Raw genomic sequence first — 115,343 nt, 5'->3', positions numbered from 1 at the left:
GCGACTCCGTTTACAATAATAGCATTATCACCTATGTGACAATCGTGGGCAATATGCGCCGTTGCCATTACCAAACAATTATTACCTAAGGTAGTCTGTCCGGAGGCTATTGTTCCCCTATTGATGGTCACACATTCTCTTATGGTACAATTATCTCCAATAATTGCTAAAGAATCTTCTCCGCCAAATTTTAAATCCTGTGGAACTGCTGAAATTACTGCACCAGGGAATATATTACAATTTTTTCCTATTCTTGCGCCTTCCATTATGGTAACGTTAGATCCTATCCAAGTGCCATCCCCAATAACTACATTATTATGGATGGTTGTAAACGGTTCAATGACAACATTCTTGGCGATTTTAGCGCCGGGATGAACATATGCTAGTGGTTGATTCATATTCTTTGTTTAATCGTTTAACTGTTTAATCGATTAACCGAATACACGATTAACCAAATCAACAAAAAAATTACTGTTTCTTAGCAATTTGGGCCATCAATTCTGCTTCAGCAACCAGTTTTCCATTTGCATACGCATTTGCTTGCATATGACAAATACCTCGTCGGATTGGCGTAATTAAATCGCATTTAAAAATCAAAGTATCGCCTGGTAATACTTTGTGTTTAAATTTAACATTATCTATTTTCATAAAATAAGTCAAATAGTTCTCCGGATCCGGAACCGTGCTTAAAACAAGAATCCCTCCTGTTTGCGCCATGGCCTCCACAATTAAAACACCTGGCATAACCGGAGCTTCAGGAAAATGACCTACAAAAAAGTTTTCGTTCATGGTTACATTTTTCATTCCAACCACATGAGTTTCTGACATTTCGATAATTCTGTCAATCAATAAAAATGGGGGTCTATGAGGCAGAACTGCCATGATTTTATGAATGTCCATCAATGGTTCCTGATGTAAATCAAAAACAGGAACATAATTTCGTTGTTCAATTTTTATGATTTTAGCCATTTTCTTCGCAAATTGTGTATTGACAAAATGTCCTGGTTTGTTAGCTATTACCTTACCTTGTATTTTAGTTCCAATTAAAGCTAAATCACCTATTACATCAAGTAGTTTGTGTCTTGCCGCTTCATTCGGATAATGCAAAGTCAGATTGTCTAAAATACCATTTGGTTTAACCGTTATTTGCTCTTTTCCAAAAGCGAGTTTCAAACTTTCCATTGTAGTGGCTGATATTTCTTTATCAACATACACGATAGCATTATTTAAATCACCTCCTTTTATCAAACCGTTCTCTAAAAGAGATTCTAATTCATGCAAGAAACTGAAGGTTCTTGACTCAGATATCTCCGTTTTGAAATCAGAAATATTTTTCATAGTCGCATTTTGAGTTCCTAAAATTTTAGTCCCAAAATCAACCATTGCAGTAACGCAGTAATAATCACTTGGCATCACTAAAATTTCGCTGCCTGTGGCTTCATCAGTAAATGAAATAACTTCTTTTACTATATATACATTCCTTTTTGCACTTTGTTCTTCGATACCCGCTTTTTCAAGAGCTTCAACAAAGAATTTAGAGGAGCCATCCATTATTGGTAGTTCAGAAGCATTCAATTCTATGATGACATTATCTAAGTCACAACCCGTCAATGCCGCTAAAACATGTTCTGGTGTTTGAATTTTTACCCCTAACTTTTCTAAATTGGTTCCTCTTTGTGTATTTACTACATAATTTGCATCAGCTTCCACAATAGGTTGTCCCTCTAGATCTACTCGAACAAAAGTAAAACCATTATTGACTGGAGCAGGTTTAAAAGTCATTTTCACTTCTTTACCTGTGTGTAATCCAACTCCAGTTAGAGAGATTTCTGTTTTGATGGTCTTCTGTTTAACCATTTTTTTCATTTTTTTGGTTTAAAATTTGTTTTTTTAATTCTTCGATTTCTGCAACAATTTTGGGTAAATTCTTGAAATGAACGTACGATTTACTAAAATCATTGTACCCAAATGCGGGACTTCCTTGTAAGATTTCATTATCTTTAATATTCCTTCCTACACCACATTGCGCTTGAATTCGTACATTATTGCCAATGGTTAGGTGTCCAGAAATTCCAACTTGGCCACCAATCATTCCGTTTTTGCCAATTTTAGTTGAACCCGCAACACCGGTTTGCGCCGCTATTACCGTATTCTCCCCAATTTCAACATTGTGCGCAATTTGAATTTGATTGTCCAGCTTCACGCCTTTTCGTATAATAGTTGAACCCATTGTGGCTCTATCTATTGTAGTACAAGACCCAATATCAACATTGTCTTCAATAATAACATTTCCTATTTGTGGGATTTTAGTGTAAGTTCCGTCTGGATTAGGTGCAAAACCAAAACCATCTGAACCTATTATAGCTCCGGAATGTATCGTACAGTTATTCCCTATTATGGTCTCTGAATAAATTTTTGCACCAGCAAATAGAATAACATTATCCCCTACTACTACATTATCACCCAGAAAACAATTGGGATAAATTTTTACGTTTTCTCCTAAAACGACATTTTGACCTACATAACTAAAACTCCCTAAATATAAACTTTCTCCATATTTAACGCTGTCCGAAAGGAAAGAGGGTTGTTCTATCCCACTTTTATTTAATTTTACCTGATTGTAAAATTCTAATAATTTAGAAAATGCGGAATACGCATCAATCACTTTAATCAAAGTTGTAGTAATTGGTGCCTCTGCTATAAAAGTATCATTAACAATTGTTACAGATGCTTTAGTAGAATAAATATAATTCTGATACTTGGGGTTTGACAAGAAAGTTAGTGATCCTTCGATGCCTTCTTCGATTTTTGATAATCTAGAAACTTCTGCCATGGGATTTCCTACAACTTCACCTTCTAAAATCCCTGCTATTTGTTCTGCTGTAAATTTCATCCCGACAAAAATATAAAAAATAGGTTTTAAATACTGAATTTATAACAGTTGTTTTGGAAAACATATGTAATATTTAGTAACGGATTTAGATAATGATTTCAAATTCAATTGATCAGAGGCATCCACAACGTCTTCAATTGTTTTGTCTTTATTCAAAATCCGTATGGGTTCTGCCTGTTTGCTGTAAGCCTGATTTTTTATTTTTCCTCTAAAAATAAAATAGTTTGTTTCTTGTAAAGAAATATGATGCTCTGCTGCAAAACGTTCTTTCAACGGCTGTAATTCTTCCAAAGTGACTTTTTCACTCGTTAATTTTATTTTTAATAAATCACGGTTGACAATCATTTTACTCAAAGACGACAGAATAAAATCATCCTCTTTTTGCCAAGCTTTTAAAGCCCCAATAATATCAAAATCATCTAATTGTGCAAATAAATCTAACCTCCGAGCATCAAATGTGTCCATCGTAACTTTATTTTCTATAAAAAAAGACAACGGCTTGCTGCAAGGCAATTGTACTCCTTTTAAGGTCAACTCTTTAGCTCTTTTTAGGACTTTCGTCAAAATTAACTCGGCCACTAAACTGGTTTTGTGTAAATAAACCTGCCAGTACATTAATCGTCTGGACATCAAGAATTTTTCAACAGAATAAATTCCTTTTTCTTCAATAACCAAAACATCATCCGCAACATTCATCATTTGGATCAATCGTTCTGAATTGACATTGCCTTCTGAAACACCCGAATAAAAACTATCGCGTTTCAAATAATCCATACGATCCATGTCCAATTGGCTCGAAATAAGTTGCAGCATAAATTTCCGGTCATATTCCCCCTTGAAAACCTGAATGGCTAGACTCAACTGGCCATTGAATTCCACATTTAACTGATTCATGAACAATAAGGAAATTTCCTCATGATGTACATCCTCAACGATACTTCTTTCCATAGCATGCGAAAAAGGACCATGTCCTATATCGTGTAACAAAATGGCAATATAGAGTGCATTTTCTTCTTCAGGAGATATTGAAACTCCCTTAAAACGCAATACATCAACCGCTTTTTGCATTAAATGCATACAACCTAAAGCATGATGAAAACGGGTATGATTGGCACCAGGATATACTAAATACGACAAGCCCATCTGGGAAATACGGCGCAAACGCTGAAAATAAGGATGCTGTATTAAATCGTAAATTAAGGCATTGGGTATGGTAATAAACCCATAAATGGGATCATTGAATATTTTTAGCTTATTAATTTGACTCACTATAAGTTTTTTTTTAGGTCAACAAATATAAGTAATTTAGATTTCAAAAACAGAACAATGCTAATTGTGCTGTAGCGCTAAAAAAAACGGAGCGTTTTAGCACTCCGTTGGTATTTAATTTTATAGTTTTCTGATCCAAATATTTCGGAATTGATTTTTAGAATCATGATCCTGAAGCGAAATAACATCCTCTCCATGAGCCGAGGGATAATTATGCAAACCGATGTAAAGTGTCAACCCGTTTATTGTAGTATTATTTTGGACTAAAACACCATTCAAAAACACGGTAATTCTTGCCGGAGCATCAATTTTACCATCTGCTTTGAAGCGAGGTGCCGTATATATTACATCATAAGCATTCCATTCTAATGGTGTTTTCACGGCGTTTACTAAAGGTGGATGATCTTTATAAATACTTCCGGCCTGGCCATTACTATAGGTTCTATTATTATAGGAATCTAATATTTGTAATTCATATCTGTTTTGGAAAAATACGCCACTGTTTCCTCTTGCCTGTCCCCCATCTAAAACAACATCCGGCGCGCTCCATTCCAGGTGCAGCTGACAATCCCCAAAAACCATTTTAGTTTGAATGGCTCCGGTACCCGGAACAACTTCCATGTAATCTTGATCAACAATTTTCCATCCTGCCGGTTTATTTATATCTTTCTGGCTCACCCATTGTGCTAAATTTTTACCGTCAAATAAAATAATCGCATCCGAAGGCGCATTTCCAAGGGTTTTAGCCGGGGTAATACCTTTTACTTCTGGTTCCCAAATTTCAGTCATTTCTGGTTTCATTGACATTGGGGAAACCTCTGGCGGAGTGTTCACATAGTTGTGTTGCGCCATAACTGCTGTTGCAGAGAATAAAGAAATCATTAATAAAGAGTTCTTGAAGTTTTTAGATTTCATAGTAAAATTCATTTGGTTTAATAAAATATGGATAAATGTTCACTTTTCAATATTAAGCATTTTTTTTTCACCAACTAACTTTTAATCTAATTATAACTAAATGAGGAATAAACTTTAGATTTTTATTGTAGAAGCAGTAACTTCATTAACTACAATTTGTTAAATAAATTAACATAGATTTAAGTTCGCTTAGTTCGGTAAATGCCGAACTAAATAGTACTTTTGCAAAAAAAATTATGAACAATATCACTAAAGAAAGAGAAGAACTTATTGAAATGTTCGGAATTCATTTTGAGTTACTGTATAATTTATCTCCGCTTGGCTCCAGAATTCTGGGACTATTAATAATTGATGGCTGCAAAAAAGGATTAACCTTTGAAGAAATAGTTGAAAAACTGGGCGCAAGTAAAAGTTCGATTTCTACAAACTTGAATCTGCTGCTAAAAATGGACAAAATAAATTATTATACGTTAACTGGTGATCGAAAAAAATATTTCAAATCCAGTCCATTTAGCGAAAGACTGACTAATTATCTAAAAATACTTGATTTTGAAAAACAAATAATCGAAAAATTGCAGGCGTACCGTGAAAAAAACATTTCATGTCCTGAAGAGCAGTGCAATCTGGAAAATACAAAAGCATACAAAAAACATGTAATAGAAGTCGAAGAATTATTGATTAAAACCATCCATAAATTCAAAGAAATAGAAAATAATAATAGTAAAATAATAATTAATCAATTTTAGTAAATAGTCCCAGATGAAAAAAAAATATTTTATAAGTGTAATTTTATTATCAATAAGCTTGCTTTCTTGTAAAAAAGAAACGGCTCAAACGGCTCCTTCTGTTATGTCATACAAAGTGGTGGAGATAGCAACCTCTAATACAACTTTATTAGCTGAATATCCTGCGAGTTTAGAAGGCGTTACCGATATAGATATTCGTGCAAAAGTAGATGGATATATTCAAAAAATATATGTGCAAGAAGGACAAGAAGTTAAAAAAGGGCAATTGCTTTTTAAATTAGAGACTCAAACAGCAACCCAGGAAGCTGGCGCTGCAAAAGCAAAAGTTGCGGCTGCTCAAGTGGAGGTAAATCGTTTAATCCCTTTGGTAGAGCGTGACATCATCAGTGATGTGCAATTAGAAACGGCTAAAGCAAATTTAGCTAGTGCTAAAAGTACATATCAAAGTATCGTTGCCAGAATTAATTATGCTACTATAAAAAGTCCTGTTAACGGAATTGTAGGAACTTTACCTTTAAGACTTGGAAGTTATGTAAGCAGCCAAACTGTTGAACCTTTAACCCGAATTTCGGATGTGAGCACGATTTATGCCTATTTTTCAGTAAATGAAAAAGAACAATTGGATATCATGATGAATACTCCAGGAAAGTCATTTCAAGAAAAAATAAACAAAATGGAAGCGGTAAATTTAATTTTAAGCAATGGGATGCAATATGAACAAAAGGGTAAAATTGAAACCTTTAGCGGACAAGCCAACACACAAACAGGATCGTTTAATGTACGAGCACGTTTTACAAACGGAAACAAATTGTTGCGTTCTGGAGAAAGTGGAACGATACAAATCCCTACACATTTAGAGGATGTTATTGTCATTCCTCAAAATGCAACATTAGAATTACAAGACAAACGCATTGCACTTGTTGTGGATAAAAACAACAAAGTGCAAGCAATCCCAATTGAAGTTCGCGCAATTCCTGGAGGTCAATTTTTTGTAGTGGATAGCGGATTAAATGTAAACGATAAAATACTTGTTGAAGGAGTGGGGATAGTAACTGAAGGAACCCTCATTAAGGCTGAAATTATTGATTTTAAAACTATCATCAATCCAACAAAAAAGTAATTCAGAAACTAATTATTGAATAAATAACAAAATATGTTTTCAAAATTCATTGACAGACCGGTATTGTCAACGGTGATCTCTATTATCATCGTAATTTTAGGAGTTTTAGGGTTAATCTCACTCCCTGTCTCACAATATCCAGAAATAGCGCCACCTACGGTAACCGTAGCAGCAAACTATCAAGGCGCCAGTGCCGAAGTTGTAATGAGCTCGGTAGTAATTCCATTAGAAGAACAAATCAACGGTGTTGAAGACATGACTTACATGACTTCTACATCAAATAATGACGGTTCAGCAGCTATTAATATTTACTTTAAATTAGGAACAAATCCAGATTTAGCAGCTGTGAATGTGCAAAATCGTGTTTCACGTGCTACACCTTTGTTGCCTCAAGAAGTTACAAGAGCCGGTGTAACAACTTCAAAGAGACAAAGCGACAATATTTTGATTTTATCTTTATACAGCGACAACCCGGATTATGATGATACTTTCCTTCAAAATTATGCTAACATCAATATTTTACCAAAAATAAAACGTGTAGCAGGAGTTGGAGAAGCAATGATTTTTGGACAAAAAGACTACTCGATGCGTATTTGGCTTAAGCCAGATGTAATGGGAGCTTATGGACTTGTTCCTTCGGATATTACAGCTTTATTGGCTGAGCAGAATATTGAAGCCGCTCCCGGTCAGTTAGGTGAAAGTAGTGACCAATCTTTTCAATATACATTAAAATACAAAGGGCGTCTGCAAGATGTAAAAGAGTTCGAAGAAATTATTATCCGTTCAACCCAAAACGGAGAAATCCTTAAATTAGGGGATGTCGCAAAAATTGAATTGGGGGCTGTAAATTACGCCAGTAATGCGTACACAAATGGAAACAAATCTGTTGCAATTGCTATTGCACAAACTGCAGGATCTAATGCACAAGAAGTAATTGAAGGTTCTTTAAAAGTGTTAGATGAAGCGGAAGTAAATTTCCCGAAAGGGGTAAAATATGCCACCTTAATTAATGCAAATGACTTCTTAGAAGAATCTATCACTAAAGTGATCTATACTTTGATTGAAGCCTTTTTATTGGTTTTTATTGTGGTTTTTATCTTCTTACAAGACTGGAGATCTACCCTTATACCAGCAATATCCGTACCTGTTGCAATTGTAGGTACTTTCTTTTTCCTAAGTTTATTTGGCTTTACCATTAATTTATTAACTCTTTTTGCCTTAGTATTGGCCGTGGGAATTGTGGTCGATGATGCCATTGTAGTAGTTGAAGCCGTCCATGCCAAAATGGAAGCTGGGGAACATGATCCCAAAAAAGCAGCTCATAGTGCCATGCAAGATATTAGTAGTGCAATTATTTCTATTACACTTGTTATGTCAGCGGTATTTATTCCTGTTTCTTTTATTAGTGGTTCAGCTGGCGTTTTCTACAAGCAGTTTGGAATAACTTTGGCTGTTGCAATTGTATTATCAGCTATTAACGCCCTAACACTTTCTCCTGCTTTGTGTGCCATTTTCTTGAAAGAACACGATAAAAACTTAAAGAAAAAAGGTTTTGCAGAACGCTTTTATACGGCATTCAATGTTGGGTTTGAAACAACAACCGCTAAGTATAAAAGATCTGTTGAGTTTTTTATAAAACGTAAATGGTTGGCTTTTTTAGGAATTGCCATTTTTGCAGGGATTTTTATCTTATTATTAAATATTACGCCAAAGGCTTTTGTTCCGGGTGAGGATACTGGAGCAATTCTTTCAGACGTTTCTCTTCCGCCCGGCACTTCATTAGAAAGAACCGAGGAAGTATTATTGCAAATTGAAAATAAAGTAAAAGATATTCCTGAAATAAAAGAAGTACTTCGTATTTCAGGTCGTAGTTTAATAAGTGGTACAGGTAGTAATTACGGAATGGTAATTGTAAAATTAAAAACTTGGGCTGAACGTAAAGATGCGAATCAGGAAATAAATGCAGTAATAGCTGAATTGTTTAAGCGTACGGCTTCTGTTAAAGATGCAAAAGTCCTGTATTTTGCTCGTCCTACACTTGTTGGTTTTGGTTTTACCAATGGTTTTGAATTTCAATTACAAGATCAAAAAGGAGGAACAATTGAGGAGTTGGATGAAGTAAAAAGTAAATTTTTAGGAGCTTTAAATAGCCGTCCCGAAATCAAATATGCAACTACCTCTTTTTCTCCAAATTATCCGCAATACCGAATTGATTTGAATGTTGCTACCATAAAGAAATCAGGGTTAACTGTCACGGATGTTTTAGGCACGATGCAAGGATATTATGGTGGCGTTTATGCTTCTAATTTCAACAAATTTGGAAAACAATTTCGGGTGGTTTACCAATCTGAACCCGAATTTAGAAGTAATCCCGAATCGTTAAATCAAGTATTGGTAAGAAATAATACTGGTCAGATGGCTCCTATTTCACAATTTGTGACTTTAGTAAAAGTATTTGGCCCTCAGGCAATAGAACGTTTCAATTTATTCACTTCTATAAAAGTAACAGGGGCTCCAAATGAAGGTTTCAGCTCAGGTGATGCCATTAAAGCAGTTGAAGAAGTGGCAAGTCAAACCTTACCTATTGGTTATGGTTATGAGTTTTCAGGAATGACTCGTGAGGAAATAAGTGCTGGCGGTCAAACATTGTATATTTTCCTATTGTGTTTGGTTTTTGTATATTTCTTGTTAGCCGCTCAATATGAGAGTTATATGTTGCCTTTTGCGGTATTAATTTCATTGCCAATTGGTTTAGCAGGAGCATACTTATTTGCTTATTTTTTCAATGTGAGTGATAATATTTACCTACAAATAACACTTATTATGCTTATTGGATTACTCGCTAAGAACGCCATTTTAATCGTCGAGTTTTCTGTAGATTCCAGAAAAAAAGGAATGAGTATCACCCAAGCGGCTATTCATGGTGCAGTTGCTCGTTTACGTCCTATATTGATGACATCATTTGCATTTATTTTCGGATTATTGCCTTTGATGTTAGCTAAAGGAGCTGGAGCTGTTGGGAATAATGCTATTGGAACTGGAGCAATTGGCGGTATGTTAATAGGAACCATTTTTGGTATTTTTGTAATACCGGTATTGTTTATCGTTTTCCAAACCTTACAAGAAAAAATTTCTACAAAACCACTTCCGATAACAAATCAGGAAACTGATGTCGCACTTTTAAATAAAGAAAATGAAGAATAAGTTAATTAAAATAGCAGTAGTTGTTATAACCGCTACTGTAATGCAGTCGTGCTTTGTTGCTAAAAAATATAACAGACCAGAATTAAAAACCGAAAATCTTTACAGAACTGAAGTTGTTTCAAATGATACCACTTCACTTGCTAATGTTGCTTGGGATCTCGTTTTTACCGATCCTCTTTTGCAAGGGTATATCAAAAAAGGGTTAAACAATAACCTGGATATCAGAATTGCAATGCAAAATATCCAAGCTGCCGAGGCTGCCATGCGACAGGGAAAAGCCGGGTATTTTCCAACACTTTCTGTAGGTGCCGACTGGACGCATCAAGAGCTTTCTAAAAACAGTCAATTAGGTGCCTTAATAAGTGGTGGTGGTGGTGCAACTAATGTAGATCAATACCTGTTTACAGGGAATCTTTCTTGGGAAGCAGACATTTGGGGAAAAATACGAAGCAACAAGCGCGCAGCAAATGCGGCCTATCTTCAAACTACAGCAGCGAATCAAGTGGTCAAAACACAATTAATTGCTACCCTTGCCGCAACCTATTATCAATTGCTTTCTGTTGACGCACAAATAAAATTAGCAGAACGAACCTTGATTAACAGAAATCAAAGTATTGAAACAATTGTAGCATTAAAGGCGGCAGGAAATGTTACCGAAGTTGGTGTGAAGCAAACCGAGGCGCAAAAATATGCTACCGAAATTATCCTTGCTGATTTAAAGAATAATAGTATCATTCTTGAAAACACGATGAGCATTCTTATGGGTGAAGCTTCTGCCAAAATTGAAAGAAGCACTTTTGAAACACAATCCTTACAACCAACCATTACACTTGGTGTACCTGCTACGTTACTAAGAAACAGACCTGACGTGATTGCAGCAGAATACAACTTTATTTCGAGTTTTGAGCAAACCAATGTAGCTAAAAGTAATTTTTATCCAACGTTAAAACTTACCGCAACAGGTGGACTTCAGAGTATTGATTTGAAAGAATGGTTTAGCGCTAATTCCCTTTTTGCTAATGTGATTACGGGTTTGACACAACCTATTTTTAATCAAAGACAGATTAAAACCAGATTTGAAATTGCAAAAGCAAATCAGGAAAAAGCCTATCTTCAGTTTGAGCAGTCTTTGTTGACCGCCGGAAAAGAAGTTTCGGATGCATTGGCACAATACAACAATGAAACCTACAAACTCACCGTGAGGGGAAAACAAGTAGCTGCATTGAATAAAGCCACTGATTATTCAGATGAATTATTGACGTACGGACTAGCGAATTATTTAGAAGTTTTAACTGTAAAAGACAATGCTTTGAATGCAGAATTAAGCTTGATAGACAATAAATTCCAACAATACAAAGCCATAATTCAATTGTACAGAGCCCTTGGTGGGGGCTGGCAATAAAGATTTACTTGACTAATTAGAATTGATTCCTGTTAGTTCCAGAACCACTGTTTATTGTATAAGCAGTGGTTTTGTCTTTTAATTCGGATTCCAATATTTAAGTAGTGGACTTTCTCAGTGAAAGAGTAAAGTATAAAAAAATACAAACCCAAACGTAAGAAGCGTAATTAATACGAATCCAAAGAACATATTTCTTTGGGACTCAATTACTGGTTTGTTGTCTTTATATAAACTCATTACCACTCCGTTAGCACCATATCCCAAAATAAATTTGCACGCTACTTCTTGATCGTTTTCAATTATTTTAAAATGATGTGTTCCTCCTGCTATGGAACGTTTCTCTGAAACTATTTTTCCGTTTAATAGTATAGTTTCTTTTGCCATAAAAGAATTAAAAACTTCTATCTTATTGTCTCCAAGAGTGATTGTTGTAAACTTCATTATTCAATTTGCTTTAGTATTTAATTACGTCCTTTCAAAGTATTATAAATCTCTGTTGTTGGGTAAAAGTATATAATTATTGAAGCAATAAACAGGACTGCACATTTAAATCAAAATTTTGAGGAATAAAACCATAACATAAACCTCAAAAATGTACTTATTATCTCATTGTCAGATGCAACCCCTATTTTTACAATAGTAAAAGTGAGTTGAGAATCATAATACAGTATTTACTTTTCGTTAAATTTAGTGTTAATATTAGAAAACCTTTATTTTTTTTAGTAAGTTTAAACATTAGATATTTTTTTACCTATTTTCAGGAAACTGTCTATTGATCTTTAATCTAATTTCAAGTACTTATGATAACATTAAACGTAAATAATAAAACCTATCAAGTTGATGTAAGTCCGGACATGCCTCTACTATGGGTAGTAAGGGACACACTGGGCCTGACTGGAACAAAATTTGGTTGTGGTGTTGCACAGTGCGGAGCATGCGTGTTGCATCTTGATGGAGAAGCAGTTCGATCCTGCGTAACTAAAGTCAGCAGGGCCGAAGGAAAAAAAATAACCACAATTGAAGGCTTGTCTTTACATAATGACCATCCAGCGCAACTGGCATGGAATGAAATGGATGTACCCCAATGCGGATACTGCCATTCCGGCCAAATCATGTCAGCTGCAGTGTTATTGAGAGAAAATCCAAAACCGACTGATAAGGATATTGATGACGCGATGTCAGGAAATATTTGTCGATGCGGAACCTATCCTCGTGTAAGAAAAGCCATTCATTTAGCCGCACAATTACAAGAAAAAGATAAAAGATAAAAGATAAAAGATACTTCAATATACTAAATCAACTTTTTATAGGATATTCCTCTCTTAAAATAATCAATTTACTATGGCTTCATTCCAAAAAAATAAAACGGCTGTTATTCTCTTTTTTTTGCTCGTTAGTGTAGTTGCATTGGGCTGGACACTAAAACCGGAGAATGAAAGTGAATATATAAATATTAATCCTACTGTAATCATCAAGGACAGCATTGCCTCTGTAAGAGCATTCCAAAAGGTTTATAAAGTTTTAATGAGCCCCCGCTGCGTGAACTGCCACCCTATTGGTGACGTTCCGTTGCAAGGAGAAGACAGTCATTTACATGTCATGGCTCCTAAACGCGGTATTGACGGAAGAGGATTATATGCCATGAAATGTACGAATTGCCACCAAACTCAAAATACACCTGGATTACATACACCACCAGGAAATTCAGACTGGCACTTGCCACCTGCTGATATGAAAATGGTTTTTGAAGGCAGAACAGCACACCAGCTGGCAAAACAATTAATGGATCCATCTAAAAACGGACATATGGATATTAATAAACTCAAAAAACATGCTGATGATGCTTTCGTTCTTGCAGGATGGAATCCGGGCGAAGGGCGCAGACTACCGCCACTGACCCATGCAGAGTTTAAAAAAGAATGGCTGACATGGCTAAATAACGGTGCATATGCTCCCGCCAAATAATTTCTAAACCAGAGTATTGTAAAATAAATAATTTCTAAAGTATGATGGATTCAAAAAACAATTTAGTAAATACAAGACGAAGCTTTCTCAAACTTACTGGTTTGGGTGGGGCTGCTCTTTGTATGGGGTTTTATTTACCCGGCGATACAGTTCCAACTTTAATAAAACCATCCGATTTAACAGCAGCTGATATTGAAATGTGCGCCTGGATACTCATCAATACCTCCGGAAAAGTAACCATAGTGAGTCACCGTGCCGAAATGGGTCAGGGTGCCTATCATTCCATTCCGCAAATTATAGCCGAAGAACTAGAAGTGAATTTAAAAGATATAGACGTAGTATTTGCCCAAGGAAATGAAAAAAAATACGGAAACCAGATTACTGGTGGTAGCTCAACCATAAGATCCGCGTACAAAAAATTACTAAAATTGAGCGCCACGGCACGTGAAATGCTGATTGCCGCAGCTGCGCTCCAATGGAATGTATCCGTTGACGATTGCTATGCCGAAGCAGGACATGTTATTCACAGGCCTTCTGGCAAAAAGAAACACTATGGTGAACTGGCAACCCAAGCTTCAAAATTAGAAGCTCCTAAAAATCCTAAACTCAAAAAAATATCCGAATATAAGCTTATCCGCCAGCCATTACACCGTTTGGATACGCCCATGAAAACAAATGGGACTGCTATTTTTGGCCTCGATAAAAAGATTCCAGGCATGCTCTATGCAGCCGTAGAACGAAATCCAAGACTTCGTGGAACTGTAAAAAGCTTCGACGATTCCGTGGCAAAAAAAATTCCTGGGGTAAAACAGATTTTTGTGGTAAAAATGGTGGTGCACAATACCATTCGCGAAGGAGTCGCCGTTGTGGCTGATTCGACTTGGGCAGCGATGCAGGGAAAAAAGGCTTTAGTAGTAGAATGGAATGATGCAGGATTTGAACATGTAAACAGTCCCGAAATATTCAAACGCCAGGAAGAATTTATAAAAACAAAGGAAGGATTGCCTCTTAAATCTCAAGGTGATCCTACTGCAATCATAGAAAAATCAAATAAGAAACTGGATGTAATCTACCAGACCCCATACCAATCCCATAGCTGTATGGAACCGCTGAATTGTATTGCCAATTTCCAAGGAGATACTGTAGAAATTTGGGGTCCGATTCAAGCACCTGGATGGGTTCAGGATTTTATAAGCACCCAAATGGGAATTGCAAAAGAAAAGGTAATTGTAAATATGACTTTCCTCGGTGGTGGTTTTGGAAGAAAAGCCTTTACCGATTATCCTCATGAAGCGGTATTGATTTCAAAAGAAATTGGAGCTCCGGTTCAGGTAGTTTGGACACGAGAGGATGACCTTAAGCAGGGCCCTTACCGACCAGGAATCTCTTATCGTTGTGAAGGTGTAGTAAAAGGCGGGAAAATTGAAGCGCTTAAATTTAGAATGGCAGGCCAAAATAACGACCACTGGAGTGGAGGAAAAAAAGACGTTCCTAATGATAGTACCAGCGAAGGATTCCTTGAACCCTATTATGCGAGTATCAAAAATTTAAGCATTTCAGATGTTCCCTTTGAAACACCACTACCAACAATGTGGTGGCGTTCAGTGTATGCTTCTACAAACGGATTTGCGTTTGAAAGTTTTATAGATGAAATGGCTGTAGAAGCTGGCGCGGATCCGCTGGATTTTAGAAGAGCTCATCTACAGGATGAAAGATGCCAAAAACTAATTGACAAAATGGAAGAAGTCTCCGGCTGGAAAAAAAGAAGTAAAAATGAAGGCTATGGTGTAGCCATCACTGAATGTTTCAAATCAACGGTAGGACACATTGTAAAAGTTTCAAAAAATGCCTCTGGAGGTGTAAAAATAGATAATGTTTGGGCCGTCATAGATTGTGGCTGGTATGTAAATCCGGATATTATTCGCGCGCAGGTTGAAGGTTCCATCGTCATGGGTCTGGGTGCGGCAACAATACATGAAATAACATTTAAGGATGGTATAGTAGAACAAAATAATTTTTATGATTACCCAATGCCTCGTATTACGGATATTCCACAAATAGAAGTGTATATTATAGACAATGAAGAAGATGCAGGCGGAGTTGGAGAACCCGGTCTTCCTCCTTTTGCACCAGCGTTGACAAATGCCATTTTTGACCTGACAGGCAAAAGAATACGAAAATTACCGTTTAGTCTGGCAACGGTATAATGCCCTATTTTTTTAGCCAGAATCGTTAAAACTTCAAAATGATTCTGGCTAAATTTTCTACCTTTGAAGGTGATGGCAATTACAAGCTCTTTTTTAATTCCTATGCTCCGCAAAAGCAGATTCTTAAAAACTCACAAAAGAACTAAATAAGCATAAAACCTACTTTACAACACTAGTTTAAATGTCACTTATCCAAGAAAAAATCTATTTAGATAATAATGCAACAACGCGTATTGACGATCGGGTGCTTGATGCCATGCTTCCCTATTTCACTAATTTTTATGCCAATGCAAACAGTAGCCACCTGGCTGGATTAACGGTGAAAGAAGCAGTCGAACAGGCCAGATGGCAAACAGCGGAACTAATTCAAGCAAAACCAAACGACATTATTTTTACCTCAGGTGCAACAGAAGCAATAAATCTTGCAATCAAAGGACTTGCAAACGAAAAACGCAAACATATTGTTACTGTAATTACAGAGCACGAAGCCGTTTTGGATACTTGCCTTCACCTAGAAACCATCGGATACAAAGTCAGCTATTTAGGCGTCAATAAGGATGGTATTTTAGACCTAGACCTTCTTACAGCAGCCGTGACCGAAGAAACTGCACTAGTAATTGTCATGATGGCAAATAACGAAACGGGGACACTCCAGGATATTAAAAAAATCGGGGAAATTGCTAAATCTAAAGAAGCCTATTTCCTGTGCGATGCCACTCAGGCTATAGGAAAAATTCCAATTAATGTCGTTGATTTGGGCATTGACCTTCTGTCTCTTTCTGCACATAAATTTTATGGACCAAAAGGCATCGGTGCATTATTTGTTTCCAAAAAAATAAAAGCAAAATTAACGGGTCAAATCACTGGAGGTGGTCAGCAAAACAGCAAACGAAGTGGTACTTTAAATGTTCCGGGAATCATCGGACTTGGCAAAGCCTGCGAAATTGCAAGCTTAGAAATGGAAAAGGACAGAGATAGGATAACAATAATGCGAGACTTACTTGAAAGGGAACTATTGAAAATACCCGCATCTTTTGTCAATGGTTCGCAAACAAATCGTCTTTACAATACGACCAATATTTGCTTTCGAGGCGTGAATTCTGAAAATCTTATTCTTGCTTTGCAAAATATTTCCGTTTCTAATGGTTCGGCCTGTTCGGCTGTTACATCAGAACCTTCACATGTCTTGAAAGCATTGGGTCTTACAAATGAAAATGCCTTATCTTCGATCCGATTTAGCTTAGGGAAATTCACCACTTTAGCAGAAATTGAATTGACAATTGCTACCGTTTCCGAATTAACACGGCTATTAAAGTCATAAAATAGTATGTTCTAAATCGGATTTAATCCAAGTACGAAAATTAAATTCAGCTATTTATTTTCCACTGATGGGATTGGTCATTAAAAATTTCTTTTCCCCAAATCTGAAGTTCTGCTTTTACGCGTTCTACAATTTCATTACAGGCTTCCATGGCAATGTTTCTGTGCTTAGAAGAAGTGAAAACAAACAGGCATATTTCACCCGCATTGACCACTCCAATACTGTGATGCACATGCATACAGCTCAACTCATATTTAGAAAATAGCTCTTCCCTGATTTCCTGCATTTTTTCTAACGCCATCGCTTCATAAGCACTATATTCAATAGCTTTCACTGTTTTGCCATCAACAACATCTTCCCGAATCTGACCCAGGAAAATACTGTGCGCTCCAATATTTTTTTTAGTCGCATGTTTTGCAATGCTATCTGCTATAAATAATGGAGGAATAGCTCCTTCAATGAAAATATTTTTGATTTTTTTGATCATTATTTAAGTTCTTTTAATGCATTGATGCCGTCTTTTAAGTGGCTTATTTTTTTGGTAGTTCCAAATTTTTCTAATAAAAGTGCCCCTGCTATCAAGCTACGTTTTCCACTTTGGCAGAATAATAGAATCGTACGTTCACTAATTTCTGGAATTTTTTCACTCAGCCCGGATAAGGGAAGAGCACAATATTTGAAATCAGCTTTTGGAAGCTCGTCCTTTTCCCGGACATCAATTACAATAGTATCGTTATTGGAAACTTGGTCTAAAAAATCAATAACAGAAAGGGTTTCAATTTCGGTACTTGCGAGTCCGCAGAGCAAGTTATACTCTGTGGCTTCGAATGTTATTTCATCTTTTGGTATCAAATCAGAAACGGAAACTTCCATATTAATTTCAATGACATACAGTTCATAATTAAGCAAACTGAATGTAAGGAGTCTATTAACCAATACCTCCCCTATTCCTGTAAGTAATTTAATCACCTCCCCAGCCTGCATCAACCCGATGATCCCGGGTAAAACGCCTAAAACACCCGCTTCATTGCAATTTTGAACTTCATCCGGTTTTGGAGGTTTAGGAAACAAATGGCGGTAGTTCGTCTTGTTCTTATTTTCATCTTCAACATTAAAAACAGCCACTTGCCCTTCATATTGATAAATAGCACCAAAAACCAAAGGCTTCTCTAACAAGACACAAGCATCATTTATCAAATACCGGGATGCAAAATTATCAGTGCAATCCACTATAATATCATAGGCACGGATGAGTTTTATTGCATTTTTAGAACTAAGTGCAATGGCATAGCCCGTAATACTAATTTCAGGATTGAGGCTTAGTAGTCTTTTGCATGCAACTGTGGCTTTGTCTTTACCAATGTCATCCGTCGTGTATAAAACCTGTCGTTGCAGGTTGCTTAAGGATATGATATCATGATCTACAATGCCAATGGTACCAATCCCAGAGGCAACAAGATACTGCAAGACGGGACATCCTAAACCACCCGCTCCTATCACAAGCACCTTGGATTTCTCCAGTTTTTGCTGTCCTTTAGTTCCAAAATCTTGAAGTGAATAATGGCGGGAATATCGGGAGTTATAATTTTCCATATTATCCTCCTGAATAAGGTGGCATAAGTGCTACCGTATCATTTTGACCAAATAAAACATTTGTTCTTGCTAATTTCATGTTGACTGCTACCGCATATTTACGATCCGACAATTCTGGAAAAAGTTGCTCTAAAGCTTCTTTCATAGACACGATGTCAGTAGCGTGCAGGCAAATTTCTTTTCCCATAATCGCTGCAATCGAACCAAATGCTATAATTTTAATTTTCATATGTAGATAATATTTGCAAAGCCTGATTTTTTATGATTTTTTCAAACACGGGCGTTTGGGGAAATTACAATAAATCTATCTTTATCCAAAACATCTTAATGCAAAATTCCGCTAAACGTTCTGAATATTTTTTTAATTACGCGTTGTGATTCTGAATTATCAAACATTTATGAGCCATAAATCATCATTAATACTAGTGTCTAAATTTAAGCAAAATTAATTTTAAAAATCCTATATCTATACTTAAACCTATTAAGAATATAACTACTCCTAATTTACATATAACTAAGTTTTTGAAAACACTAATTTATAGGAAGCCAACAGCAAAACTACAGCCAGTACATATTTCAGAATAGTAGCATTAAATTTCTTAGAACCTAAATAAGCACCCAAAAATCCTCCGACCAAAGCTACACCAACAAACAGAGCCATATCTCCCGTGAATGTAATACCTCGTGTGAGCATACCACCTAGCCCCGCTAGAGAATTCACAAATATGAATGCCGCACTTATGGCCGCAGTCTGTTTTTGATTGGTCCATTGCAACAGTAATAAAAGGGGTGAAAGCAAAATACCTCCTCCAATACCAATCATTCCCGACAGCAAGCCCACGATTCCTCCACTAATAATTGCTACGGAAACAGTATGGGGCCTCAATTGACAATCTTCTACATTTTTGAAAAAGAAAAAACGAAGAATAGGAAAAAGCAATAACACTCCCAAAATTCGCTTGTAAACCGTTTCTTCAACGGTAATCATTCCGCCAATAAAGGCCATGGGAATCGACATTGCTGCAATTGGAATAAATATTTTCTTTGAGAAAAACCCACCGCGATAATAGTGTGAAAAAGAAGTTATAGAAACGAAAAGATTGAGCACTAAAGCAGTCGGTTTCATTTCTTCAGGAGCAATACCATAAAGTGCCATTAGCGCCAGATAGCCACTGGCACCACCATGACCGACCGAAGCATATAAGAAAGCAACAAAAAAAAGAATTATGTAAAATACTTCTATAGACATTCATTTAATGAGTTAGGGATAAATAGTAAAAATATTGTTTTTTTTGAGACAAGTATTATCCAGGCAGGAGATGAACGGCAACTTCTTCTCCGGCTAGGCAACCTTTTGATTCTTCCGGCAAAACAATAAAGCAATTCGCCTGAGCAAAAGAGTGCAAACGGAAAGATTCTTGTGCATGCAAGGGAGTTACTGTTCCATTGCTATACGAGGCCTTTAGAAAATGTGTTAATCCCGAAGCTTTAGGATAATCATGTGTAACCCTAGCGGTAATTTCCGTCAAGCTATTAGTCAAGCCCATACGATTTTCAAGTACTGGTAACACATACTCGTAAAAACAAGTCAGCGAAGACGAAGGATTTCCAGGAAGTCCAAAAATCAATTTGTCTTTTTTTGTTCCAAAAAACAAAGGCTTCCCGGGCTTCTGCTTGATTTTGTGAAATTGTTGCTCGACACCACACCGCTGCGCCACAAGAGGCACAAAATCATAATCGCCCACACTAACGCCACCGTTCAAAAGAACAATATCATGAGTGTCAAGCGCTTTTTGCAAAACGTCCTGTAATACTTCAATCTGATCTTCAGCAGTTTGTACTGTAATATCTCTGACGCCAATTTTATTTAAAACTGCTTTTAACTGAACGGAATTGGCTTCATAAACCTGACCAAATTCTAAGGGACGACCCGGTTCTTGCAATTCATTTCCGGTAAGGATAATAGCCACTTTTGGAGGTGAATATACCCAAACTTCCGCACAGCCTATTCCGGCTAGAAAGCCTACTGCTGCCGGGGAAAGATAAGTTTCAGCCGCCATGGCAATGACTCCGCTTTCAACCTCTGCTCCTTTTAGTCTTACATTTGCTCCTTTCAAAAGTGTCTGGTCTTCAACTAGTAGTTTTCCGTTTTCAAGGCATATCCGTTCTTGCATTACTACGGTATCAGCTCCCTCCGGCAAAGGAGCGCCGGTAAATATTCTCGTAGCCTCACCTTTATTAAGTACCAGTTGTCTACTCGTACCAGCCGCCATTTCTCCTATAATGGTAAGAAGACTGTCCTTATCTTCATATTTGATAGCATAACCATCCATGGAAGATTGATGAAAATTTGGAATGTCTATCATGGCTCGAATGTCTCTTGCGGTCACTTGTCCATGAGCATATAGGAGTGCGACGAGCTCACTTTTTTTTGTCAAAGCTGCGCCCATAATTAGTTGTTTTGCTTCTTTTACAGAAATCATTTGGGATGGATCAGTTGTTCGTAATCTTCTATAGTGTCGATATCAACAGCCCCTTTTTCAAAGGGAATGCTGGCCACATCTTTTTTGTATTTTTCAATCATTTTTCGGGCTCCGGCATTACCAGAAAGCTGCATTAGCTCAGTAAAGTATTTTCTGCTGAACAAAACGGGAGTTCCCATCGTATTGGCATAACTAGAGGCAATAATACCTTTTCCGGTTTTTTTATGCTTTTCAATTAAACTGCGGAAAACAGCAGCATCAATATGAGGCTGGTCACAAACGGCCAAAATGCAGTGCTCAATGTCTAAATTAACAAGCAGCAACTCCTCCAAGCCTTTGCTTATCGAAGACCCCATGCCTTTTTGCCAATCAGGATTTCGGCAAATTAAAACCGAATTAACTTCTTTTTCAATAGCGGTGTTCTTTGAACCCATTACAACAATCGCTTTAGTGCTTACTTCGAGTATTTGTTCTACAGTATGAAAAAGTAAGGTTTTACCATTAAATTCAAGTAACTGTTTGGGCCGACCCAAGCGCGAGGAACTCCCCGCTGCCAATAGTACTATTCCTGTTTTATTTTCCATCAGCCGCCTATTGTAATCATACTTCTATTTTTAAGTTTACTGGCATCTATATCTTCAAAAACGCCACTAAATTGACCTCCTAAAGCTTTGGCCTTAGCCATAATAGTGTCTTCTATCAAAGGCAAAATTTCTTGACCGGCACGTAAAGCGCCAAGCAAATCGGTTTCCTCTTTAGAGAATAAGCAATTTTTTAATTTTCCATCAGCCGTCAGTCGCATGCGGTTGCAAGTTTCACAAAAAGGAGAACTCATTGTACTAATTACAGCAAAGGAACCCACATGACCCGGAATCATATATTTTTTTGAGGTATCGTTGGGTTCGGGCTGCACCGGAAGGACATCATATTTTGAAGCGACTTTCAACAAAATCTCTTGCAGGGTAAAAACCTGGTTACTCGTCCAGTTATTACCACTGAAAGGCATGAATTCGATAAACCGTACTTCGATTGTATTGTGTTGGGTCAGTGCTATAAAATCCAGAATTTCGTTCTCGTTGAGGCCTTTCATCACAACCACATTTATTTTCACACGAATCCCGTGCTGCAACAGCAATTCGATATTACTTCTGACACGATGATACAAATCTCTTCGGGTAATTTTCAAAAATTTATCGGCTTGCAAAGTATCTAAGCTGATATTTATCGCCTTAATATTTGCCGCTAAAAGCTCGTCTAGCATTTCATTTATCCGCACGCCATTGGTAGTAATAGCGAGTTCAACTCCTAATTTTCCCAAAGATTCTATAATCCGTGGAGCGTCTTTTCGTACCAAAGGTTCGCCTCCGGTCAGGCGAATTTTTTTTACGCCATTGGCCACGAATAATTTGGCGATGGTTTCGATCTCTTCAACCTGCATTAATTTAGAGGCTGGTGCAAAGGCATAATTTTCTTCTGGCATGCAATAAAAACAGCGTAGATTGCAATTATCAGTCAGTGAAATCCTGAGATAGTCGTGAACGCGTCCGAATGTGTCTTTTATCATAATCAAGTATTTTTAATCCCATTCGTAGCAGGATGTATTTTATTTTTTTTGTGTTTGAGCGAGTTCACCGTTTTTCCTTCCATCACTGCTTTTATTTCTGCTACAACAGAAAGCGCTATTTCTTCTGATGTTTCCGCACCAATATCAAGGCCTATCGGACCATAGATTCGATCCAGCTGTGCTTTAGTTACCACAATTCCTTCGGCGCTCAAATCATCAAACATGCGGTTCAGTTTTGTCTTTGGACCTAATATTCCGATGTACATACAATCAGTTTCCAAAAGCAATTTTAAAACTTCCAGATCATATTTGTAGTTATGCGTCATCAGGACAAAGAAAGTCCGGGAGTCAATGCTGCTGTTTTCTACTAATTGCAGTGGCTTGGTTACAAGTATTTGCTTGGCTTCTGGAAAACGTTTTGCGGTTGAATGTGTTGCTCTTCCGTCACCTACAAGTACTTCCCAACCTAATAAATTAGCCATTTTTACTAATGGTTGCGCATCATTTCCTGCACCGGCAAGTACTAGCGAAACTGGGAGTGGGATGTATTCGATTAAAGCTTCATGTTCATGATCTTCTAGCTGTATTTTTTTTATAATCGATGATTTGCTATAAAGTACTTCCTTGAAAGCTACATGCAATGCCTTTAAATCAGTTCTTTGACTAATCACCAGATCTTCTCGGTACACTAATACAGTCCCTATTTGTACAGTATTCCGCTCCAAGGAAAACAAGGTCAAAACCACGGCTTCTTTGCGTTCTGCTACCGATTGTTCCAACAAGTAAATCGGATTACATACTGCACATTCATCGATGTATTCAAAAAGAATATGGACAATTCCGTTGCATCCTAATTGCACTCCAAAATCAGAATCGCTTTCATCACTGGTATCGTAGGTAATTAGCTTATTTTGTTTTTGGTGTATGGCCAGCAGTGCTTTTCGCAAGGCATCGCCTTCAAGGCATCCGCCGCTAATAGCACCGGTCAAAATACCGTCTTCTGTTACAAGCATGCGTGCGCCCGGCTGACGGTAAGAAGAGCCTTCTACTTTGACCACTGTTGCCAATGCTGTTTTTTTTCCACTCGCTTTGGCTGCTGAATAGGCTTTTAAAATATCTGTAACTTCTTTCATTAGTCTTTTTTTTAACGGCTTAGATTCTGTTTTTAAAATATTTTCTCTTAAAATAAAAGAAATAACAGAGTAAGCGATACACAACATGAATGGAGTATCGTACAACAGAATATCACATTCAATTGTATAACCATCAGTTTCAATTTTTTAGCAATACGAGCCGAATGTACCGCTCCGATTGACTAATCAATTCCGAAATTTAATCAATTTATTATGGATATCAAACCTATTCACAACGAATCTAGGTTAAAAAAACCTGTCACGAAGGAGTTTTTAGATAACACGGTAAGTGGTGTGCTGGTTTTAAATGATAAATTTGCCATTAGATTAGGCGAAAACAATACCAAACACATGTATTATATAGCTCAAATTTCATCTAAAATATAGCGTACAGTCAGACCCGGACGGAGTTTACGAACGATGAGGCACCCCCAAAAATTAACTTAAAACAGAATTAAAGTGAATTGTAATTTTAAAAATTATAACGTAAATATGTTAAAAAATTATAATAACATTAGCAGATAGCAATTCCAAAAAAATGTAATTTGCCACTTTAATTTAGTTCTTTTGAACACCTGTTACTACAACTTATGGATAAAATAAAAATACTTTGGGTAGATGATGAAATCGACCTTTTGAAACCACATATATTATTTCTGGAAAAGAAAAATTACGAGGTTACGACCTGTAACAACGGACTTGACGCCATTGGAATTTTTGAAGAAAACAATTTTGATATTATTTTTCTGGATGAAAATATGCCTGGAATGAGTGGTTTGGAAACGCTGTCAGAAATGAAGGAGAAAAAATCTTCGGTTCCCATGATTATGATTACCAAAAGCGAGGAAGAATACATTATGGAGGAAGCCATAGGGTCAAAAATTGCCGATTATTTGATCAAACCCGTGAATCCAAATCAGATTTTGTTGAGTTTGAAGAAAAATCTGGATCATTCCCGATTGATTTCTCAAAAAACAACGCTGGATTATCAGAAAGAATTTAGAAAAATCACCATGGAAATGGCGATGGTGAATTCCTATGAAGACTGGGTTGAGTTATACAAAAAATTGATTTTTTGGGAACTGGAATTGGAAAATATCGATGATCAGAGTATGATTGAAATTTTGGAATCCCAGAAAACAGAAGCCAATTCCCAGTTTGGAAAATTCATAGAGCGCAATTATGAGGATTGGTTTGCTCCAAAGGCCGATAAACCGGTTCAATCTCACACCTTATTCAAAGAATTAGTGCTTCCTGAACTCCAGAAAAAAGACAAGCCTATTTTGTTTGTCGTAATTGATAACCTGCGCTATGACCAGTGGAAAACCTTTGAAAGTGTAGTAGGAAATTACTATAAACTGGAAAAAGAAGTGCCTTACTATTCTATTCTTCCTACGGCCACACAATATGCGCGAAACGCTATTTTCTCCGGTTTAACCCCGCTGGAAATGGAAAAACAGTTTCCGAAATACTGGAAAAACGACCCGGAAGAAGGCGGAAAGAACCTTTTTGAAGCCGAATTTTTGACGGCGCAACTAAAAAAATTGGGTTTGAATATCAAGGAAGATTATTTTAAAATAACAAGTCTTGCCAGCGGAAAAAAATTATCAGAGGGATTTAAAGCACTAAAAGATAATGATTTAGTAACTGTTGTATATAACTTTGTAGACATGCTTTCCCATGCCAAAACAGAGATGGATGTCGTAAAAGAACTGGCCTCTGATGATAAAGCGTATCGTTCGCTGACCTTGAGCTGGTTTAAGAATTCTCCACTTTTAGAAATCATTCAACAAGCTCAAAAAATGGGTTTCAAATTGATTTTGACCACGGATCACGGAACGATAAACGTAAAAAACCCATCGAAAGTGGTAGGTGACAAAAACACTAGTTTGAACTTGCGGTATAAAACCGGACGCAGTTTGACATACGAACACAAAGATGTTTATGCTGTGAAAGAACCAAAAAATATTGGTTTGCCTACCATAAATATGAGCAGTTCGTATATTTTTGCAAAAAATGATTTATTTTTGGCCTATGTCAACAACTACAATCATTATGTGAGTTATTACAAAAATACGTATCAGCACGGGGGTATTTCATTAGAAGAAATGATTATTCCATTTTTGGTTTTTAACCCAAAATAAGTAGTCAGTATCCGTTTTTAATGTATAGCATGAACCTTAAACTTTAAACAATTTCACAAGAATGAATATCATTTTTTCTATTGACGAACTCGAGGAAGTGGCGCAAAAAATCATTACAATGAATCCTAAAAAAGTGATTCTTTTTCATGGGGAAATGGGCGTTGGAAAAACAACTTTGATCAAGCGATTGTGTAAAACGCTTGGCGTAACCGGAGCAACGAGTAGCCCAACTTTTTCTTTAGTTAATGAATACGAAGCATTTGACAATCAGTTAGTTTATCATTTTGATTTTTACAGATTAAATACTGAAGTCGAAGCGCTGGATATGGGGATTGATGATTATTTGTATTCTGGTAATTGGTGCTTTATAGAATGGGCTGAGAAGATCCCAAATTTGATTCCGGAAACACATTCCGTTATAACTATTTCACTGCTTCCTGACGGAAAACGTTCTTTAACCTTAAGTTAAAAGTAAATATGAGTGTAGATAATACCGTTGAAATAATACCATTTGCCCCTGCTTTCAAAGAAGCGATAAAAACATTAAATCTGGAATGGTTACAAAAACATTTTTGGGTTGAACCCAAAGATGAAAAAATACTTTCGGATCCGCAAGGTCAGATAATTGACAAAGGCGGAATGATTTTTTATGCAAAATACAAGAATACCATAGTAGGAACAGTTTCCTTAATGAAAATTGATAATGTCACTTTTGAACTGAGTAAAATGGCTGTTACTGTTAGCGCACAAGGACTGGGAGTTGGCAAAAAATTAATGCTGCATTGCCTTGCTGTTGCCGAAACAAAAGGAATGGAGAAACTGATTTTATATTCGAACCGGAAATTACTATCGGCTATTCATTTGTATAAAAAATTCGGTTTCGCAGAAGTACCGTTAGAAGATGGCGTTTATGAGCGAGCCGATATAAAAATGGAAAGAATCATTCACTGAGATTTAGTTGTCTTATAAACGAATTTATCAAGATTGAATTCGTATCGTTTATAAAACTTTTTACGTAAATTGTACCCTTAATTTAACAACATCAATGTCAATAACTATAACACCATTCACAAAACAACAGCTTTTACCTCAGGAGGAAAAACTGGAAATTGCAAGACAAAAAAGTGAACTTTTTATTGGTATTCCCAAGGAAACGAGTTATCAGGAACGCCGGATTTGTCTTACACCAGATGCTGTTACTTCAATTACGTATCACGGACATCGCGTAATGATTGAAGCGGGTGCGGGATTGAGTTCGAGTTATACCGACAAAGAATATAGTGATGCAGGTGCCGAAATCACAAATGACACCAAAAAAGTATTCAGTTGTCCTATGATTTTGAAGGTGGAACCTGCCACACTTACCGAAATTGAAATGATGAATCCGCAAACCATTCTGTTGTCAGCCATCCAATTAAAAACGCGTAAAAAAAACTATTTTGAGGCTTTAACCAAAAAGAAAATTACCGCATTGGCTTTTGAATACATCAAAGACGAAGACGGAACCTATCCTGCAGTAAAATCCCTGAGCGAGATAGCAGGAACTGCTTCTATCCTAATTGCTGCCGAATTGATGATTACTAATGAATTTGGAAAAGGACTATTATTCGGTAACATTACCGGAGTCCCTCCTACTGATGTGGTCATTCTAGGTGCAGGAACGGTGGGGGAATTTGCTGCCAAAACCGCTATAGGATTAGGAGCCAATGTCAAAGTTTTTGATAATTCTATCACCAAACTACGTCGTTTGCAGAATAATCTGAACCAACGAATCTTTACTTCTACCATACAACCAAAAGCTTTGCTAAAAGCATTGAGAAGGTGTGATGTCGCCATTGGCGCCATGCGAGGTAAAGATCGTTGTCCCGTTATAGTGACAGAAACCATGGTAGAACACATGAAAATTGGAGCCGTAATCGTAGATGTAAGCATTGATACCGGAGGATGTTTTGAAACTTCAGAAGTGACATCCCATGAAAAACCAACGTTTATCAAAAACAATGTATTGCATTATTGCGTACCCAATATTCCGTCCCGCTATTCTAAAACCGCTTCGCTTTCCATAAGTAATATAATATCGCCTTACCTAATGAAAATTGCTGAGGATGGTGGTATTGAGAGTGCTATACGTTGTGATAAAGGGTTAAAAAATGGCGTCTATATGTACCACGGAATCCTCACAAACAATGCTATTAGTGACTGGTTTGACTTACCCAATAACGACATTAATTTAATTGTTTTTTAAGAAAACTTTCTGCTACCTTTGCCAAAAATATAATTCATGAAGTTTATACATCGTTTTGCCTATTATCTTGTAGGTTTAGTTATAGGGCTGTTTTTTGTAGCGTTAGTTTTCAGCGGCAAAGACACCCGCTGCAATTATTTTCCAAACGCAAGAGTACTAAATGATTTAAGAAACAAACCCTTTTATTATTCCGATAAAGCTTCTCTTATTTTAGCTGAAAAATGGATTGATACTGCCGATATAAAAAATACATTACAATTTGGAGATGTTGATTTTGACCAAAGTAATATTGATCTTAAGAAAGGAAAACTCTACCTTATAGAAGGTAAAACAATCAAAAACCAAGAAGTTACTTTGAAAGTAATTAATTATGCTGACAGAGCCGTTCTGGAAGATATAATAAAAAAATAATTACTCTTTTATTCAAACAAAAACAAATTCTAAAACCAGTACCATTAAAATCTTTTAAACCATTAAAAAATTTAGAAAATTAAGTTTTAAATCCTTAATTTCTTAATGGTTCAGAAAAATATAATTTAAGAATAGTTTAAAAGACTACTACCATTCTATTGGCTCTAAACCATTTCTTTTCAAATAAGAATTTGTTTTACTAAAATGTTTATTCCCGAACCATTTTCCCTGATTTGCACTCATAGGCGAAGGATGTCCGGATTCAAAAACCAAATGTTTATTTCGGTCGATTTTAAGTCCTTTTTTATGGGCGAAATTTCCCCAAAGTAAGAAAACAACATGCTCTTTTTTTCCCGAAATTTTTTGGATAACTGCATCCGTAAAAACATTCCATTTCAAGTGTTTATGGCTATTTGGGCTGTCTTCTCTCACGGTCAGCGAGGCATTCAACAATAAAACACCTTGCTTTGCCCAAGCTTCTAAATTACCGGCAGCAGGCATAAAAATAGTCCCTAAATCATCACTCATTTCGCGAAAAATATTGCGTAACGACGGCGGAATTCGGATGCCGTCATTCACAGAGAAACTCAAACCATTCGCTTCGCCTTTACCATGATACGGATCTTGACCAATGATAACAATCTTTACATCTTTGAAACTGCAATAATTAAACGCTGCAAAAATCAATTCTTTGGGAGGATAACAAGTATGATTTTTATATTCCTCATCAACAGTTCCCATTAATTCCTGAAAATAGGATTTCTTGATTTCGTCTGATAAAATGGTTTTCCAAGAGGGATTGAGGTTAATTTGCATGTAATTTATTTTGCCGTAAAGTTCGCAAAGTTTTTCGCAAAGTACGCTAAAAAAATTAATGCATTTCACTTTGAATCTTTGTAACTTTGAACCTTTACAACTTAGATTATAAAATGATATCCATCACCGAAAAAACATTACAAGATTTACAATTTCCAACTGTTCTCGAAACCATTTCGACCATTTGTAATACTGACATTGGAAAACAAAAAGCATTAGAAATCACTCCATTTAAAGACAAGGAAACGTTGGTACAGGCATTAATGCAAACATCGGAATATGTTTCGTCTTTCCAAAATAACAATGCCATTCCAAATCATGGTTTTGATGCCATCACGTATGAGATAAAATTTCTGGCCATTGAAGACAGTTTCTTGGAAGTGGGCAGTTTTAGAAAAATCGCTACCATTTCATCAACGGTAAATTTCCTATTGAGTTTTTTGAGAAAATTCGAAGATTATTATCCAAATTTAAACGCAAGAGCAAACCAAGTTGAACTGACTAAAGAAATTATCACGATGGTCGATGAAGTAGTTGACAAATATGGTGAAATAAAAGACAATGCATCCCCGGATTTATTGAATATCCGTAGGAACATGAATGCGGTTCGCGGGAAAGTGAATCAAAGTTTTGGCACAGCACTGACACAATACAACTCATTAGGATATTTAGACGATATAAAAGAAAGTTTTGTACAAAACAGACGTGTTTTGGCCGTTTTAGCCATGTACCGTCGCAAAGTAAAAGGATCCATTCTGGGCAGTTCCAAGACTGGAAGTATTGCTTATATTGAACCGGAAGCTACCTTACAATATTCTCGTGAATTGAGTAATTTAGAATATGAAGAAAAAGAAGAAATCACCCGAATTTTAAAACAGTTATCTAATTATATTCGTCCTTTTTTACAGTTATTGATTGAATATCAGGATTTCTTGAGTGATATTGATGTAATTGCCGCAAAGGCAAATTATGCTAATAAAATCAACGGAATTTTGCCAACAATTACTGAGGAACGTCGTGTTTATTTTAGAGATGCGTACCATCCTATTTTATATTTGAATAATAAACAGAAAAACGAAATTACACACCCGCAAACTATTGAACTCAGTCAGGAAAGTAGAATTATTGTAATTTCCGGACCCAACGCAGGAGGAAAAACTATCTCCTTGAAAACCGTTGGATTATTGCAACTGATGCTACAATCCGGTATGTTAATTCCCGTTCATGAACGCAGTGAAACATTTTTATTTGATAGAATTTTAACAGATATCGGAGACAATCAATCTATTGAAAATCAATTAAGTACATACAGTTACCGATTAAAGAACATGAACTATTTCCTGAAGAAGTGTAATAGAAAAACTATGTTTCTTATTGATGAATTTGGTACGGGTTCAGATCCTGAATTGGGAGGTGCTTTAGCCGAAATTTTCTTAGAAGAGTTCTACCATCGGGAAGCTTTTGGGATTATTACCACTCATTATTCAAATCTAAAAATTCTGGCTAACGAATTGCCTTTTGCTACCAATGCCAACATGCTTTTTGATGAAAAATCATTAGAGCCTATGTATAAATTGGCATTAGGTCAAGCCGGAAGTTCATTTACCTTTGAAGTCGCTCTGAAAAACGGAATTCCTTTCAGCTTAATCAATCGGGCCAAAAAGAAAATTGAAGTTGGAAAAGTACGCTTTGATAAAACGATTGCCACACTTCAAAAAGAGCGTTCAAAGATGGAAAAAACATCGCAAACCCTCAAAGAAGAAGAAACAAAAGCGCGTGAAGAAGGCAAGAAAATGGAGACTATCAATGTGAAAATCAAACAAAAACTAGAAAGCTATCAGGAATTATACGACAGCAATCAGAAAACGATTTACATTGGACAAAAAATTGAAGACATTTCAGAGAAATATTTCAATAATAAAAATAAGAAAGAATTGCTTGGTGAATTTCTTAAAATTATTGAAATAGAAAATTCAAAACGCAAAAAAGTAACTGTTAAAGAAACTAAAGCACTGATAGAAAAGAAAAAAGAAGTCATTCAAGAAGTTACGGTTCAAGTGGAGGAAATAAGAAAAGAAAAGAAAGAAAAGAAATTAAAAATCGTGGTTGAAAAACCAAAACCAACCTTAAAAGTAGGCGATCGCGTGCGAATGCTTGATGGAAAAGCAGTAGGAACCATCGATTCTATTGAAAAAAACAAAGTAACAGTGAACTACGGCGTATTTACTTCAAAAGTCAGTTTGGAAGCGCTGGAGTTTGTTGAAGCGGGGAAGAAGTAACCAGTATTCAGTTTGCAGTCTCATCACGTATTTCATCATTTTGATGAAGCAGAAATTTCAATCTAGTTGAATTATAAAATTTAAATTATGCTCAATATTCCTAAAGACAAAAAAATAATTCTCTTTGACGGCGTTTGTAATCTGTGTGATTCGGCGGTGCAAGTGATTATTAAGCATGATACTAAAGATATTTTCCGATTTGTCGCCTTACAATCTGATTTGGGTCAAAAAATCATCAAACATTTGGGAGTTAATACACAAAAAACAGATAGTATTATTCTGTATCAGCCTGGTTTTGCTTATTATTATAAATCAGAAGCTGCTTTAGCAATAGCTAAAAACTTAGGTGGGCTATTTTATTTAACCACTATATTTTCGATATTCCCCACATCGTTCAACAATTTCTTTTATGATTATATCGCTGTAAATCGATACAAATGGTTTGGAAAAAAGGAAAGTTGTATGATTCCCACAAAAGAGTTAGAGGCTAAGTTTTTAGACTAAAAGACCAATTATAATAATTATCATGCCTTTTATTTTATGAGAAGCCTGAATTTGAACCAACTTAAAATAAATGGATCAAGAAAGACACTACACTTTTTTCTTGGGATAACGGAACTTTTATAATGGTTGTCAAATTTGGTTTAGTCAACGTAGAAATTTTTTAGCAGTTTTCATTATGATGAATTCCGACAGAACAAAAATTACAGAACAAAAAAAGAGGATGTCTATTAGTCATCCTCTTGCTGTTATTAACAAATTTCAGAAAGACTAACTTCTAATTAACTTTCTGTATTTCAATCGTTTTGGTGTTAAATCACCACCCAAACGTTTCTTTTTATTTTCTTCATATTCAGAGAAGCCACCTTCAAAACAATACACTTCAGAGTTTCCTTCAAAAGCTAGAATGTGTGTACAAATCCTATCTAAGAACCATCTGTCGTGAGAAATAACAACCGCACAACCGGCAAAACTCTCCAAACCTTCTTCTAATGCACGAAGTGTATTGATGTCCAAATCATTCGTAGGCTCATCCAGCAAAAGTACGTTTCCTTCTTCTTTCAAAGTCATTGCTAGATGCAAACGGTTACGTTCTCCACCGGAAAGCATAGAAACTTTCTTATTTTGTTCTCCACCACCAAAATTAAATCGTGACAAATATGCTCTTGAATTTACTTGTTTTCCGCCCATCATTATCAATTCCTGACCGTCAGCAAAGTTTTCCCAAATCGATTTATTAGGATCTATATTGGAGTGCGCTTGATCTACGTAAGCAATTTTTACGGTATCCCCAATTAAAAATTCCCCTGCATCTGGCTTCTCTTCGCCCATTATCATTTTGAAGATAGTTGATTTACCAGCCCCATTGGGTCCGATAATCCCAACAATTCCTGCTTGTGGCAACGTAAAATTTAAATTATCATACAATAATTTATCTCCATAAGCTTTAGCAACATTTTTGGCTTCAATTACATTCGTCCCTAAACGTGGTCCATTTGGAATATAAATTTCCAGATTTTCATCTAATTGTTTTTGATCTTCATTCAGTAATTTATCGTAGTTCTGCAAACGCGCTTTTTGTTTTGTTTGACGCCCTTTGGCACCTTGACGAACCCAATCCAACTCGCGTTCTAAGTTTTTTCTGCGTTTTGAAGCTACTTTTTCTTCTAATGCCATACGGCTTGATTTTTGGTCTAACCAAGAAGAATAGTTCCCTTTCCAAGGAATTCCTTCCCCTCTGTCCAATTCCAGAATCCAACCGGCCACATTATCCAAGAAGTATCTATCGTGCGTTACTGCAATTACAGTTCCGGCATATTGTGCTAAATGTTGTTCTAACCAAAGTACACTTTCGGCATCCAAGTGATTCGTAGGCTCATCCAAAAGCAATACATCAGGTTGTTGCAACAACAAGCGACATAAAGCGACACGACGACGCTCACCACCAGATAAATTCTTAATTGGCGTATCGCCTTCCGGAGTACGCAAAGCATCCATGGCAATTTCCAGTTTAGTATCGATTTCCCACGCTCCCAATGCATCAATTTTGTCTTGTAAAAGTGCTTGACGATCCATCAATTGCTCCATTTTATCGGCATTTTCATAGACTTCCGGCAAACCAAAACTATCATTGATTTTATTGAATTCTTCTAAAACTGCCATTGTTTCAGCAACTCCTTCTCTTACAATTTCAATAACCGTTTTAGTATCATCTAAAATAGGTTCTTGTTCTAAATACCCTACCGTATAACCCGGTGCAAACACTACATCTCCTTGGTAGTTTTTATCAACACCGGCAATAATTTTTAATAAAGAAGATTTTCCGGAACCATTTAAACCCAAAATACCAATCTTAGCTCCATAAAAGAAACTCAAATAGATGTTTTTAAGTACTGGTTTATCTGCTCCTTGATAGGTTTTACTCAATTTTGACATTGAGAATATCACTTTTTTATCGTCTGCCATCTCTATTTTTTTAATTTAAAATTATATTATCTATTTGCTCTTAAGTCTCATATCTACATTAAGAATAACTACTAAAGTCTGCCTTTAAGTGAACTAAACACCCAAGCATTAGCCAAAAAGCCAACACCTACAGCTGCAAATCCCCAGCCTGCTACGTCATCATATTTAAAAGCGCCTAATGCGATAAGCAATAAACCCATTACAATCATTATCAAAGTAGCCCAACCTAAAATAGTATTTTTATTCATTCCCATAATTGTGGTATTTATTTTTAATAACCCGAAGTTTCGGGAGTGCAAATATCGGAAATTTTTGTCCTTTAATTAAATATTTTATAAAGCATTTCTCGTAACAAATCAGAATGCGACATTGCATTGGCGCCAACACCCTTGCTTTTGACATCAATATCTCTTAAAGCACCAACAATCTGACTCACTTTTTTCATGGGATAGTTTTTCAAAGCCACATCATATTCTTTCAAAAAAAACGGATTCACGCTTAATACGGCAGCTACATTTTTAGGATTTCTGTCTTTCAAACCATGGTATTTTAGTAATTGGATAAAAAATCCAAAAACCAAACTGGTAGTCACCACCATTGGATTATCTTTTGGATTCTGGGCAAAGTTTTCAGCAATCGTATACGCCTTTAATTGGTTGCGTTCGCCAATTGCTTTTCGCAATTCAAATACATTAAAATCTTTGCTAAACCCTATATTTTCCTCAATATGTTTAGGAGTTATGGTACTTCCCGCTGGTAAAATAATTTGTAATTTTTCGAGTTCATTGTTTATTTTACTTAGATCCGTTCCTAGAAATTCCACTAGCATGGCACTGGCTTTAGGCTCTATAGCATACTTTTTACCTGCTAAAACACGTTTAATCCAGTCCCCAACTTGGTTTTCATACAGTTTTTTACTTTCATAAACCACTCCATTTTTAGTCAATAACTTGGTTAGTTTTTTACGTTTGTCTAGCGTTTTGTATTTGTAACAAAAAACTAAAACGGTTGTTGCCATTGGATTCTCAGCGTAGCTCTCCAGTTTGTCTATCGTGCGAATCAAATCCTGTGCTTCTTTGACAATTACCACCTGTCGTTCCGCCATCATTGGATAGCGTTTTGCGGTCGAGATAATATCTTCTATCGTAACATCCCTTCCGTATAAAACGGTCTGATTGAATCCTTTTTCTTCTTCTGTTAATATTTTATCCTCAATATAAGTCGCTAATTTATCAATATAATATGGCTCTTCTCCCATCAAAAAATAGAGGGGCCTGATGGTTCCGTTTTTTATATCATTTACAATTTTTAATACTTCATCCATTTTCTTTTTTGTTTGAAGTTTAAAGTTTAAAGTTTGTTGAATCGTATGAAACTTTACACCTTAAATTTTAAACAAAATAACTATTTTTGCTTCATGCAGCAATTAAATTTTTCTTCCTATACTTTTCGGTTCAAAAATAGCGAAAATAAAGTTTCTATTTTTGATGCAATCAGGAAAAAATTCATCATTCTTACTCCCGAAGAATGGGTTCGCCAGCATGTAGTTCAATTTTTATTGGAAGAAAAAAAATACCCAAAATCATTGATTAATGTCGAAAAAGTACTTAAAGTCAATGGCTTGCGCAAAAGATACGATGTTGTAGTTTTTAATCCGGATGGTTCTATTTTTATTTTAATCGAATGCAAAGCGCCTGAAGTAAAAATTACCCAAGCGACTTTCGACCAAATTGCAAGATATAATATGACACTAAAGTCTGAATTTTTAATGGTGACCAATGGATTGAATCATTACTTTTGCCAAATGGATTTTGAAAACGAGAGATATGCTTTTCTAGAGAATCTACCAAATTATAATAGTTAGAATATTAAACTTCTTAGATTGTAATGGTCTAAAATGTCGAAAAATCTGAAAATCTAAAAATCTGAATGAAAGTAGCTGTTGTCATCCTGAATTGGAATGGAATTTTATTATTAGAAAAATTTTTGCCGTCTGTGGTTAAATATTCACCGGAAGCTACCATTTATGTGGCTGACAATGCCTCTACAGATGATTCGATTTCTTATATAAAAGCTTTTTTTCCTTTGGTTAAAATTGTTAAAAACGAAAGCAATCTGGGTTTTGCCAGTGGCTACAATGAAGCCTTAAAACACATAGATGCTACACTATTTGCCTTGGTGAATTCTGACATTGAAGTGACTGAAAATTGGTTGCAACCGATACTTAAAACTTTTAGAAAAGAACCTGAAACTGCCATTATTCAGCCTAAAATATTAGATTTCAAACGCAAAGAATATTTTGAATACGCTGGTGCTGCCGGTGGATTCATTGATAAATTTGGATATCCGTATTGTCGAGGACGAATTTTTGACACCGTAGAAAAAGACTGTGGTCAGTATGATGACAACCGAGAAATATTTTGGGCTTCCGGAGCTTGTTTTTTTATCCGGAGTTCTGTTTATAAGGAATTAAATGGCTTTGACGGCGATTTTTTTGCACATCAAGAAGAGATTGATTTATGTTGGCGTGCCTTCAACAAAGGGTATAAAATAAAATACAATTATGAGTCCGTTGTTTACCATGTTGGCGGGGCTACTTTGCAACAAGGGAATTCCAAAAAAACTTTTTTGAACTTTAGAAATTCATTGTTAATGCTAACCAAAAATATCCCAAAAAATCAATTATTTTGGATACTTTTAATCCGAATGGTGTTAGACGGAATTGCAGGTTTACAATTTATTTTCAAAGGAAAGTTCAAACATTTTTTCGCAATACTAAAAGCCCACGGGTCCTTTTACAGCCTATTTTCATCACAATGCAAAAAAAGAGCAAAATTTCAAAAACAAAAATACTATACTACAAAAAGTATCGTTTACATTTATTTTATCAGGAATATCGTTGTTTTTAACGATTTATTTGGAATAAAATAAATATAAAAAAGTTAAATTTGTAATTAACATTAAAACTAAAACTAAACAATTTATGAAAAAAATAGTAATTGCCTTATCTGTTTTAGCTGTACTATCCTCATGTGTATCAAAAAAGAAATACACTGATTTAGAAGCTAGAAACAAAGAAACTCAGGATTTATTAAATACAGCAACTGTAAAATTAAATTCTTGCTTAGAAGAAAAAGCGGGTCTTATTGCTACCGTGAGTGGTTTGAAAGACCAAAATCAAGGTTTAATCAGTACTTCTAGAGACATGACTATTCTGTCTACTAAAGGAGCTGAAAATATTGAAAAAGCGTTAGAATCTATCAAAGAGAAAGATTTGAAAATTAGTAGAATGCAAGATGCTTTAACTAAAAAAGACAGTGTAACACTTGCGTTAGTTACTAGTTTAAAAAGTTCAGTAGGAATCTCTGATCCGGATATCGAAATAAATGTAGAAAAAGGAGTTGTATTTATCTCTATAGCTGACAAACTATTGTTTAAAAGCGGAAGTTATGAAGTGACTGATAGAGCCAAAATGGTTTTGGCTAAAGTTGCCAAAGTGGTCAATGATAAACCCGATTTTGAATGTATGGTTGAAGGACATACTGATAATGTTCCTTACAATGGTTCCGGTGTGATACTTGACAACTGGGATTTAAGTGTGAAACGTTCTACTTCTATTATTCGTGTTTTAACGAATCAATTGGGTGTTAAACCAGAGCAATTAATAGCGGCAGGAAGAAGTTCATATATTCCTTTAGTTGCAAATGATTCGGCTGAAAACAGATCTCGTAACAGAAGAACTCGTATTGTTGTTTTACCAAAAATTGATCAATTCTACGAAATGATTGAAAAAGAAATGAAAAAACAAAGACCATAATTTCATATTTAAATTGAAATTATAGAGGCTGTCTCAAAAAGACAGCCTCTTTTTTTATATAAAAAAATGACAAATGGACTTTTTTTATTTAATTGATTTACCTATTTTTAGGTTGTATTAATATAATTGCATGGCGGTTCAAAAAAACCACTTTTAAGGCATCTCATCAAACTACTATCAAACCATAGAATACGAAGAACAAAATTTATTCCGGGAGAAATAAACTCCTATTCCATACCCAACTACCTATGCTGATTTTATGCATAAGAAGGAAAATCACATGCTAAATGACCAACTCAAAGCGACTTATAATGCATGCTTTTCTTATTTCCAATCAAATACTTTATTCACGACACCATCCCCTTCCAACACGACAGACACAACCATTATATCCATACATTTTGTCCTGTATGCAAGCCGTTTTGGTTGTTTATGCAAAAAAGCAACTCCATGAGCTGCTTTTTACTTTTTTTACAACTTCATCTTCTCGAGAGTGAAATCGATTTTAGGAACTAGTAGGTTTTCTCTTTTAGAAATACAATCAAAAGAGACTGGCTCATTTTTATATTGAGACAGTCTATTTGTTATTGGAAAATAATCCAACTTATTTCTTATAATATTTCTTGTATTTTGGATAGGAAACAGCACCAAATAATGTTATTACTGCCAGTGAATACCAAATCCAGTTTAAGGAATGGGCTTCTCCACTCGCATAGGAATGCAATCCTACCAGATGAAAATTCACACCGTAATAGGTGAATAATATAGATATAAAAGCAAACATACTCATTAAATTGAATACCCATTTCCCGCGTAGTGATGGAACAAATCGGGCATGAATTACAAAAGCATAGACCATAATACTGATTAATGCCCAAGTTTCTTTTGGATCCCAGCCCCAGTATCGTCCCCAGCTTTCATTGGCCCATTGTCCTCCAAGGAAGTTTCCAATAGTCAACATTATCAAACCTATCGTTAAGGCTAATTCATTGATGTAAGTGATCTCTTGAATATTCAAATCCATTTTGGCTTTGTTTTTTTCATTGGTAAACAAAATCAGCAATAATGAAACCGTCCCCAAAATCATTCCTAACGCAAACGGTCCATAACTGGCCACAATTACCGCCACATGAATCATTAACCAATAGGAGTTCAGCACCGGTTGTAAATTTGCAATTTCCGGGTCAATCCAGTTCATGTAAGCTGCCGCTAAAATCATAGCGGTTACAAAGGCAGATGATGCCACAGTAAGCTTTGATTTTCTATCGAAAGCCAAACCAAAAAACATAGTTGCCCAGGCTACATAAATAATAGATTCATACGCATTACTCCATGGTGCATGACCAGAAATATACCATCTGGCGATTAAACCAAAGGTGTGTAATGCAAATAATCCAATCACGACAATGTGCATGAAATTGACTAAATAATTTAATGCTTTTCTTTCTTTGAAGATTTGTAAAATCGTGAAGAACAACATCAAAACAGAGGAGAAAATATACAAATACGGCAGTTTTTTGAATACATCATATTTGTTATACAATACTTCCGAAGTTATTTTTTCTTCGCTTGGCATCACTTTGCTGCCAAAACGTTTTTGGAAACCATTGATACTCCCCAGTAATTCATCGGATGCTGCATAATTATTGGATGCTGCAGCGCTTGCCAAAGATCCAAAATATAAAGGCAATACATTTTTAGTGTACGTGGCTTCCATTCCTTTGAAACCGGCTTCATTGAGCTCTAAATAAGAAACCCATTTGTTGTTTTTATCCTCCGGTATTGGGAAAATTTTTAAAATTCGTCCGCTCAAAGCTGATTCCATCAGATTTACTTTCTTATCCGTTTCGATAAAATCTTTTTCGAACTGGTTAGGATTTGCAACTTTAAAAGCTTCTTCTAAATATTTTGAAAGCTTGTAATTTCCTTTTGCATCAAAGAAAGATACGAAAGGAGCAAATTTAGCTTCCTTATCAATTCCTATAATTTTACGAATACTATCATTCCCGCTTTTGATATAAATAATAGGGATTTCAATCCAGTAACTCGCATATTGTGTCATAGACAAAAATACCTGATCTGAATTCATTCCTTTATAAGTATCATCATGACTTACTTTTCGCAACAATTCTGAAGAAAAAGTATTGATAGGTTTCATTCGTCCACCAGCATCCTGAATGACCAATCGTCCAAATTTTGAGGCATGTTCAGCAGGAACTTTAAATTTTGTAATTAGCGCCTGTAATTCATTCTGACTGAAGACCTTTTTAGTATGATTGGAATGGGTCTCTGGTGCGGTTTGGGTTTGTTCATGGTCATGTCCCTCGTGATCCGCATGGTCGTGTTCTTGTGCAAAACTGTTGAAACTAAATAGCAGGATTAAAATAGTCAGCAATTTGGCTTTCTTAATTTTTACCACTTCTAATTTTCTCTTAATATCTGCAAAACGAGAATACTTAGTAAACATAATGGACATCATGGCAAAATATAGCATGAAATAACCACCATAAGTGATTGCTGTTCCCCAAAAATCGTGATTTACAGACAATATGGTTCCTTTTTCATCAGGATCAAAACCGGATTGAAAAAAGCGATATCCTTTATAATCCAAAACATTGTTCATATATATTCTGGCATCAAAAGGTTCTTTATCCTCAACAGTAACCTGACTTTCAAATGAAGAATAACTTTTCTCTGTTCCTGGATATTTTTGTGCAATAAAGTCATTCAGTTTAATTTTAAAAGGCAAAACATACGCCTTACTTCCATAAAAAACCGAGTACTCTATATTCCCAATTTTCACTGAATTTACATCTCCTAATTTACCTTTGGAGCCTAAAACGGTTACTGTTTTTTCTTGTCCGTCAGCCGTTATTTTTACTGTTAGTGCATCTTCATGATTTTTAGCTTTAAAATCATTATTCGATTCATAATCGATAATTCCTTTTACAGCAGGATCCGGGAGCACAAATCGCATTTCACCTATTGTGTATAACGAACGCATCATCAATGGTTGCGCGCTATCCTTAGTCACTTTTCCTTTTAGTTTATCTGCCATTCGCATAAAATCTCCTTCAAAAGGTGTTTGAATTGTATACGCGTTTCCTGTAGTATTGATATTTATGGCACCATCCGTAAATTTATTTAGCGAAAATAAAACATTATGAATATTTTGTACTTCGCCCTCTTTCAAGAAATGTTCATGACGACTACCATCTCCTGCTTCGACTAATTTCAAATACAAAATTCCTTTTGGATCAGGTTTGACATATTCTTTAGCTCCCATTATAAAATTTTCATATTCCACTTCAAATGGGGTATCAGCAAAAGTACCGGAAATGCTAAAATTATTACTAGTGGCAGGAGAAAGCAGTACCTGTTTTTCAAAAACCCGGCGTTTCATTTCTCCTTTAAATTCGCCATCCACAAAAAGTGTCAGGTAGGTTTTATCAGAAAATATCTGATTTTCAGCAGCCCCTTCACGAATTGGCATCATTCCTTCATAACTGATGTATCGCGTTACAAAAGCACCAAGAATGATAAGAATAAAAGACAAATGCAACAATAAAGTAGCCCATTTTTCTTTCTTCAAGAGTTGATACCGCTTAATATTCCCGATGAAATTAATCACAAAAAATACGTGAATAGCCTCAAACCACCACGCATTATAAATTAAAATTTTTGCCGTATCCGTATTGTACTTACTTTCGATAAAAGTTCCTGTGGCCATGGCAACGGCATATGAAATAAACAGAAAGGCCATTAATCGTGTAGAAAACAAAAAAGAAAATATTTTTTTATCCATTTTTATGGGATTATGTTTTATAAAAGTGGTACAAAAGTACTTAAAAATGTTGACTTCTATATTCCTACATTTGTTAATTTAAACTAAAATTAAGTCTTTTTCAAGAAGGCTAAAGAACTTTTTTTTAGGCTGGTTTTTATTTGTAACCTTCCTGAAAATTGAATAATACACTTCATATTTTTTTTGCTAATTTTACCCCATGATCAAAGTAGTTATTATTGGCTCCGGAAATGTGGCACAGCATTTAATTGCGGCATTTCAAAATCCTCATAGACCAGGGACAGAAATAGAATTGGTTCAGGTATATTCGAGACAAATAAAAAGTGTTTCCCATCTAATAGACTTGGAAAAAGTCACTAATAATTTCAATACTTTAGTTGAAGCCGACATGTATATCATTTCAGTTTCTGATGATGCTATTGCTGAAGTTTCCTCTAATCTAGCTTTCAAGAATCGCTTAGTGGTGCATACTTCCGGGAGTGTTTCTTTGCATGCATTAGACGAAAATAATCGAAGAGGCGTTTTTTATCCTTTGCAAACGTTTACCAAAAACAAAGCGGTCGATTTCAATATCATTCCTATTTGTTTAGAAAGCGAAAATGGGATTGATTATGAATTATTGGATAAAGTGGCCAAATCAATTTCAGGAACCGTTTATGCAATCAACTCTGAGCAACGAAAAGCCTTGCATGTGGTGGCCGTATTTGTGAACAATTTTACCAATCATTTGTACCAAATAGGTCAGGAAATCTGCCAGGAACATCAGGTTCCATTTGAAATCTTAAGACCTTTAATTGCAGAAACAGTTCGAAAAATAATGGTACTTTCGCCGCAAGAGGCACAAACGGGTCCTGCAAAACGCAATGACACTTCAACGATTGAAGCCCACGAAGCTTTTTTATCAAATGAAAATCATCTGACTATTTATAAAATACTAACACAATCAATACAAGAGAATGGCAAAAAGTTATAAAGAAATAATGAACGAGATCACTACTTTTATTTTTGATGTCGATGGGGTACTAACTGACAGCTCTGTTTTTGTAACTAATGAAGGAGAAATATTGCGCACCATGAATATTAGAGATGGATACGCTATGAAAGCAGCTATAGAAAGCGGGTTTAATGTATGTGTTATTTCCGGCGGAAGCAATGAAGGGGTTCGAGTCAGACTACGAAATCTGGGGGTTACAGACATCTATTTAGGTACGCCGGACAAAGTAGAAACTTTTAAAGAATATGTGGAACTTTACAACATTAAACCTGAAAACGTGTTATACATGGGCGATGATATTCCTGATTATCATGTGATGCAGTTAGTCACATTACCCACTTGTCCCCAAGATGCTAGCCCGGAAATCAAAGCTATTTCCCGTTATATTTCGCATAAAAACGGAGGAAAAGGAGCGGCCAGAGATGTCATCGAGCAAGTCATGAAAGCACAAGGGAAATGGATGGCACATTTTGACGGGAAGCATGATTAGTATTATTTTAAATGTTAAATTATAAATTTCAAATAACATCTGTGGTTCCTTTTTTAAAACTAATTCGATACCAGAACTTGCTAATGCTTGCTTTTATGCAATTTGTTTTCAGGTATGGTTTTTTACACGTTCAGAATATTTCTTTGGCGTTATCGGATTGGCAGTATGGATTATTAATTTTATCAACTGCTTTGATCGCTGCAGGCGGCTATGTGATCAATGATATCTTTGACCAAAAAACAGATGCCGTCAATAAACCAAATGCTGTGATTGTGGGCAAAACCATTTCGGAAATTCAAGCCTATAATCTGTATATTTGGCTTACGTCAAGTGGGGTAATGATTGGTTTTTATTTGTCGAATGTCATACGAAAACCAGGTTTTGCCTCTATTTTTATTTTGGTTGCCGCAACACTTTATTTGTATGCAACCAGTCTGAAACAAATGATGCTTATTGGTAATATCATTGTGGCTTTACTACTTTCTTTTAGTGTGATTATCATTGGAGTTTTCGATTTATTTCCTGCAACAACAATAAATAATCAGCAACAAATGGGCTTGTTTTTTTCTATCTTGATAGATTATGCTATTTTTGCTTTTGTTATTAATCTGCTTCGGGAAATTGTCAAAGATATAGAAGATACAGATGGCGATTATAATCAAGGAATGAGTACCTTACCTATTGTAATTGGAAAATCCAGAACGGCAAAAATAGTTTCCGGCTTAAGTTTGATTCCGCTATTTTTTATCGTATGTTATATTCATCGGTACCTGTTAGAATTGGTGTTTGCAACATTATATATGTTGTTATTTGTTGTAGGTCCGTTGTTTTATTTCACTTTAAAAATTTGGTCTGCAAAATCAAAAAGAGAGTGTCGCATCTTGAGTATATTGTTAAAATGGATCCTTCTTTTAGGAATTTTATCCGTTATTGTTATTCGTTTAAATATAAAATATAATGCTTAAAAATAAATTAAAAAAATACACCATTATTCTGGCTTCAGGATCGCCAAGACGGCAGCAGTTTTTCAAAGATTTGGACTTAGATTTTGAAATTCGATTGAAAGAAATCGAAGAAATTTATCCTCCTGAGTTAAAAGCGTACGAAATCACGAACTATTTGGCCGAATTAAAAGCCAGTGCTTTTGACGGTGAATTACAGTCCAATGAAATCCTAATCACCAGTGACACCATTGTTTGGTACAACAACAAAGCGCTAGGCAAACCAAAAGACGAACAGGATGCTTTTGAAATCTTGAAATCATTATCGAATGCTACTCACCAAGTAATTACTTCTGTTTGCTTTAAGACAAATGAAAAAGTAGTCCTGCTTCATGAAATAACAAAAGTCACTTTTAACACGTTGAGTGAGGAATCCATTCGCTACTATATAGAAAATTACAAGCCCTATGACAAAGCGGGTGCTTATGGTATTCAGGAATGGATTGGTTTTATTGGCGTTTCAAAAATTGAAGGTTCCTATGCTAATGTGATGGGAATGCCTACGGATAAAGTATATGACTACTTAACTAAATTAGACTGATTGCATTATGGATACATTTATATTTCACGAGTATTCCAGAGAACTGGTGGCCACAGGAATCCTGGGATTGCTGTTGATTTTTTTGAGAATTATTGCTGCAAAATTAGTACGCAGCTATGCTAAATCAAACCAAAAACTGGAGCATCGAACTAATTTAGTCATCAAATACATTCATTTATTTATAAATATTCTTGCAATTATAGCTGTCATACTAATTTGGGGCGTTCAGACAAAGGATATTATTATTGCACTTTCCTCTATTACCACCGTTGTAGGTGTCGCTATGTTTGCTCAATGGTCTATTTTGAGCAACATCACCTCTGGAGTTATTTTGTTTTTTTCTTTTCCGTTTAAAATTGGAGATACAATAAAAATTCATGACAAAGATTTTCCTATTGAAGCTCAAATTGAAGATATAGGGGCTTTTCATGTGTATTTGAAAACTATAGATGGAGAAAAAATCATCTATCCGAACAGCTTGCTTTTGCAAAAAGGAATTTCGATACTAAACAATTATGCCGATCAAAAAGAATTTACGGATTAGTTTACTTTTGCTGAACGAATGGTCAAACATCATCTTGCAAAATATCCTATTGAAGTGGAAATTATATAACTATTGCTGAAAAATATATAATGTTTTACTTTTTTAAATGCTGGATATTTGTCAATTAGAAATAAATAATTTACTATTGAATTGTTTTTGTCTTTAAAAAAAAATAAAAAGATATGAATGACCTTTTAAAATTTCCATTTTACGCAAAACTTACGCTCGTTTTATTGAGCTTAATTGCTATTATTTTTATATTTTATATTGGTCAGGATATATTAGTTCCCATAATGATGTCCTTTTTATTTGCGATATTGTTGTACCCCATCGTTCAGTTTTTAAAATCTAAACTCTACTTTCCCCATGTGTTAGCCGTTATGCTGGCGGTACTGCTTTTTGTATTGCTTTTTTTAGGCCTTTTTGTATTTCTATCCTTTCAAATCAGTGATTTTGCAGATGATTTTGATAAAATTGAAAGAAACATAACTATTCATATTAGTAATATTCAACGGTTTCTCAGTGAACATTTCAATTTAAGTTCTTGGGAACAAAAACAATATCTGGATACAGCTACTGAAGATTCTATGGAAAAAGGGAAAGAAATCATTGGTACCACGCTATTGTCATTTACGGATACGCTACTAAATTTGACCTTAATCCCTATTTATACTTTTTTGATTCTTTTATACAGGACTCATTTTTTATTGTTTTTGTCTAAACTATTCAAAAAAGAGAATCATGAACAATTAAAAAATATTTTAACAAATATTAGAGTTGCTATAAACAGTTATATTGTAGGTTTAATTATCGAGACCATTTTAGTGTCGGTAATGACTACTGTAGGATTTATTATTATTGGCGTGAAATATGCTGTTTTGCTGGGTGTTGTAACTGGAATTCTAAATCTAATTCCCTATATAGGAATCCTTTTTGCCGGAATTTTAAGCATTATTGCCTCATTGACTGGTTCTCCGGATTTATCCATAATTATTGGTATAATTGTGGTTACCATCTTTGTTCAATTAATAGATAATAATATCCTTGTCCCAATAATAGTAAGTTCAAAAGTAGAAATAAATGCTTTTATATCCATTATAGGAATCATTATTGGAGGAGCCATTGCGGGAATCGCCGGAATGTTTTTAGCATTACCCATAATTGCGGTTCTTAAGGTAATTTTTGACCGAATTGAGTCATTAGAACCTTGGGGGTATTTAATGGGAGATCATTTGCCCAAAACCTATACTTGGCATAGTATCAAATTACCGCTATTCGATTCAGATGCATCCTCTAAAAAAACCATAATTAAAACGGATCTTATAGTTCCTGTTTTTACTGAGACAACAACGGAAAACAATACAGAGAATAAAGCAGAAACTGACCTTAATAAAACAAGTGAGTCTATTTAAACCAATTGTTTATCAATGTTTTGCTGGTTTTTTCTTTCTCAATTTTTAAATTAATTTTGTATAATGACTAAAAAGCAAAAGCTGATTTTATTCTTTTTGATCGTCTGTTGCCACCAGATTTCTTTTTCACAAGTAAACCAGAAAGAAAAAGATTCCGCTGGCGTTTACAAAAAAATTCAATCCTATTCTAAAAAAAATAAGTTTACAACACTTGTTCATAAATTAGTTTTCAGGCCCGTAACTATAAAAAAAACAAAGAAAAAAGTAATTCCCAAAAAATACGAAACTTTTGAAGGAAAAACGATCAGAAATATTACTATTATCACTTTAGACCCTTTTGGGTATTCTGATATTGATACCGCCAGAGCCCCTAAAAACTGGGCCGAACGAACTGGAAACCGAATTCATATCAAAACAAAAAAACTCGCTATTAAGAATGTACTGTTAATAACAAAAAACACACCTTTCGATTCTTTATTAGTAAAAGAATCAGAACGATTGATTAGAGCTCAAAGATACATCAGTCGCGTTGACGTAACCCCACAATTAATTCAGAACAGCCCGGATTCAGTAGATGTCACCTTTCGGGTTTTAGATACATGGAGTATTATTCCCAAGGGATCCATTTCCAGTTCAAGAACTAATTTTGAACTCAATGATCGTAATTTTCTAGGCACTGGCCATGAATTCAAAAATGAATTCAAAAACAGATTCAGCGACGGAAAAAGCGCGTATGGATTGTCCTATAGCGTTCCTAACATCCAGAATACCTTCATTCAGACAACTCTGAATTACCGGATAGATTTAGACAATTACTACAGCAAAAGCCTCAATGTAGACCGTCCCTTTTACTCTGCTTTTACAAAATGGGCAGGGGGAATATACATAGACCAGCAATTTAGAAAAGACACCCTTGCTGATGTCAATTCCGTATTTACCTATCAAAATTTCAAATACAATTCGCAGGATTTATGGCTTGGACGTGCCTTTTCTATTTTTAAAGGAAGAACAGAAAACCAGCGCACCACAAATCTGATTCTGGCAGGACGTTTTTTAAATATAAAATATCTGGAAAGCCCAACTATCCTCTATGATGCCACTGATTTCTACTCTAGTGAAAAACTTGCTCTTTTCGGGATTGGTATTAGTTCACGTAAATTCGTGCAAGACAACTATATTTTCAAAAATGGAATTATAGAAGATGTCCCCATTGGCAAAATTTACAGCATCACTTCTGGCTATCAATATAAAAACAATTTGAGGCGTTTGTATCTTGCTGCCCGAGCGGCTTTTGGAAATTATTATAAATGGGGCTTTTTAAGTGCTAATGTAGAGATAGGTACCTTTTTTGAAAAATCAATTACGCAGCAAACCGCTTTTTCTTTTCAGGCAAATTATTTCACAAACTTGATGAGTCTGGGAAAATGGAAATGGAGACAGTTCATCAAGCCCCAGGTAATTATTGGTATAAACCGTGTCAATATTATTGGCGATCAGCTAAATATCAATGAAAATTATGGACTTCGGGGCTTTAATAGTGCTCAATATGGAACCCAAAAAGCACTCTTAACCATACAAACCCAAGCCTATGCGCCATGGGATCTTTGGGGATTTAGAATCAATCCCTATTGTAATTATTCCATTGCCGTACTAGGAAATCCTAATAAGGGATTGACTCAAAGTAAAGCCTATTCAAAAATTGGAATTGGATGTATTATCAACAATGATTTTCTGGTATTTAGTGCTTTTCAAATTTCGCTGTCCTACTATCCGTCCATTCCTGGAAATGGCGAAAATATTTTCAAAACAAATGCAATTGAAACAACTGATTTTGGTTTTCAAGATTTCGAACTGACAAAACCCCGTACCGTGCTTTACAAATAATACGCTTTATAAATATAAATTATTCCAAAAAAATATTCGCATAATACTAATATCCTTCGAAAACAGTTCAATTTGTATGGGATTATATTGAACACACTATCTACAGGACACTTTTTTTAGAAAATTACGATACAGTACACAATGAAGGGTGTGAATTATATAATTTAATACCTTAATTTTATAAGAAAAAATTATGTTTTATTGTTTACTTTTATTGTGTTAAAATTTTAACTAAAAACCAAACAAAATGAAAAAATTCACCTTTTATTTGATGATGATGGTATTATCAATTAGTGTTCTTCCAACACAAATGTTAGCCGCTGAAAAAAATCCAACTGTAATTTTAAATACTCCTAAAGAAGTGCCTGCAGAAGTAAAAGTTTTGCTTAATAGACTTGATGAAATAAAAGCGATGGATAAATCGTCTTTGACTTCAGTTGAAAAAAAAGAATTACGTAAAGAAGTACGTGCTATCAAAGCAGAATTAAAATCTACAGGAAATGGTATATACTTATCTGTAGGTGCAATTATAATCGTTATCCTTTTATTGATACTTTTATTGTAAATAAATTTATACCTGTAGAAAAAGGAAACGAATAATCGTTTCCTTTTTTTATGAAGTAAAATAACAAAGTAAATGTTAATTATTTGATATTGGCATAATTGTTGGTTTTACTTCAAAACGAGATAAAATAGTAACTAAAATTACTATCTAATAATTACTAATTAAAATTTCGAAAAATGAAAACATTAAAATTAATCATCGCAGGAATTATACTATTTGCATCCGCAAATACGATGCAAGCACAGGTTTCAGTAAATGTAAATATAGGTAGTCCACCAGCATGGGGGCCAGTTGGTTATTCAGCTGTAGATTATTATTATTTACCGGATGTTCAAGCTTATTATGATATACGAGCCACACAATTCATTTATTTTGGTGGAGGAAATTGGATTCGTTCAAGAAATCTACCTAATCAATACAGAAATTATAATCTATACAATGGTTATAAAGTAGTATTGAACGATTACCATGGTTCAAGACCATACAGTAACTTTAAAACACACAAAGTAAAATACTACAAAGGATACAAAGGTAAACCACAAAAATCAATAGGTTCTAACCGCAGTAATAACAATAAAGTGTACAAAAGTAATGGGAATAACGGACATGGAAATAAAGGACATGGAAATAAAGGACATGGCAATAAAGGTGGAAAAGGAAATAATGGAAATGGAAAACATTAATACTGATTTCATAATAATTTATAAAAAGAGTCTCAGCAATGAGACTCTTTTTTTTAGAACATTAATCCTTAATTAAATGTTAATTTTTTTGTTTTGGCACAGTTGTTGGAATTTCACAAAAGTATCGCAATAACAAGTTATTATAAAAAAATATTACAAATTAAATATTTGAAAAAATGAGAACATTAAAATTAATCATCGTAGGAATTATACTCTTTGCATCAAGCACAATACATGCACAAGTCTCAGTAAATTTAAACATAGGTACTGCTCCATCATGGGGACCTATAGGATACGCAGAAGCTGAATATTATTATTTACCGGATGTTGAAGCTTATTATGATGTAAGAGCCACACAGTTCATTTATTTTGGTGGAGGAAGATGGATACGTTCCAGATATTTACCAAATCAATATAGAAACTATGATTTATATGATGGATATAAAGTAGTATTAAACGATTATCACGGTTCAAGACCTTATAGTAATTTTAAGAATCACAAAGTAAAATATCATAGAGGTTATCATGGAAGAGAACAAAGAAATATTGGGCACAACAATAATCGTCGCGTTTATGTAAACCAAAGGGGGAATGATAATCATAGAAGATATGATAATGATGACCGAAGAGAATATAAAAAACATGACAACCGAAATAACGGCAATGGTCATGGACATGGAAAGGGAAAAGGACATGATCGAGATTAGTCACACCTTAATTTAAAAAGAGAGAGAACCAAAATTGGTTCTCTCTCTTTTTAATTATTAAAGAAAACCAAAAATATTTCAGAAGAAATTATTTAATTCCTACATTTGAAGTTACTGCAATTAAATTTTAAAAAATGCAAAAAAAACACGCATCAGCTATTCTAATATTTCTCTTATGTTGCCAAATAACAATTGCACAAGAACCTCAAAAACCAAATTCTGTTGAAATTTATAATCAAATTCAAAAGCTTAATTTTCTAGGTTCCGTACTTTATATAGCCGCACATCCTGATGATGAAAACACCCAGTTGATCTCTTATTTATCCAATGAACAAAAGGCCAGAACCGGCTATTTGTCTTTGACACGCGGGGATGGTGGACAAAACTTAATCGGCACGCAATTGCGGGAATTATTAGGAGTAATAAGAACCCAAGAACTTATTGAAGCCCGAAAAATTGATGGAGGAGAACAGTTTTTTTCCCGTGCCAATGATTTTGGTTTTTCTAAAAATCCAACAGAAACATTAGAAATTTGGGATAAAAAACAAGTACTAGCTGACGTTATTTGGGCCATCAGGAAATTTCAACCCGATGTGATTATTAATCGATTTGATCATCGTTCGCCCGGAACCACTCACGGACACCACACGGCATCAGCAATGTTAAGCGTAGAAAGTTTTGAACTGGCCAACAATCCAACAATTTTTCCCGAGCAATTGCAATTTGTAACACCTTGGCAAACCAAACGACAGTTTTTTAATACGTCTTGGTGGTTTTATGGAAGTATCGAAAAATTTAATGCTGCCCATAAAACGAATTTAATTGCGCTGCAAACAGGAGTTTATTACGCTGGATTAGGAAAATCAAATCAGGAAATAGCCGCATTAAGTCGGAGCCGCCATCAATCCCAAGGGTTTGGTAGCACTGGAGCCCGTGGGGAGGAAACAGAATATTTAGAGTTTATAAATGGAGATGCTTTAAAAGATAAGAAATCACTTTTTGAAGGAATCGATACTTCTTGGAACCGAATAAAAGAGGGAAAATCAATCGGAGAATTATTGACAACTATTACCGCTGAATTCGACCATAATAATCCTTCGGCAAGCATTCCAGATTTGGCGAAAGCCTATGCTATGATGAAAGCTTTGGACGAAAATCAGTGGTCGCCACTGAAATCAGAAGCCATAAAAGAAATTATATCGGCCTGTTCTGGTTTGTATCTTGAAGCCGTTGCCCAAAATCAGGAAGCGACTCCCGGAAGCACTATTAAATTGAAACTCGAAGCCATTAATAGAAGCTCCGTACCCATACAATTAATGAGTGTGACCGCTATACCTAATCAAAATATTACACCTCAAAATCGGGATTTAAAAAACAACATACTAAACACCATTAATTTAGATTTAAAATTACCCGAATCAATTAACTACACACAACCATATTGGTTAAAAGAAAAAGGAACAGTTGGGATGTACGCAGTAAAGCAACAACAAAACATAGGGATTCCAGATATTATTCGGGAAGTTAAAGTGATTTTTAATATTAAAATCAATGAGATTGAAATTCCATTTGAACGAACCGTAGTGTATAAATACAACGATGATGTAAAAGGGGAAGTATATAATTATCTGGACATTGTTCCCGAAGTTACTACTTCAATTATAGACAAAGTATTGCTTTTTAAAGACACAAAAAAGAAAGCTGTAGCCGTAAAAATCAAAACTGGAAAAGACTCCGTAAAAGGAATTTTACAACTTGAATTACCTGAAAACTGGGGTGTTTTTCCTAAATCGATTCCTTTTAACATTGAAAAAAAGGGAACGGAACAAATTGTTTATTTTGAGGTAACTGCACCAAATAAATCCGAAGAAGCTGTAGCCAAAAGCGTGGCGATAATTGACAATAAACAATTTGACAAAGAACAAATTATCATTAAGTATGACCACATCACAAAACAGCAAGTTTTAACATTGGCTGAAGCCAAATGCATTAAAACGGATTTAAAAACAAATGGTGAAAAAATCGCATACATTATGGGTGCCGGAGATGAAGTTCCCAGTAGCCTGACGCAATTAGGATATGCCGTAACACTACTTAAACCTGAAGAAATTACTCCTGAAAAATTAGAATTGTACGACGTAGTCATCACAGGTGTTCGTGCCTATAATATCTTGCCTGCACTGGCAAACAAACAAAATATACTTTTTGATTTTGTAAAATCCGGAAAAACAATGATCGTTCAGTACAATACTGCAGGAGATCTTGTTACCAATACTATTGCACCTTATCCCTTGAAACTCTCCCGAGACCGAGTGACCGAAGAAGATGCCGAAGTCCGATTCTTAGCGCCACACCATCCTGTTTTGAATTTTCCAAACCAAATTACAGCTACAGACTTTGAAGGCTGGAAACAAGAACAAGGATTGTATTACCCCAATGAGTACGACAAAGCCTTTACTCCTATCCTATCTTCAAATGACAAAGGGGAAAGCCCTAAAAATGGTGCATTACTTATTGCTCCTTACGGAAAAGGACACTATATTTATACCGGCTTAAGTTTTTTTAGAGAATTACCTGAAGGCGTTACTGGTGCCTATAAATTAATTTCTAATATTATTTCGCTACAATCATCTGAAAAAATTCCTGTTCAAAAAATCAAGAACTAACCCACTTTAAAATGGAAACAAAAAAAATAAAAACCTGGAAGAAAAATTATACTTGGGTACTTGTAGCCAATGCAATATACATCCTGATCTTTTGTCTCATCATGAAATTATACGCTTAAATTATGCAATTATTTGATTGGATTATACTGATAGTAACTTTATTGTTTATTGTAATTTATGGGGCTTGGAAAACCAAGGGCAGTAAAAATGTAGAAGACTTTATTTTAGGGAGTAATGAAACACCTTGGCATGTTGTAGGACTTTCTGTTATGGCCACACAAGCCAGTGCAATTACGTTTCTTTCTACTCCGGGGCAAGCCTATCATGACGGTATGGGTTTTGTGCAATTCTATTTTGGACTGCCAATTGCTATGGTGGTAATCTGTGTCACCTTTATCCCTTTATACCACAAATACAAAGTGTATACAGCTTATGAATACCTTGAAAAAAGATTTGATTTGAAGACCCGTTCCCTAGCTGCCATCCTTTTCTTGTTCCAAAGAGGTTTAGGAACCGGATTGACCATATACGCTCCGGCAATTATTTTGTCCGCTTTATTGGGTTGGAATCTTACTTACATGAATATTATTATTGGTGTATTAGTTATCATTTATACTTTTTCGGGTGGAACCAAAGCAGTGAATGTAACTCAAAAACAGCAAATGTTTGTGATTATGTCCGGAATGCTAATCACTTTTTTTCTGATTTTGCATTATTTACCTAATGATATGACTTTCTCCAGTGCGTTGCATATTGCTGGGGCAAATGATAAAATGGATATTGTTAATTTCTCTTTAGATCCAGAGGAAAAATATACCTTTTGGAGCGGAATAACAGGAGGTTTTTTCTTGGCATTAGCTTATTTTGGTACCGATCAATCGCAGGTAGGACGTTATTTATCCGGACGATCCGTTCGAGAAAGCCAGATGGGACTAATCATGAACGGACTTTTAAAAGTACCTATGCAGTTCTTTATTTTACTGACCGGAGTTATGGTTTTTGTCTTTTTCCAATTCAATCCTGTTCCGTTAAATTTTAATCCAAATAATAAAGCCATGATTGAAAAATCAGCTTACAAAAGCGAATACAATGCTTTGGAGAAAAAATTAGACGATTTATCCGAAGACAAAAAAGTAATTAATCTTTTGTACATCGACCAGCTCAATCAGGATTATGACAATCCAACGCTTAGGAAAGAATTAGTGACTTTATCCAATAAAGAAAAAGATTTAAGAGATCGTGCCAAAGAAATAATTCTGAAAGCTGATAGTAATAGCGAGACCAATGATAAAGATTATGTGTTTTTTCACTTTATTCTCAACTATTTACCCAAAGGGCTTATTGGTTTGTTACTGGCCGTAATTATTTCGGCTGCTATGTCCTCTACCGCTTCGGGATTGAATGCACTGGCCTCTACCACCGCAATTGATATTTACAAACGCAATCTAAAAGAAGAAAAATCGGAACGACACTACCTGTATGCGACAAAATTCTTTACCTTATTGTGGGGGGTTATAGCCATACTATTTGCTTGTATTGGAACGCTTTTTGAAAATTTAATTCAACTGGTAAACATCATTGGATCCATATTTTATGGAACAGTCCTTGGAATTTTCTTAGTTGGTTTTTACATCCATAAAGTACAATCTAAAGCCATTTTTTATAGCGCTGTAGTAAGTCAGATTACTATTTTTATCATCTACTATTACGCCATTTATATTTTCCCGAGCGGAGAAGAAAAACTGGGTTATTTGTGGCTGAATTTCATTGGTGCAATGCTTACAATTGTAATTTCATTATTGTTGCAATGGACCATTTTTAGAAAACAGAGAGAGATAACAGCCTAAATAAAAAAATAACCGCAGATTCACAGATTTTTATATTGATAATCCGTGAATCTGCGGTTATTTTTTTTACTTCAGAAGTTCTTATATAAAAATCTCTTCTTCCGCAGAAACGAGCAAGAGCGAACTGGTGAGTAATGATAATCCCATGGATACTATGCAAACATCTAATAAATTACACAGTCCAAAATTTCAAAAAAAAAATCCCATCTCTAAATGGAGACGAGATCTTCTTATATAAAAACGTTAGAGTAATTAGTTTTTACTCCACTCTGTAATACTGTCTTTATTCATTTTCACGTAATCTTGGTTTTTAGCAATTTCAGCCGCTGCAAGTGATGCCTTAGCCGTTTCGATTGCTCCTTTTTTGTCCTCAAGTTTAGCTTGAATTAATGACTTCAATCTGTTGTACCAAAACGGTTTGTCTTTAGACATATCTAACGCTTTGTTTACATAAACCAATGCTTTTGCATTGTCACCATTCGATTGGAATAAAAATTGAGCAGCAGAAAAATAATCTGCACTAGCTGGTCCAGCTAATGCTTTCTCGATGTTAGCCGTTGTTTTTTGTTGTGTTGGCACTTCAAATTTTAAAGCAGCATAGGAGTTCTCCCAATAGATTTCTAAAAAGGCAAAATTATTGTCTAAACCACTAATTCCAATAGTAAATGTTTCCACACTTTTATTCACTGTTTCAGGCTTAACAGTAGCTCTAAGCGCTACATTTTCTTCTTTCCACTCTTCTGGATTACCCCAGTTATCAGTAGTTTTATAAAATAGTATCTCCCAGCTTTCTATTTTCGGAATAGTATACAATGAATATTTTCCTTTTTTCAATGTTTTACCATCAATAATCACATCATCGCTAAAGGAAACAGTTGTATTTTCATTAGCTCCAGTTCTCCATACTTTTCCAAAAGGAATTAAATTTCCAAAAACGGATCTTCCTCTGGCACTTGGTCTTGAATAGTTAACTTCTACATCAGTCAAACCAACTGTTTGCATAAGCGTCATTTTCGGACTTGATTGAGGTGTTTTTAACTGAGCCTCAGCGCTGAAACCGACCATAAATAAAGCCAGTGCAATGATTATTTTTTTCATATTATAATTTTTAAATGTTTTCCAAATTTACAAATTCAATGCCTTTGTACTGTTAATTATTCCTTAATTTAGATTGAATATTTCTAACTGCCTCAAAATCCAATTCGTTAAAATGATTAATCACTACATCTGCTTCCGATAAATCTTGTGCTTCAGAATGAATACTGTTGTAGCCCACACAAAAAATCCCAGCAGCTTTAGCCGCTTTTATTCCATTTGTACTGTCTTCAATAACGATACAATTTTCTTTTGGGGCAATCGATAATGAAGCAGCATGTTCAAAAATAGCAGGATGTGGTTTTGATTTAGGGAAATCTTCGCCGCTTACCACATGCGTAAAATAGTCATGCAATTTAAACCTATTAAACACACGCTCTATGGTAACTTTTGAAGCCGAAGAAGCCAAAATTAATTGCATGCCGTTTTGATGCAATTCTATGATTAGACTTTCAACACCTTCCAGTAATTCCAAATTATCTTTACTATCAAAAGCATCATTAAAAATAGACCTTTTTCGCTGAATCAAATCCTCTACTTCATGTTCAATTTCAAAAACCTTTTTCAATTTCTGAAATATATTCCGAGTAGAATTTCCTGTAAATGAGGTGTACATTTCCTCCGAAACAGGAATATTCAATTCCTCGAATTGTTTGAAATAAGCATAACGGTGTACGGGTTCAGTATCGACAATTACACCATCCATGTCAAAAATTACGGTTTGTATCATTTTTTTAGATTATTAAAATACTTAGATTGTTAGATTTCTTCGTTTACACTGATTTTCAATTCTGAATACTGACCACTAATCACTAATTACTGACCACTGATTGCTGAATTCTCACCACTATTTCTTAAGTAAATAGCGAATCACGGTTTCTGCAGCATACAAACCAAATAATCCAGGCATGTAACTATTGGTTCCATAAAATGATTTTTTGAAATTGGATCCATCCGTCATTTTTAAACTCGTTTCATCTTGAATTTCCGAAGAAAAAACCACTTTCAGTTTATCAATTTTAAATTCTTTCAATCGTCTTCGAATGGTTTTGGCAAAATAACAATTCACGGTATTGGTAATATCAGTCACTTTCACTTTTGAAGCTTCCATTTTCCCACCTGCGCCCATACTACTGATGATTTTTACTCTTTTTCGTTTGGCTCCAATAATCAAATTCAGCTTTGGAGTCACACTGTCAATGCAATCCAAAACATAATCAAATTCCTCCGATACAATTTCGAAAGCACGCTCTGGCGAAAGAAATTCCTGTACACGCGTCAATTTTAATTCTGGATTAATGTCCATTAATCGATCCCCAACAACAGTAATTTTTGGTTGTCCTACAGTTGAATGTAAAGCAGGCAATTGTCGGTTTATATTGGTAATATCAACTACGTCACCATCAACAATAGTCATCGTTCCCACTCCTGCTCTTACCAAAAATTCGGCCGCAAAAGAACCAACACCACCCAATCCTACAACCAATATATTTGCCTTTTTTAAATTATTTAAACCTTCTTTTTTGAATAAAAGTTCGGCTCTCTCTGTCCATTCTGCCATTGTTTTTTGTTTAAAGTTTAATGTTTTTGAAAAATTCTGAAATCAAAAACTTCATTATAATTACTATTCACAAGTTCCTGTATTTCTTCCAGCGAAATTCCTCTGTATTTTGCTGCCAATTCATAAACTGCTTCAATCCCTTCATCCACCGTATCTGTTTCCAAAAAAAATCGATTATCAGGAACGCTTTTAAAAACAGCTTCTAGGTCCTGATTTAGCAATAAATATTTCCCAAACGAAATATAAAATCCATTGTTCACTAATTGTTTAGCGACTTGGGCATTTTTGGAAAACCCATGAATCAGCATTGGAACTGAAATATTCAATTTTTTCGTAATTGCAATCACTTCCTGAAAAGCACCGACACAGTGTATTACCACTGGTTTTTGATAGTGCTGCGCCAAAAGCAATTGCTTTTCGAAAACCAACTGTTGCAATTCCATTGAAACTTCGATGCGTTTGTCCAGTCCACATTCACCTACAGCGAGACAATTCCCCTCTTGTAATTTACTTTCGATTATCGCCAAATCAGCTTCTATTCGTTCTTCAACGATAAACCACGGATGAATCCCGATGGAATAATACGGAATTGTTGCATCAAATTCCTGTGGATATTGATTTAATAATTCCAACACATTTGGTTGATTCGTATCTTTATGTGTATGCAGATTAAAGAAATCCATTAGTTGTGAAATTTTTTAACTCCCGCTTTTATCTCGATATCCAAATCATTTTCCAATGGTACTATTGGACAGGAATATGTAAAATTATACGCGCAATACGGATTGTATGACGTGTTAAAGTCAATCACAATAGCATCTCCTTTTGGGATTTTCAAATCAATGTATTTCCCGCCAATGTAACTTTCGTTTCCTGTAGTCAGATCTGAAAACGGTAAAAATAAATAGTCTTTATATTCCTCTTTTTTTGAGAGCTCCATATTCTTGTACACATTCAGTTTCAAATCCCGACCGTCAATTGTAAAAGAAAGTTCCCCATATTTTACATACAATGGTTTCCTGTCCGTAGATGTTTTCATTTCAAAAGGCTTCTCTTTTTTTGTTCTTACTAACTTAGCGACCACATAAAAAGTTTCGTTTGCAGGATAAAAATCAAGTGTTTTGAATTCCGCTAAATCTTTCGGAGTCAACGGACTTGTCTTTGCATCGGCATATTCTGAATTTAATTCCTTTTGAAATTTGGCTACAGCCGAAACGTCAAATTTATATTGGCCAAAGCCTAAATTCAATTGAATCAAAAGAAATAAAGTAAATAGCGTTCTCATGTTCTTATTTTTATGCAAAAATAGTTTAAAAGTTACTAGGACACAAAGACGCATCGGTACAAAGTTTTCTACCTTTGCAAAATATAACAAATACATGTTTCAAACTGCTTTTCAACGCTACATTAATAATTTCAAAGGCTTTACCAGAGAAATTTGGATTCTAACGCTCGTCACTTTTATAAATCGCGCCGGTACGATGGTTTTGCCTTTTTTATCTAAGTATTTAAAAGAAGATTTGAATTTATCCTACGCACAAGTGGGATGGATTATGGTTGCTTTTGGTTTTGGTTCTATGCTGGGATCTTGGCTTGGTGGCAAATTATCCGATAAAATAGGCTTTTATAAAATCATGGTTTTCAGTTTATTCACCAGCGGAATCCTTTTGTTTTTTGTACAATACATTCGGACCTTCTGGGGATTGTGCATTGGAATGTTTGTCATAATGACCGTTGCTGATATGTTTCGTCCCGCCATGTTTGTCTCCTTGGCGACTTATGCTAAACCTGAAAATCGTACCAGAGCACTGACTTTAGTTCGGTTAGCGGTAAATTTAGGCTTCACAGCTGGACCCGCTTTAGGTGGTTTAATCATTATGAATTTAGGTTACAGCGGATTATTCTGGGTGGATGGAAGTTCGTGTATTGTATCTATTTTAATTTTCACCCTACTGGTAAAAGAACGCAAAAAACCTGCCGATTTAGCCTCCGCCAATAGCGAAACTGAGATACCAGCCTCTGTTTTCAAAGACAGAATATTCTGGATCTTCCTTTTTGTTTGTTTCATAACAGCCATGCTTTTCTTTCAACTTTTCACCACTTTACCCTTATATCATAATGAAAAATTTGGATTAACCGAGTTTCAAAGTGGACTTTTATTGTCTTTAAACGGACTGTTAATTTTCTTTCTGGAAATGCCAATTGTAAGTTTCACTCAAAGAAAAGGCATCAGTATACTCAAAATTATTCTTTGGGGCGCACTGCTAATGTCATTGAGTTTTTATGTTTTACTCATCAATATGTGGGCTGGAATACTAATTGTTAGTATTCTTTTTATCACTTTTGGTGAAATGTTCATCTTCCCTTTCTCTAATTCATTTGCGCTAAGCCGAGCACCAAAGGGGCATGAAGGGCGTTATATGGCCTTGTTCACGATGAGCTTCAGCTTAGCACACATTGCGAGTTCTAAGACAGGACTAGAAATCATAGCCGCTTTTGGCTACCAAGCTAACTGGTTTGTCATGGGAAGTTTAGGTATTTTAGCAGTGGTAGGTTGTATCTGGCTGCAAAAACTCGTTCAAAAAGAACACAATTAATTCCATTATCATTCTTTGGGCGTGACCCTATAAAAAAAAGGGGCTTATCAACAAAATCGTTATTAGCCCCTTTTCTTTATAGCGTCGGGTTATACGCGCTACTTCGGTAGCTAGCTTCTACCCCTCACGCAGTCTCCTTATGATGATAACATTTTTGATTAAAAGGATAATTAATTTCCAAAAAACTGCAAAAACACGTTAAAACTAAAAAAATAGTTAAAAAACTACATTTGTAGTTTGATAACTAAAAAAATAGTTGTAAATTTGGTTTAAATAAAAAATTATGCAAAAGTTAACCAACAAAGAAGAGGAAATCATGCACATTTTATGGAAGCTCAAAAAAGCATTCGTAAAAGAAGTCCTTGCAGAAATCACAGAAGATCAACCCCATTATAACACACTTTCAACCATTGTGCGCAATCTGGAAGAAAAAGGATTTGTGTCGCACAATGCCTTTGGAAACACACACCAATACTTTCCTATTATAAGTTTAGAAGATTATAGAAAACGATTCATGAATACTGCTATTGATAATTATTTCAACAGCTCATATAAAAATATGGTATCGCATTTTGCCAAAGAAGAGAAAATATCTGCAGCTGAATTACGGGAAATTTTGGCTATGATTGAAAGTCATAAAGAGGAAATATAAACTTTAGATTAACAATATTAATTATGGAAGTATTTTATATTTATCTCATCAAATCCAGCGGATTAATTGCCTTGTTTTATTTGGCGTATCATTTTATGTTGCGAAAAGAAACTTTTTTCACAAGCAATCGTTGGTTTTTGTTATTGGGATTATTCACTTCCATTCTTTTGCCGTTAGTTGTTTTTACTAAAACAATATGGGTAGAACCTACTCCTGTAAATTATGATTGGTCATCATTGCCCATAAGTACAATTATTGATGAAGACCACACGCAAGAATATATTTTTCTGGCATTAGCAGTGCTGTACTGCATTGGCACATTATGCCTTTTCACTAAATTTGGTTTTGAATTTTACAGTTTACAAAAAATAGTAAAAGGAAAAACCATAAAACGTCAAGCGAATTTTAAATTTATAGACTTAAAAGACAACCTCGCTCCTTTCTCTTATTTTAATACTATCGTTTACAATTCGTCTTTGTACAGCAGTTCCGAATTAGAAAATATTTTGGAACACGAAAAAGTTCATAGTGAGCAAAATCATACTGTTGATGTATTAATTTCAAGATTGTTTTGTATTGTGTTTTGGTTTAATCCATTCATTTGGTTTTATAAAAAAGCAATTATCCAAAACTTGGAATTCATTGCTGACAGCGAAGCCACGAAAAAGATATCCGACAAAAAAGCGTATCAGTTGACGCTTTTAAAAATAACAACACACGAGAATTGTGTTGCCATTACAAATCATTTTTATCAATCATTAATCAAAAAACGAATCGTTATGTTAAACAAAAATCAATCAAAAAAATCGAATTCCTGGAAGTACGCAGTCGTTATTCCTGCTTTAGTTGCATTTGTATTTTTATTTCAAATTGATGTAATTGCTCAGGAGAAAGTAAAAGAAGAAACCATCAAAGTAGAATCAAAACATCCAGTTACTGCTGCTTTAGAAATTCAGCAAGAAAAAGACAGTATTAAAAAAGCTAAAGTACTTATAGTCAGTAGTTTTAAAAATGACAGTATTGATAAAAATACAGAGATTTTTATCGATGGAAAAAAAGTAAGTAAAGAAGAATTAGATAGAACGAATCCTAATGACATAACTACGATGGATGTTGTTAAGGAGAATAACAAATCTATAATTAGAATTGTAACAAAAGGTAAAACAGCAAAAAGTACAAATATTTTTAATTCTAATACACAAGTAACGGATTTAAGATTAGAAAATGTGAATCCCAATAGTTTAAAAATTCTTCAAAAACCAAAAACCACGTATACGGTTACAAAGATAACGACAGAAAAAAATGGTATTCCTGACGATGCAGAATATTTTATTGACGGAAAAAAAGTAAGCCCACTAGAGGCTGAAAGCATGAATCCAAATTATATTAGCTCAGTAAATATTCAAAAAGATGGTACTTCAGCTAAGAATTCAATCCGTATTATTACTAAAAGTTATTTAGATGGTAAAGAGATGATACCTGAGCCACCAACACCACCTGCTGCACCAACTTTTAAATCTAAAGCTGCAAAAGGCGACCCTGTTAAAAAGGATAATAAAGGTTGGGAGATCAATTTTGGAACATTTGCGCCAGAAGACAATATTAAGAGAATTCAAAATGATAAGAATGTAAACTATAAAGAAGCAGTTATAGTTATTAATGGAAAAATTAGTGATTATCAAGCTTTGGATAAATTAAAGCCAGAGGATATTTTTTCAGTAGGTGCACAAAAACCATCAAATGGACCCGAAAGCACAAAACAGAATGCGTTAAAAAAATATGGAGAAAAAGCATTAAATGGAATTATTGAAATTGAAACAAAAGAATTTCAAAAAATTAAAATCCTCATAAAAACCCAGAAAGACGATCTAAATTAAGACCGTCTTTTTTTATATCTTTACATTAAACAAAATGATATGTATAAAATCCTAGCCCAAATTAACAAAGTTATTTTACCTAGTTTCACCAAACAGCGATTGGATTTGGCTAAAGCCAAAAAATGGCAAATGGCGATTATTGGTTTTAGATATTACGTAACCACACGTGCGCTGGATTAATACGTAATTGCGGAAAAAATTTCATTTCCTTTGATTTTTGCCCTTCCATTCAAGAAAGCTAATTCCATTAGGAAATTGCATTGTACAATTTCTCTATCCAATCTTTTGACCAATTCACAAACTACTTTTGCCGTTCCTTCGGTGGCCAAAACATCATCGTGAATCAGAATTCGGTCTTCTGAAATTGGAAATTATGTCAGCCAATAGTAAAATTATTTATAGCAAGAGACTTTTTAAATTACGATAAAAACATAGTCTACTTTATTGTTACCACTTCTCTGCTCCCAATAATTTTTTTCCCAATTCACTAAGCGCTGCCGTTTTATATTTGGTTTGTTCCCATTTACGGGGATCTCCAGGAAAGGCATATCCTTCAGGTGCAATTCTGTCTTTCCAGGAATTCACTCTCCATTGACGTAGTTCTTCATTTTCTTCTTCCGCTGGCATCATAGAAATATATTGTGCCATTCTCACTTTATCTTTTGTAATATTGGGGCGAATGCCATGCGGTTGTGAACTGTTAAAAATCAATAAATCTCCTGCTTCCATTTTTACTTTAACAAATTTGCCTTCAAATTCAGAGGTATCCGGTTGAAATCGATTTCTATCTTTCGGTTGTGTCAGTTTCCAAGTATCATAATTTCGATATAAATCAGGAATACATTGAAATCCTCCCATATTTTCATCCATTTGGTCTGCCAAAGCGAGAACTCCTTGTACGTTTTGAGGTTTTGTTTCAGGATCATAATCCCAATGTATGAATCCTTTGAAATCAAAATCCGGACGGACTGGTAAATTTAGATTTGCTCGGTCAATGGTTACCCATAATTTTTCCGTTCCCCAAATATCTACAAATGCATCGTATACTTTTTTCATTTGTCGATTATCCCATTGGTATTGATGATTGTACACTTCAACCATACCGCTATTGGTAAGTTCTTTCATTTGCATTTCGGCTCTTGGTGGCGCATACCAAGTTTCTGGGTCATTTTGATTTTTCTCTTCAAATTCCCACAGGAAATCGGCCATTTTTTTAGCGTTTTCTTTCGGAACAGCATTTTTTATTACAATATACCCGTTTTCAATCCAAAACTTCCAATCGGCTTCAGTAAGCAAACGCAGAGGTTTACCATTAGAGCGATCATTTAATTTTGTTGTGCTGGATTTTGCTGTCGATGGATTTCCCGGAATATCTTTGTGGGCATTGTTATGTGCCATTGTGGGAACCATTGATTGCTTATTCTTTTCCATAGTTATCTATTTCGTGTTATTACTATTCCAAAATTAGAAAAAGTGAACCTTAATTACTTTCACAAAATGTACTGCTATTTGTACAATATTGATTTATTTTAGTAACTTTAGACAAGTATATGTATTATATTGAACAATTATAGCAGTAACGAGGTATGAAAATAGTTTTTGAGGATATAAAAAGATTAGCCGGTAGTTCCTTTAGAATATTGGTCAATCCAAAATTGAATAATTTTTATTATTGGCATTTTCATCCTGAATTTGAATTGACTTTCATTGTAGCACCAAATGGAACACGACGCGTAGGTGACCATATTGGGGATTTTGAAGGAAGTGATTTGGTTTTTATAGGTTCTAATATTCCGCATTTGAATTTTGATTATGGAATTAAAACCGAATATGAAAAAGTAGTTTTACAGATAAAAGAAGATTTTTTCAAAAATGACTTTATCACCACTCCTGAACTAGCTTTCATTAATCAATTATTTGAGAACTCTAAAAAGGTGGTTTGTTTTCATGGAGCTGTAAAAGATGAAATTGGCAAAAGGCTTCAAAAAATTCATCTTTTATCACATTTTGAACAATTTATAGAAGTACTGTCCATATTTCAGATTTTAGCAACAGCAAATGAAAAGACACTATTACACGATAAACCATTTGAGAATCTGTACAATAACAAAGAACAAGTGCGATTAAAAGTAGTATATAAATTTATAGAAGAAAACTACCAAAGGGCTGTTTCTATTGAAGAAATCTCTCGTTTGACTCATTTATCCAAAGCCGCTTTTTGTCGTTATTTTAAAAAAATGACCCGATTGACTTTTACTGAATTTTTAAATCAGTATCGAATAGAACAAGCTAAAATACTTTTAAAAACTGATAAAAATGCAACAGAAACGTGCTTTGAGTGTGGTTTTGAAAGTCTGTCATATTTTAATAGAATTTTCAAAAAAGTAGTGGGTGAAAATCCGATACAGTTTAAGAAAAGATAAAAAAAGGTATGTTTCCTAAATTTCAGAAACATACCTTTTGTAATTTATTCCGTAATATTAAAACTGGCTACATAAAAGTTTTTATCTATTTCCAATTTTGAATTTTCAGTATTTACAGAAACACGTTGCCATTCTGTCTCTGGTTGTAGCAATTCTTCATTGCCATTCAGCGTTACTTTAACAGGCATGTTAAAACCTGACACACAATTTGTCCAGCGATATCCTAATTGATTATCCTTGAAAAAATATTCTACTGTAGGAATTCTGGTATCTCTTAAATACTGATTAAAAAAGGTAGCTAAATCGATTCCAACTTGCTGACTTAAATAATCTTCAATTTGTTTAGTCGATACCGTTTGATGGTAAAAAGTACTGTTCAAACCTCTTAATATTTTTCTCCATTTTTCATCATCATTTACAATTTGGCGTAAAGTATGTAGCATATTCCCTCCTTTTGGATACATATCACCAGATCCTTCTTTGTTTACACCATAGTTTCCTATAATCGGCTTATCATTGTTTATTCCCTTTCTGGTCCCTCGGATATATTCAAATCCAGCTTCTTTCCCATAATAATATTCTACAAAAAGGCTTTCAGAATAGTTTGTAAAACTCTCATGAATCCACATATCAGCAATATCTTTGTACGTAATATTATTGGCGAACCATTCATGTCCGGATTCATGGATAATGATAAAATCAAATTTTAATCCCCAACCCGTTCCGCTTAAATCCCTTCCTAAATAACCATTTTTAAATTTATTTCCGTAGGTCACTGAACTTTGATGTTCCATTCCTAAATACGGAGCTTCAACTAACTTGTAACTGTCTTCATAAAAAGGATATGGTCCAAACCAGTGCTCAAAAGCTTTCAACATCTTTGGAACATCCTGAAATTGTTTTTTGGCTTTCGCCAAATTGTCTCTCAAAACATAATAGGTACAGTCTAAATCGCCTTTTTCTCCCTTATATTTTTCTGAAAACGAAACATAATCTCCTATATTTATGTTTACACCATAATTATTGATAGGATTTGAGACATACCAATTATAGGTTTTGGTTCCGTCCTTTAATTGCTTAACACTGATCAGACGACCGTTAGATACATTTGTCAAATTTTCAGGAACATTTACACTGATCAGCATATTTTCCACTTCGTCATACATGTGATCTTTGTTTGGCCACCAAACACTCGCACCCAATCCCTGACAAGAAGAAGCAATAAAAGAATTCCCATTAGCATCTTTTTTCCAAGTAATTCCTCCATCCCATGGCGGATTTACAGCAACTTTTGGTTTGCCTCCGTAAAAAACAGTTAACTTTTTTATGGCTCCTTTTGTTTGAGATGCAATCAATTCAATAAAAAATGCATTTCCTTCTCTTCTATATTTTAAAGCTACTCCATCCTGAATGACTTTATAAATTTCCATAGGATTTTGCAAATCAATTTGCATACTATTGTATTCCTGAACGACTTGATATTTTATTGTATTGGAACCTGAAATAGTACTGTCAGCAGGATTTACTTTAATATCAAGATGGTACTGTTTTACATCCCACCACGCTCTTTCTTTGGTGATGCTGCCGCGCAAAGTATCTTGTCTGGTAAATATTTCCTCTTTTTTTTCCAAAAGTCCTTGCGCATTTACACCATTAAAAATAAGGAAAGAGATCAAAATAAGACTGAATTGTTTTTTCATGGTGAATTTACTTTAGACAAAAATAAACTTTAAAACTCTATAATTAAACTTCCTGGAATTTATTTTCCAGGATAGATTTGGACATATTCTTGCAACAGCGTATTTTCTTTTCCACGAATTTCCATGATCACCTTATTGTTTTCAAAATCAAACTTCAGCAACCCAAAATTAATATCTTTGATCACTTCTCCTTTTACATAAGGATTTTCTTCGCCAGAAAAAGAAGCATAGGTATGGGTTAGTCCACTCGAAGTAAAATCGACTAAAGGATACGACAATCCGCGAACTTTTTTGGAAGAAAAAGTAGCAATATGGCGGTCACCAGAAATTATAAAGGTACCTTTTGCTTTCGTTGAAACAATCAATTGCTCTAGTTTTTCAATTTCATGGGGAAAATTTCCCCAAGCTTCAAAACCATGTTTGTTTGATAAAAATTGAATGCTGCTGACAATAACATTAAACTGTGCCTCAGAAGTTTGAAGTTCATTTTCCAACCATTTCCATTGTGCATTTCCTAACACCGTTCCTTCACCTGCTGTATTAGGTTGAAAACGTTTTTTTAAATCGGTGGCTTTAGTCAGTGCCGTTCTAAAAAAGCGAGAGTCCAATACAATGACTTTTATTTTATTTTCATTTACCTCAATAGTTTTAGCAGTATAAACTCCGTCTCTTTTTCGCTCAGAAGCGTTCTTTGAAGTGCCTAAAAAATCCAATAATAACTGTTGGCTTTTTCTTTTAAAGGGATATTCTTCCCCAGCGTCATTTGCTCCATAATCGTGATCATCCCAAGTTCCTAAAACTATTTTATCTTTAATAAAAGTTAGATAATCCGCGTCTTGTTTTTGAATTTCATAATTATTTTTAAGAAACTGCATATCTTCTGTATCCGAGTACACATTATCACCTCCCCAAATCCAAACGGAAGGATGATTTTTGTCTATCGCTGGCCAAAGTTTATTTTTAATCTTTTGATTGTCGCAGGAACCAAAAGCAATCGTAAAGTAAGTGTTTTGAGTAGGTTTATTAGTTTCAAGTACCTGTTGTGTATTCTGAATTTTACAACTAATAAGGGCAAAAAAGCTAAAAATAAAAAGTATTTTTTTCATGTGAAGGTATTATAAAATCTATTTAATTTAAAAAAATTTGTTGCTAAGGTATACTAATATGCTCAATTGAACTTTAAGTAAAGTTTAATAAAAAAGCGACTATCCAATTAAAATAGTCGCTTTTTCATTAGATTAAAACACAAAAATTAATGCTGGGTTACTTTGCTTTGTTCTACTACAGCAGTAAAATCATTGGCTAAACGTTTGCCATACTCCTCTAGCAATTCTAAAATTCTTTCTTGATTATCTGATTTGACAATAAGTCCTGCATGATATTCTAAGGGTATTCTAAAGCAAACTTCCGGATCTGAAAACGAAGATAAATTAGGATGCTGGAATTTTGTTAAAGTCAAAACGATTCCGGCATATCCTTTTTTTACTTTTGGTAAACTGTACTTCGTTCCTTTGACCAAAGCGTCTTCAATTGCCGCCCACTCTTTCCATAAATTAATATTCGAAGCTTCAGCAACCATTTCGGCCAAATGCGCTCCTCCTACTCGTGAAGAAGTTTCCAAGAAATAAATCTGTCCATCTTCATTACTTTTGATGAACTCTGTATGAGCGGCTCCATGTTTCAACCCAAAACCTTTCATCACTTGTTCATTTATTTTTTTTATCGCGATATCATCCTCTGATTTGTATTTACTATTTGCCGAACGGAAAACGCCGCCACCTTGAGATATTTCCATTGGTGTAGCTAAATATCTAGAAGTCAAACTGAAGATTACTTTGCTATCCGAAATCAAACTGTCACAATGATACACATCACCAGGTTTGAATTGTTCCAATAGATATTTGAATCTGTTATTCCCCATTTCATTAATATGGATCCACAAACGCTCTTTGTCCTCTATTTTTATAATTCCTGTTGCAGAAGCTTCGGAACGTGGTTTCAAAACCCATGGAGCAGGAATAGCATCTGCAAAAGTATTGATGTCATGGTCATTAAACAAAGAACAAAAAGCAGGAATAGAAATTCCACAACTTTTGGCTCTCATTCGCATCGCTAATTTATCTCTAAAATAACGTCCCGTAGTTTGTCCCATCCCATCAATACGGAGGTTTTCCCTTAGATACGTGGCTTTTTCTACATCATAATCGTCTAACGCAACAATGGCATCTACTTTAGTAGTTTTCATAAAATTACCAACACCTAATAACAGATGTTCTAAATTCCAATCGACATCTTGGCCTTTCATATAAAAAATCTCATCAATATGTTGGTGTGGCCATGGCTTGTCTCTGAGTTTTTCGCTTGTCACTAAATAGACTTTGTTGCCTAATTTTTTTAAATTAATTAAAAAATCGGCACCTTTGAAATAATTTGAAATACAAAGAAAGGTTTTAGCGTTTTCCATAGGTTATAAATTTTCTATGAATTTAGTTAATAAATGAACACCATACGCTGTTGCATGCTTACTTTTAGCAAATTCATCCTCACCAAATGCCACTCCAGCTACATCAAGATGCGCCCAAGCGTTGTGTTCTTGGGTGAAATATTCTAAAAATTTGGCGGCACTTATGGCTCCGGCAACTGGTTTTCCGCTATAATTTTTCACATCGGCAATATCACTTTCTATGTCTGATTTATAAACATCCCAAAGCGGTAAAGGCCACAAACGCTCTCCTATTGCATCTCCGTTTTCTTGCAATTTCTTAGCCATTTCTGCATTGTTGGTAAACAAAGCACCACATTCATACCCAAAAGTACCCACGCTGCTTCCAGTAAGTGTGGCGATATCCACAATATATTCCGGTTTGAAATTTTTAATCAAATACGATAATCCATCGGCTAAAATGAGTCTGCCTTCTGCATCAGTATCAATTATTTCTATTGAATGTCCACTGTAACTGTGAATTACATCACTAGGTAAAAAGGACTTGCTGTCAACCGAGTTTTCGGCACAAGGAACAATAGCAGTTACTTTGACTGGCAATTGTAAATCGGCTATAAGTTGCATCGCCCCAAATACTGCCGCACCACCAGCCATATCACACTTCATGTGGACCATTCCTGCCGTTTTTATATTTAATCCACCAGTATCAAAGGTGATTCCTTTCCCCACCAATCCAACATGTTTTAGGTGTTTTACTTCAACAACAGGAGTATACTTCATAATGATAAATTGAGGTTCATTCTCGCTTCCTTTTCCTACGGCTAAAAAAGCGCCAAGACCTGCAATTTTAGAAGCTTCATAACCGAGAACTTCTACGTCAAACCCATATTTCTGCCCAGTCTCTTTAGCCCAATTCGACAAGTATTTTGGATTAATTGTATTCGGAGGCAAATCGACTAAATCATAGGTTGCTAGTTGCGCTTTGGCAATTTTAATTCCTTTTTTGGCTGTAGCCAAATGCTCTTTTTCAGATAATAAACTCAAGCTAAAATCTGGTTCTAAAAAAGGATGTATACTTTTCTCCGATTTAAAATGACCTAAATCATACGTTCCCAAAAACAATCCTGAAATCATAGCTTCAACCTGATCCTCAGTAAATTGTTTAGGTATAACTAAAGCTACACTCAAACTTAAATTTTCTTTTTGTTTCGATGAAATACGGCGAAAAATAGTTTTTAACGATTTATAATCTATCGTTTTTCCCAAGCCAATAAAAACATACGTATTATCATTTTTTTCGGCCAAATAGTGTGTGTCTTTTTTACCAAAAAAAACTTTGGAAGCAATTTCCAATCCATTAAATGTAATGGGAACAATACTTTTTGAATAGGTTTCAAAAACCGGAATTAAAATTGTACCTGAAAAATCATCTGAATTTGTTATTGTACTTGTTCTCATTTATTCTTTTTTTATGGCTGTTGTTATTGGATGAAATTCAACATTAATGTCGTTTTTTTATCTATACTCTGTAATAGACGCGATAAATCGCATCTCTACACTTCTTTTTCATTAAAAAACAACCATTCAATTGCTTTTGGAAACTCGTCACTCCAGTAGGTTTCGCTATGTTTTCCCTGCTTGTTAATACTTAAATTAATATTCGATTTTTCTTTTACAAATTCACTTGAAATCAAACTATCTTTAAAACTTTTGATATGTTCAATCATCGTTATACTTTCATCGCCACCGGCATATAAATAGATTTTTGTATCTGCTGAATTAGCTTTTTCAGTATTGATTTTTAATTCAGGAACGACCCAAAGCGAGGGCGAAAAAATCATTAATTTCCCATACACTTCAGGATTTCTTAATCCACTAAAAATACTAACTAATCCACCCATTGAGCTTCCTCCAATTCCGGTGAATTCCCGTTCTTTTTTGGTTCTAAAATTGCGATCTACGTAGGGTTTTAATGTATCAGTCACAAAGCGAATGTATTTCTTGCCTTGTCCCTTTCCTAGAACAGTTTTCCCTACATTGTATTCTTTGATGCGATCTTCTTCGGCGTGTTCAATAGCAATAATTATAATTTTTCCGATTTTATATTCTGACATAACTGCCAGTTTTTTATCAATTTCCCAATTGCCAAATTCAGCTGATTCATTGAATAAATTTTGAGCATCCTGCAAATACATGACCGGATAACTTTCACTCGATTTGTCATAATCATGGGGTAATAACGCCCATATTTTCCTGGTTTTATTGAGTTGGGGAATTTCAAATTCATCCGAAATCAATTGCACTTGAGGTAAAAAAGATTGTTTAAAAGGCAACCAGTTTTTTCTCCATCTCTCAACGTGTTCTTTTTGAATGCCAGTATGTGCTAATGTAGAGCGATTTTCGGTACGATTCCCATGACTGTTAATCTCAACATCGCTCCAATCTCCTTTCGTAAATTTATACAAAAGCATCACTGGATAATCAAAATCATGTGGGAATTTGTAATAATACGAACGGTTCCCTATCTTCTCCATCAGAAATTCGTTGTCCTGTGTGCGCCAATTATTAAAATTCCCTGAAATATAAACCGGCCGAGCATCATCTTCATCAGTAGTTAGAATTATGTGTAGTCCAGTATTTAGTATAAAATTGTTTGCATCAGGATTAAAGGTGGTATTGTCTGAATTCATTACTTGCATGTGCTGCTTTAATTTTAAAATAAAAGTAAATATAGTGGATTGCTATTGGAAATAAAAGAAAAAAGAAAACCCAATAGCAAATGAATTTTCTATTGGGTTTTATGTATAAAAAGTAAGTATGCTAATTTTTCTTCTGACGGCTTTTTAAAACTGTTACCACATCATCTAACTTAAACCCTTTGGCTTGCAATAAGATAAGATAATGAAAAAGTAAATCAGCACTTTCACTCAAAAACAAATCATCATTGTCATCTTTGGCTTCAATAACCACTTCAATCGCTTCCTCACCTACTTTTTGGGCAATTTTGTTCATCCCTAATTTGAATAAAGAAGCCACATAACTTTTCTCAGAATCAGCATTTTCTCTTCGAAGTTGGATTGTATCTTCTAAATTCGAAATAAAGCCATAATCTCCTTTGTTTTCGTCAGCCCAGCATGTATCTGTACCTTTATGACATGTTGGCCCTTCTGGTTTTACCTGAATCAATAGCGTATCATTATCACAGTCGTTTTTGATGTCGATCAGATTTAGAAAATTGCCACTTTCCTCGCCTTTTGTCCAAAGCCTTTGCTTACTTCGACTGTAAAAGGTTACTTTTTTAGTGTCTATCGTTTTTTGATACGCTTCGGCATTCATATAACCCAACATCAAAACCGTTTTGGTTTCACTGTCTTGAATGATTGCAGGAATTAATCCGTCTGTATTTTTTGAAAAATCTATGTTCATGTTTTTAATTTAAAGATTGAAAATTTAAAGATTGAAAGATTATCTAATCTAACTTTCTTTTCTCTTTATTCTATTATCTATTTCTATATTCTAATCTCGATATTGTTATTTTTAAGGACTTTTTTTAATGTTTTGATTTCAATTTCTTTAAAATGAAATACACTTGCGGCCAATGCTGCATCGGCTTTTCCAACTACAAAAGCGTCTACAAAATGTTGAATATTTCCTGCTCCTCCTGAAGCAATTATAGGAATATTAACTAACTCAGAAAGTCTAGCCAAAGCTTCATTAGCAAAACCGTTTTTAGTTCCGTCATTATCCATTGACGTGAATAAGATTTCACCTGCACCACGTTCTTCCACTTCTTTGGCCCAATCAAACAAATTCAATTCGGTAGGTACTTTTCCTCCTACTAAATGAACAATCCATTGCCCGTCAATTTGTTTGGCATCAATTGCAACCACTACACATTGACTTCCAAATTTTTGTGCCAAATCATTAATCAACTGCGGGTTTTTGACCGCTGAAGAATTAATAGAAACTTTATCCGCCCCGTTTTGCAGCAAAATTTCAACATCTTCAACGGAGGAAATTCCACCACCAACAGTAAATGGAATATTAATCGTGGAAGCGACTTTACGAACCAAATCAACTAAGGTTTTTCTTCTTTCTTCCGTGGCAGAAATATCTAGAAAGACCAATTCATCCGCGCCTTCATCTGAATATATTTTAGCTAATTCAACTGGATCTCCTGCGTCACGCAAGTCCACAAAATTAATACCTTTTACGGTTCTTCCGTTTTTAATGTCGAGACAGGGAATAATTCTTTTTGTTAACATTATTGTTTTTATTACACAGAGATTCACGAAGTTTCACAGAGATTCACAAAATTCTTGGTGAATCTTAGTGTCATCTTTGTGTGTCTTTGTGAAACAATCTATTTTATTATATATTTTTCTAATTGTTTCAATGAAATTCGTCCTTCATAAATTGCCTTACCAATTATTGTTCCTTCACAGCCTAATTCGGCTAGTTTTGGTAATTCGTCAAAAGTAGAAATTCCTCCCGAAGCAATTAATTTTATGCCATTGGATTCCGCCAACTTCTCGCCTCTCGACTGCGTTCGAGATGACGCGCTCGAAGTGACAGTGCATTGATTAATAATTTTTTTATATAAATCAAAACTTGGTCCTTCAAGCATACCGTCTTTGGCAATATCGGTACAAATTACATACTGAATTCCCTTATTTTGATACTCTTGTATAAATGGAATCAATTCTTCATTAGAATCCTCCAGCCAACCAGAGACCGCTACTTTTTCATTGTTGGCATCTGCTCCCAAAATAATTTTATCAGCACCGTATTCTGCAATCCATTTTTCGAATAGTTCTCTATTTTTAACGGCTATACTTCCGCCGGTAATTTGATTGGCACCACTTTCAAAAGCAATTTTCAAATCGGAATCGGATTTTAATCCACCACCAAAATCAATTTTCAATTTGGTTTTAGAAGCTATTTGCTCTAATATTTTATAATTCACAATTTGGCTTGACTTTGCTCCGTCTAAATCAACCAGGTGCAAATATTCGATTCCGTGTGCTTCAAATGATTTGGCTACTTCAAGCGGATTTTCATTGTATATAATTTTAGTATTGTAATCGCCTTTTGACAAGCGAACACATTTTCCATCAATGATGTCTATTGCGGGTATTATTCTCATTTATTTTTAATTTAAAGATTTAAAAATTGAATTATTTAAAGATTGGGAATGTTAATTAAAGAACTATTTGATTCTCTGATTTTTCAATCTTTGAATTTTTCAATCCTTTAATTTTAAGAAATTACCCAAAATTTGTTCTCCAACATCACCACTTTTTTCGGGATGAAATTGAGTTCCATAAAAATTTTCATTTTCCAATGCTGAGGAATATTCTAGCTCGTAATTAGTTGTAGCAATGGTTTCTGTACAAATAGGAGCATAAAAACTATGGACCAAGTACATGTATTCGTTCTCTGCAATTCCTTTGAATAAATCTGATTTCAAGTTGTAAATTTGGTTCCACCCCATTTGTGGTACTTTTACTTTTGGCGTGAATTTAATCACATCAATATCAAAAATTCCCAAACCTTTGGTATTCCCTTCCTCCGATTTGTTGCACATCAGTTGCATTCCCAAACATATTCCCAAAACGGGTTGTTTCAAGGTTGGAATCAAAGTGTCTAAACCACTTTCTAAAAGCATTTTCATTGCGGAACTTGCTTCTCCAACGCCTGGAAAGATCACTTTGTCTGCTACTTTAATTTCTTCTGGATTATTACTCAAAATGGCTTTGAATCCCAATCTTTCGATGGCAAACATAATACTTTGAATATTGCCTGCACCGTAATTTATGATTACTGTTTTCATTTATATTGGTCTTAATGTTGTAAAGTCAAAAGTCATAAAGTCAATGCCGGAGCACTTTAAGACTTTTGTCTTTCTACTAAATTAAAGCATCCCTTTCGTACTTGGCAAAATCATCTTTTCCGTATCGCGCTTTACGGCTACTTTTATTGCTTTGGCAAAAGCTTTAAAAATAGCTTCAATCTTGTGATGTTCGTTCGTTCCTTCTGCCTTTATATTAATGTTGGCTTTCGCTCCATCCGAGAAAGATTTGAAGAAATGATAAAACATCTCTGTTGGCATTTTTCCGACCATCTCCCGTTTGAATTCGGCTTCCCAAACCAGCCAATTTCTGCCTCCAAAATCAATAGCTACTTGCGCTAAACAGTCGTCCATTGGCAAACAAAAACCGTAACGTTCTATTCCTAATTTATTTCCTAATGCTTTCGCAAAAACTTCTCCAAGTGCAATTGCTGTATCTTCAATTGTGTGGTGTTCGTCTACTTCCAAATCACCTTTTACAAGAATTTCTAGATCCATTTGTCCGTGACGCGCAATTTGGTCGAGCATGTGATCAAAAAAAGCAATTCCAGTTTCAATTTGACTTTTTCCAGTTCCATCAAGGTTTACGTTGATGTAAATATCCGTTTCATTTGTTTTTCTTTTTATTGAAGCGGAGCGTTCTTCTAATTTCAAAAACTCATAAATTACTTTCCAATCGGTAGTTTGCAAAGCAATAACGGAATCTAATTCCTCTCTTTTTGAAGCAATTTCGTCGCCTCCCAATTCTTCATCGGTATTAATAAAAATCGCTTTTGAACCTAAATTTTTGGCTAATTCCACATCTGTTATTCTGTCTCCTATTACGAATGAATTTGCTAAATCATACTCCGGATTATCAATGTATTTTGTCAACAAACCTAATGCAGGTTTGCGCGTTGGAGCATTTTCGTGCGGAAATGTTTTATCAATTAATACCTCTTTGAAAATAACGCCTTCATTTTCAAACGCTTTCATAATTAAATTATGCACGGGCCAAAAGTTAATTTCCGGATGCGAATCCGTACCCAAACCATCTTGATTGGTCACCATTACGAGTTCAAAATCTAGTTCCAAAGCAATTTTCCCAAGGTATTGAAATGCTTTTGGATAGAATTCCAGTTTTTCAAAACTGTCTAATTGATAATCATTTGGTTCCAAAACCATTGTTCCGTCACGATCTATAAAAAGTATTTTTTTCATTAAAAAAAGTTTAAGGTTTAAGGTTTAAAGTTGTTTTAACACCTCAATTAATTTCATGTTTTCTTGTGTTGTTCCAACAGTTAAACGCAATGTATTTTCACAAAGTGGTTGGGTGGTTCGGTTCCGAATTACAATTCCTTTTGCAATCAATTGATCGTATCTTTTATTGGCATCATCCACTTTTACCAAAATAAAATTGGCTTCTGTAGGATAAATTTTTTCGACAAAATTAACATCAAGTAACGCTTTAAGTAATTCCTCTCTTTGTGCTATAATAGATTCAATTTCAGATTTTATCTTTTCCGGCTTGTCTAATCGTTCCAAAGCTCTTTTCTGAGTCAGTTCATTCACATTATATGGTGGTTTTATTTTATTCAAAACCGAAATTACTTCCGCAGATGCATAACAAATTCCCAATCTGATTCCTGCCAAACCGTACGCTTTTGATAGTGTTTGAGTAATTACCAAATTTGGATATTCGTCTAATTCATTAATCCAACTTTCTTTTTTTGAAAAGTCAATATACGCTTCATCAATTACTACCAACCCCTTAAAATTTTGAAGAATATACGCCACACTTTCATCCGAAAAAGAATTTCCGGTTGGATTATTTGGTGAACATAAAAAGATGATTTTAGTGGTTGCATCAACAGCTTCCATGATTTTCTCCATTTGCGGCTGAAAATCTTCTGAAAGCAACACTTCTTTGTTCTCTACTGCATTGATATTCGCCAAAACACCATACATTCCGTATGTTGGTGGCAAAGTGATTACGTTATCTGTTTTTGGTTCACAAAAAGCTCTGAATAACAAATCCAACACTTCATCGCTTCCGTTACCAAGTAAGATTTGATTTGTTTTGACATTTCTTAGTTTAGCCAAAACCTCTTTTACACTAACTTGTTGTGGATCTGGATACCGATTTACACCATTTTCAAACGGATTTTCATTGGCATCAAGAAAAATCATATCTGCAGTATCAAAACCTTCAAATTCATCACGAGCTGAAGAATACGGTTTCAATTGCTTTACGTTTTCTCTAACCAAATTATTTATATCGAAATTATTTTTCATTTTCAATCGCTTTTAATCGTAATGTAACTGCATTTTTGTGCGCTTGCAATCCCTCCGCTTCTGCCATGATTTCAATAGCTTTCCCGATATTTTGTATGCCTTTTTGGGATATTTTTTGAAAAGTCATTGCTTTAGTAAAACTATCCAGATTTACACCGCTATAATTCTTGGCGTAACCGTTGGTTGGCAAGGTGTGATTCGTTCCTGAAGCATAATCACCGGCACTTTCAGGTGTATAATTTCCTATGAATACAGAACCCGCATTTTGAACGCCATTACTGTAAAAATCATCAAATTCTGAACAAATGATAAAGTGTTCTGGTCCATATTCATTGATTAAATCCAAAGCAATTTTATCATTTTCGACAAAAATTAATTTAGAATTAGCAATCGCTTTTTCAGCAATGGCTTTTCTTGGCAACGCTTTTATTTGGATTTGGATTTCAGCCTCAACAGCCTCAATTAACTTTCTGGAAGTAGAAACTAAAATTACCTGACTGTCCGCTCCGTGTTCCGCTTGAGATAATAAATCTGATGCTACAAAAGCTGGAACTGCTGTGTCATCAGCCACAATCAATAATTCTGATGGACCGGCCGGCATATCAATTGCTACGCCAAACTGAGTTGCGAGTTGCTTGGCTACCGTTACATATTGATTTCCTGGTCCAAAAATTTTATACACTTTAGGGATCGTTTCCGTACCAAAAGTCATTCCGGCAATTGCTTGAATACCTCCTACTTTTAATATTTTAGTCACACCACATAAATTTGCAGCATACAATATTGCGGGATTTATAGCTCCATTTTTATCGGGAGGGGAACACAAAACAATTTCGTTACAGCCTGCAATTTCTGCAGGAACAGCAAGCATTAAGACTGTGGAAAATAAAGGTGCAGTTCCTCCTGGAATATACAATCCAATTTTTTGAATGGGTCTTTTTTCCTGCCAACAATTTACTCCTTCAATAGTTTCTACAGTTACTCTTTCTGTTTTTTGAGCAGTATGGAATTTTTTAATGTTTGACTTCGCAAGTGAAATTGCTTCTTTTAAGTCGGCAGAAATGGAAGCAATAGCCTCGTCAATTTCTGCTTTAGAAACTGCTAAATTTTCGATAATTGCACCATCAAAAAGCGAAGTGTATTTTGCAACAGCAAGATCACCTTTCTTTTGTACTTCCTTAAAAATTTCTTTTACTGTTGCTTCTATATCATCAACCGTTTTTGTAGGTCTTTCTAAAATGGAAGCCCAGCTTTCGGGTTTTGGATTGAATATTTTATTCATTTTTAATTTTATTCAAAGATTAAATGATTTAAAAATTGAAAGATTTTACTTTTAAATCATATCATTCATAATTCTACAAAACCATTTTCTCAATTGGACAAACTAAAATTCCTTCAGCTCCAGCTTCTTTCAATTGATCAATCACATCCCAGAAAGTATCTTTGTCGATTACCGAGTGTACGCTGCTCCATCCTTCTTGTGCCAAAGGCAAAACGGTTAAACTTCGTAATACCGGAAGAATATTTCCAACAGCATCAATTTTGTCATTTGGCACATTCATCAAGATATACTTCGATTTCCTTGCTCTTAAAACAGATTCAATTCTGAATTTTAAAGTGTCTATTATTTTTTGAGATTCAGGACTTACTTTTGGAGAAACAGCCAACACCGCTTCACTTTTAAAAATAACTTCAACCTCTTTTAGATTATTTTTAAATAATGTACTTCCACTGGAAACAATATCAACAATAGCATCAGCTAAACCAATGTTTGGAGCTATTTCAACCGAACCTGAAATCTGGTGAATATCGACATTTACACCTTTAGAACTAAAAAAATCAAGCACTGTTTTAGGGTAAGAAGTGGCAATACGCATACCGTCTAAATCCTGAACGGATTTGTAATCAAATGCTTTTGGTACAGCAACAGATACTTTACATTTTGAAAAACCTAATTTTTGAATTACTTCAATATCTCCGCCTTTTTCAACTAATAAATTATCGCCCACAATAGCAATATCCACAACTCCATCAATCAGATATTGAGGAATATCCGAATTTCTTAAATACAAAACTTCTAAAGGAAAATTGGATGCTTCTGCTTTTAATTGGTCGATTCCGTTATCAATTGAAATGCCTGCATCTTTTAGAATTTGAATGCTGTCTTCGTTTAAACGCCCTGATTTTTGAATTGCAATTTTTAATGTACTCATTTTGTTTTTTGTTTTTTTGTTTAAAATATTTTGATTGAGTACAAATATGGGGTAATAAAAAACCCGTTTGATGTACTCAAACGGGTTTTTAGAATATGATGATTTACACACATACCATTAACACATCGCTTGAGAGCAATAATGAAAATGATGATGATGCAATTGATTTGTAAACATTTTTGTCTGCTTTATTTTAATTCTTTTGCAAATATACGAGTTAAATTCTTTAGAAAGCAATTTTTATTTTAACTTAAATGCTAATTTTTGTTAAATGAATATTATTCTTGTTTTTTATTATATTCTTTTTTCACAGCTGTATTCTCATTCACGGGTGCAGAAACAGCCCTGTCTTCACTAATTTCTGTATGACGAATTTCATCCCCAGAATTCCCTACTTTTATTGACAAAAATTGACACTATCACAAACAAAATATACGCCGTATTTTTTAACGAATCTTTCTTTAAAAACATTCCAGCTATCAAAATTCCAATTCCGAAAAAGGTTCCGATAATTAGAATTTTGTTTTCAACCATTTACAAATGAGTGTAATATGTATTTTGGTCTTGATTCCGTTTTCGGTCTCTGAATAAAAATAGTGCAGTTGAAAAGAATTAATATATGCATCTTTATTATTTTTTGTAAATTTAGGGTTTATTGCATTACAAATTTAAAAGCAATGGTAGCAATATTAGCCGTCAAATTATCGCTTCGTTTGTAATGATTGAATCTAAAATCAATATTTTTTAAGCCAAATTTCCAAATTTTTCCTGCAGTAAAAATATCTGTATAGTTAACGCCAAAACCGTATTGATTGGCATCAAATGTCGCTAAATCAGCATCTGAAGTATAAAATTTTTCTGTTGACAAATGCGTTTCATAAGACGCATAATATTTAGAACCCGCTTGTGTATAATAGCGGTACATGGGAAAAACAGTAAACTTATCGGACAATTTCACAGGAAGTTCAATACTGGCGGTATGCGATTGTATGTCCCAGTTATCTGAATAAAAACGATAATAGGTTCGTACTATAAATCGGTCATTGATGTAATAATTCAAACGCGCTCCAACGGGAAGTTTAAAACGAGAATCCGGTAATCTTTCGATATCATCTGCTAATTTGTAAACTCCGGTGTTGCTTGGACTTTCGTAATTGCTTATGTATTGCGCTTGTCCAATGTAAAAATTGGCTTTGTCTGCAAAATAAATTCGGTGGTAAGGAGAAGACAATAATCCTTGTTGTTGCAATACATCAAAGAAAACGGAAACTTGTAATTTCTTAGTCAACACCTGAGAAAACCCTACAGAAGCTGAAAATGAATTTCTGTTAACAGTAGTAACCTGTTTAAATTCAGACGGCAAGTAATCTGTTGAGGATACACCGTTCTGATCCAAAACTGATACACCAAAAAAATAGCCTTGATTTAAAAAATTTGAACCATACAATGAATATTCGTGCAGCTCCGTTGGATATATAGGTCTCCATTGATCTATATATGCATTTACTTTCAAACTCAATTCTGTGTTTTTTTCATTAAAAAGACCAGTGATTCCGCCACCAAAACCAACTGAAGTGTAATCATATTCATTTGAAAAAGAAACATCTGTATTCCAAATAAAATTCCTGGAATCACTACTATGACTGTAATTAGCAACAACGGATACTAATTCATCACTTCTTGAAGCACCAGATGAAGCTTGCCAAGGCGTTCCACTGGGTCCCGTAGCCGCCGCTTTACTGCCTGCTGTTGGATCATTAGCGCCTCTGCTGCCAGAAGCACCCGTAGAATTAAATGGATTTATATTACTGGACGAAGCTGATGAATAGGCTGATATTCCTAAATCAATAGTCAAGACATCATCCTCATTCAACGGCATTGCCACCACAATATTAGAAGCGACATCTGTAAGTTTCTCTGAACCAATACCCCCAGAAACAGCTGATCTTGATCCATCTTGCTCGTAATAACTCGTTAGAAAGTCCACTTCTGTACTTTCTAACACTCTTTTTTTAAAAACGGGTTCTTTACTATTTTCTTGAGAAAAAGCAGTTACAGTGATTAAGATAAAAAGAGATAAAATTTTTATTTTCATTTTCTAATGGATTGGAATTTACAATCTGAATTGATGCTTTACATTAATTGCAACCACAGCCGCCACCTGATTTTCCACCATTGGCTCCGCCAGCAGCTTCACGATATACTTGAAAAGACGTTTCATACCGTTCCGCTGTTCGGGCAGAAAGCTTCATATCAGGATCAGTTATTTTCTCTTTTTCGTACTCTTTTATGGAACTGCACGATTGCAAAATCAAAAGTGTAAAAAATACAAAGGCTATTTTATGTTTCATGAGTGCATTTTGTTCTTAATTATATTTTTTGATATCAATTCCATTTGAAGAGTGAATTTTGCCTTTATCGTCAACAATAATACATTCAATCCCTTTAATTTGATTTACTAAATCCAAGCCTACTTCTACTCCAAGCACAAAAATTCCTGTGGCCAACGCATCAGCGATTTCAGTCTGCTTGGAAAAAACAGAGACACTGACCACACCATTTGCCGGATACCCCGTTCTGGGATCAATAATATGCGAATAACGAATACCGTTAAAAATCACATATTTTTCATAACTGCCGGAAGTTTCCACCGCACTGTCTTCTATCGGGAACGTGGCAAAAATTTTATTCTTGTTCAAAGGGTTTACTATTCCTACAGTCCAAGGTTTTCCGTCCGGTTGTTTCCCCCAGGCATTAATATCTCCCGAGACGTTTATAATTCCGGAAAGACAGCCTTTAGAAAACAATAAATCTTTTACTTTATCAGCAATATAGCCTTGTCCAATGCCGCCCAAACCTAATTTCATTCCTTCTGATTTTAGAAAAATAGTCTGTTCTTTTTGGTTTAGAATAATATTTTTATACCCAATTTTCGCGACTGATTTTTTTATGGCTTCATCGGTTGGCATTACTTTCATGGAACCATCAAATTTCCATATTTTGTCCATGGAAGCATACGAAATATCAAAAGCACCATTGGTAATTTGGGAGATTTTAATGGCTCTTTCGACCAATTCAAAAACTTCAGCATCCACTTTTACTGGCTGTATTCCTGCATTGCGATTGATTTCGGAGATTTGCGTTGTTGGAATCCAATCGGAGATTAAATACTCAATTCGTTTTACTTCGGCTACAGCCAAATCAATATATTCGTTGGCCTTTATAGTATCACTTGCAACAGCGGTAACCTCAAAAGGACTCCCTAACATAAACAACTTTCTCTTATGCGTAATTTGCGAAGTCGCTAATGCCGTTGTGAATATAAAACTGAGTACGAGTATTTTTTTCATTATTTCTCAAAGGAATGAATGATTTGAATGTATTCTTGCGGAGTCACATTTTTGTAACCAGTAATTCCTAATACGGTCCCTGTTTTATCCAGTAACAGCACTAAAGGGAAATTTCCAGATTTATTGTACTGCTCAGCTAATTTTTTATTGCTAGCTGTTAAATTAGCAGCCAGTAAATTTGCTTTTTTCTTAGGAAAATCAGCTTTGTATATGACCCATTTTTGCTCTGCCTCATTTTTAAAATCTTCTGACTTCCAGATTGTATTTTCTAGTTTAATACAAGGCGCACACCAATCAGATCCTGAAAACACAAGAAGGATATTTTTGTTTTCTTTGATTGCTTTTATTTTTGCATCATTAAAATCAGATTCCCAATTTTGAGAATAACCAAATGTTCCTAAGAAAAGAAACAAAATCAGCGTGTATTTTTTCATTTTAGGGTTGTTTTTATTTCTATAAAAGTATTTGTTTTCCCTAAACAACAATTTAGCAGAGAACAAAATTAAGACAGAATTAATTTAACAATAAGAGACTTAAGTAATAACCATGGTATAATGTCGTATTTTAAAATCAGGATAAAATCATGTAAAAATCTGATTTAAAGCTGTTTTACTTAAAGTTAATTCTTTTGACTTTACGACTTTTAAACTTTCGACTTACTTATAGCTCTTTGTTTTAATTTTATTACACAAAAACAGTCAGTGCTGTTCCTGCTAATGAAGTCTTGTACTCTTTTAAATTAGACGCTGCAGGCCCAATTGTAACTACTCCCTTACTGGTAAATTGAGAATTATGTCTTGGACAAACAAATTTGTTACCTGCTTCATCATAATTAACAATAACTCCCTCATGAGGGCATGCAGCAGAGACTGCTAGAAAATCACCTGCGTTGGTTCTAGCGATAATTATTCCTTGGGTTACTAAAAAACCTCCGTTTTTAGCTAAAGTCCCCATGCTTACATCAACTGTGAAATTTGAACTTGCTGAAGGTATCGGGGTGGTGGTACCTGATGAACCTGAATTTGTATCATCAGAGCTACAACTCACGGCCATGCCAGCAATACAAGCAGGTAGTAAAACTGTTGCTGCTCCAAATCCTACTCTGGAAAAAAATTCTTTTCTAGTCATAATTATTGATATTAGTTTCTAATAATAGTAGTTACGTAAAAAACTCAAGTTTAGTTTTTTATTGAAAAATATTGTTTTAAGTACTTAGTTTTTAGTCCTTTTTTAATAAACTACCTCGGAGCAAAGTCACAGAGGTAATAACTAAATAACTGCCACAGATTCACAGATTTTTAAAAATCTTTTTAATCCTTACAATCTGTGGCAAAAACTCTTTTTAATAATTGCGACAATATATCTTTCTTGCTACTTATAATCATTAAAAACAAACTCTTTTATGATGATTTTTTTAAGTTATTGTTGTCCAGATTTTTAATTGGGCTCAGCTAGTGCGTTTTCAGGATTTACAAAATTGTTCTCAATCCACAAGTTTACCTGGTAATATACCAAAAACTAATTTTTTGCCTGATTGTAAAACCCAGTTTTTGATAGAGTGTTATGGCTGTGCTATTGTCTTCAATTACATGTAAATAAGGTATTTTATTTTGGTTAAAAATTTCATTTACTGTATGGGCAACTAATTGTTTGGCGTATCCTTTTCCGGTATGATTGGGATGTGTTACTACTGCGCTGACTTCGATAAAATCATTCATTTGCATGCGCTCACCACTCACGGCAACAAGTTTATTGTTTTTGAAAATACCATAATAATTGCCTAATAAAGCGGTTTTCTTTTTAAAATACCCTGGCTGCACCAAATTTACCAACGCATATAAAGCATCAATATGTTCGTCAGTCAGTTGTATGATTCGATCATTAACTAGAATGTCGATTGGATTGTAAACAATCATTTGAAGGCAAACCAATTCTTTATTAATCGTCAATAGATTTGAAAGTTCTGGTTTTTCTCCAACAATAAAGAAATTATCAACCATCGCAGCGTATTTATCGATAGACTTAGCAATAGCATCGCCTTTTTCAAAACCACCAAACGGGCAATAATCCGGAGGATAGAATTTTATATTGCCAGAATTCATAGCAAAATTTTGATGCGTTTCTAATAACGAAAACCAAACTGGATTATCTAATTTTTTATCGTTTTGTGTTTTCATAATAATTTAGTTTTTGAAAGTTGATCATCAATTTTACGTACTTTTTCATCCGTTAAAATTAACGTCATTTATGTTTCACTCTTTTTGCGGGTAATGTTAGTTCCTTCAATATAAAAATTAAAATTCATTATTAGTGCTCTAAGAACCGTACTGAATCTAGTTTTGAGCCTAATTTCAAGCTGAATCAATATCTTAAGATAAGAAAAGAGTATATTTGTCCTTGATCTTTAATGTTTAAAATTACTGACACTACCTTTTATAATTAAAATCCCTTGATTATTAAGCTATTATTGAAAAGCTACTAATGAAAATTGTACTAAAGAAGTGTTTTAAATTTAATAAATTAGGTTTACAAGCATCATTTAAAATGACTCTATAATAAACTTGATGCATTAAAGTCGTTTATTAGAGCGCACTCAGCACTTATATAAAAAATATCCTATGTACTTAGAGAGGTTTGAGATTAAAAAAAACATTCAAAAAACGGATGATAAAAATTTGTCCTTCCGGGTTTTTGACCTTGGGACAGCAAGTGCTGAAGATTATTTGAAACCACATAAAAAAGATCATTTTTGTATCATACTTGTGGAATCAGGAAGTATTAAAGTACATATCGAAGACAAAATTCATTTATTAAATTCAGGAAAAATTTCTATTCTGTTTCCGGATCAAATCCACTTTTTGTCAAATTTGTCAACTGATTTATCTGGCAAAATTATATTATTTGAAGAAGTATTGTTCTGTTCAGATATATTGAAAAATGAGCTCAGTGCCTATAATGTAAACTTATCGGCCCACCTTAATTGTACCGCACTTTCTAGCCTAGAATTTGAACAAGTCCTACCTATTATAAAGAACATACAGGATATTTATAATGCCCCTAGCCTAGTTAAAAAAGAGCAGGCCCGTTTTTATATCAAAATCTTCCTTTTGGGACTCATTGAATCAATCCATGGCCAACATCCTGTTTTACATCAGGACACTCAAGGTCCTGACCAGAATACCTATATAGCCTTTAAAAAACTTTTGAACCATCAATATAAAATTGAGCGCACTGTACAATACTATGCCTTAAAACTGGCTATCAGCACTAAAAAGTTAAATGCACTAAATAAAAAATATTCTGGCGAAACCGCAATAAATGCAATCCACAACCGGATCCTTACCGAAATTAAAAGACAATTACTGTTTACGGATCGCTCTCACAAAGAAATCGCATTTGACCTTGGGTTTAGCTCTCCATCAGCTCTTAATAAATTTGTAAGAGCTAAGCTAAAGGAAACGCCAACGGACCTTCAGAATGGCCTGGCGCAAATTTATACCGCATAGTCTTGTATATATAACATCCCTCCTTTCCTTCTGATCTATCTTTGCATCAGTAATTAATACTATTCAAAATAGAGATTAATTACTGTTGCAAAAAATCGATTACAGCTTTATTATTCTATTTAATTCTGAATAGAAAAAATTAAAATTATAAAGGCATCCTGTAATTTCAATCACGCAATACCTCACACACTCGAAAAAAATCGATCAAAATTACCCAATTTCATTGGTGTACTAATTTGAATGATAGTAGGAGCGTATCGCTTATTTAAAAATAAAACAAAATGAATAGTAACACTTTGACAAACAAAAATCTGCATGTTATTTTGGAGGAAAACCTAAAATTAGCAAATGAGATTAATCCTCAAGAGATAAAGGTTTTGGTTAACGAAATTAAAGTAGCCAAACGAATTTTTGTAATGGCAGCAGGGAGAAGCGGACTTGCATTAAAAATGGCAGCCATGAGATTTATGCATTTAGGCTATACGGTATTCATAGTAGGAGAAACGAATACACCCGCCATTCTTGAAGGTGATTTGTTACTGCTAGCATCAGGATCCGGCACTACTTCTTCAGTACTCTCATCAGCGGTGAAAGCGAAGGCTCAAAAAGCAACAGTTATTGCGCTGACTGCCGATGCAGAAAGTAAATTAGCAGAAGTGGCAGACCATATCATATTCATAAAAGCGGCAACAAAAACTGACTTTGGGGCTTCGGTCTCCGAGCAGTATGCAGGCAGCCTTTTTGAACAGTTTATATTATTTATCCTGGAGAGCGTTTTTATGTCGCTTTGGCAAGAATCAAAGTTGACCAAAGAAGACCTATGGCCCAAACACGCCAACCTGGAATAACGATTTTTTTAATATTATTAATTTTTTTAAACATTTTAGACATGACAAAATTACAAGTCGCAATTGATTTACTTACTACAGAAGCAGCATTAGAACTAGCACACAAAGTAGCACCTTACGTAGATATTATAGAATTAGGTACTCCGCTTATTAAATCGGAAGGACTTAGTGTGGTAACAGCAATGAAAACTGCTTTCCCTGACAAATTAATTTTTGCAGACATGAAAATTGCAGATACCGGTTTTCTAGAAGCTGAGATTGCATTTAAAGCTGGAGCAGATCTAGTAACCGTTATGGGTGCTGTAGATGATGCAACTGTAAAAGGCGCGGTAGAAGCTGCAGCAAAATATGGTAAAAAAGTAGTAGTTGATACTATTGGAGTTAAAGATAGAGTACAAAGAGCAAAAGAAGTAACTGCTTTTGGAGTTGCTTTTGTTGAACTACACGCTGGTCTTGACGAACAAACATTAGCAGGATATTCTGTACAAACACTGATTAGTGAAGGTAAACTAGCAAAAGTTCCTTTCTCTGTAGCAGGTGGTGTGAATATTAGTACAATAAAGGATGTTGTAGCTGCTGGTGCAGATGTAGCTGTTGCTGGTGGTGCCATTTATGGTGCTGAAGATCCGGCTGCTGCGGCAAAAGCATTAAAAGAAGCTATAAATAGTGTTACTGTAGCCTAATAATTGATTAATTTTGGCTGGACTTTATAAATAAAGTCCAGCCTTTTTTTTTCTAATAATAAATTTACATACTAATTATGAATACATTCGATTTTGGTATAGTGGGCCTAGGAGTTATGGGGCGTAATCTACTTTTAAATATGGCCGACCAAGGTTATGCTGTAGCTGGCTTAGACTTAGATGATGATAAAGTTCTTTCTCTCACAGAAGAAGCGAATTCCCAACACCGAATTAAAGCCACAACAGCCGTCGAAGATTTTGTTGCACTTATCAGACAGCCAAGAGCTATCCTGATATTAGTACCAGCAGGAAAACCTGTTGATGCTGTCATTCAAAACCTACTGCCCCACCTAGATAAAGGAGATATTCTTATCGACGGCGGAAATACATATTTTACTGATACTGACCGTAGATATACAGAATTATCGGCCAAGGGAATCCACTTCTTTGGAATGGGAATCTCAGGAGGCGAAAAAGGAGCCCGTTTTGGCCCTAGCCTTATGCCCGGAGGTAATAAAGAAGCCTATGAAAGGCTACGTCCTATTTTTGAATCCATTGCTGCTAAAGTAAATGGAGAACCTTGCGTAGAATACTTAGGCAACGGATCTGCAGGAAACTACGTGAAAATGGCGCATAACGGAATTGAATATGGGATTATGCAGCTTATTTCAGAGGCATACGATCTTATGAAACGCGGATACAAACTAGACGACACTACAATTCAAAAAGTATTTGAAGACTGGAATAACACCGAACTCGAATCCTACCTGATTGAAATAACAGGACACATCCTGAAGAAAAAAGATACCGACGGCCAGATATTAATAAATCTAATCTCCGACTGGGCAAAATCCAAAGGAACAGGAAAATGGACTTCTCAAAATGCCATGGACTTAGAAGTTCCCCTTTCAACCGTAGATGCTGCCGTTGCAATGAGGGAAATGTCTAAAAATAAACCGGAAAGAATTGAGGCTTCCTCAAAATTAATTTGGAATGCAGAACAAACCAATACTGACTTGCCTGCAGCCATAGAAACACTTAAAGGGGCTTTATATTTTTCCATATTAATTACTTATGCCCAAGGATTAGCCTTGCTAACAAAAGCTTCAAAAGAATATAATTACGAATTGAACTTGGAGACAATCGCTAAAATTTGGCGTGGTGGATGTATTATTCGTTCGGTAGTATTGGAAGATTTCCGAAAGGCTTACGCCAAAAATAGTGAACTGAAAAACATACTGCTCGATGATAGCATAGCAAAGACCTTAAATGAGAATCAATCCAGCATAAGGAATACCGTTCAATTTGCCGTTCAAAAAGGGATACCTATTGCCGGTCTAATGAACTCCTTAGCGTATTTTGATGCTTATCGATCAGAAAACCTTCCTACTAATCTGATACAGGCATTACGCGACTACTTCGGGGCTCATACTTATGAGCGTACTGATACTAACGGTATATTTCACACCGAGTGGAATGACTAAATTTTAAATGGAACATAATGGATAATCTCAATACTATAAACCCAACCATCATTCTTGTTTTTGGAGCTACCGGTGACTTAGCTAAAAGAAAGCTTTTCCCCGCTTTTTATAATCTTTATCTTGATGGTCGTATGCCGGAAAAGTTTGAGATCATTGCCTTAGGAAGGGCCGAAAACAGTGATGCGCATTACCGAAACCATGTCAGTGAAAACCTAAATGAGTTTTCGAGAAATAAAATAGCCTCCGAAAAAGAGTTCGAACAATTTGCTTCTCATATTTCTTATTTGCAAAATGATATCGACAAAGAAGAATCATACGTGTTGATGAAACAAAAGTTAGACGCCATAGATGCGTCTTTTGGGGTACGTGCCAACCGACTTTTTTACCTCTCAATAGCACCTTCTTTCATTGAAACCATATCTAATAATATTAAGAAATTAGATCTTGCCGCGAATCCGGAACAGGATCGTATTATTATTGAAAAACCGTTTGGTTATGATAAAAGTTCTGCCGAGCTCTTAAATAAGCTATTAGCAAAAACCTTTGAAGAGGAACAAATCTACCGCATAGACCACTATTTAGGCAAGGAAACTGTACAGAACATCCTAGCTTTCCGCTTTGGAAATTCAATGTTTGAGCCGCTCTGGAACCGTAACTTTATTGATTCGGTACAGATTACGGTTGCCGAAGAAGTGGGTGTTGAAGACCGTGGTGGTTTTTATGAAGGTGCCGGAGCATTAAGGGATATGATACAAAATCACCTGATGCAAATTTTAACGATGGTTGCCATGGAAGCCCCCACTTCGTTACAAGCTGATGAGGTCAGAAACCGTAAAGCTGACGTTTTAAAAGCAATACGCCGTATAACTCCTGATGAAGTAGAACACTACACAGTGAGAGGCCAGTACGAAAAAGCTTCGATAAAAGGAAAACCGATAGCTGGATACCTGCAAGAAAAAGGGGTGAAGGATAATTCCATCACAGAAACATTTGTAGCAATGAAATTTTATTTGGATAACTGGCGTTGGCAAGGTGTTCCCTTTTACGTTCGAACAGGTAAAAGAATGAAGGAAAAACAATCCTCTATCGTTATACAATTCAAACCGGTACCCCATTCTACTTTTTCTTTTGGAAAAGAAGGAATGATGCCAAACCGATTAATCATAAACATTCAGCCCGCAATGGATATTAGGCTGCAGTTTATGACTAAAAAACAAGGCTTGTCTCTTTCGTTAAAACCAGCTGAAATGGTTTTTGACTATTTTTCATGCTCTACCCAAGCAACCGAAGCCTATGAAACCCTTTTATTAGATGCTTTACAGGGAGATCCAACTTTATTCATGCGCTCCGATCAGGTCGAAGAAGCCTGGGATGTGGTAACATCCATTCAGGATGCTTGGGAAAACGATAAATTTTCAAGTCTACACAAATACGAAGCTGGAAGCTGGGGTCCTGAAGCGGCAAATGAATTACTTGCTCGTCAGGGACATTCTTGGGCATCAAATACACTAGATGCCGAAGAAGAAAAGCTACGAAAGAAAGCAGAGAAAGCGGACAAGGCAGAAAAAGATAAGAAAGCAGTACAAACAAAACAAGTAGAAGTAGCAGCTGATGGTAAGAATTTTTAATACTAAGGAAGACATAACAAGCCAGGCTGCCAATATATTTGTAGCTGCTGCAGAAAAAGCAATACAGAAACGCGGTCGCTTTGTCGTAGCGCTTACCGGCGGTTCCTCACCTGTAGCTATCTATGCCCTTTTGGCAACAGCTTCCTACAAGACAAAAATAGATTGGGAAAAGATTTTTATTTTTTGGGGTGACGAACGCTGGGTACCGCTTGATGATGTACTTAGCAATGCAAAAATGGCTAACGATACGCTACTAAGTCTTGTAAATATACCAAAAAATAATATATTTCCAATGTATAGAGAAGGTGTTACTCCTCAGGATTATGCGTTGGAATATGAAAAATCTATTAAAAATATAACAGGCGAGGACGGACAATTTGACCTTATTTTATTAGGAATGGGCGATGATGGCCATACTGCTTCTCTTTTTCCAGGGCAAGCCGTATTGCAAGAACAGGATAAGTGGGTAGCAGCCTATCATCTTGAGTCTCAAACTATGTTTCGAATAACTCTAACTGCACCTCTTATTAATAGAGCGAAACAGATTGTAGTAGTGACTTTTGGAGAAAATAAAGCCTATGCCTTAAACGAAGTTTTATATGGAGCGTATAATCCCGAAAAATATCCTATGCAATTAATTAAACCATCGGATGGCGAATTATTGTTCTTGACCGATAAAGCTGCTACAAGTAAGGAAAAATAATTTAGTGCTAAATTGCATTGCATTATTAAGTTGAGCGGTCTTGTTTAATTATCTTTAGCTTACCACAATGCAAAAATATTTTTTAATTTTATGACTATCCGTTACTAATACCATTGCGTTTTATTTTGTCATTTCGACGGAGGAGAAATCATATCAGTTGCTCTCGTTATGTGATTTCTCCCTTTGGTCAAATGACAAAAGAGCTAAATTTCATTTGTAAAATGTAGTTTGGTACAAGTAACGGACAACCATATTTAATTTTATGTCTTTCTGTAATTACTTCTATTAAAAGAAAACTGGCACGGATTCCCGGGTTATACATAGATTTTTTAAAATGGAAAAGTGTAAAATCTGTAGTAAAAAAATATACTTTAGGTATCAGATAAACATATATATTTAAAATATGTTTATCGGCTTATTCATCATTATATTTTTAGTTTTGAACCAAACAAAACACTTCAATAAAAAGCCAAATTCAAAATCCATTTTTCATTCAAATTGTTTATTTTTTGAGAAGGATGGTGTAGCGCTCTTACACGGTTAGATAAAATAAAACAATCTCAGATCATAACTAACTTACTCTACTGTTAGGACTCAAAGGGAAATATATACTTTAAAATTTTTTTTTATCAAAAATAAACACTAACTTTCTTAAAATCAATAAAATATATAATTCTAAAATTACCATTAAAAGTATCAAAAGACTACTATTTGATTGTAAATTCTCAATCCTTTTACAATAAAAAATAGGAAATTCCATTGTGTTAATGGAAACACCAAATTAAATTAACTAAAAGATACCCTTTTTAGCAAAAACACACTGTTTAATAACACTTAATACAGGAAACGTAACGATTATTACTTTTGTTTTTATTTAAAGAACTGCTGAGTACTATTGCTATTTATTGTTTTATTTTCGATACACAAAAATATTATTTTATTTTTTTTATAACATTCTAAAAATGAATACTATAGATTAATATCTAATGGTATTCATCGGTTTTAAAGATCAATTACCCCTTAAGTCCACACCTATGATACCTATTAATGCCGTAATTATTACGAAAGAAAAAGACACTTTACAAATTATTAAAAAATTTGAAAAAGAAAACTTTATAATTCTTAAAATAGTAAACGAAACGAGCTCTATAATTGAAGGAATCAATAGTATACAATTACAAAAACCAGATCTCGTATTTTTAGATATTTCCTTTACAGATGATACTTTTTTTGATATGCTCAATGAATTAGAACAGAGTATTCCTAAACTGGTATTCATTTCTGCCGATAAACAAAATGCTGTAATCGCATTTAAACAAAATGCGATTGATTTTATTTTAAAACCTGTCGATTTTAATTCTCTTCTTTTAGCTGTATACAAAGGAATTAAAAGAATTAAAATGGAGCGATCCTATCAAAATCAGGTAATCAAGGCACTTGAGCTATTAAACTCATTAAATCAGCCAAACGACTATGTTGCGGTTTCCTCCTTGGATAAAATTGAACTCATTCCTATGTCGGAAATAATTTACTGTAAGGCCGAAGGAAGGTGCACTACTTTTTTTCTACAAAATGGTAAAAAAATCGTATCGAGTAAAAATTTAGGAGAATACAGTACAATTCTCGATCCCAACTATTTTTTTAGAATTCACCACTCGTATATTATTAATCTGCGTCACATAGTGAAAATTTCTAAAAAAGAGGGGTATTTCTGCGAATTTCCTAATGGTGTACTTTTGGCTGTTGCCAAAAGACGACAAGATGATTTTAATAAATTTATTAAACTTAAAGAATAACAATTTCACACAAAATTATAGGAGTTCTTTTTCGTTGTAAACTAATAAATATTTCCTGTATGACTGCACTTAAATACTAAAACCATGAAAACCGAGTTGAAAGCAAAATTCGAAAAAGTGCTATTAATTGATGATAATCCAATTGAACGCTACATTAATTCTCGAATAATTCTCCATAATAATTTTGGAAAAAAGGTTGTCGAGTTTTCACTTGCAAGGGAAGCACTGATATATTTAGAAGAAAATCAAGAAAGACATGGTCAGCTGCCTGAGATAATTTTTATAGATTTATATATGCCCCATTTTTCGGGTTTTGAATTTCTGGAAGCTTATGATAAATTTCCGCTTACTTTAAAAAATAAGGTTAAAGTATTTATTGTTTCAAACACGATTGATAATCATGATATTATTCGTGTTTGTAGGGACCCAAATGTAGTTTCCTTTCAGCAAAAACCTATTACACAAGAATTTCTGGATCGAATTATACTCAAATGATGCTAATTTTGAAACGTTTAAAAACAACTTGTTTTAAACCGCAAAGACACTCTTTTTTAATTTTCGAAACTAGTTCCATTCGTTTATAAATTATCTTTTTAAACCTTTTAAGAAAATACAATAAATGAACGCATAACTGTAGCAATAATACATTTTTATAAGAACTTTAATTATTAAAAATTCAAGTCCTTTTAGTTAATTTTAACTTTTTAATGTTTTTTTAAAGCCTTTAAAAAGCATGAATACAATAAAACCAAGATTTTATTAAATTTTTATCAAATAATTCTTACTTCGGTTCTTTTTCACTTATGACTTAGTAGCCATCATTTATTACTTCTCGTTTTACATATATTAACGGACTAAATACATTTGCTCCGGAATTGGCACTTTTGCTAATACAAAACAAATTATTTAAACTGATTAAGGACCAGGGCAAAACCTGCACTTGCTCCTTAATTTTAACCCCAAATTATTTTTACAATGAAAAAAATTACATCACTTTTATCTATTATGGCTTTGACTGCTGTGTTTAGTACAAGTGCTTTGGCACAACAAAGTGCTTCTGCCTCTGCTCCTACAAGCACAACTATTGTTGCGCCAATTGGAATTACTAAAACAACTTCAATGACTTTCGGTTCTTTTGCAACAGGTGGTGCAGGTACATTAGTTATGACTTCTGCTGCTGTTAGATCTGCAACTGGCGGAGTTAAATTGACTACTATTACTGGAAGTCCTACCGCTGCTGAATTTTCAGTAACAGGTCAAGCATCTTATGGTTATGATATTACGTTACCAGCTTCACTTACACTTACAACTACAGCTACAGGAACAGTCAATACTATGATAGTTAATACTTTTACAAGCTCACTTACCAATAGTAAAGGTACTTTGGGTACTGATGGTACTAATAGCTTCACTGTTGGAGCTACGCTAAATGTTTTAGCTAGTCAAGTTGTTGGAACATATACAAATGCTGATGGTTTTGCAGTTACGGTAAATTACAACTAAATTGAATAAAAAGGGTGCTTAGAAATAAACACCCTTTTTAATTAAATTTTAAGGAGCTTAATTCATTAAATAGAAAAACAAAATACCACAAAATTAAAACCCTCATGACTAAAAAAAGTATTCTTATTCTGGTTCTTTTTTTAAATTTTTCATTTCCCTTACTGGCACAAGGCGATTTAATGGTATTCCCAAAACGCATTGTCTTTGACGGAATTCAAAGCCGGGTGCAAAATGTTAATTTATCCAATACCGGTAAGGATACCGCAACTTACAGATTATCCTACAGTCAGATTAAAATGGATGAAGATGGTAAATTCAATACGATAGAAGAACCAGAAGAAAATCAAAATTTTGCCTCACCTTATCTCCGTTATTATCCCCGCACCATAACTTTGGCGCCCAATGAATCGCAGGTAGTAAAAATTCAACTCATCAAAACCAGCGAATTAAAAGAAGGCGAATACCGCTCTCATCTGTATTTTCGAGGTGTTCCTAAAACGAAACTTTTAGAAAACGAAACCACCGCAACAGATACGCTCAAACCAAAAAGTTTAGATATTCAATTAACACCTGTTTATGGGATTTCAATCGCCAATATTATTACGATAGGACAAGCAACTACCGCGGTGACCTTATCTAATTTGGCATTGCTGCCATCACAGGATTTATACTTGGATATAAACCGCACAGGCAATCAATCTGCTTATGGGGAACTGAATGTCAATTATATTTATCCTGAGGGAATTAGTACTAATGTGGGACTAATAAAAGGCTTTGCAGTATATGCTCCTGGAAATTTGCGCAAAACCAAAATTAAACTCAATACTATTCCAGGTATTGATTACAGCAAGGGAAAATTACAGGTGATCTATTCTACCCCAAATCAAGAAACTACTTATGCTGAAGCCTTCCTTAATTTGTCAGACAACGAAGAATATTCACTTGAAACGGAAATTAATAGTAATAAATAAGAATCATCTGTTTGTAATTTTGTTTGTTTTTTGAAAACATTACGATAAAAAATACCATACCAAAACATCAAAATATTTTCAGATAAATTACGCCGTGAAAGACATCGTTTTTTTCTAAAACAAAGCATGATAATGAGATAAGTGCAATCGCAAAAGAATTATATTACAGATAAACCTTTTGATTTATATATTATTTAATAGAACAGAAAATTAATAATGCCAAAAATTCTTATAACAAGTATCGTTCTAATTATATTCATATTAGACTTAAAAGTACCTCTAGGAGTAGCAATAGCTGTTTTGTATATAATTCCTTTAGTTATTTCATATACTTTAGACAAAGATAAAATAATAAGACTTGCCATAATATGCACTATTTTAACACTTATTGATACCATTGATTACTACCATATCGAAATGTATTATAGTGTTTTTACTAACAAATTCTTATCCATTCTTTCTATCTGGATATCGTGCTTTATTATTCTACGATACAAAGAAATCTTGTTACAAAAAGATACAGAAAAACAGAAATACCTAAAATCCATTACTGAAATGCTTTTTCAAGTTTCCCATCAAGTTCGAAGTCCTATTTCTAGAATGCAAGGTTTGACAAATCATATTGATTCTAAAGCTATATCAAAAGAAGAGTTAGAAAGTTTAAGTATCTATTTAAAAGATTCTGTTACTGAACTTGACATCTTCACAAGAACTTTGACAGCTAGTTTAGAAAAAATCCGAATTCAAAACACTACTGATCAAACAAATTCTAATTAATATTCATAGACGCAACTCAGGCAGTTCTCTAAAAAAATAATTCCCTTTAGCAAAAGTACTTGCTACTCTTCGTTCTTTATGACTAAATTGTACAACATCATATCTCTATTCCTTTTCTCCATGATAGCCTTTTCTGCTACTGCACAAGAGGAAGATTGCGATGAAGTTTTAGTGCTGCTTCAGGTAAAATACATTGGTGCCACCGAAATTTCCTCGGTAATATGCGGATCTAAAGTCTATCTTTCGGTATCCGAAGTTTTGGATTATATTAAAATACGAAATATACCCAATTCTAATTTTACTACTATTGAAGGTTTTTTTATTAATCAAAATAACACCTTCAAAATTGACCAAAACACCAACACCATTAGCTACAAAGAGGAAGTTTACACCCTGAAATCAAGCGATTTTATTCGTACCAAAACAAATTTATTTTTAAACGCTTCTTATTTCAATCAAATATTTGGGCTAGAAAATAATTTTAGCTTTAGGAGTTTATCCGTTGAAATGGTCTCAAAACTCGAACTTCCCGCCATTAGAGAAGCCCGATTGCTAGAAATGCGCGATAACATCAACAAAATTAAAATGGAATTTAAAGCGGACACAACTATCGTACGAGACAAACCACTACTTCATTTTGGAACAGCTAATTGGGCTGTTAATACCATACAACAATCTGAAGGAAGTCATTCAGAACGATTACTCCTCAATTTAGGCGGCATTGTAGCTGGAGGTGAATTGACCACTTTGCTAAATTACACCAGCAACCAACCCATAGTGGCCAAAAACCAGTTTTATCGATGGCGCTATGTGAACAATGAAAACAAATATATTAAGCAGTTCACTTTAGGAAAAATTTCAGCTTCTTCCAAAGCGACAATTTTGTTTCCCATTATCGGAGCTCAGATCACGAATGCCTCTACCCAAATCAGAAAATCTTTTGGCACGTATATCTTGAGCGATCATACCCAGGCCAATTGGACGGTGGAACTCTACATCAACAATGTATTAATTGATTATCTTCAGGCAGATGCCAACGGTTTCTTTTCGTTCAACGTTCCTTTAATGTACGGTCGTACCGAAGTTACACTCCGATATTATGGACCTTGGGGCGAAGAGCAGTTATTTAGCAATCAATTTGTAGTTCCTGCTCTTTTCCTTCCAAAAAAGGAGGTAGAATACACGATCAGTTCTGGGATTATTGAGGATGACAGAGGCAGTATTTTTACCAGTGCAAAAGTAAATTATGGACTTTCTAATCACGTCACTTTGGGAGGTGGAATAGAATATATTTCCTCTTTAGAATCGAATAAAAGTATTCCGTTTTTGAATTCATCTTTTCGACTCTCGTCTCAATTATTTCTTACGGCAAGCTATTATTCAAAAGTGCTGTATGATCTCAATTTGAATTATACGACACCCAAAAACCTTCGTTTTGACTTTGATTATAGCAAATACGATAAGAACCAACAAGCCGTTCGATTCAATTATTCCGAAATGCGGAAAGCAAGTATTTCCATGCCGCATCGCAGTTCTTTTTTTTCGGGAACTTCCCGATTTACCATTCAAGAAAACCTATTTAGTACCACTAAATTTACCACTTCTGAATTTTTACTCTCGGGAAATTCATTTGGATTTAATTTTAATTTTACCACCAATGCCTTTTTTACCAAAAACCAAAAACCATCGGTATACAGCAATATTTCTACCTCATTCCAACTTCCTAAAAGATTTGTCCTTGTTCCCCAATTGCGCTATGGATATGATGCCAATGCCATGACGACATTGCAAACACAATTGAGAAAGCCAATTTTTAAAAAAGGCTATATTCAAGCCTCTTTAGATTATAATTTTAAGAATCAAAATAGTAGTTTTCAAATTAGTTTTACACATAGTTTCGATCATATCAATACTGGATTTTCAAGTGTTTTTTATAAAAATAGTGCTTCTTTTTCACAATCTGCCAGCGGAAGCTTAATCTTTGAACCCCAAGCTAATTTTGTGCGTTTTAATAACCAAATAAGTGTGGGCAGAGCGAGTGTAAAATTTGTTCCGTTTTTAGATATCAATGGAAATGGAAAAAAAGAGGCCAAAGAACCTCTGGTAAAAGGAGTCCAGATCATAGTAATGGGCGGTGACCGTCAGCTCGTTAATCCCAATGGAACCACCATAATAACCGGATTAGAACCCTATATTAATAATTATGTGGAACTTAATACCGCCAAAGTTAATTCTATTGCTTGGCGCATAAATAACAAAACTTTAAATTGTATACTAAATCCCAATCAATTAAAAATAATTGAAATTCCGGTTGTGGTTGTGGGAGAAGTTTCCGGAATGGTGTATCGAAAAGAAAATGAGCAACTTCTGGGAACTGGAGGCTTAAAAGTCGCTATCTATGATTTACACGATACATTAATCGCCAGTATTCTTTCGGAACCCGATGGTTATTTTAGTTATTTGGGTTTAAAATCGGGACAATATGTTGCGAAAATGGATTCACTTCAATTGGAAAATTTACAGATGAAGGCAAGTCCCTCCTACCAGAATTTTGAAATCGATAATGGTATCGATGGTGCTTTTGTAGATACTTTGGAATTTGTACTCGAAAAAACAAAATAAGTAGATCTACATAATCTTTACCGGCGTCATACGAGAAGAATCCCCAATAACTCGTATTCAAAAAAGAGCCTGAAATTTTAAGCAAGTCGTTTAGTGTGTTCATAGCTATTTTTTTTACCGCAAATCCGCAAATTATATATTAAAAATTAAATAGAAAAATTTGCGAATTTGCGGTTATTTTTAGATTTACTCCACAAAATTTTCATCTTTAAATCCGATCAAATATAATTTGTTTTTGGCTCGGGTCATTGCGGTATACAACCACCGAATATAATCTCTATTGATGCCGTCCGGCAAATACGGTTGTTCTATAAAAACCGTATTCCATTGCCCGCCTTGTGATTTATGACAGGTTATGGCATACGAGAATTTTACTTGTAAGCCGTTGAAATATTCGTTGGCTTTTACTTTTTGGAACTGATTGAATTTTGTTTGACCTTCGTAATCTTTCAGCACTTCCTGATACAATCGGTTGGACTCTTCATAGGTTAATGATGGCGATTCGCTTTTTATGGTGTCCAATAACAATACTGTTTCAAACGGAATCTGATTGGGATAATCAATCATTCTGATTTTTACTTTGGCAAACTTAAAACCATACAATTCTTTGATATTGAAAATTTCCAAGACTTCGATAATATCACCATTAGCAATAAAACCCGCTTCATCAGAGTCTTTTAACCAGAAATAATTATTTTTCACCACCATCAGGAAATCACCTGTAGAAAGTTCGCTTTCTTTATCGAGGATTTTGGTTCGGATTTGTTCATTATATTGATTCGCTCTTTTATTGGAACGAACAATAAAAGCAGTATCTTCAATACTATAATTACTGTAGGCAGAATTGATGGCGTCCTGAATATCATAGCCATCAGTTAGGCGCACAATATCTTTGAATTTTTTGACATCAAATTTGAATTCAGTTATAAAAGAATCCTTCAATAGTTCTCGAAGTTCCGTGGCATTGTGCAAAATTCCCGAATTTTCTTCCTGACGCATCACTTCGTCCAACTCAATATATTCGACTTCTTTATCGTAGTTAATACTTAATGTTTGAATGTCTAATGCGGGACTGATATCTAAATTTACCGGCGGCAATTGAGCCGAATCTCCCAGTAAAATCATTTTGCAATTCGTGCCTGAATACACATAGGAAATCAAATCATCCAGTAGAGAACCATTTTCATAAAGCTTAGAATCGGAATTGGTGTCCGAAATCATCGAAGCTTCATCAACAATAAAAATCGTGTTGGTGTGTTTGTTTTGTTGCAAAGTAAATGAGACGCCACCTCCGGAAGATTTCTTAGGAAAATAGATTTTTTTATGAATTGTAAAAGCCGGTTTATCGGAATAATTAGCAATCACTTTTGCCGCACGCCCTGTTGGCGCTAATAAAACATACTTTTTATTGATTTCTACTAAACTATTTACAATCGTAGCTATTACGGTAGTTTTTCCGGTTCCCGCATATCCTTTTAAAACAAAAATGGTATCGTTATGCGTGTCCGTTAAAAAAATAGCTATTTTTTGAAAAAAAATATCCTGTTTGTGTGTAGGTTGAAAAGGAAATTTTTTTTGTAAAAGACTATAAAAAGAGGAGGAATTCATTTGGTATAATTTACATGCAAGGTAGAGAATGTTTTTTCAATTTCAATGTCAATAGCAATTTCAATTTTCAATTATTACTATTGATTTTGGCCATTGACATTGCAATTGATATTGTTATTGATTTTAAAATTTGTAAGTTTGCGTTGTTTAGAAAAAGCAATCTTATTATGAACATAGTCGAAAAAAATTATAAAAAACTTTCCATTCAAGTTTCATTGAAGGGACTTTCTTTTTGTACATTTGATATGCTGAACAACACTGTTATTTCATTCAATGAGATACATTTTGATCCATTTGACACCACTACCAAAATTGAAGATTTGTTTGCCAATGCCTTTCAGAATTATCCAGAATTAAAGGATACCTATGACGCCGTTCTGGTGATCCACAACAACAATCTTTCTACGTTTGTACCTACAGCACTTTTTGACGAAAACTTTCTAGGAAGTTACTTACAATACAATACAAAGGTTTTTGAAACTGATTTTTTTGCGTTTGATGAAATACCAAATAATCAAATGAATGCCGTCTATATTCCGTACGTGAATATCAATAATTTTTTTATTGATCAGTTTGGCTCTTTTGATTATAAACACGCCAATAGTATTTTAGTTTCGAAACTTTTGGTTGCCTCCAAAAACATTGACCAAAAAAAGATGTTTATTCATTTCAATTCAGGTCATTTTGAAATCATTGTGGTTCAAAACCAAAAATTATTGCTTTTCAATTCTTTTGAATACAGCACACCTGAAGATTTTATGTATTACATCTTATTTACAGCCGAACAATTGAATTTAAATCCAGAGAACTTTCAACTGGAAATGATAGGGAAAATTGAAACCGAGAGTGCTTTTTTCAAAATAGCTTACCAATACATTCGCAATGTTTCCCTAATTGATGTGGAAGATTTGCGATGGAACAATTATTTTTCTGAGGCCGAAAACAGAAATCATTTTATACTTTTCAACTCATGAGAATCATTTCAGGAAAATACAAAGGAAGACGCATTTTTCCGCCAAAAGGACTCCCAGTTCGTCCCACTACCGATATGTCTAAAGAAGCATTATTCAATGTTTTGAACAACCATTTCAGTTTTGAAGGACTAAAAATATTAGATTTATTCTCTGGAACCGGGAATATCAGTTTCGAGTTTGCCTCTCGTGGCAGCACCCCAATTACCTCTGTCGATGCGGATTTTGGTTGTGTAAAATTCATCAAACAAGTGGCAACCGAATATGATTTTAATATAGCTGCTACAAAAAGTGATGTTTTTACCTATTTAGAACGGTGTAAAACTTCGTACGATATCATTTTTGCAGATCCACCTTATGCATTAGACCAGAATACTTTTGAAAAAATTGTTTCATTGATTTTTGAAAAAGAACTGCTCAATGAAGAGGGAATGATGGTAATTGAACATTCTAAATATACCAAACTGGATCACATGATTCACTTTTCATTTAAAAAAAGTTATGGTGGTTCCATTTTTAGTTTCTTCGAAATTGGCTCTGGCGAGGAAGATTCTGAAAATGAATCAGACCAAAACGATAGTGACGAAGAATAATTCCGGAAACAATTTTAAGACAATTGCTCCAATATTTGCTTATATATTGGAGTATCAACCCCGAATTTCAAACCTTCATTAACTACATATTCTGTCAAGGAACCCACTTCCGTTTTATTACCTGCTAATAGATCTCTGTGCATGGATGATGTATTGTCTTGTGGGGACTTCTCTAATTTAGCAATAGTTTGAGCAACAATGTCAATTGGCATCGCTAATCCTTTTGCTAAAGCAACAGCAGAAATCTCGTTTAATAATGAGCTATAAACTGCCTTATTTTCAGGATTATTTAAAATTCCTCCAATGTTTTGGTTCAAACATGAAGTTGCTGAAGCCAGAGCTGAAATAAAAATAAACTTTTCCCAAATCGTTTCTTCTATATTTTCAACAAGATAACTTTCGATATTTGCTTTTTCGAAGATAGATTGTAATTCTATTAACTTAGAAACCGGAGCATTTTTTGAACCAAAGAATAATTTTTCATAAGCACCAATTTTTTTGATCGCACCGGGAGCAACAATCATCGAAACAATATACACACAACCCTGTAATACATTATTTTCAGGAAATAGTATTTGTATGCGTGCCGTGGCATCAACGCCATTATATAAAGGAAGAATTATCGTATCTGGAGTGATACAGTTTTTTATAGATTCAAAACTTTTTTCGATATCATAGGTTTTAGTGGCGCAAATAAGGTAATCCAGCTCCCCAATTTCTTCTGGATCGTTAGAAACTAAACTAGGAAAAACAATGGTTTCACTCTCCTCTAAAATAATTTTCAATCCTTTTTGGGCTATTGCTTTTTGGGTTTCGCCACGAGCAATAAAGACAATTTCGATTGCATCCGACTCAGAATAAGCTTTGGCTAATAATCCTCCGAAATAACCGCCTACTCCACCTAATCCTAAAATTCCAATTCGTGTTATCATAAGCACTATTTAAAAAAGTAAACCATTAAGGAATTTAGAAAATTAAGCCGTGGAACTTAATGAAAACTAATATCTTAATGGTTTCCTTTTAGATTTCACAATCCTAAATTTTATCAAATCTTTTAAAAAAATGCAGACCTATAAGCCGGATTCTGTCTCTAATCAAGTAGAGCCTTATCATTTATCTAGATCCCGCATTACTGCGGGACTCAAGCTATCTACCCTTCAACAACGGACGAGAAGCCCTTAAATGCTGATATACTTGATATTTCACCGCATAGAGTTTACCTGGTTTCACTACAGCATTACCTGTACATACTTTCTGTTGCACTTGTCCTAATCCAATTACTTGAACCGACGGGTGTTACCCGCTATGCTTCCCTTTGGTGTCCGGACTTTCCTCTCTTTTGATTGCTCAAAACAGCGATAAGGCGGTCTGCGGTGCAAAATTACAATATTTTTTCATGTATCGCCATTTTAGATTATTTACTTTAACATCCTTTTCGCAATGACTTAATAATAAATTAGTTACCTTTATAAATAACAATAAATCTTTCATTAATCATGAAACCAATGTACCATTATACCACCGTAATAGAAGCCTTAGAAGATCTAAAAGAAAAAGGTTTTACCTATGATTTTAATATTCATCAAGATGATATTAAATCTAATCCACATAAATTTGAAGTAAATCACGTCTACCGCTACGAAGGGGATACTGATCCTGACGAAGAATCAGTAGTATATGGAATCAGCTCTGATTCTGGTAAAAAAGGAGTTTTTGTAGCTGGTTTTTCGGCAAATTCAAATAATGACGCCGCAGTTGTTTTAGAAAAATTATGCATCGAAACCGGTGGACAATCCAAACTTTAGGTAACACATAATACCGTTAAAAAAAAACACTTAAAAATCTGATTTTCTCTTCTATCTGGGCTAGGGAATTTGGGAAATAAAAACCATTTGAAAAATTATAAAATCTTTCAATACTTAAATTTTTCCATCTTTAAATTAAAACCTATATTTGCTTTCGAATAAAATTCTATGGAACAATTTGTAGTATCGGCCCGTAAATATCGTCCTCAAACATTTAAAGATGTTGTAGGACAAAAAGCCATTACCAATACTTTATTGAATGCCATAGAAAGCAATCACTTGGCTTCTGCCCTATTATTCACAGGGCCTCGCGGCGTTGGCAAAACGACATGCGCTCGTATTTTGGCTCGAAAAATAAATCAGCCCGGATACGATGATCCAAATGAAGATTTCGCTTTTAATGTTTTTGAATTGGATGCTGCATCCAATAATTCTGTCGATGACATCAGGAATTTGATTGACCAAGTTCGGATCCCGCCACAAACGGGACAATACAAAGTGTATATTATTGATGAGGTTCACATGTTGTCTTCCGCAGCTTTTAATGCTTTCTTGAAAACATTGGAAGAACCGCCAAAACACGCCATCTTTATTTTAGCAACGACCGAAAAACATAAAATTATTCCAACGATACTTTCTCGTTGTCAGATATTTGATTTCAAAAGAATTACCGTAAAGGATGCCAAAGAACATCTTGCTGAAGTGGCTGCCAGTCAAGGCGTAAATTTTGAAGATGACGCTTTGCATATCATTGCTCAAAAAGCTGATGGTGCCATGCGAGATGCGTTGTCTATTTTTGACCGAGTAGTTTCTTTTTGTGGAAAAGAGTTGACACGTCAGGCCGTTACGGAAAACTTGAATGTGTTGGATTACGAAACCTATATTAATGTAACAGATTTGATTTTGGAAAACAAAATTCCGGAATTATTAATCGCTTTCAACGAAATTCTTGCCAAAGGATTTGATGCACACCATTTTGTATCCGGATTAGCCTCTCATTTTAGAGATTTACTGGTTTCTAAAACACCTGCAACTTTATCTTTATTAGAAGTTGGAGAACAAGCACAACAAATGTATGGCGTGCAATCACAAAATTGCAGTCAAGATTTTCTCTTGAAAGGAATCGAAATAGCAAATGATTGTGATTTAAAGTACAAACTGAGTCAAAATCAACGACTTCTTGTTGAGCTTTGCCTTATGCAACTGGCCTCTATCACTTTTGATGGAGAAAAAAAAAAGTTGACCAATTTATAATTCCACCTACTTATTACAGGAAGAATGATTACGCTATAGTAGAAATTCAAAAAAACAATGGCAATGTCAAAAATCAAGTTCCAGTTTCCAAATCCGAAACTGTTTCTCAGAACTCAGCCGAAGAGTTTAAACTTGAAGTTGTTCAACCTGAAACCCAAAGCCCAAAACCCATAACCCATAACCCATCAGGAAACGAGCCTAAGATTTCAGCTTTTTCGTTATCCAGTATTCGGGCAAAAAAAGCTTTAGAAGAAAGCAATAAAGGAAAAATAAAAGAAGTTCTTAATTTGCCTACAGAAACTTTTAGCGAGACTGAAATGTTGCTGTATTGGAATAAATATGCACAACGCTTAGGAGAGAAAGGGTTTCGAATTATGGAATCACTCCTGCTCATTAATGATCCGGTATTAAGTGGAACTGCCATCACAATTGAGTTGCCCAATGAAGGATCAAAACTTGATTTTGAAAAAGAATTAAATGGACTTTTGGGATATTTAAAAGGGCATTTACACAATCACGACATTACAATTGAAGTGATTGTAAATGAAAGTATTCAAAGCAGAAAAAATTTTAATGACCAAGACCGTTACAACAGACTTCATGAAATAAATCCAAATATTGATCTGTTACGAACAACATTTGGATTAGATTTAGATGCATAATACACATAATTTAGATTGGAAACTTAAATTTTATTGTAGTACATGGCTTTTACAATACCATCTGAAAGTCCAATTTTAGGAACATAAATATTTCTGGCACCACTCCATTTCATAGCATTCAGATAGATTCTGGTTGCAGGAATAATTACATCGGCACGATCCGGATTTAATCCCAGCTCAGATATTCTTTGCTCGTAACTAAGGGAATTCAGGAAAGCGTATTGTGAATTCATATAAATGTACGACAAGGGCTTTTCTTGTATTTTTCCGGACATTTTAAAAAGCTTATTAATGTTTCCGCCAGAACCTATTAAGGTAACTTCATCGTATTCCTGCGTATTTGTTTTAATCCATTTTTCTATTTCATCCCAGACTACATCGCAAACCATGTCATTTAATAAACGTACGGTTCCGGCTTTGAAGGATCTTGAATTTTTCATTTTTCCATTCGAAAACAATGTAAACTCCGTACTTCCGCCACCAACATCTACAAAAAGATAGGTTTGATCCGTCTTTAATAAATGATGTAAATCAGTAGAAGCAATTATGGCTGCTTCTTTTTTACCATCAATAATTTCAATTTTTATATCGGCTTTTTTCTTTATTATTGCCACAACTTCCTTACCGTTATAGGCTTCGCGCATGGCTGAAGTAGCAAAAGCCATATAGGATTCTACTTTGTGAACTTTCATCAAAAGATTAAAAGCTTTCATGGCATCACACATTCTTTCAATATTTTCTTCTGAAATTTCACCAACGGTAAAGGCATCTTGCCCAAGACGAATAGGAACACGAACCAAGGAACTTTTGTTAAACTGTGGCTCTTTGCCTTCTTGTTCTACTATATTTGTAATTAGCAGGCGCATGGCATTAGATCCAATATCGATTGCTGCATATTTTTTTATTTTAATCATTTTGTTTGGATTCGTTATTCCTTATAAAAAATCATTATTCAATTTAATGTATCAAACAAATGATTACCGGGATGATACTACTTACTTTTTGGATGCTAGTTCTAACTTATTTTGGTAATATTTATAGGTCTCTAGTTGTGCCCTAAAAACAGGATTATGATTTCGTCCTCTGTATTTATTATCTAATTTATAGGAATGAAAACGAGCTTTTACGTTGCCTTTCCATCCGATATCAAAATTATCGATTAATTCATTTTTTATTTCCTGATCATAAATAGGACAGGTTACTTCGACACGGTCATCTAAATTTCTAGTCATGAAATCCGCGGATGAAATATAAACTTCGGTTTGTCCGGCATTTCCAAAAATATAAACTCTGGAATGTTCTAAATAATTATCCACAATGCTTATGGCCTCTATGTTATTGCTCATTCCAGCAATACCGGGTATTAAGGAACAAATTCCTCTCACTTCAAGTTGAATTTTCACTCCTGCCCTGCTGGCTTCATATAACTTATCTATCATTGCAAAATCAGACAAACTATTCATTTTTAGTTTCATATGTGTTTTCCTTCCGGCTAATGCATGTGTAATTTCACGGTCTATTAATTTTACAAATCGAGTTCTTGTATAGTGAGGCGAAACAATCAGATGTTTGTAACGATTCACCCTGTAGTTAATGTCAAAAAATTCAAAGATCTTCATGATATCTTTCAAAATTTGTTGGTGACTCGTAAAAAGAGTCACATCAGTATAGACTTTGGCGGTAGATTCGTTGAAATTTCCTGTTGAAATAAAACCATATCGTTTTATCTTATCATTTTCATTTCTTTCGATGACACATATTTTACTGTGGACTTTTAGCCCTTTTATTCCAAAAATAAGTTCAATACCTTCTAATTGCATTTGTTCAGCATAGGAAATATTTGAAGCTTCATCGAAACGAGCTTGTAATTCGATTTGAACCGTTACTTTTTTTCCATTTTTAGCAGCATTAATCAGAGAGCTAATAATTTGAGAATTTTTAGCTAAACGATACAATGTGATTTTAATGGAAGTCACTTTTGGGTCCAATGCCGCTTCACGCAAAAATCGTGTGAGATAGGAGAAAGACTGATAAGGAGCATTTAATAAATAATCTCTTTGGCTAATTTTTTCTAAGATACTTCCTTCGAGACTTAGCCCAGGAATGGGTAAAGGATCATTCGTTTTGTACAATAAATCAAATCGCCCAAGATTAGGAAAATTCATATAATCCCTTCTGTTATGATATCTCCCTCCTGGAATAATACTATCTGTTGATTCAATTTTCATTTCATCAAGAAAAAACTGTAAGGTATCTTTTTCAATCAATTGGTCGTAAATAAAGCGAACTGGTTCTCCAATTCTTCGGTCTTTTACACTCAAGGATATCTTTTCGATCATGCTTTTACTTAAGTCACTATCGATATCCAATTGCGCATCTCTGGTAATTTTGATCATGTGTGCCGAAACACTTTTATAATCAAAAATATTAAAGATGCTGCTTAAATTATGTCTAATCACGTCATCAATAAGAATTACATATTGTTTTTCATTATCAGAGGGCAAAACCACAAAACGGTTAATTGTTTTAGGAATTTCGATAACGGCATAGCGAATCTCTGAGGTGTGATTCATCACCAACTTCACTGCCAGGTATCCGGATGTATCTTTTAGCAATGGAAATTCTGCTAAATCATTTAATATAATAGTGACTAATTCAGGACTTAATTTTTGGATAAAAAAGTCCTTCAAAAAAATTTCTTGTTGTGTGGAGATATCATTTTCTGTAATGATAAATATATTTTTTTTCTCGAGTTCCGATTCAATTACACTCAAAATTCGCAAACTTTCGGATTGCTGCTGGATAACAATTTCAGTGATATCTTTGACTAATTGTTGTGCTGAAATACCCCCAAGATATTTTTCTCCGGTTATCCCTGTTAAACTTAATCGTCTGATGGCGGCAAAACGAACTCTAAAAAACTCATCTAAATTATTGGAAAAAATACCTAAAAACCGCAATCTGTCTAGTAACGGAACTGAATTATCTCCAGCTTCCTGAAGCACTCTGGCATTGAATGCCAACCAACTTTTTTCTCTATCAATATATTTATGTGCTACTACTTTATTCATCTTAAATCTTTGGGGAATATAATTTTTTTTATTTTACCTTTTTTTATTTTTTTCCAATTTTCAGTATCAAATTCTAAGGATACAAATCCGGTTGTAGGAATGTTTTCAACAAAAACATCTCCAAATTTATTCACGAAATTTGTAACTGCCCCGTTATGTCCAAAAAGAATAATATTTTCGAAACTGTTACTGCAGGATTTAATAGCTTTCTCAAGCTTTTTTTCATCAAAGGTATAAAGGTCGTCTTTGTAAATGATACAGTCAATAGGATATGCTAAATTTTGAGCAAAAATTAACGCAGTGTCTGTTGCTCTTTTGGCTGTACTCGTCCAGATTAGATATGTTTTGGGTATAAAATGGCTAATATCCGAAGAAACAAGATGCGCATCTTGTATGCCTCTCTTTGTTAAAGCACGATCCTTATCGTGTAACGATACCTCCCAACTTGATTTTGCATGACGTACTATAATTAAATTTTTCATAATGTAAAATAATTTTGGGGTCTCTAAACATAAGAAATTAAATAATCAGATACAATTTACAAAAACTAAGTTTATTATTTAATTTTTTTTATTAAAAACTATGTTATTAGTATCAAAAAGAATCATTACAAGGTGCTTTTTAGTTGGTAAAAATGTTTTTAGTAAACAGTCTAAAAAATAAGTCACCTTAAATCAGTCTATTAGTAAATAGATGGTTAAATTATAAACAAAAATTACAAAACCTCTTTTTATGGCAAATAATTATATCCCTATATTATAAAATAATTAACTTTCTTTTCCGTTTTTTATCTTTTTTTTTAAAAATTTTACCTTTCATCGACTTTTTAAGTAGTTTATAGAAAAAAGAAACAAACCTGCTGTATTACCTATAATTTAGCTCTTTTAAACATTGCCCTGTTTAAAAAAACCTGAATATAATCACTCATACCTACATGAAAAAAAATACTTTACCCCAAAAAATATCTTCTCAGATTTATCAAATTTTTTTAAAAAGTCCTTCACTCTAAATATATCATTCATCTTCATTAATGAATAGTCAGACTGACTTTGTAAATACTATTCAGTGTATTAACAGAACAAAGGACTAGAAAAATTTCATTTAAATACAATACAAATAATTGCCAGCAAAACATCATTCAAAAACAGAATGTATGTTATTTAAAAGTTCTGAAGGATAAAACAAAAATTAGGAATTTAAAAAACAAAAAATGAAAATAATTTTACTTTATACAATTACTATCGTGTTCATTTCATCAAATTTAAGCTCGAACAAATGTTCAGATTGGATTTCTTTTGGTCAAAGCAAAACGGAATCCTTACTATTTCTTAGAACTTGTGAAAATGAAAATGGCGATTCTGGATATTTTGAAATTAAGAATGAAAATGAAAAAGATGTAAAACTTACTTATGTCATTACTTTCAAAAATGGGGATCTTTTTACGGCTAACATTATGATACCTCTAGATGACAAAACAGCACAAATAGTTTGTTGGAATTGTTTAGAGTCTAAAGATAGTGGAATTGCTTCCTGGAAATTTGAAAACATTGTTTTTGAAGACCAAGCCGGCTACTAATATCATTTTGTTTTTCAACATTATTATGCTTTAAGACTTGAATTTGATTTTTAAAATTCAAAATAATACTCCTCAATTAATTAAAATTTGATTGTATGAAAACTAAAATTACTCTTTTTTTATTGGCTTTCTTTATGTCTGAAAGTCCTATACATTCTCAAACTAATCCCAACAAAACATTCGATGCAGGCTCTTATATTATTGATATGGGGCAAAACACTACAGTTGCCAAAGGTTTAAAGCCTTATGGCTTAGTTTACACTTTGATTCGCGATAAAAATGTACCAGTATACTGGTCAATAAACTCCTCAAAAGTTAAAGATGGTGCTGATTTTTCAATTGGATCTAAAGCCTATAAAGGGGGAACTTTTATAATTGCTGCTGAGGATGCCGCTATTTTAGGAACCCTTATTGCCACTTGGAGATCAAATGGGGTTGTTATTGATGGCCCGATTGCAGCACCCTTCACTGCACCCATATTTAATAAACTTACCAGCTGGCCAAGGGCACTACTAGACACCGAAAATGGTAGCCTAATAACTCCATATTATCTTAATGCCGGAATTCCATCAAGTTCTTATGTAACACAAAGTAACCCAACTCAACTTACAAGTTGTGGTGATATTTACGTACTGCCACATGCTGATCCACAGAATTGGTCTTCGGCGTATGTTATCGCACTAAGAAATTATATGCATAATGGCGGCTATCTTTGGGTAGGCTGTCATGCAGTAAGCGCATTAGACATAGTGAGTGCGGGGAATACAACTCCATTTAATTTTCTTACGGAAAAAGGTCTAGAGCCATGGGGAAATCACAATAAGCCAATCGTTGTTGGAACTTATAATCCATCCGCTAATGCTGATCCGGTGATGCAGTTTATTGGGAAAATGGATGCTTCACTACAAAATGGATCAGAACGAATCTATCTTCCAAAAGCAGAATCTTTATGGAGAAGTACTACTAAAGTAGCCATTTATCAAAACAATTATACGGACTCTGGTAGAAATTACACTTTCCCTGAAAATCCGGCTGCTCTTCTAGCTTATGGACCAACTTATGGTGATGCTACCAAGGGTATGGTAATGTATCAAGCGGCTCATGAATATAACAGTGGAACTACTGAATCTATGATTGCGGCTCAAAGATCATTTTTTAACTTTGTACTATTGGCTGGAATTAAACAACAAATTAATGTAAACCTTAACAGCTCTTTTCCAACTGCATTAACTCCTAGTCAAACGTATCCATTAATAGCAACTGTGACTGGAAATAAGGGAGCGGTTACCTATGAATGGTCCGCTATTGGTGGTGGGACTTTTTCAAGCACTTCAACAAACCCAACAACCTACATCGCTCCTTCTGTAATTGGGAACGTAGCACTCCAACTAAAAGTTACAGATGCCTGTGGCAGATCTAATTTTGTTTCCGCTTTTATGAATGGTGGTTCAATAGTAAGTTGTGCAGCAGAAGCTATTCTACCTTCAACTCCTACTTTTAAAAACAATTGCGGTAATGATATCATATTTACAGGTCTAACTATTAAAGAGCCTAATTCATCTTCAATTTGTAATACTACAAAAACTTACACGTGGTCTTATGTAGATTATACAACATGTAATCCAAGTGAAACTCCATATACCCGCAACTGGTCTTATACATATACAATAAAAGATTTAGTAGCCCCAATAATAAGTGCTGCCGGTCAAAATATTACAATTAATTCTCCGACAACACCTGTTTTTAGTCCGCCAACTGCAACTGATACTTGTGGAATAACCACAGTTAATATACTTTCTACCACTCAAACACCTGGCAGTCGACCTGGATTATACAGTACAACCAGAACTTGGGATGCATCCGACAACTGTGGGAATCGCAGTGATTCAGTAAGTCAGACTATAACAACAAATATTGTCTCAGCTCAATGTAATTCAGATACTCCACTTCCTTTTATTGATAGCACTTACGGTAACCTATTAGCAACAGCAAGTATCAACGGTGTGTGTGTGCTTTGTGCGGTTCCTAATGCTTCTAGGTTAATAGATACAGACTTGAATAATTTTGCAACTGCATTTGTAACTATTGGTGCAGCAGGTTCAGCAAATTATAGAGTGACAGACACAGATACGGATTATTCTGCTGGTACTTATGTAGGGTACAGGATTGATACTGGTAATTTATTGAGCTTAAATTTACTGGGCTCAATTACAATTAGAACATATCTGAACGGTACATTAAAAGAAACAGCTTCGGGTTCTTCTCTTTTGGGTGTAGGATTGCTTAACGGTTCAGGAAATAATTATGTAGTAGGTTTTAATACAACTCAAGATTTTGATGCGATTGAAATTTCTGTAGAAGGTTTGGCTAGTTTGTTAAATACTATTGATGTTTATTACCCGGTAATCCAAAACTATTGTACAGGTCCGGCTTTAAGTTGTAATACCGCATCGGCAATGAATCTTCCAGCTTATCCAGTAAGTTTAGAACCGTCACATACTGGCATTTCAGGCATAAGTTTAGGTACTATTTACGATGCTTCGAATGTCATTAGCGCTAATACAAATGATTATGCTACAATAACTTTAACAGCTGGTGTCGCTGCTTCGGGAAGTATTGCTGTAAAAGATCAACTAACGGATTATCCCGCGGGTACTTATGCTGGCTTTGAAATAGAAAACTCTAATTTGCTGAATGTTTCAGCCTTAGGGAATATTTCAATAATTACATACCTTAATGGAGTTCAGCAAGAATCTTTTTTGGGTAATAATTTGGTAGTCAATGGCTCTTTATTAAACAATCCTGGTCGGTATAAAGTGGGTTTTGTTTCAACAAAATCATTTGATGAAGTTCAGCTTTCCATTAACCAGACATTGTCTCTGAATTTAGGTTCAATAAGAGTTTATAGTGCTATTTTTGAAAATTTCTGTGCTGGGCCTGATTTGGTTTGTAATACACAAACAGCGATGTTAGCTCCTACTTATCCAGTTTATATTAATGGTATAAATACAGGTATTGATAGTTTAGTTTGTGCACTTTGTTCAATAAACAATGCAGACAATTTGATAGATCAGAATACTTCAAATTTTGCTCAAATAAATTTAACGATAAGTGTTGGAAACAGCGGTAGTATTTCTGTAAAAGATCAGGTAAAAGATTATCCTATAGGTTCTTTTGTAGGTTTTACAATAGAGAATCCTTCATTGTTGAATGTAAATGCACTCGACGCAGTCACTATAAGAACGTATCTTAATGGAGTTCTTCAGGAAACTAAAGTTGGAAATGCTGCTTTAGTTACGGTAGGAACCAATCTTTTGGTGGGAAGTAGTTTACAGACAATTGGTTTTGTTACAACTAAATCTTTTGATGAAGCTCGTATTACTATTACTAATACAGCAACAGTGAGTCTGGGAGTTGTGAATGTTTACAGTGCTATTTTCCAAAAATTGTGTCCGGTAATCTTAGAATGCAATAAAACATACGCATTGACGAATCCAATTTTTCCTGTAATCATTGATAGTGGAAAAACCGGTGTTGATGGATTGGTTTGTGTGGCCTGCGCAGTTAACAATACAAATAATGTATTAACAGCAAACACTACTGATTTTGCTTCGGTTTTAGTTACCGCAGGAGTAATTGCTCCAGCTTCTATAGCTGTTTTAGATCAGTTGTCTACTTATCCTGCGGGTAGTTATGCAGGATTTACAATAAAAGATTTGAATAGTTTGATCCAGTTAGATTTGTTCAATTCGTTAACTATTTCTACTTATTTAGACGGTGTATTTAGAGAGTCTAAAAGTGCATCACTATTGTTAAATCTATCTTTGACGATACCTCCGTATGACTCTGGTCCTGGAATCTATAATGTGGGTTTTCAGAGTACTCAATCTTTTGACGAAATCAGAATTAGTGTAGGGTCACTTGCGAGTGTAATAAATGATATTAATGTATACGGAGCATTTATCAACACAGCAAGTACTAGTGGCGGAACTTTGCAATGCGCTGCTATTGTCGCTAATGATGATGCCGGAACGTCTGTAAATGGTGCCAACGGAGGAACAGCTTTCTCCAATGTTTTAATAAATGATACCTTAAATGGAGTCGCTGTTTTGGC

Annotated in this window: 105 protein-coding genes, 1 other RNA gene and 1 pseudogene (2 of these 107 running past the window's edge); 55 read left to right on the top strand and 52 right to left on the bottom strand. The window is 34.6% G+C overall.

What is annotated here, in order from left to right; all coding sequences use genetic code 11:
• The 5 genes from lpxA to EKL96_RS05840 all read right to left on the bottom strand — a co-directional run.
• Positions 1 to 398 carry the 5' portion of an acyl-ACP--UDP-N-acetylglucosamine O-acyltransferase gene (lpxA, locus tag EKL96_RS05860; RefSeq protein WP_126451549.1) on the bottom strand. 388 nt of this gene lie to the left of the window's left edge, so 398 of the gene's 786 nt are visible here — the first part of the coding sequence; the start codon lies at positions 396 to 398; its stop codon lies off the left edge, out of view.
• 70 nt (positions 399 to 468) lie between these two features.
• Positions 469 to 1,857 (bottom strand): bifunctional UDP-3-O-[3-hydroxymyristoyl] N-acetylglucosamine deacetylase/3-hydroxyacyl-ACP dehydratase, encoded by a 1,389-nt coding sequence (locus tag EKL96_RS05855; protein WP_126460118.1) that lies wholly within the window; start codon positions 1,855 to 1,857, stop codon positions 469 to 471.
• A complete protein-coding gene (gene lpxD, locus EKL96_RS05850) occupies positions 1,850 to 2,893 on the bottom strand; it encodes a UDP-3-O-(3-hydroxymyristoyl)glucosamine N-acyltransferase (RefSeq protein WP_126459480.1) in 1,044 nt (347 codons plus the stop codon). Before lpxD ends, EKL96_RS05855 begins: the two co-directional genes overlap by 8 nt.
• Before the next feature lie 39 nt (positions 2,894 to 2,932).
• Complete coding sequence (locus EKL96_RS05845) at positions 2,933 to 4,162, bottom strand: HD domain-containing protein (protein WP_126459477.1); 1,230 nt, start codon at positions 4,160 to 4,162, stop codon at positions 2,933 to 2,935.
• A gap of 120 nt (positions 4,163 to 4,282) precedes the next feature.
• Positions 4,283 to 5,077, bottom strand: coding sequence for a DUF1080 domain-containing protein (locus EKL96_RS05840; RefSeq protein WP_126767341.1), 795 nt, complete (start codon positions 5,075 to 5,077; stop codon positions 4,283 to 4,285).
• Between the two features lie 236 nt (positions 5,078 to 5,313).
• Between EKL96_RS05840 and EKL96_RS05835 the strand changes: the two genes are divergently transcribed.
• Genes EKL96_RS05835 through EKL96_RS05820 form a run of 4 tightly spaced genes read left to right on the top strand, consistent with a single transcriptional unit; the run spans position 5,314 to position 11,549 of the window.
• A complete protein-coding gene (locus EKL96_RS05835; protein ID WP_126459474.1) occupies positions 5,314 to 5,823 on the top strand; it encodes a GbsR/MarR family transcriptional regulator in 510 nt (169 codons plus the stop codon).
• A gap of 13 nt (positions 5,824 to 5,836) precedes the next feature.
• A complete protein-coding gene (locus EKL96_RS05830; RefSeq protein ID WP_126459471.1) occupies positions 5,837 to 6,943 on the top strand; it encodes an efflux RND transporter periplasmic adaptor subunit in 1,107 nt (368 codons plus the stop codon).
• A gap of 33 nt (positions 6,944 to 6,976) precedes the next feature.
• Entirely contained in the window at positions 6,977 to 10,147 is a 3,171-nt protein-coding gene (locus EKL96_RS05825; protein ID WP_126459469.1) for an efflux RND transporter permease subunit, read from the top strand.
• A complete protein-coding gene (locus EKL96_RS05820; protein ID WP_126459466.1) occupies positions 10,137 to 11,549 on the top strand; it encodes an efflux transporter outer membrane subunit in 1,413 nt (470 codons plus the stop codon). Before EKL96_RS05825 ends, EKL96_RS05820 begins: the two co-directional genes overlap by 11 nt.
• A gap of 114 nt (positions 11,550 to 11,663) precedes the next feature.
• On the opposite strand, the gene EKL96_RS05815 is transcribed toward EKL96_RS05820, so the two are convergent.
• On the bottom strand, positions 11,664 to 11,990 hold the full coding sequence (locus EKL96_RS05815) for a hypothetical protein (protein ID WP_126459463.1): 327 nt from the start codon (positions 11,988 to 11,990) through the stop codon (positions 11,664 to 11,666).
• A 359-nt stretch (positions 11,991 to 12,349) separates the two neighbouring features.
• Here EKL96_RS05815 and EKL96_RS05810 point away from each other — a divergent pair, with 359 nt between their 5' ends.
• The 4 genes from EKL96_RS05810 to EKL96_RS05795 all read left to right on the top strand — a co-directional run bounded on the left by EKL96_RS05810 (position 12,350) and on the right by EKL96_RS05795 (position 17,042).
• Positions 12,350 to 12,817: a (2Fe-2S)-binding protein gene (locus EKL96_RS05810; protein ID WP_126459461.1), complete on the top strand. Its 468-nt coding sequence runs from the start codon at positions 12,350 to 12,352 to the stop codon at positions 12,815 to 12,817.
• Positions 12,818 to 12,890: 73 nt separating this feature from the next.
• The gene (locus EKL96_RS05805; RefSeq protein ID WP_126459458.1) at positions 12,891 to 13,514 is read left to right on the top strand and encodes a hypothetical protein; all 624 of its coding nucleotides are present in this window, start codon (positions 12,891 to 12,893) and stop codon (positions 13,512 to 13,514) included.
• Between the two features lie 41 nt (positions 13,515 to 13,555).
• The gene (locus EKL96_RS05800) at positions 13,556 to 15,721 is read left to right on the top strand and encodes a xanthine dehydrogenase family protein molybdopterin-binding subunit (RefSeq protein ID WP_199739571.1); all 2,166 of its coding nucleotides are present in this window, start codon (positions 13,556 to 13,558) and stop codon (positions 15,719 to 15,721) included.
• Positions 15,722 to 15,902: 181 nt separating this feature from the next.
• Positions 15,903 to 17,042, top strand: a complete 1,140-nt coding sequence (locus EKL96_RS05795; protein ID WP_126459455.1) for a cysteine desulfurase family protein — start codon at positions 15,903 to 15,905, stop codon at positions 17,040 to 17,042.
• A gap of 46 nt (positions 17,043 to 17,088) precedes the next feature.
• On the opposite strand, the gene EKL96_RS05790 is transcribed toward EKL96_RS05795, so the two are convergent.
• The 8 genes from EKL96_RS05790 to EKL96_RS05755 all read right to left on the bottom strand — a co-directional run bounded on the left by EKL96_RS05790 (position 17,089) and on the right by EKL96_RS05755 (position 23,815).
• Positions 17,089 to 17,529, bottom strand: coding sequence for a molybdenum cofactor biosynthesis protein MoaE (locus EKL96_RS05790; protein WP_126459452.1), 441 nt, complete (start codon positions 17,527 to 17,529; stop codon positions 17,089 to 17,091).
• On the bottom strand, positions 17,529 to 18,635 hold the full coding sequence (locus EKL96_RS05785) for a HesA/MoeB/ThiF family protein (protein WP_126459449.1): 1,107 nt from the start codon (positions 18,633 to 18,635) through the stop codon (positions 17,529 to 17,531). Before EKL96_RS05785 ends, EKL96_RS05790 begins: the two co-directional genes overlap by 1 nt.
• Before the next feature lies 1 nt (position 18,636).
• Entirely contained in the window at positions 18,637 to 18,864 is a 228-nt protein-coding gene (locus tag EKL96_RS05780; protein WP_126459445.1) for a MoaD/ThiS family protein, read from the bottom strand.
• A gap of 285 nt (positions 18,865 to 19,149) precedes the next feature.
• Complete coding sequence (locus EKL96_RS05775) at positions 19,150 to 19,884, bottom strand: sulfite exporter TauE/SafE family protein (protein ID WP_126459442.1); 735 nt, start codon at positions 19,882 to 19,884, stop codon at positions 19,150 to 19,152.
• Positions 19,885 to 19,939: 55 nt separating this feature from the next.
• Positions 19,940 to 21,118 carry a gephyrin-like molybdotransferase Glp gene (glp, locus tag EKL96_RS05770; protein WP_126459439.1) on the bottom strand — a complete coding sequence of 393 codons (1,179 nt, stop codon included), beginning with the start codon at positions 21,116 to 21,118 and terminating at the stop codon, positions 19,940 to 19,942.
• Entirely contained in the window at positions 21,115 to 21,702 is a 588-nt protein-coding gene (locus tag EKL96_RS05765; protein ID WP_126459437.1) for an NTP transferase domain-containing protein, read from the bottom strand. Before EKL96_RS05765 ends, glp begins: the two co-directional genes overlap by 4 nt.
• Positions 21,702 to 22,682 carry a GTP 3',8-cyclase MoaA gene (gene moaA, locus EKL96_RS05760; RefSeq protein ID WP_126459434.1) on the bottom strand — a complete coding sequence of 327 codons (981 nt, stop codon included), beginning with the start codon at positions 22,680 to 22,682 and terminating at the stop codon, positions 21,702 to 21,704. Before moaA ends, EKL96_RS05765 begins: the two co-directional genes overlap by 1 nt.
• A 2-nt stretch (positions 22,683 to 22,684) precedes the next feature.
• Positions 22,685 to 23,815 carry an XdhC family protein gene (locus EKL96_RS05755; RefSeq protein WP_126459431.1) on the bottom strand — a complete coding sequence of 377 codons (1,131 nt, stop codon included), beginning with the start codon at positions 23,813 to 23,815 and terminating at the stop codon, positions 22,685 to 22,687.
• Between the two features lie 213 nt (positions 23,816 to 24,028).
• Here EKL96_RS05755 and EKL96_RS14180 point away from each other — a divergent pair, with 213 nt between their 5' ends.
• The 6 genes from EKL96_RS14180 (at position 24,029) to EKL96_RS05730 (ending at position 28,615) form a co-directional block, all read left to right on the top strand.
• Complete coding sequence (locus EKL96_RS14180) at positions 24,029 to 24,202, top strand: hypothetical protein (protein WP_156063247.1); 174 nt, start codon at positions 24,029 to 24,031, stop codon at positions 24,200 to 24,202.
• A gap of 203 nt (positions 24,203 to 24,405) precedes the next feature.
• Entirely contained in the window at positions 24,406 to 25,959 is a 1,554-nt protein-coding gene (locus tag EKL96_RS05750; protein WP_126459428.1) for a PglZ domain-containing protein, read from the top strand.
• Between the two features lie 61 nt (positions 25,960 to 26,020).
• Positions 26,021 to 26,428: a tRNA (adenosine(37)-N6)-threonylcarbamoyltransferase complex ATPase subunit type 1 TsaE gene (gene tsaE / locus EKL96_RS05745; RefSeq protein ID WP_126459425.1), complete on the top strand. Its 408-nt coding sequence runs from the start codon at positions 26,021 to 26,023 to the stop codon at positions 26,426 to 26,428.
• A gap of 8 nt (positions 26,429 to 26,436) precedes the next feature.
• Positions 26,437 to 26,910, top strand: a complete 474-nt coding sequence (locus tag EKL96_RS05740; protein ID WP_126459422.1) for a GNAT family N-acetyltransferase — start codon at positions 26,437 to 26,439, stop codon at positions 26,908 to 26,910.
• Positions 26,911 to 27,004: 94 nt separating this feature from the next.
• On the top strand, positions 27,005 to 28,204 hold the full coding sequence (locus tag EKL96_RS05735) for an alanine dehydrogenase (protein WP_197037185.1): 1,200 nt from the start codon (positions 27,005 to 27,007) through the stop codon (positions 28,202 to 28,204).
• A gap of 36 nt (positions 28,205 to 28,240) precedes the next feature.
• On the top strand, positions 28,241 to 28,615 hold the full coding sequence (locus tag EKL96_RS05730) for a DUF4258 domain-containing protein (protein ID WP_126451527.1): 375 nt from the start codon (positions 28,241 to 28,243) through the stop codon (positions 28,613 to 28,615).
• A 147-nt stretch (positions 28,616 to 28,762) separates the two neighbouring features.
• On the opposite strand, the gene EKL96_RS05725 is transcribed toward EKL96_RS05730, so the two are convergent.
• A complete protein-coding gene (locus tag EKL96_RS05725) occupies positions 28,763 to 29,431 on the bottom strand; it encodes a uracil-DNA glycosylase (protein WP_126459419.1) in 669 nt (222 codons plus the stop codon).
• 113 nt (positions 29,432 to 29,544) lie between these two features.
• On the opposite strand from EKL96_RS05725, the gene EKL96_RS05720 reads away from it, so the two are divergent.
• Together EKL96_RS05720 and EKL96_RS05715 are read left to right on the top strand one after the other, a co-directional pair.
• Positions 29,545 to 31,710: an endonuclease MutS2 gene (locus tag EKL96_RS05720; RefSeq protein ID WP_126459416.1), complete on the top strand. Its 2,166-nt coding sequence runs from the start codon at positions 29,545 to 29,547 to the stop codon at positions 31,708 to 31,710.
• A gap of 87 nt (positions 31,711 to 31,797) precedes the next feature.
• Positions 31,798 to 32,214: a thiol-disulfide oxidoreductase DCC family protein gene (locus EKL96_RS05715; protein WP_126459413.1), complete on the top strand. Its 417-nt coding sequence runs from the start codon at positions 31,798 to 31,800 to the stop codon at positions 32,212 to 32,214.
• Positions 32,215 to 32,481: 267 nt separating this feature from the next.
• Here the strand turns inward: EKL96_RS05715 and ettA are convergent, their stop codons facing one another.
• From ettA to holA, 3 genes are all read right to left on the bottom strand, one after another.
• Entirely contained in the window at positions 32,482 to 34,176 is a 1,695-nt protein-coding gene (gene ettA, locus EKL96_RS05710; RefSeq protein WP_126459410.1) for an energy-dependent translational throttle protein EttA, read from the bottom strand.
• Positions 34,177 to 34,247: 71 nt separating this feature from the next.
• Positions 34,248 to 34,430 carry a CAL67264 family membrane protein gene (locus EKL96_RS05705; protein ID WP_126459407.1) on the bottom strand — a complete coding sequence of 61 codons (183 nt, stop codon included), beginning with the start codon at positions 34,428 to 34,430 and terminating at the stop codon, positions 34,248 to 34,250.
• A gap of 65 nt (positions 34,431 to 34,495) precedes the next feature.
• Complete coding sequence (gene holA / locus EKL96_RS05700) at positions 34,496 to 35,500, bottom strand: DNA polymerase III subunit delta (RefSeq protein ID WP_126459404.1); 1,005 nt, start codon at positions 35,498 to 35,500, stop codon at positions 34,496 to 34,498.
• Positions 35,501 to 35,593: 93 nt separating this feature from the next.
• Between holA and EKL96_RS05695 the strand changes: the two genes are divergently transcribed.
• The 3 genes from EKL96_RS05695 to EKL96_RS05685 all read left to right on the top strand — a co-directional run bounded on the left by EKL96_RS05695 (position 35,594) and on the right by EKL96_RS05685 (position 37,993).
• Positions 35,594 to 36,040: a type I restriction enzyme HsdR N-terminal domain-containing protein gene (locus EKL96_RS05695; protein WP_126459401.1), complete on the top strand. Its 447-nt coding sequence runs from the start codon at positions 35,594 to 35,596 to the stop codon at positions 36,038 to 36,040.
• A 65-nt stretch (positions 36,041 to 36,105) separates the two neighbouring features.
• A complete protein-coding gene (locus EKL96_RS05690) occupies positions 36,106 to 37,107 on the top strand; it encodes a glycosyltransferase family 2 protein (RefSeq protein ID WP_126451519.1) in 1,002 nt (333 codons plus the stop codon).
• 52 nt (positions 37,108 to 37,159) lie between these two features.
• Positions 37,160 to 37,993, top strand: coding sequence for a flagellar motor protein MotB (locus EKL96_RS05685; RefSeq protein ID WP_126459398.1), 834 nt, complete (start codon positions 37,160 to 37,162; stop codon positions 37,991 to 37,993).
• A gap of 604 nt (positions 37,994 to 38,597) precedes the next feature.
• Here EKL96_RS05685 and ccsA read toward each other — a convergent pair.
• Positions 38,598 to 41,798, bottom strand: coding sequence for a cytochrome c biogenesis protein CcsA (gene ccsA, locus EKL96_RS05680; protein WP_126459395.1), 3,201 nt, complete (start codon positions 41,796 to 41,798; stop codon positions 38,598 to 38,600).
• Positions 41,799 to 41,997: 199 nt separating this feature from the next.
• On the opposite strand from ccsA, the gene EKL96_RS05675 reads away from it, so the two are divergent.
• From EKL96_RS05675 to EKL96_RS05620, 12 genes are all read left to right on the top strand, one after another.
• Positions 41,998 to 42,771 carry a Rossmann-like and DUF2520 domain-containing protein gene (locus EKL96_RS05675; RefSeq protein WP_126459392.1) on the top strand — a complete coding sequence of 258 codons (774 nt, stop codon included), beginning with the start codon at positions 41,998 to 42,000 and terminating at the stop codon, positions 42,769 to 42,771.
• Positions 42,755 to 43,282, top strand: a complete 528-nt coding sequence (locus EKL96_RS05670) for a KdsC family phosphatase (protein ID WP_126459389.1) — start codon at positions 42,755 to 42,757, stop codon at positions 43,280 to 43,282. Before EKL96_RS05675 ends, EKL96_RS05670 begins: the two co-directional genes overlap by 17 nt.
• A 95-nt stretch (positions 43,283 to 43,377) precedes the next feature.
• Positions 43,378 to 44,247, top strand: a complete 870-nt coding sequence (locus EKL96_RS05665; RefSeq protein WP_233579269.1) for a geranylgeranylglycerol-phosphate geranylgeranyltransferase — start codon at positions 43,378 to 43,380, stop codon at positions 44,245 to 44,247.
• Positions 44,240 to 44,824, top strand: a complete 585-nt coding sequence (locus EKL96_RS05660; protein ID WP_126459384.1) for a Maf-like protein — start codon at positions 44,240 to 44,242, stop codon at positions 44,822 to 44,824. The genes EKL96_RS05665 and EKL96_RS05660 overlap by 8 nt, the downstream gene beginning before the upstream one ends.
• 7 nt (positions 44,825 to 44,831) lie before the next feature.
• The gene (locus tag EKL96_RS05655) at positions 44,832 to 45,368 is read left to right on the top strand and encodes a mechanosensitive ion channel domain-containing protein (protein WP_126459381.1); all 537 of its coding nucleotides are present in this window, start codon (positions 44,832 to 44,834) and stop codon (positions 45,366 to 45,368) included.
• A gap of 182 nt (positions 45,369 to 45,550) precedes the next feature.
• The gene (locus EKL96_RS05650; protein ID WP_126459378.1) at positions 45,551 to 46,780 is read left to right on the top strand and encodes an AI-2E family transporter; all 1,230 of its coding nucleotides are present in this window, start codon (positions 45,551 to 45,553) and stop codon (positions 46,778 to 46,780) included.
• A gap of 63 nt (positions 46,781 to 46,843) precedes the next feature.
• Positions 46,844 to 48,664 (top strand): hypothetical protein, encoded by a 1,821-nt coding sequence (locus tag EKL96_RS05645; RefSeq protein ID WP_126459375.1) that lies wholly within the window; start codon positions 46,844 to 46,846, stop codon positions 48,662 to 48,664.
• Between the two features lie 247 nt (positions 48,665 to 48,911).
• Complete coding sequence (locus EKL96_RS05640) at positions 48,912 to 49,229, top strand: hypothetical protein (protein ID WP_126459372.1); 318 nt, start codon at positions 48,912 to 48,914, stop codon at positions 49,227 to 49,229.
• Positions 49,230 to 49,405: 176 nt separating this feature from the next.
• Entirely contained in the window at positions 49,406 to 49,912 is a 507-nt protein-coding gene (locus EKL96_RS05635) for a hypothetical protein (RefSeq protein ID WP_126459370.1), read from the top strand.
• A 176-nt stretch (positions 49,913 to 50,088) separates the two neighbouring features.
• A complete protein-coding gene (locus EKL96_RS05630) occupies positions 50,089 to 50,619 on the top strand; it encodes a hypothetical protein (protein ID WP_126459366.1) in 531 nt (176 codons plus the stop codon).
• Positions 50,620 to 50,753: 134 nt separating this feature from the next.
• Positions 50,754 to 53,285, top strand: a complete 2,532-nt coding sequence (locus tag EKL96_RS05625) for a PIG-L family deacetylase (protein ID WP_126459363.1) — start codon at positions 50,754 to 50,756, stop codon at positions 53,283 to 53,285.
• A 122-nt stretch (positions 53,286 to 53,407) separates the two neighbouring features.
• Positions 53,408 to 55,132, top strand: a complete 1,725-nt coding sequence (locus EKL96_RS05620) for a sodium:solute symporter (protein ID WP_126459360.1) — start codon at positions 53,408 to 53,410, stop codon at positions 55,130 to 55,132.
• Positions 55,133 to 55,384: 252 nt separating this feature from the next.
• On the opposite strand, the gene EKL96_RS05615 is transcribed toward EKL96_RS05620, so the two are convergent.
• The 5 genes from EKL96_RS05615 to EKL96_RS05595 form a co-directional block, all read right to left on the bottom strand.
• Entirely contained in the window at positions 55,385 to 56,230 is an 846-nt protein-coding gene (locus EKL96_RS05615; RefSeq protein ID WP_126459357.1) for a DUF2911 domain-containing protein, read from the bottom strand.
• Between the two features lie 52 nt (positions 56,231 to 56,282).
• On the bottom strand, positions 56,283 to 56,957 hold the full coding sequence (locus tag EKL96_RS05610) for an HAD family hydrolase (RefSeq protein ID WP_126459355.1): 675 nt from the start codon (positions 56,955 to 56,957) through the stop codon (positions 56,283 to 56,285).
• 117 nt (positions 56,958 to 57,074) lie between these two features.
• Positions 57,075 to 57,788 carry a ThiF family adenylyltransferase gene (locus EKL96_RS05605; protein WP_126459352.1) on the bottom strand — a complete coding sequence of 238 codons (714 nt, stop codon included), beginning with the start codon at positions 57,786 to 57,788 and terminating at the stop codon, positions 57,075 to 57,077.
• A gap of 17 nt (positions 57,789 to 57,805) precedes the next feature.
• On the bottom strand, positions 57,806 to 58,471 hold the full coding sequence (locus EKL96_RS05600) for a TatD family hydrolase (RefSeq protein WP_126459349.1): 666 nt from the start codon (positions 58,469 to 58,471) through the stop codon (positions 57,806 to 57,808).
• A complete protein-coding gene (locus tag EKL96_RS05595) occupies positions 58,471 to 59,073 on the bottom strand; it encodes a DUF1684 domain-containing protein (protein WP_126459346.1) in 603 nt (200 codons plus the stop codon). Before EKL96_RS05595 ends, EKL96_RS05600 begins: the two co-directional genes overlap by 1 nt.
• 94 nt (positions 59,074 to 59,167) lie before the next feature.
• On the opposite strand from EKL96_RS05595, the gene EKL96_RS05590 reads away from it, so the two are divergent.
• The 4 genes from EKL96_RS05590 (at position 59,168) to EKL96_RS05575 (ending at position 63,094) form a co-directional block, all read left to right on the top strand.
• Positions 59,168 to 60,385, top strand: a complete 1,218-nt coding sequence (locus EKL96_RS05590; RefSeq protein WP_126459343.1) for an MDR family MFS transporter — start codon at positions 59,168 to 59,170, stop codon at positions 60,383 to 60,385.
• A gap of 283 nt (positions 60,386 to 60,668) precedes the next feature.
• Positions 60,669 to 61,037, top strand: a complete 369-nt coding sequence (locus tag EKL96_RS05585; RefSeq protein ID WP_126459340.1) for a BlaI/MecI/CopY family transcriptional regulator — start codon at positions 60,669 to 60,671, stop codon at positions 61,035 to 61,037.
• Between the two features lie 23 nt (positions 61,038 to 61,060).
• A complete protein-coding gene (locus EKL96_RS05580; protein WP_126459337.1) occupies positions 61,061 to 62,914 on the top strand; it encodes a M56 family metallopeptidase in 1,854 nt (617 codons plus the stop codon).
• Positions 62,915 to 62,953: 39 nt separating this feature from the next.
• Positions 62,954 to 63,094, top strand: a complete 141-nt coding sequence (locus tag EKL96_RS05575) for an SsrA-binding protein (RefSeq protein WP_091170625.1) — start codon at positions 62,954 to 62,956, stop codon at positions 63,092 to 63,094.
• Here the strand turns inward: EKL96_RS05575 and EKL96_RS14280 are convergent.
• Positions 63,091 to 63,270: pseudogene (locus EKL96_RS14280) on the bottom strand (adenine phosphoribosyltransferase); the annotation flags it as partial. The gene EKL96_RS05575 and the pseudogene EKL96_RS14280 overlap by 4 nt on opposite strands.
• Before the next feature lie 91 nt (positions 63,271 to 63,361).
• A complete protein-coding gene (locus tag EKL96_RS05565) occupies positions 63,362 to 64,345 on the bottom strand; it encodes a phytanoyl-CoA dioxygenase family protein (protein WP_126459334.1) in 984 nt (327 codons plus the stop codon).
• Positions 64,346 to 64,500: 155 nt separating this feature from the next.
• Between EKL96_RS05565 and EKL96_RS05560 the strand changes: the two genes are divergently transcribed.
• On the top strand, positions 64,501 to 65,337 hold the full coding sequence (locus EKL96_RS05560; protein ID WP_126459331.1) for an AraC family transcriptional regulator: 837 nt from the start codon (positions 64,501 to 64,503) through the stop codon (positions 65,335 to 65,337).
• Between the two features lie 44 nt (positions 65,338 to 65,381).
• Here EKL96_RS05560 and EKL96_RS05555 read toward each other — a convergent pair whose 3' ends face one another.
• From EKL96_RS05555 to EKL96_RS05465, 20 genes are all read right to left on the bottom strand, one after another.
• Positions 65,382 to 67,037: a M1 family metallopeptidase gene (locus EKL96_RS05555; protein WP_126459328.1), complete on the bottom strand. Its 1,656-nt coding sequence runs from the start codon at positions 67,035 to 67,037 to the stop codon at positions 65,382 to 65,384.
• Between the two features lie 59 nt (positions 67,038 to 67,096).
• Positions 67,097 to 68,143 (bottom strand): alkaline phosphatase D family protein, encoded by a 1,047-nt coding sequence (locus tag EKL96_RS05550; RefSeq protein WP_126459325.1) that lies wholly within the window; start codon positions 68,141 to 68,143, stop codon positions 67,097 to 67,099.
• 146 nt (positions 68,144 to 68,289) lie between these two features.
• The gene (locus tag EKL96_RS05545) at positions 68,290 to 69,501 is read right to left on the bottom strand and encodes an acetyl-CoA carboxylase biotin carboxylase subunit family protein (protein WP_126459322.1); all 1,212 of its coding nucleotides are present in this window, start codon (positions 69,499 to 69,501) and stop codon (positions 68,290 to 68,292) included.
• A gap of 3 nt (positions 69,502 to 69,504) precedes the next feature.
• Complete coding sequence (locus EKL96_RS05540) at positions 69,505 to 70,938, bottom strand: leucyl aminopeptidase family protein (RefSeq protein WP_126459319.1); 1,434 nt, start codon at positions 70,936 to 70,938, stop codon at positions 69,505 to 69,507.
• Positions 70,939 to 71,033: 95 nt separating this feature from the next.
• Positions 71,034 to 72,179, bottom strand: coding sequence for an alpha/beta hydrolase (locus EKL96_RS05535; RefSeq protein WP_233579268.1), 1,146 nt, complete (start codon positions 72,177 to 72,179; stop codon positions 71,034 to 71,036).
• A 121-nt stretch (positions 72,180 to 72,300) separates the two neighbouring features.
• Positions 72,301 to 72,906 (bottom strand): bifunctional phosphoribosyl-AMP cyclohydrolase/phosphoribosyl-ATP diphosphatase HisIE, encoded by a 606-nt coding sequence (hisIE, locus tag EKL96_RS05530; RefSeq protein ID WP_126459316.1) that lies wholly within the window; start codon positions 72,904 to 72,906, stop codon positions 72,301 to 72,303.
• An 83-nt stretch (positions 72,907 to 72,989) separates the two neighbouring features.
• A complete protein-coding gene (hisF, locus tag EKL96_RS05525; protein WP_126459313.1) occupies positions 72,990 to 73,745 on the bottom strand; it encodes an imidazole glycerol phosphate synthase subunit HisF in 756 nt (251 codons plus the stop codon).
• Positions 73,746 to 73,843: 98 nt separating this feature from the next.
• Positions 73,844 to 74,626, bottom strand: a complete 783-nt coding sequence (locus tag EKL96_RS05520) for a HisA/HisF-related TIM barrel protein (protein WP_126459310.1) — start codon at positions 74,624 to 74,626, stop codon at positions 73,844 to 73,846.
• 99 nt (positions 74,627 to 74,725) lie between these two features.
• On the bottom strand, positions 74,726 to 75,313 hold the full coding sequence (gene hisH, locus EKL96_RS05515) for an imidazole glycerol phosphate synthase subunit HisH (protein WP_126459307.1): 588 nt from the start codon (positions 75,311 to 75,313) through the stop codon (positions 74,726 to 74,728).
• Between the two features lie 81 nt (positions 75,314 to 75,394).
• Complete coding sequence (gene hisB, locus EKL96_RS05510) at positions 75,395 to 76,531, bottom strand: bifunctional histidinol-phosphatase/imidazoleglycerol-phosphate dehydratase HisB (RefSeq protein ID WP_126459304.1); 1,137 nt, start codon at positions 76,529 to 76,531, stop codon at positions 75,395 to 75,397.
• A gap of 24 nt (positions 76,532 to 76,555) precedes the next feature.
• Positions 76,556 to 77,605 (bottom strand): histidinol-phosphate transaminase, encoded by a 1,050-nt coding sequence (hisC, locus tag EKL96_RS05505; protein ID WP_126459301.1) that lies wholly within the window; start codon positions 77,603 to 77,605, stop codon positions 76,556 to 76,558.
• Complete coding sequence (gene hisD, locus EKL96_RS05500) at positions 77,595 to 78,887, bottom strand: histidinol dehydrogenase (RefSeq protein ID WP_126459298.1); 1,293 nt, start codon at positions 78,885 to 78,887, stop codon at positions 77,595 to 77,597. Before hisD ends, hisC begins: the two co-directional genes overlap by 11 nt.
• 73 nt (positions 78,888 to 78,960) lie before the next feature.
• Complete coding sequence (gene hisG / locus EKL96_RS05495) at positions 78,961 to 79,818, bottom strand: ATP phosphoribosyltransferase (protein ID WP_126459295.1); 858 nt, start codon at positions 79,816 to 79,818, stop codon at positions 78,961 to 78,963.
• Positions 79,819 to 80,096: 278 nt separating this feature from the next.
• On the bottom strand, positions 80,097 to 80,225 hold the full coding sequence (locus EKL96_RS14565) for a hypothetical protein (protein WP_255416368.1): 129 nt from the start codon (positions 80,223 to 80,225) through the stop codon (positions 80,097 to 80,099).
• Positions 80,226 to 80,470: 245 nt separating this feature from the next.
• A complete protein-coding gene (locus EKL96_RS05490; protein ID WP_126459292.1) occupies positions 80,471 to 81,913 on the bottom strand; it encodes a DUF3570 domain-containing protein in 1,443 nt (480 codons plus the stop codon).
• A 43-nt stretch (positions 81,914 to 81,956) separates the two neighbouring features.
• Positions 81,957 to 82,169: a DUF4266 domain-containing protein gene (locus EKL96_RS05485; protein ID WP_126451655.1), complete on the bottom strand. Its 213-nt coding sequence runs from the start codon at positions 82,167 to 82,169 to the stop codon at positions 81,957 to 81,959.
• 15 nt (positions 82,170 to 82,184) lie between these two features.
• Positions 82,185 to 83,168, bottom strand: a complete 984-nt coding sequence (locus EKL96_RS05480; RefSeq protein WP_126459289.1) for an FAD:protein FMN transferase — start codon at positions 83,166 to 83,168, stop codon at positions 82,185 to 82,187.
• On the bottom strand, positions 83,168 to 83,602 hold the full coding sequence (locus EKL96_RS05475) for a thioredoxin family protein (protein WP_126459286.1): 435 nt from the start codon (positions 83,600 to 83,602) through the stop codon (positions 83,168 to 83,170). The genes EKL96_RS05480 and EKL96_RS05475 overlap by 1 nt, the downstream gene beginning before the upstream one ends.
• Before the next feature lie 250 nt (positions 83,603 to 83,852).
• On the bottom strand, positions 83,853 to 84,296 hold the full coding sequence (locus tag EKL96_RS05470; protein WP_126459283.1) for a ubiquinol-cytochrome c reductase iron-sulfur subunit: 444 nt from the start codon (positions 84,294 to 84,296) through the stop codon (positions 83,853 to 83,855).
• A 368-nt stretch (positions 84,297 to 84,664) separates the two neighbouring features.
• Entirely contained in the window at positions 84,665 to 85,345 is a 681-nt protein-coding gene (locus tag EKL96_RS05465; protein WP_126459278.1) for a GNAT family N-acetyltransferase, read from the bottom strand.
• 441 nt (positions 85,346 to 85,786) lie between these two features.
• On the opposite strand from EKL96_RS05465, the gene EKL96_RS05460 reads away from it, so the two are divergent.
• From EKL96_RS05460 to EKL96_RS05405, 12 genes are all read left to right on the top strand, one after another.
• Positions 85,787 to 86,674: an AraC family transcriptional regulator gene (locus EKL96_RS05460; RefSeq protein WP_126459275.1), complete on the top strand. Its 888-nt coding sequence runs from the start codon at positions 85,787 to 85,789 to the stop codon at positions 86,672 to 86,674.
• 281 nt (positions 86,675 to 86,955) lie between these two features.
• Positions 86,956 to 87,522: a 6-phospho-3-hexuloisomerase gene (hxlB, locus tag EKL96_RS05455; protein ID WP_126459272.1), complete on the top strand. Its 567-nt coding sequence runs from the start codon at positions 86,956 to 86,958 to the stop codon at positions 87,520 to 87,522.
• 41 nt (positions 87,523 to 87,563) lie between these two features.
• Complete coding sequence (gene hxlA / locus EKL96_RS05450) at positions 87,564 to 88,205, top strand: 3-hexulose-6-phosphate synthase (RefSeq protein ID WP_126459269.1); 642 nt, start codon at positions 87,564 to 87,566, stop codon at positions 88,203 to 88,205.
• A 77-nt stretch (positions 88,206 to 88,282) separates the two neighbouring features.
• On the top strand, positions 88,283 to 89,689 hold the full coding sequence (gndA, locus tag EKL96_RS05445; RefSeq protein ID WP_126459266.1) for an NADP-dependent phosphogluconate dehydrogenase: 1,407 nt from the start codon (positions 88,283 to 88,285) through the stop codon (positions 89,687 to 89,689).
• 17 nt (positions 89,690 to 89,706) lie between these two features.
• Positions 89,707 to 91,317, top strand: a complete 1,611-nt coding sequence (gene zwf / locus EKL96_RS05440) for a glucose-6-phosphate dehydrogenase (RefSeq protein WP_126459263.1) — start codon at positions 89,707 to 89,709, stop codon at positions 91,315 to 91,317.
• Positions 91,301 to 92,020, top strand: a complete 720-nt coding sequence (pgl, locus tag EKL96_RS05435) for a 6-phosphogluconolactonase (protein ID WP_126459260.1) — start codon at positions 91,301 to 91,303, stop codon at positions 92,018 to 92,020. The genes zwf and pgl overlap by 17 nt, the downstream gene beginning before the upstream one ends.
• 1,034 nt (positions 92,021 to 93,054) lie before the next feature.
• Positions 93,055 to 93,816 carry a LytR/AlgR family response regulator transcription factor gene (locus EKL96_RS05430; protein ID WP_126459257.1) on the top strand — a complete coding sequence of 254 codons (762 nt, stop codon included), beginning with the start codon at positions 93,055 to 93,057 and terminating at the stop codon, positions 93,814 to 93,816.
• An 84-nt stretch (positions 93,817 to 93,900) separates the two neighbouring features.
• Entirely contained in the window at positions 93,901 to 94,311 is a 411-nt protein-coding gene (locus EKL96_RS05425) for a response regulator (protein WP_126459254.1), read from the top strand.
• 480 nt (positions 94,312 to 94,791) lie between these two features.
• Positions 94,792 to 95,319 carry a DUF4402 domain-containing protein gene (locus tag EKL96_RS05420; RefSeq protein WP_126459250.1) on the top strand — a complete coding sequence of 176 codons (528 nt, stop codon included), beginning with the start codon at positions 94,792 to 94,794 and terminating at the stop codon, positions 95,317 to 95,319.
• Positions 95,320 to 95,423: 104 nt separating this feature from the next.
• A complete protein-coding gene (locus EKL96_RS05415; protein ID WP_126459247.1) occupies positions 95,424 to 96,290 on the top strand; it encodes a molecular chaperone in 867 nt (288 codons plus the stop codon).
• A gap of 216 nt (positions 96,291 to 96,506) precedes the next feature.
• Positions 96,507 to 97,067: a hypothetical protein gene (locus EKL96_RS05410; protein ID WP_126459244.1), complete on the top strand. Its 561-nt coding sequence runs from the start codon at positions 96,507 to 96,509 to the stop codon at positions 97,065 to 97,067.
• A gap of 120 nt (positions 97,068 to 97,187) precedes the next feature.
• Positions 97,188 to 99,689 (top strand): hypothetical protein, encoded by a 2,502-nt coding sequence (locus EKL96_RS05405; RefSeq protein ID WP_126459241.1) that lies wholly within the window; start codon positions 97,188 to 97,190, stop codon positions 99,687 to 99,689.
• 186 nt (positions 99,690 to 99,875) lie between these two features.
• Here the strand turns inward: EKL96_RS05405 and EKL96_RS05400 are convergent, their stop codons facing one another.
• Positions 99,876 to 101,297, bottom strand: coding sequence for an ATP-dependent RecD-like DNA helicase (locus tag EKL96_RS05400; RefSeq protein ID WP_126459238.1), 1,422 nt, complete (start codon positions 101,295 to 101,297; stop codon positions 99,876 to 99,878).
• A 167-nt stretch (positions 101,298 to 101,464) separates the two neighbouring features.
• On the opposite strand from EKL96_RS05400, the gene EKL96_RS05395 reads away from it, so the two are divergent.
• Positions 101,465 to 102,271, top strand: coding sequence for a DUF3822 family protein (locus tag EKL96_RS05395; RefSeq protein ID WP_126459235.1), 807 nt, complete (start codon positions 101,465 to 101,467; stop codon positions 102,269 to 102,271).
• Positions 102,268 to 102,861 carry an RsmD family RNA methyltransferase gene (locus EKL96_RS05390; protein WP_126451673.1) on the top strand — a complete coding sequence of 198 codons (594 nt, stop codon included), beginning with the start codon at positions 102,268 to 102,270 and terminating at the stop codon, positions 102,859 to 102,861. The genes EKL96_RS05395 and EKL96_RS05390 overlap by 4 nt, the downstream gene beginning before the upstream one ends.
• A gap of 14 nt (positions 102,862 to 102,875) precedes the next feature.
• On the opposite strand, the gene EKL96_RS05385 is transcribed toward EKL96_RS05390, so the two are convergent.
• Both EKL96_RS05385 and rnpB read right to left on the bottom strand, forming a co-directional pair.
• Positions 102,876 to 103,793 carry a ketopantoate reductase family protein gene (locus EKL96_RS05385; RefSeq protein ID WP_126459232.1) on the bottom strand — a complete coding sequence of 306 codons (918 nt, stop codon included), beginning with the start codon at positions 103,791 to 103,793 and terminating at the stop codon, positions 102,876 to 102,878.
• 125 nt (positions 103,794 to 103,918) lie between these two features.
• Positions 103,919 to 104,236, bottom strand: an RNA gene (gene rnpB / locus EKL96_RS05380) — RNase P RNA component class A.
• Between the two features lie 121 nt (positions 104,237 to 104,357).
• On the opposite strand from rnpB, the gene EKL96_RS05375 reads away from it, so the two are divergent.
• The 3 genes from EKL96_RS05375 (at position 104,358) to EKL96_RS05365 (ending at position 106,582) form a co-directional block, all read left to right on the top strand.
• Entirely contained in the window at positions 104,358 to 104,666 is a 309-nt protein-coding gene (locus EKL96_RS05375) for a hypothetical protein (RefSeq protein WP_126459229.1), read from the top strand.
• Between the two features lie 168 nt (positions 104,667 to 104,834).
• Positions 104,835 to 105,920: a DNA polymerase III subunit gamma/tau gene (dnaX, locus tag EKL96_RS05370; protein WP_126451676.1), complete on the top strand. Its 1,086-nt coding sequence runs from the start codon at positions 104,835 to 104,837 to the stop codon at positions 105,918 to 105,920.
• A gap of 287 nt (positions 105,921 to 106,207) precedes the next feature.
• Complete coding sequence (locus EKL96_RS05365; RefSeq protein ID WP_231507343.1) at positions 106,208 to 106,582, top strand: DNA polymerase III; 375 nt, start codon at positions 106,208 to 106,210, stop codon at positions 106,580 to 106,582.
• Positions 106,583 to 106,605: 23 nt separating this feature from the next.
• Here EKL96_RS05365 and EKL96_RS05360 read toward each other — a convergent pair whose 3' ends face one another.
• From EKL96_RS05360 to EKL96_RS05350, 3 genes are all read right to left on the bottom strand, one after another.
• Entirely contained in the window at positions 106,606 to 107,496 is an 891-nt protein-coding gene (locus EKL96_RS05360) for a Ppx/GppA phosphatase family protein (protein WP_126459227.1), read from the bottom strand.
• Between the two features lie 81 nt (positions 107,497 to 107,577).
• Positions 107,578 to 109,653, bottom strand: coding sequence for a polyphosphate kinase 1 (gene ppk1, locus EKL96_RS05355; protein ID WP_126459224.1), 2,076 nt, complete (start codon positions 109,651 to 109,653; stop codon positions 107,578 to 107,580).
• Positions 109,650 to 110,135, bottom strand: a complete 486-nt coding sequence (locus tag EKL96_RS05350) for a SixA phosphatase family protein (protein WP_126459221.1) — start codon at positions 110,133 to 110,135, stop codon at positions 109,650 to 109,652. The genes ppk1 and EKL96_RS05350 overlap by 4 nt, the downstream gene beginning before the upstream one ends.
• Before the next feature lie 728 nt (positions 110,136 to 110,863).
• Between EKL96_RS05350 and EKL96_RS05345 the strand changes: the two genes are divergently transcribed.
• Together EKL96_RS05345 and EKL96_RS05340 are read left to right on the top strand one after the other, a co-directional pair.
• Positions 110,864 to 111,229: a hypothetical protein gene (locus tag EKL96_RS05345; protein WP_126459218.1), complete on the top strand. Its 366-nt coding sequence runs from the start codon at positions 110,864 to 110,866 to the stop codon at positions 111,227 to 111,229.
• A 95-nt stretch (positions 111,230 to 111,324) separates the two neighbouring features.
• Positions 111,325 to 115,343, top strand: partial view of a gliding motility-associated C-terminal domain-containing protein gene (locus EKL96_RS05340; RefSeq protein WP_126459215.1) — the 5' portion only. 1,912 nt of this gene lie beyond the right edge of the window; the window shows 4,019 of its 5,931 coding nt (coding positions 1–4,019); the start codon lies at positions 111,325 to 111,327; its stop codon lies beyond the right edge, outside the window.

The sequence above is a fragment of the Flavobacterium sp. LS1R10 genome, from assembly GCF_003968825.1.
Classification (GTDB): Bacteria; Bacteroidota; Bacteroidia; order Flavobacteriales; family Flavobacteriaceae; genus Flavobacterium.
This window is presented reverse-complemented; position numbering and strand designations above follow the sequence as displayed.

Bases quoted from the DNA above. Each gene is read 5' to 3' on its own strand.
- EKL96_RS05855 (WP_126460118.1), bottom strand. From the start codon at position 1,857: ATGGTTAAACAGAAGACCATCAAAACAGAAATCTCTCTAACTGGAGTT.
- lpxD (WP_126459480.1), bottom strand. From the start codon at position 2,893: ATGAAATTTACAGCAGAACAAATAGCAGGGATTTTAGAAGGTGAAGTT.
- EKL96_RS05840 (WP_126767341.1), bottom strand. From the start codon at position 5,077: ATGAAATCTAAAAACTTCAAGAACTCTTTATTAATGATTTCTTTATTC.
- EKL96_RS05835 (WP_126459474.1), top strand. From the start codon at position 5,314: ATGAACAATATCACTAAAGAAAGAGAAGAACTTATTGAAATGTTCGGA.
- EKL96_RS05830 (WP_126459471.1), top strand. From the start codon at position 5,837: ATGAAAAAAAAATATTTTATAAGTGTAATTTTATTATCAATAAGCTTG.
- EKL96_RS05825 (WP_126459469.1), top strand. From the start codon at position 6,977: ATGTTTTCAAAATTCATTGACAGACCGGTATTGTCAACGGTGATCTCT.
- EKL96_RS05820 (WP_126459466.1), top strand. From the start codon at position 10,137: ATGAAGAATAAGTTAATTAAAATAGCAGTAGTTGTTATAACCGCTACT.
- EKL96_RS05815 (WP_126459463.1), bottom strand. From the start codon at position 11,990: ATGAAGTTTACAACAATCACTCTTGGAGACAATAAGATAGAAGTTTTT.
- EKL96_RS05810 (WP_126459461.1), top strand. From the start codon at position 12,350: ATGATAACATTAAACGTAAATAATAAAACCTATCAAGTTGATGTAAGT.
- EKL96_RS05805 (WP_126459458.1), top strand. From the start codon at position 12,891: ATGGCTTCATTCCAAAAAAATAAAACGGCTGTTATTCTCTTTTTTTTG.
- EKL96_RS05800 (WP_199739571.1), top strand. From the start codon at position 13,556: ATGATGGATTCAAAAAACAATTTAGTAAATACAAGACGAAGCTTTCTC.
- EKL96_RS05795 (WP_126459455.1), top strand. From the start codon at position 15,903: ATGTCACTTATCCAAGAAAAAATCTATTTAGATAATAATGCAACAACG.
- EKL96_RS05790 (WP_126459452.1), bottom strand. From the start codon at position 17,529: ATGATCAAAAAAATCAAAAATATTTTCATTGAAGGAGCTATTCCTCCA.
- EKL96_RS05785 (WP_126459449.1), bottom strand. From the start codon at position 18,635: ATGGAAAATTATAACTCCCGATATTCCCGCCATTATTCACTTCAAGAT.
- EKL96_RS05780 (WP_126459445.1), bottom strand. From the start codon at position 18,864: ATGAAAATTAAAATTATAGCATTTGGTTCGATTGCAGCGATTATGGGA.
- EKL96_RS05775 (WP_126459442.1), bottom strand. From the start codon at position 19,884: ATGTCTATAGAAGTATTTTACATAATTCTTTTTTTTGTTGCTTTCTTA.
- glp (WP_126459439.1), bottom strand. From the start codon at position 21,118: ATGATTTCTGTAAAAGAAGCAAAACAACTAATTATGGGCGCAGCTTTG.
- EKL96_RS05765 (WP_126459437.1), bottom strand. From the start codon at position 21,702: ATGGAAAATAAAACAGGAATAGTACTATTGGCAGCGGGGAGTTCCTCG.
- moaA (WP_126459434.1), bottom strand. From the start codon at position 22,682: ATGATAAAAGACACATTCGGACGCGTTCACGACTATCTCAGGATTTCA.
- EKL96_RS05755 (WP_126459431.1), bottom strand. From the start codon at position 23,815: ATGAAAGAAGTTACAGATATTTTAAAAGCCTATTCAGCAGCCAAAGCG.
- EKL96_RS14180 (WP_156063247.1), top strand. From the start codon at position 24,029: ATGGATATCAAACCTATTCACAACGAATCTAGGTTAAAAAAACCTGTC.
- EKL96_RS05750 (WP_126459428.1), top strand. From the start codon at position 24,406: ATGGATAAAATAAAAATACTTTGGGTAGATGATGAAATCGACCTTTTG.
- tsaE (WP_126459425.1), top strand. From the start codon at position 26,021: ATGAATATCATTTTTTCTATTGACGAACTCGAGGAAGTGGCGCAAAAA.
- EKL96_RS05740 (WP_126459422.1), top strand. From the start codon at position 26,437: ATGAGTGTAGATAATACCGTTGAAATAATACCATTTGCCCCTGCTTTC.
- EKL96_RS05735 (WP_197037185.1), top strand. From the start codon at position 27,005: ATGTCAATAACTATAACACCATTCACAAAACAACAGCTTTTACCTCAG.
- EKL96_RS05730 (WP_126451527.1), top strand. From the start codon at position 28,241: ATGAAGTTTATACATCGTTTTGCCTATTATCTTGTAGGTTTAGTTATA.
- EKL96_RS05725 (WP_126459419.1), bottom strand. From the start codon at position 29,431: ATGCAAATTAACCTCAATCCCTCTTGGAAAACCATTTTATCAGACGAA.
- EKL96_RS05720 (WP_126459416.1), top strand. From the start codon at position 29,545: ATGATATCCATCACCGAAAAAACATTACAAGATTTACAATTTCCAACT.
- EKL96_RS05715 (WP_126459413.1), top strand. From the start codon at position 31,798: ATGCTCAATATTCCTAAAGACAAAAAAATAATTCTCTTTGACGGCGTT.
- ettA (WP_126459410.1), bottom strand. From the start codon at position 34,176: ATGGCAGACGATAAAAAAGTGATATTCTCAATGTCAAAATTGAGTAAA.
- EKL96_RS05705 (WP_126459407.1), bottom strand. From the start codon at position 34,430: ATGGGAATGAATAAAAATACTATTTTAGGTTGGGCTACTTTGATAATG.
- holA (WP_126459404.1), bottom strand. From the start codon at position 35,500: ATGGATGAAGTATTAAAAATTGTAAATGATATAAAAAACGGAACCATC.
- EKL96_RS05695 (WP_126459401.1), top strand. From the start codon at position 35,594: ATGCAGCAATTAAATTTTTCTTCCTATACTTTTCGGTTCAAAAATAGC.
- EKL96_RS05690 (WP_126451519.1), top strand. From the start codon at position 36,106: ATGAAAGTAGCTGTTGTCATCCTGAATTGGAATGGAATTTTATTATTA.
- EKL96_RS05685 (WP_126459398.1), top strand. From the start codon at position 37,160: ATGAAAAAAATAGTAATTGCCTTATCTGTTTTAGCTGTACTATCCTCA.
- ccsA (WP_126459395.1), bottom strand. From the start codon at position 41,798: ATGGATAAAAAAATATTTTCTTTTTTGTTTTCTACACGATTAATGGCC.
- EKL96_RS05675 (WP_126459392.1), top strand. From the start codon at position 41,998: ATGATCAAAGTAGTTATTATTGGCTCCGGAAATGTGGCACAGCATTTA.
- EKL96_RS05670 (WP_126459389.1), top strand. From the start codon at position 42,755: ATGGCAAAAAGTTATAAAGAAATAATGAACGAGATCACTACTTTTATT.
- EKL96_RS05665 (WP_233579269.1), top strand. From the start codon at position 43,378: ATGCAATTTGTTTTCAGGTATGGTTTTTTACACGTTCAGAATATTTCT.
- EKL96_RS05660 (WP_126459384.1), top strand. From the start codon at position 44,240: ATGCTTAAAAATAAATTAAAAAAATACACCATTATTCTGGCTTCAGGA.
- EKL96_RS05655 (WP_126459381.1), top strand. From the start codon at position 44,832: ATGGATACATTTATATTTCACGAGTATTCCAGAGAACTGGTGGCCACA.
- EKL96_RS05650 (WP_126459378.1), top strand. From the start codon at position 45,551: ATGAATGACCTTTTAAAATTTCCATTTTACGCAAAACTTACGCTCGTT.
- EKL96_RS05645 (WP_126459375.1), top strand. From the start codon at position 46,844: ATGACTAAAAAGCAAAAGCTGATTTTATTCTTTTTGATCGTCTGTTGC.
- EKL96_RS05640 (WP_126459372.1), top strand. From the start codon at position 48,912: ATGAAAAAATTCACCTTTTATTTGATGATGATGGTATTATCAATTAGT.
- EKL96_RS05635 (WP_126459370.1), top strand. From the start codon at position 49,406: ATGAAAACATTAAAATTAATCATCGCAGGAATTATACTATTTGCATCC.
- EKL96_RS05630 (WP_126459366.1), top strand. From the start codon at position 50,089: ATGAGAACATTAAAATTAATCATCGTAGGAATTATACTCTTTGCATCA.
- EKL96_RS05625 (WP_126459363.1), top strand. From the start codon at position 50,754: ATGCAAAAAAAACACGCATCAGCTATTCTAATATTTCTCTTATGTTGC.
- EKL96_RS05620 (WP_126459360.1), top strand. From the start codon at position 53,408: ATGCAATTATTTGATTGGATTATACTGATAGTAACTTTATTGTTTATT.
- EKL96_RS05615 (WP_126459357.1), bottom strand. From the start codon at position 56,230: ATGAAAAAAATAATCATTGCACTGGCTTTATTTATGGTCGGTTTCAGC.
- EKL96_RS05610 (WP_126459355.1), bottom strand. From the start codon at position 56,957: ATGATACAAACCGTAATTTTTGACATGGATGGTGTAATTGTCGATACT.
- EKL96_RS05605 (WP_126459352.1), bottom strand. From the start codon at position 57,788: ATGGCAGAATGGACAGAGAGAGCCGAACTTTTATTCAAAAAAGAAGGT.
- EKL96_RS05600 (WP_126459349.1), bottom strand. From the start codon at position 58,471: ATGGATTTCTTTAATCTGCATACACATAAAGATACGAATCAACCAAAT.
- EKL96_RS05595 (WP_126459346.1), bottom strand. From the start codon at position 59,073: ATGAGAACGCTATTTACTTTATTTCTTTTGATTCAATTGAATTTAGGC.
- EKL96_RS05590 (WP_126459343.1), top strand. From the start codon at position 59,168: ATGTTTCAAACTGCTTTTCAACGCTACATTAATAATTTCAAAGGCTTT.
- EKL96_RS05585 (WP_126459340.1), top strand. From the start codon at position 60,669: ATGCAAAAGTTAACCAACAAAGAAGAGGAAATCATGCACATTTTATGG.
- EKL96_RS05580 (WP_126459337.1), top strand. From the start codon at position 61,061: ATGGAAGTATTTTATATTTATCTCATCAAATCCAGCGGATTAATTGCC.
- EKL96_RS05575 (WP_091170625.1), top strand. From the start codon at position 62,954: ATGTATAAAATCCTAGCCCAAATTAACAAAGTTATTTTACCTAGTTTC.
- EKL96_RS05565 (WP_126459334.1), bottom strand. From the start codon at position 64,345: ATGGAAAAGAATAAGCAATCAATGGTTCCCACAATGGCACATAACAAT.
- EKL96_RS05560 (WP_126459331.1), top strand. From the start codon at position 64,501: ATGAAAATAGTTTTTGAGGATATAAAAAGATTAGCCGGTAGTTCCTTT.
- EKL96_RS05555 (WP_126459328.1), bottom strand. From the start codon at position 67,037: ATGAAAAAACAATTCAGTCTTATTTTGATCTCTTTCCTTATTTTTAAT.
- EKL96_RS05550 (WP_126459325.1), bottom strand. From the start codon at position 68,143: ATGAAAAAAATACTTTTTATTTTTAGCTTTTTTGCCCTTATTAGTTGT.
- EKL96_RS05545 (WP_126459322.1), bottom strand. From the start codon at position 69,501: ATGGAAAACGCTAAAACCTTTCTTTGTATTTCAAATTATTTCAAAGGT.
- EKL96_RS05540 (WP_126459319.1), bottom strand. From the start codon at position 70,938: ATGAGAACAAGTACAATAACAAATTCAGATGATTTTTCAGGTACAATT.
- EKL96_RS05535 (WP_233579268.1), bottom strand. From the start codon at position 72,179: ATGCAAGTAATGAATTCAGACAATACCACCTTTAATCCTGATGCAAAC.
- hisIE (WP_126459316.1), bottom strand. From the start codon at position 72,906: ATGAACATAGATTTTTCAAAAAATACAGACGGATTAATTCCTGCAATC.
- hisF (WP_126459313.1), bottom strand. From the start codon at position 73,745: ATGTTAACAAAAAGAATTATTCCCTGTCTCGACATTAAAAACGGAAGA.
- EKL96_RS05520 (WP_126459310.1), bottom strand. From the start codon at position 74,626: ATGAGAATAATACCCGCAATAGACATCATTGATGGAAAATGTGTTCGC.
- hisH (WP_126459307.1), bottom strand. From the start codon at position 75,313: ATGAAAACAGTAATCATAAATTACGGTGCAGGCAATATTCAAAGTATT.
- hisB (WP_126459304.1), bottom strand. From the start codon at position 76,531: ATGAAAAAAATACTTTTTATAGATCGTGACGGAACAATGGTTTTGGAA.
- hisC (WP_126459301.1), bottom strand. From the start codon at position 77,605: ATGAAAAATAATTTCGATATAAATAATTTGGTTAGAGAAAACGTAAAG.
- hisD (WP_126459298.1), bottom strand. From the start codon at position 78,887: ATGAATAAAATATTCAATCCAAAACCCGAAAGCTGGGCTTCCATTTTA.
- hisG (WP_126459295.1), bottom strand. From the start codon at position 79,818: ATGAGTACATTAAAAATTGCAATTCAAAAATCAGGGCGTTTAAACGAA.
- EKL96_RS05490 (WP_126459292.1), bottom strand. From the start codon at position 81,913: ATGAAAATAAAAATTTTATCTCTTTTTATCTTAATCACTGTAACTGCT.
- EKL96_RS05485 (WP_126451655.1), bottom strand. From the start codon at position 82,169: ATGAAACATAAAATAGCCTTTGTATTTTTTACACTTTTGATTTTGCAA.
- EKL96_RS05480 (WP_126459289.1), bottom strand. From the start codon at position 83,168: ATGAAAAAAATACTCGTACTCAGTTTTATATTCACAACGGCATTAGCG.
- EKL96_RS05475 (WP_126459286.1), bottom strand. From the start codon at position 83,602: ATGAAAAAATACACGCTGATTTTGTTTCTTTTCTTAGGAACATTTGGT.
- EKL96_RS05470 (WP_126459283.1), bottom strand. From the start codon at position 84,296: ATGACTAGAAAAGAATTTTTTTCCAGAGTAGGATTTGGAGCAGCAACA.
- EKL96_RS05465 (WP_126459278.1), bottom strand. From the start codon at position 85,345: ATGAAAACACAAAACGATAAAAAATTAGATAATCCAGTTTGGTTTTCG.
- EKL96_RS05460 (WP_126459275.1), top strand. From the start codon at position 85,787: ATGTACTTAGAGAGGTTTGAGATTAAAAAAAACATTCAAAAAACGGAT.
- hxlB (WP_126459272.1), top strand. From the start codon at position 86,956: ATGAATAGTAACACTTTGACAAACAAAAATCTGCATGTTATTTTGGAG.
- hxlA (WP_126459269.1), top strand. From the start codon at position 87,564: ATGACAAAATTACAAGTCGCAATTGATTTACTTACTACAGAAGCAGCA.
- gndA (WP_126459266.1), top strand. From the start codon at position 88,283: ATGAATACATTCGATTTTGGTATAGTGGGCCTAGGAGTTATGGGGCGT.
- zwf (WP_126459263.1), top strand. From the start codon at position 89,707: ATGGATAATCTCAATACTATAAACCCAACCATCATTCTTGTTTTTGGA.
- pgl (WP_126459260.1), top strand. From the start codon at position 91,301: ATGGTAAGAATTTTTAATACTAAGGAAGACATAACAAGCCAGGCTGCC.
- EKL96_RS05430 (WP_126459257.1), top strand. From the start codon at position 93,055: ATGATACCTATTAATGCCGTAATTATTACGAAAGAAAAAGACACTTTA.
- EKL96_RS05425 (WP_126459254.1), top strand. From the start codon at position 93,901: ATGAAAACCGAGTTGAAAGCAAAATTCGAAAAAGTGCTATTAATTGAT.
- EKL96_RS05420 (WP_126459250.1), top strand. From the start codon at position 94,792: ATGAAAAAAATTACATCACTTTTATCTATTATGGCTTTGACTGCTGTG.
- EKL96_RS05415 (WP_126459247.1), top strand. From the start codon at position 95,424: ATGACTAAAAAAAGTATTCTTATTCTGGTTCTTTTTTTAAATTTTTCA.
- EKL96_RS05410 (WP_126459244.1), top strand. From the start codon at position 96,507: ATGCCAAAAATTCTTATAACAAGTATCGTTCTAATTATATTCATATTA.
- EKL96_RS05405 (WP_126459241.1), top strand. From the start codon at position 97,188: ATGATAGCCTTTTCTGCTACTGCACAAGAGGAAGATTGCGATGAAGTT.
- EKL96_RS05400 (WP_126459238.1), bottom strand. From the start codon at position 101,297: ATGAATTCCTCCTCTTTTTATAGTCTTTTACAAAAAAAATTTCCTTTT.
- EKL96_RS05395 (WP_126459235.1), top strand. From the start codon at position 101,465: ATGAACATAGTCGAAAAAAATTATAAAAAACTTTCCATTCAAGTTTCA.
- EKL96_RS05390 (WP_126451673.1), top strand. From the start codon at position 102,268: ATGAGAATCATTTCAGGAAAATACAAAGGAAGACGCATTTTTCCGCCA.
- EKL96_RS05385 (WP_126459232.1), bottom strand. From the start codon at position 103,793: ATGATAACACGAATTGGAATTTTAGGATTAGGTGGAGTAGGCGGTTAT.
- EKL96_RS05375 (WP_126459229.1), top strand. From the start codon at position 104,358: ATGAAACCAATGTACCATTATACCACCGTAATAGAAGCCTTAGAAGAT.
- dnaX (WP_126451676.1), top strand. From the start codon at position 104,835: ATGGAACAATTTGTAGTATCGGCCCGTAAATATCGTCCTCAAACATTT.
- EKL96_RS05360 (WP_126459227.1), bottom strand. From the start codon at position 107,496: ATGATTAAAATAAAAAAATATGCAGCAATCGATATTGGATCTAATGCC.
- ppk1 (WP_126459224.1), bottom strand. From the start codon at position 109,653: ATGAATAAAGTAGTAGCACATAAATATATTGATAGAGAAAAAAGTTGG.
- EKL96_RS05350 (WP_126459221.1), bottom strand. From the start codon at position 110,135: ATGAAAAATTTAATTATAGTACGTCATGCAAAATCAAGTTGGGAGGTA.
- EKL96_RS05345 (WP_126459218.1), top strand. From the start codon at position 110,864: ATGAAAATAATTTTACTTTATACAATTACTATCGTGTTCATTTCATCA.